The sequence below is a fragment of the Dyadobacter sp. CY326 genome, assembly GCF_021390515.1.
Taxonomy (GTDB): domain Bacteria; phylum Bacteroidota; class Bacteroidia; order Cytophagales; family Spirosomataceae; genus Dyadobacter.
In genome coordinates, this window is the sequence record NZ_JAJUXI010000004.1 from 346,027 (window position 1) to 461,369 (window position 115,343).

Annotated in this window: 90 protein-coding genes (2 of these 90 only partly in view); 55 read left to right on the forward strand and 35 right to left on the reverse strand. The window is 44.8% G+C overall.

The genetic code is table 11. The features are described from left to right. Positions 1-604: the 3' end of a metallophosphoesterase gene (locus LZG73_RS09810; RefSeq protein ID WP_233848223.1), read on the forward strand. It extends 626 nt beyond the left edge of the window; only the last 604 of its 1,230 coding nucleotides appear in the window; the start codon falls outside the window, past its left edge; the stop codon is at positions 602-604. Positions 605-638: 34 nt separating this feature from the next. On the opposite strand, the gene LZG73_RS09815 is transcribed toward LZG73_RS09810, so the two are convergent. Continuing rightward, positions 639-827, reverse strand: a complete 189-nt coding sequence (locus tag LZG73_RS09815) for a hypothetical protein (protein WP_233848224.1) — start codon at positions 825-827, stop codon at positions 639-641. 316 nt (positions 828-1,143) lie between these two features. On the opposite strand from LZG73_RS09815, the gene LZG73_RS09820 reads away from it, so the two are divergent. Then, positions 1,144-1,524 (forward strand): hypothetical protein, encoded by a 381-nt coding sequence (locus LZG73_RS09820; protein WP_233848228.1) that lies wholly within the window; start codon positions 1,144-1,146, stop codon positions 1,522-1,524. A gap of 94 nt (positions 1,525-1,618) precedes the next feature. Continuing rightward, positions 1,619-3,079, forward strand: a complete 1,461-nt coding sequence (locus tag LZG73_RS09825; protein ID WP_233848230.1) for a gluconokinase — start codon at positions 1,619-1,621, stop codon at positions 3,077-3,079. Positions 3,080-3,165: 86 nt separating this feature from the next. Here LZG73_RS09825 and LZG73_RS09830 read toward each other — a convergent pair whose 3' ends face one another. The 4 genes from LZG73_RS09830 to LZG73_RS09845 all read right to left on the reverse strand — a co-directional run bounded on the left by LZG73_RS09830 (position 3,166) and on the right by LZG73_RS09845 (position 8,485). Next, positions 3,166-3,573 (reverse strand): cytochrome c, encoded by a 408-nt coding sequence (locus tag LZG73_RS09830; protein ID WP_233848232.1) that lies wholly within the window; start codon positions 3,571-3,573, stop codon positions 3,166-3,168. A gap of 220 nt (positions 3,574-3,793) precedes the next feature. After that, positions 3,794-4,960: a PQQ-dependent sugar dehydrogenase gene (locus LZG73_RS09835; RefSeq protein WP_233848235.1), complete on the reverse strand. Its 1,167-nt coding sequence runs from the start codon at positions 4,958-4,960 to the stop codon at positions 3,794-3,796. An 81-nt stretch (positions 4,961-5,041) separates the two neighbouring features. Further along, entirely contained in the window at positions 5,042-6,037 is a 996-nt protein-coding gene (locus tag LZG73_RS09840; protein ID WP_233848245.1) for an aldo/keto reductase, read from the reverse strand. Positions 6,038-6,202: 165 nt separating this feature from the next. Then, positions 6,203-8,485: a GH92 family glycosyl hydrolase gene (locus LZG73_RS09845; protein ID WP_233848257.1), complete on the reverse strand. Its 2,283-nt coding sequence runs from the start codon at positions 8,483-8,485 to the stop codon at positions 6,203-6,205. A 254-nt stretch (positions 8,486-8,739) separates the two neighbouring features. On the opposite strand from LZG73_RS09845, the gene hslU reads away from it, so the two are divergent. After that, positions 8,740-10,137 carry an ATP-dependent protease ATPase subunit HslU gene (hslU, locus tag LZG73_RS09850; RefSeq protein ID WP_233848263.1) on the forward strand — a complete coding sequence of 466 codons (1,398 nt, stop codon included), beginning with the start codon at positions 8,740-8,742 and terminating at the stop codon, positions 10,135-10,137. A gap of 76 nt (positions 10,138-10,213) precedes the next feature. Here the strand turns inward: hslU and LZG73_RS09855 are convergent, their stop codons facing one another. The 3 genes from LZG73_RS09855 to fmt form a co-directional block, all read right to left on the reverse strand. Next, positions 10,214-11,206 (reverse strand): alpha/beta hydrolase, encoded by a 993-nt coding sequence (locus LZG73_RS09855; protein ID WP_233848265.1) that lies wholly within the window; start codon positions 11,204-11,206, stop codon positions 10,214-10,216. A gap of 145 nt (positions 11,207-11,351) precedes the next feature. Beyond that, positions 11,352-11,849, reverse strand: coding sequence for a dihydrofolate reductase (locus LZG73_RS09860; protein WP_233848267.1), 498 nt, complete (start codon positions 11,847-11,849; stop codon positions 11,352-11,354). Between the two features lie 135 nt (positions 11,850-11,984). Beyond that, positions 11,985-12,905, reverse strand: coding sequence for a methionyl-tRNA formyltransferase (fmt, locus tag LZG73_RS09865; protein ID WP_233848275.1), 921 nt, complete (start codon positions 12,903-12,905; stop codon positions 11,985-11,987). A gap of 232 nt (positions 12,906-13,137) precedes the next feature. Here fmt and greA point away from each other — a divergent pair, with 232 nt between their 5' ends. The 5 genes from greA to LZG73_RS09890 all read left to right on the forward strand — a co-directional run bounded on the left by greA (position 13,138) and on the right by LZG73_RS09890 (position 17,651). Continuing rightward, positions 13,138-13,620, forward strand: a complete 483-nt coding sequence (gene greA, locus LZG73_RS09870) for a transcription elongation factor GreA (RefSeq protein WP_233848277.1) — start codon at positions 13,138-13,140, stop codon at positions 13,618-13,620. Between the two features lie 119 nt (positions 13,621-13,739). After that, positions 13,740-14,060 carry a hypothetical protein gene (locus LZG73_RS09875; protein ID WP_310588402.1) on the forward strand — a complete coding sequence of 107 codons (321 nt, stop codon included), beginning with the start codon at positions 13,740-13,742 and terminating at the stop codon, positions 14,058-14,060. A 45-nt stretch (positions 14,061-14,105) separates the two neighbouring features. Continuing rightward, on the forward strand, positions 14,106-15,176 hold the full coding sequence (locus LZG73_RS09880; protein WP_233848284.1) for a M42 family metallopeptidase: 1,071 nt from the start codon (positions 14,106-14,108) through the stop codon (positions 15,174-15,176). A gap of 137 nt (positions 15,177-15,313) precedes the next feature. Then, positions 15,314-16,366, forward strand: a complete 1,053-nt coding sequence (locus tag LZG73_RS09885; RefSeq protein ID WP_233848286.1) for a PA0069 family radical SAM protein — start codon at positions 15,314-15,316, stop codon at positions 16,364-16,366. Positions 16,367-16,382: 16 nt separating this feature from the next. Next, the gene (locus LZG73_RS09890) at positions 16,383-17,651 is read left to right on the forward strand and encodes an exo-beta-N-acetylmuramidase NamZ domain-containing protein (protein ID WP_233848292.1); all 1,269 of its coding nucleotides are present in this window, start codon (positions 16,383-16,385) and stop codon (positions 17,649-17,651) included. A gap of 383 nt (positions 17,652-18,034) precedes the next feature. On the opposite strand, the gene LZG73_RS09895 is transcribed toward LZG73_RS09890, so the two are convergent. From LZG73_RS09895 to LZG73_RS09905, 3 genes are all read right to left on the reverse strand, one after another. Further along, positions 18,035-18,769 carry a LytTR family DNA-binding domain-containing protein gene (locus LZG73_RS09895; protein ID WP_233848294.1) on the reverse strand — a complete coding sequence of 245 codons (735 nt, stop codon included), beginning with the start codon at positions 18,767-18,769 and terminating at the stop codon, positions 18,035-18,037. 239 nt (positions 18,770-19,008) lie between these two features. Then, positions 19,009-20,346, reverse strand: coding sequence for an ethanolamine permease (eat, locus tag LZG73_RS09900; RefSeq protein ID WP_233848296.1), 1,338 nt, complete (start codon positions 20,344-20,346; stop codon positions 19,009-19,011). Between the two features lie 109 nt (positions 20,347-20,455). Then, the gene (locus tag LZG73_RS09905) at positions 20,456-21,241 is read right to left on the reverse strand and encodes a phosphatidylinositol-specific phospholipase C/glycerophosphodiester phosphodiesterase family protein (RefSeq protein WP_233848298.1); all 786 of its coding nucleotides are present in this window, start codon (positions 21,239-21,241) and stop codon (positions 20,456-20,458) included. 206 nt (positions 21,242-21,447) lie between these two features. On the opposite strand from LZG73_RS09905, the gene LZG73_RS09910 reads away from it, so the two are divergent. Next, positions 21,448-23,139: an amino acid permease gene (locus LZG73_RS09910; RefSeq protein WP_233848302.1), complete on the forward strand. Its 1,692-nt coding sequence runs from the start codon at positions 21,448-21,450 to the stop codon at positions 23,137-23,139. Here the strand turns inward: LZG73_RS09910 and LZG73_RS09915 are convergent. Both LZG73_RS09915 and hxpB read right to left on the reverse strand, forming a co-directional pair. Beyond that, positions 23,132-24,439, reverse strand: coding sequence for a PAS domain-containing sensor histidine kinase (locus tag LZG73_RS09915; RefSeq protein WP_233848312.1), 1,308 nt, complete (start codon positions 24,437-24,439; stop codon positions 23,132-23,134). The genes LZG73_RS09910 and LZG73_RS09915 overlap by 8 nt on opposite strands. A 60-nt stretch (positions 24,440-24,499) precedes the next feature. Then, positions 24,500-25,174: a hexitol phosphatase HxpB gene (hxpB, locus tag LZG73_RS09920; RefSeq protein WP_233848315.1), complete on the reverse strand. Its 675-nt coding sequence runs from the start codon at positions 25,172-25,174 to the stop codon at positions 24,500-24,502. A gap of 79 nt (positions 25,175-25,253) precedes the next feature. Between hxpB and thiD the strand changes: the two genes are divergently transcribed. From thiD to LZG73_RS09940, 4 genes are all read left to right on the forward strand, one after another. Next, positions 25,254-26,075, forward strand: a complete 822-nt coding sequence (gene thiD, locus LZG73_RS09925) for a bifunctional hydroxymethylpyrimidine kinase/phosphomethylpyrimidine kinase (RefSeq protein WP_233848320.1) — start codon at positions 25,254-25,256, stop codon at positions 26,073-26,075. A 212-nt stretch (positions 26,076-26,287) separates the two neighbouring features. After that, complete coding sequence (locus LZG73_RS09930) at positions 26,288-28,606, forward strand: TonB-dependent receptor (protein WP_233848321.1); 2,319 nt, start codon at positions 26,288-26,290, stop codon at positions 28,604-28,606. Positions 28,607-28,773: 167 nt separating this feature from the next. Beyond that, positions 28,774-29,049, forward strand: coding sequence for a 2TM domain-containing protein (locus LZG73_RS09935; protein WP_233848323.1), 276 nt, complete (start codon positions 28,774-28,776; stop codon positions 29,047-29,049). A gap of 64 nt (positions 29,050-29,113) precedes the next feature. Continuing rightward, positions 29,114-29,614, forward strand: coding sequence for a pyridoxamine 5'-phosphate oxidase family protein (locus LZG73_RS09940; RefSeq protein WP_233848325.1), 501 nt, complete (start codon positions 29,114-29,116; stop codon positions 29,612-29,614). Between the two features lie 84 nt (positions 29,615-29,698). Here LZG73_RS09940 and LZG73_RS09945 read toward each other — a convergent pair whose 3' ends face one another. The 3 genes from LZG73_RS09945 to LZG73_RS09955 form a co-directional block, all read right to left on the reverse strand. Beyond that, positions 29,699-30,238, reverse strand: coding sequence for a ferritin-like domain-containing protein (locus LZG73_RS09945; RefSeq protein ID WP_233848329.1), 540 nt, complete (start codon positions 30,236-30,238; stop codon positions 29,699-29,701). A 209-nt stretch (positions 30,239-30,447) separates the two neighbouring features. Further along, positions 30,448-32,397, reverse strand: a complete 1,950-nt coding sequence (locus LZG73_RS09950; RefSeq protein ID WP_233848332.1) for a glycoside hydrolase family 127 protein — start codon at positions 32,395-32,397, stop codon at positions 30,448-30,450. Positions 32,398-32,462: 65 nt separating this feature from the next. Next, positions 32,463-33,830: a sigma-54 dependent transcriptional regulator gene (locus LZG73_RS09955; RefSeq protein ID WP_233848334.1), complete on the reverse strand. Its 1,368-nt coding sequence runs from the start codon at positions 33,828-33,830 to the stop codon at positions 32,463-32,465. A gap of 362 nt (positions 33,831-34,192) precedes the next feature. Between LZG73_RS09955 and LZG73_RS09960 the strand changes: the two genes are divergently transcribed. From LZG73_RS09960 to LZG73_RS09970, 3 genes are all read left to right on the forward strand, one after another. After that, complete coding sequence (locus LZG73_RS09960; RefSeq protein WP_233848639.1) at positions 34,193-35,440, forward strand: efflux RND transporter periplasmic adaptor subunit; 1,248 nt, start codon at positions 34,193-34,195, stop codon at positions 35,438-35,440. Positions 35,441-35,531: 91 nt separating this feature from the next. Next, complete coding sequence (locus tag LZG73_RS09965; RefSeq protein WP_082213583.1) at positions 35,532-36,209, forward strand: ABC transporter ATP-binding protein; 678 nt, start codon at positions 35,532-35,534, stop codon at positions 36,207-36,209. Positions 36,210-36,239: 30 nt separating this feature from the next. Continuing rightward, complete coding sequence (locus tag LZG73_RS09970) at positions 36,240-38,669, forward strand: ABC transporter permease (RefSeq protein ID WP_233848339.1); 2,430 nt, start codon at positions 36,240-36,242, stop codon at positions 38,667-38,669. A 71-nt stretch (positions 38,670-38,740) separates the two neighbouring features. Here the strand turns inward: LZG73_RS09970 and LZG73_RS09975 are convergent, their stop codons facing one another. Together LZG73_RS09975 and LZG73_RS09980 are read right to left on the reverse strand one after the other, a co-directional pair. Then, positions 38,741-39,142 carry a PIN domain-containing protein gene (locus LZG73_RS09975; protein ID WP_233848340.1) on the reverse strand — a complete coding sequence of 134 codons (402 nt, stop codon included), beginning with the start codon at positions 39,140-39,142 and terminating at the stop codon, positions 38,741-38,743. Continuing rightward, complete coding sequence (locus LZG73_RS09980; RefSeq protein WP_233848341.1) at positions 39,135-39,365, reverse strand: hypothetical protein; 231 nt, start codon at positions 39,363-39,365, stop codon at positions 39,135-39,137. Before LZG73_RS09980 ends, LZG73_RS09975 begins: the two co-directional genes overlap by 8 nt. Before the next feature lie 75 nt (positions 39,366-39,440). On the opposite strand from LZG73_RS09980, the gene LZG73_RS09985 reads away from it, so the two are divergent. The 8 genes from LZG73_RS09985 to LZG73_RS10020 all read left to right on the forward strand — a co-directional run bounded on the left by LZG73_RS09985 (position 39,441) and on the right by LZG73_RS10020 (position 54,916). Continuing rightward, positions 39,441-41,825: an ABC transporter permease gene (locus tag LZG73_RS09985; protein ID WP_233848343.1), complete on the forward strand. Its 2,385-nt coding sequence runs from the start codon at positions 39,441-39,443 to the stop codon at positions 41,823-41,825. A gap of 20 nt (positions 41,826-41,845) precedes the next feature. After that, positions 41,846-44,236 carry an ABC transporter permease gene (locus tag LZG73_RS09990; protein WP_233848346.1) on the forward strand — a complete coding sequence of 797 codons (2,391 nt, stop codon included), beginning with the start codon at positions 41,846-41,848 and terminating at the stop codon, positions 44,234-44,236. A gap of 98 nt (positions 44,237-44,334) precedes the next feature. Further along, the gene (locus LZG73_RS09995; RefSeq protein ID WP_233848348.1) at positions 44,335-44,562 is read left to right on the forward strand and encodes a DUF433 domain-containing protein; all 228 of its coding nucleotides are present in this window, start codon (positions 44,335-44,337) and stop codon (positions 44,560-44,562) included. After that, positions 44,559-44,927 carry a DUF5615 family PIN-like protein gene (locus LZG73_RS10000; RefSeq protein WP_233848352.1) on the forward strand — a complete coding sequence of 123 codons (369 nt, stop codon included), beginning with the start codon at positions 44,559-44,561 and terminating at the stop codon, positions 44,925-44,927. The genes LZG73_RS09995 and LZG73_RS10000 overlap by 4 nt, the downstream gene beginning before the upstream one ends. A gap of 182 nt (positions 44,928-45,109) precedes the next feature. Next, positions 45,110-47,611 (forward strand): ABC transporter permease, encoded by a 2,502-nt coding sequence (locus LZG73_RS10005; RefSeq protein ID WP_233848360.1) that lies wholly within the window; start codon positions 45,110-45,112, stop codon positions 47,609-47,611. A 29-nt stretch (positions 47,612-47,640) separates the two neighbouring features. Further along, positions 47,641-50,061 carry an ABC transporter permease gene (locus LZG73_RS10010; RefSeq protein WP_233848364.1) on the forward strand — a complete coding sequence of 807 codons (2,421 nt, stop codon included), beginning with the start codon at positions 47,641-47,643 and terminating at the stop codon, positions 50,059-50,061. A 35-nt stretch (positions 50,062-50,096) separates the two neighbouring features. Next, the gene (locus tag LZG73_RS10015) at positions 50,097-52,511 is read left to right on the forward strand and encodes an ABC transporter permease (RefSeq protein WP_233848365.1); all 2,415 of its coding nucleotides are present in this window, start codon (positions 50,097-50,099) and stop codon (positions 52,509-52,511) included. Positions 52,512-52,537: 26 nt separating this feature from the next. Beyond that, the gene (locus LZG73_RS10020; protein WP_233848372.1) at positions 52,538-54,916 is read left to right on the forward strand and encodes an ABC transporter permease; all 2,379 of its coding nucleotides are present in this window, start codon (positions 52,538-52,540) and stop codon (positions 54,914-54,916) included. A gap of 8 nt (positions 54,917-54,924) precedes the next feature. On the opposite strand, the gene LZG73_RS10025 is transcribed toward LZG73_RS10020, so the two are convergent. Further along, the gene (locus LZG73_RS10025; RefSeq protein WP_233848373.1) at positions 54,925-55,320 is read right to left on the reverse strand and encodes a type II toxin-antitoxin system VapC family toxin; all 396 of its coding nucleotides are present in this window, start codon (positions 55,318-55,320) and stop codon (positions 54,925-54,927) included. Then, positions 55,321-55,455 (reverse strand): DUF2281 domain-containing protein, encoded by a 135-nt coding sequence (locus LZG73_RS10030; RefSeq protein ID WP_310588410.1) that lies wholly within the window; start codon positions 55,453-55,455, stop codon positions 55,321-55,323. Here LZG73_RS10030 and LZG73_RS10035 point away from each other — a divergent pair. Together LZG73_RS10035 and LZG73_RS10040 are read left to right on the forward strand one after the other, a co-directional pair. Then, complete coding sequence (locus LZG73_RS10035; RefSeq protein WP_233848651.1) at positions 55,391-55,552, forward strand: hypothetical protein; 162 nt, start codon at positions 55,391-55,393, stop codon at positions 55,550-55,552. The genes LZG73_RS10030 and LZG73_RS10035 overlap by 65 nt on opposite strands. Before the next feature lie 212 nt (positions 55,553-55,764). Continuing rightward, positions 55,765-56,145: a hypothetical protein gene (locus LZG73_RS10040; RefSeq protein WP_233848374.1), complete on the forward strand. Its 381-nt coding sequence runs from the start codon at positions 55,765-55,767 to the stop codon at positions 56,143-56,145. A gap of 24 nt (positions 56,146-56,169) precedes the next feature. Here the strand turns inward: LZG73_RS10040 and LZG73_RS10045 are convergent, their stop codons facing one another. Continuing rightward, the gene (locus LZG73_RS10045) at positions 56,170-56,676 is read right to left on the reverse strand and encodes a hypothetical protein (RefSeq protein WP_233848375.1); all 507 of its coding nucleotides are present in this window, start codon (positions 56,674-56,676) and stop codon (positions 56,170-56,172) included. Positions 56,677-56,690: 14 nt separating this feature from the next. Continuing rightward, complete coding sequence (locus tag LZG73_RS10050) at positions 56,691-57,242, reverse strand: RNA polymerase sigma factor (protein ID WP_233848376.1); 552 nt, start codon at positions 57,240-57,242, stop codon at positions 56,691-56,693. Positions 57,243-57,366: 124 nt separating this feature from the next. Here LZG73_RS10050 and LZG73_RS10055 point away from each other — a divergent pair, with 124 nt between their 5' ends. From LZG73_RS10055 to LZG73_RS10130, 16 genes are all read left to right on the forward strand, one after another. Next, the gene (locus LZG73_RS10055; RefSeq protein ID WP_233848377.1) at positions 57,367-57,747 is read left to right on the forward strand and encodes a DUF6249 domain-containing protein; all 381 of its coding nucleotides are present in this window, start codon (positions 57,367-57,369) and stop codon (positions 57,745-57,747) included. 180 nt (positions 57,748-57,927) lie between these two features. Continuing rightward, on the forward strand, positions 57,928-60,357 hold the full coding sequence (locus tag LZG73_RS10060; protein WP_233848381.1) for an outer membrane beta-barrel family protein: 2,430 nt from the start codon (positions 57,928-57,930) through the stop codon (positions 60,355-60,357). 122 nt (positions 60,358-60,479) lie between these two features. Then, positions 60,480-62,882, forward strand: a complete 2,403-nt coding sequence (locus tag LZG73_RS10065) for an ABC transporter permease (RefSeq protein ID WP_233848385.1) — start codon at positions 60,480-60,482, stop codon at positions 62,880-62,882. Positions 62,883-62,905: 23 nt separating this feature from the next. Further along, a complete protein-coding gene (locus LZG73_RS10070) occupies positions 62,906-65,317 on the forward strand; it encodes an ABC transporter permease (protein WP_233848388.1) in 2,412 nt (803 codons plus the stop codon). 55 nt (positions 65,318-65,372) lie between these two features. Continuing rightward, the gene (locus LZG73_RS10075) at positions 65,373-67,748 is read left to right on the forward strand and encodes an ABC transporter permease (protein ID WP_233848389.1); all 2,376 of its coding nucleotides are present in this window, start codon (positions 65,373-65,375) and stop codon (positions 67,746-67,748) included. 3 nt (positions 67,749-67,751) lie between these two features. After that, on the forward strand, positions 67,752-70,184 hold the full coding sequence (locus LZG73_RS10080) for an ABC transporter permease (protein WP_233848391.1): 2,433 nt from the start codon (positions 67,752-67,754) through the stop codon (positions 70,182-70,184). A gap of 115 nt (positions 70,185-70,299) precedes the next feature. After that, a complete protein-coding gene (locus tag LZG73_RS10085; RefSeq protein ID WP_233848393.1) occupies positions 70,300-70,719 on the forward strand; it encodes a hypothetical protein in 420 nt (139 codons plus the stop codon). A gap of 184 nt (positions 70,720-70,903) precedes the next feature. After that, positions 70,904-73,285 carry an ABC transporter permease gene (locus LZG73_RS10090; protein ID WP_233848397.1) on the forward strand — a complete coding sequence of 794 codons (2,382 nt, stop codon included), beginning with the start codon at positions 70,904-70,906 and terminating at the stop codon, positions 73,283-73,285. Between the two features lie 17 nt (positions 73,286-73,302). Beyond that, positions 73,303-75,717 (forward strand): ABC transporter permease, encoded by a 2,415-nt coding sequence (locus LZG73_RS10095; protein WP_233848403.1) that lies wholly within the window; start codon positions 73,303-73,305, stop codon positions 75,715-75,717. Positions 75,718-75,720: 3 nt separating this feature from the next. Then, positions 75,721-78,102 (forward strand): FtsX-like permease family protein, encoded by a 2,382-nt coding sequence (locus tag LZG73_RS10100; protein WP_233848407.1) that lies wholly within the window; start codon positions 75,721-75,723, stop codon positions 78,100-78,102. Between the two features lie 11 nt (positions 78,103-78,113). After that, entirely contained in the window at positions 78,114-80,534 is a 2,421-nt protein-coding gene (locus LZG73_RS10105) for an ABC transporter permease (RefSeq protein ID WP_233848419.1), read from the forward strand. 71 nt (positions 80,535-80,605) lie between these two features. Beyond that, positions 80,606-83,023, forward strand: a complete 2,418-nt coding sequence (locus LZG73_RS10110) for an ABC transporter permease (protein ID WP_233848423.1) — start codon at positions 80,606-80,608, stop codon at positions 83,021-83,023. A 159-nt stretch (positions 83,024-83,182) separates the two neighbouring features. Then, on the forward strand, positions 83,183-84,628 hold the full coding sequence (locus LZG73_RS10115) for a capsule assembly Wzi family protein (protein WP_233848424.1): 1,446 nt from the start codon (positions 83,183-83,185) through the stop codon (positions 84,626-84,628). 167 nt (positions 84,629-84,795) lie between these two features. Beyond that, entirely contained in the window at positions 84,796-87,195 is a 2,400-nt protein-coding gene (locus LZG73_RS10120) for an ABC transporter permease (RefSeq protein ID WP_233848427.1), read from the forward strand. Between the two features lie 26 nt (positions 87,196-87,221). Next, a complete protein-coding gene (locus LZG73_RS10125; protein WP_233848432.1) occupies positions 87,222-89,672 on the forward strand; it encodes an ABC transporter permease in 2,451 nt (816 codons plus the stop codon). Positions 89,673-89,735: 63 nt separating this feature from the next. Next, positions 89,736-90,023, forward strand: a complete 288-nt coding sequence (locus tag LZG73_RS10130) for a hypothetical protein (RefSeq protein WP_233848433.1) — start codon at positions 89,736-89,738, stop codon at positions 90,021-90,023. A 32-nt stretch (positions 90,024-90,055) separates the two neighbouring features. On the opposite strand, the gene LZG73_RS10135 is transcribed toward LZG73_RS10130, so the two are convergent. Genes LZG73_RS10135 through LZG73_RS10150 form a run of 4 tightly spaced genes read right to left on the reverse strand, consistent with a single transcriptional unit; the run spans position 90,056 to position 93,669 of the window. Beyond that, entirely contained in the window at positions 90,056-90,985 is a 930-nt protein-coding gene (locus tag LZG73_RS10135) for a serine hydrolase (RefSeq protein WP_233848435.1), read from the reverse strand. A 24-nt stretch (positions 90,986-91,009) separates the two neighbouring features. Beyond that, positions 91,010-91,855: a carbohydrate-binding family 9-like protein gene (locus tag LZG73_RS10140; RefSeq protein ID WP_233848437.1), complete on the reverse strand. Its 846-nt coding sequence runs from the start codon at positions 91,853-91,855 to the stop codon at positions 91,010-91,012. A gap of 17 nt (positions 91,856-91,872) precedes the next feature. Further along, the gene (locus LZG73_RS10145) at positions 91,873-92,340 is read right to left on the reverse strand and encodes a GNAT family N-acetyltransferase (RefSeq protein WP_233848439.1); all 468 of its coding nucleotides are present in this window, start codon (positions 92,338-92,340) and stop codon (positions 91,873-91,875) included. A 6-nt stretch (positions 92,341-92,346) separates the two neighbouring features. Then, a complete protein-coding gene (locus tag LZG73_RS10150; RefSeq protein WP_233848441.1) occupies positions 92,347-93,669 on the reverse strand; it encodes a hypothetical protein in 1,323 nt (440 codons plus the stop codon). Between the two features lie 143 nt (positions 93,670-93,812). Between LZG73_RS10150 and LZG73_RS10155 the strand changes: the two genes are divergently transcribed. From LZG73_RS10155 to LZG73_RS10165, 3 genes are all read left to right on the forward strand, one after another. Then, positions 93,813-94,382 (forward strand): RNA polymerase sigma factor, encoded by a 570-nt coding sequence (locus LZG73_RS10155; RefSeq protein WP_233848442.1) that lies wholly within the window; start codon positions 93,813-93,815, stop codon positions 94,380-94,382. A 642-nt stretch (positions 94,383-95,024) separates the two neighbouring features. Next, a complete protein-coding gene (locus LZG73_RS10160) occupies positions 95,025-97,004 on the forward strand; it encodes a T9SS type A sorting domain-containing protein (RefSeq protein WP_233848443.1) in 1,980 nt (659 codons plus the stop codon). A gap of 99 nt (positions 97,005-97,103) precedes the next feature. Continuing rightward, positions 97,104-98,453 (forward strand): GH1 family beta-glucosidase, encoded by a 1,350-nt coding sequence (locus LZG73_RS10165; RefSeq protein ID WP_233848449.1) that lies wholly within the window; start codon positions 97,104-97,106, stop codon positions 98,451-98,453. A gap of 26 nt (positions 98,454-98,479) precedes the next feature. Here the strand turns inward: LZG73_RS10165 and LZG73_RS10170 are convergent, their stop codons facing one another. After that, positions 98,480-98,704: a hypothetical protein gene (locus LZG73_RS10170; protein ID WP_233848451.1), complete on the reverse strand. Its 225-nt coding sequence runs from the start codon at positions 98,702-98,704 to the stop codon at positions 98,480-98,482. Positions 98,705-98,806: 102 nt separating this feature from the next. Here LZG73_RS10170 and LZG73_RS10175 point away from each other — a divergent pair, with 102 nt between their 5' ends. Continuing rightward, positions 98,807-99,847, forward strand: coding sequence for a DUF4097 domain-containing protein (locus LZG73_RS10175; RefSeq protein WP_233848454.1), 1,041 nt, complete (start codon positions 98,807-98,809; stop codon positions 99,845-99,847). 112 nt (positions 99,848-99,959) lie between these two features. Beyond that, on the forward strand, positions 99,960-100,952 hold the full coding sequence (locus LZG73_RS10180; RefSeq protein ID WP_233848457.1) for a ComEA family DNA-binding protein: 993 nt from the start codon (positions 99,960-99,962) through the stop codon (positions 100,950-100,952). Positions 100,953-100,980: 28 nt separating this feature from the next. Here LZG73_RS10180 and LZG73_RS10185 read toward each other — a convergent pair whose 3' ends face one another. Continuing rightward, the gene (locus LZG73_RS10185; protein ID WP_233848459.1) at positions 100,981-101,751 is read right to left on the reverse strand and encodes a TIGR00730 family Rossman fold protein; all 771 of its coding nucleotides are present in this window, start codon (positions 101,749-101,751) and stop codon (positions 100,981-100,983) included. A 128-nt stretch (positions 101,752-101,879) separates the two neighbouring features. On the opposite strand from LZG73_RS10185, the gene rpiB reads away from it, so the two are divergent. Further along, positions 101,880-102,311: a ribose 5-phosphate isomerase B gene (rpiB, locus tag LZG73_RS10190; RefSeq protein ID WP_233848460.1), complete on the forward strand. Its 432-nt coding sequence runs from the start codon at positions 101,880-101,882 to the stop codon at positions 102,309-102,311. Here the strand turns inward: rpiB and LZG73_RS10195 are convergent. Continuing rightward, the gene (locus LZG73_RS10195) at positions 102,308-103,720 is read right to left on the reverse strand and encodes a hypothetical protein (protein ID WP_233848462.1); all 1,413 of its coding nucleotides are present in this window, start codon (positions 103,718-103,720) and stop codon (positions 102,308-102,310) included. The genes rpiB and LZG73_RS10195 overlap by 4 nt on opposite strands. 101 nt (positions 103,721-103,821) lie before the next feature. On the opposite strand from LZG73_RS10195, the gene rbfA reads away from it, so the two are divergent. From rbfA to LZG73_RS10210, 3 genes are read left to right on the forward strand one after another with little or no spacing between them, the layout of a single operon-like run. After that, positions 103,822-104,205 (forward strand): 30S ribosome-binding factor RbfA, encoded by a 384-nt coding sequence (rbfA, locus tag LZG73_RS10200; RefSeq protein ID WP_233848467.1) that lies wholly within the window; start codon positions 103,822-103,824, stop codon positions 104,203-104,205. 16 nt (positions 104,206-104,221) lie between these two features. Continuing rightward, the gene (locus LZG73_RS10205) at positions 104,222-105,448 is read left to right on the forward strand and encodes an FtsX-like permease family protein (protein ID WP_233848472.1); all 1,227 of its coding nucleotides are present in this window, start codon (positions 104,222-104,224) and stop codon (positions 105,446-105,448) included. Positions 105,449-105,485: 37 nt separating this feature from the next. Beyond that, positions 105,486-108,110: a M1 family metallopeptidase gene (locus LZG73_RS10210; protein ID WP_233848474.1), complete on the forward strand. Its 2,625-nt coding sequence runs from the start codon at positions 105,486-105,488 to the stop codon at positions 108,108-108,110. Between the two features lie 23 nt (positions 108,111-108,133). On the opposite strand, the gene LZG73_RS10215 is transcribed toward LZG73_RS10210, so the two are convergent. The 6 genes from LZG73_RS10215 to rplU form a co-directional block, all read right to left on the reverse strand. Next, entirely contained in the window at positions 108,134-109,198 is a 1,065-nt protein-coding gene (locus LZG73_RS10215) for a LacI family DNA-binding transcriptional regulator (RefSeq protein WP_233848476.1), read from the reverse strand. Positions 109,199-109,646: 448 nt separating this feature from the next. Continuing rightward, on the reverse strand, positions 109,647-110,693 hold the full coding sequence (locus tag LZG73_RS10220; protein WP_233848477.1) for a ferredoxin--NADP reductase: 1,047 nt from the start codon (positions 110,691-110,693) through the stop codon (positions 109,647-109,649). Between the two features lie 27 nt (positions 110,694-110,720). Next, a complete protein-coding gene (locus tag LZG73_RS10225; RefSeq protein WP_233848478.1) occupies positions 110,721-111,812 on the reverse strand; it encodes a hypothetical protein in 1,092 nt (363 codons plus the stop codon). A gap of 79 nt (positions 111,813-111,891) precedes the next feature. Beyond that, a complete protein-coding gene (locus LZG73_RS10230) occupies positions 111,892-112,488 on the reverse strand; it encodes a NifU family protein (RefSeq protein ID WP_233848479.1) in 597 nt (198 codons plus the stop codon). A 148-nt stretch (positions 112,489-112,636) separates the two neighbouring features. Continuing rightward, on the reverse strand, positions 112,637-112,936 hold the full coding sequence (gene rpmA, locus LZG73_RS10235; RefSeq protein WP_233848480.1) for a 50S ribosomal protein L27: 300 nt from the start codon (positions 112,934-112,936) through the stop codon (positions 112,637-112,639). Between the two features lie 42 nt (positions 112,937-112,978). Then, on the reverse strand, positions 112,979-113,290 hold the full coding sequence (gene rplU / locus LZG73_RS10240) for a 50S ribosomal protein L21 (RefSeq protein WP_026632321.1): 312 nt from the start codon (positions 113,288-113,290) through the stop codon (positions 112,979-112,981). A 268-nt stretch (positions 113,291-113,558) separates the two neighbouring features. Here rplU and LZG73_RS10245 point away from each other — a divergent pair, with 268 nt between their 5' ends. The 3 genes from LZG73_RS10245 to LZG73_RS10255 all read left to right on the forward strand — a co-directional run. Continuing rightward, entirely contained in the window at positions 113,559-114,203 is a 645-nt protein-coding gene (locus LZG73_RS10245; protein ID WP_233848481.1) for a thioredoxin family protein, read from the forward strand. Positions 114,204-114,223: 20 nt separating this feature from the next. Further along, a complete protein-coding gene (locus LZG73_RS10250) occupies positions 114,224-115,135 on the forward strand; it encodes an SMP-30/gluconolactonase/LRE family protein (protein WP_233848482.1) in 912 nt (303 codons plus the stop codon). 102 nt (positions 115,136-115,237) lie between these two features. After that, on the forward strand, positions 115,238-115,343 hold the beginning of the coding sequence (locus LZG73_RS10255; protein ID WP_233848483.1) for a DUF1361 domain-containing protein. 572 nt of this gene lie beyond the right edge of the window; only the first 106 of its 678 coding nucleotides appear in the window; it begins with the start codon at positions 115,238-115,240; its stop codon lies off the right edge, out of view.

The following is a 115,343-nucleotide window of genomic DNA, read 5'->3' on the forward strand; positions in this document are numbered from 1 at the left end:
CATTGACACGGGTTACACTTCTGTGGGAAGGCCTTTCGTCGAAATCCTTTCGCCGCCTGATTGTCATTTGAAGAAAGAACAAGTCGAATGGCTTCGAGATGTGGTTCAACTAGGCAATCCGGAGGATAAGCGTGGATTGCTGTTTTTGAGCCATCACCCTTATATTTCTGCTTTTCGAGAGGATTATGCAAAGCCGGGCGAACAAATTCGAGAGATTTTGGGCAGTGCAGATCGCCCGATCGTGTGGCTTTGGGGTCATGATCACCGGATGGTTGTGTATAATTATGGAACAAACGGCAAGGGGCCGCAAGCATATGGGCGTTGCATTGGTCACGGCGGCTTGCCTGTGGAGATTGAAATGCCTGCGAATGAGGATGTTGGAAAGGTTGCTTATTATGACCGCCGTGTCCGCAAAACGATCAAAAACCACCGCCTCGGATACAATGGTTTTGTCCGGTTGTTGCTGAAAGGCAATGTCTTAACCGCCGATTATCGTGATTTAGAGGATAAATCAGTCTTTGAAGAATCGTGGTCGGTGGATAAAACAAACGGCCAATTGGAATGGAAAATATTACAATCCATTCCTGAACTGGCCGTACGTTAAGATCTTTACTGAAATGTCAAAGTCTGCCCGATGGTCAATGATGCTCGTCGTGGTGGCTGTTGTCTTTGTAAAATGCTGCGAAGGTTACTATCAATCCGATCGTTCCCAAAATGAAAGTAAAAAGGTCTGCAAGCACAGCCAGCAGCAGAAAAAGAATAATGAATGCTGCAATATAAACGCCGCTTGAAAGCGAGCCGGATTCGTGATGTGTTGTATCTGACATGATCGGTAATTGAATTCGAAAGCTTTTAACTCCGCGAAAATAACAAATACATGCCAAGATTCGGGCAACAATTCGATTTTTTTGACGCCTCTTTTCTAAAAATTGCATTATACAAACAATGTGCATGGTGCTGGCGATAATCATATAGCCATTCTAAGATTTACAATTGTTATTTAAATAAGTTTAAATAGCTGGTTCATTGGCACTTGACTTGGATTCTGATAGGGTTTATATTTAAACTGGAACGTCAGCAAATCATTTTGTCAAAAGAACGTCCTTCATCAACATTGTACAATTTTTAGAAACTAAAATTCAAATGAAAGTCACACCCACCATTATTTCCGCCTTGATTGCCTTTGCATCTTTGTCAGCAACCACGCCGGCGATCGCACAATCAACAAACAACACGCACGAAGTCTACTTTGCTGACTTTTATGTTATGCAGGTTAAGCCTATGCAATTCGAGATCAAATACAAGAATCCAAAGACAGACCGTGTCACGGTTCGCATCATCGATGAAGAGCAATACATCATTTTTGCCGAAAAGACATTGGTTTACAAGAAGTATCACAAGTATTTTGACCTTTCAACCATGAAAGATGGCATGTACACATTCGAGCTCACGGATGGGACTGAAAAGTTTGTCCAGTCTTTCAGAGTTTCAACAAAAACAGAAAGAATGGTGAGAGCGTTGTAGGCATTTCTTCTATTGAATCCATACATTTGTTTTAGTCAAAATTGAACGCTGCCGATTCGAGCCTTCGCAGTTGCTGCTATTAAAACAAATAGAAATGCCCTACATTATTGGTTGTGATATTGGTACGACAAATGTTAAATCTGTTGCTTTTGATTCAATTTCAGGCGCCATCCTGAGTTCGCACAATGAAAGTTATGAGATGCACCATCCAAAACCTGATTGGAGTGAGCAAAATCCGGAGGAGATTTATGAAGCAGCTTGTAAAACGTTAAAGACCGTCACCGATTTTTGTAAGGATAAGGGCGAATTGCTCGGCATAAGTTTCAGCGCGGCCATGCATGGCGTGCTGGCATTGGATAAAAATGGAAAACAGCTTACGCAACTGATCATTTGGGCCGATAACCGCAGCTCTGACATTGCGTTAAAACTGCGAACATCGATTGTAGGGAAGAAAATTTACTATAACAACGGCACGCCGGTGCACGCCATGACGCCGGTTTGCAAATTGCTTTGGCTCCGGAAAAATGAGCCCGAAATTTATAAAAAGACCTTCCGTTTTGTCGGAATCAAAGAATACATCATTTATCGGCTTACCGGGAAGTTTGTGGTAGACTATTCCATTGCTTCGGCAACGGGAATGTTCAACATCAGGGAACTGAAATGGGACGCATATACGCTTAAAAAGCTTGGGTTGAAACCCGAAAAGCTGTCCGAAGCGGTTTCGCCTTATCATATTGAAAGTCTGCCTGACGGAAATGCGATCGGGTTGCCAGCGGGGACGAAGTTGATTATGGGCGCCAGCGACGGTTGTCTCGCCAACCTCGGAAGCGGTGCCATTCACACCGGATCTATGGCCGTCACCATCGGCACGAGCGCCGCAGTGCGAATCAGTTTCAACAAGCCTTATTCCGATCCGATGATGCAGACTTTCTGCTATGTGCTGGATCAGGAAACTTACGTTATTGGCGGCCCTTCCAATAATGGCGCTGTAATTTTTGAATGGTTGATGAATACATTTTTTGCCAATGAGGAGTATGATGCTGTTTTTGAAGAGGCTTCCAAAGTGAACCCTGGTGCGAATGGACTGCTTTTTTATCCGTATTTGCTTGGCGAGCGTGCTCCACTTTGGAGTTCAACCGTTCGGGGCGGATTTTCAGGGTTGGACATTCAGCATAAGCGAGCCAACTTCGCTCGGGCTGTGATGGAGGGCATTCTCTTGAATCTGTTCAGCATTGGCGAAATCCTGATGGAAATGCAGAAAACTACCACGATTTACGCAAATGGCGGTTTCGCGCGCAGCCCGATTTGGGTGCAAATGCTTTCAGATATTTTCGGCAAAGAAGTAAAATTGAATGAAACTGTTGAAACCGGAGCGGTTGGTGCGGCAATGATGGCTTTGAAAGCGCTGGGGATTTTCAAGGATTACTCAGAAATGAAAGCCTTCACAAAAGTAGGGCAGGAGTTTGATGCTGATGCAAAAGTACATGCCGAATATAAGAAGCTGAGCAAGCGCTTTAACAAGGGAGCGCGACTAATGCTGGCGCATGCGGTTTAAGATTTGGTAAAACGGATCATCAACTGCCAACAAAAAAAGCAGGAATGCACGAATGCAGTCCTGCTTTGAAATTTGGCTTATGAGCTTTATTTCTTCTCTTTAATATCGTCAACCATTTTCTCGGTAACCATTTTCTTCTCGGAAGAATTGCCCCAGTTGTTCATTATGTAGTTGGTAACATCGGCAATTTCATCATTGCCTAAGCCGGGATTGGGCATCATGTTGTCGTAATCCACTCCGTTCACTTTGATTTTTCCCATCAAGCCATATTTGATTGCCTTAATCGCATTCTCGGGCGTTTTCATAAGGTAATCCGATTTTGCCAAAGGCGGAAAAGTGCCTGTAACGCCCTCACCAGTGCCCATATGGCAGGTTATGCAGTTTTCAGAATAAATCATTTTGCCCCGCTCAATGCTTTTTGCAAGCTCGTCATCCTGCGGAAAAATCGCAGAACAGAATATTGCTACGGATATTATTGCAATTATATTTTTCATAAAATGTCATTTTAAATGCAACCCGGCTAGCGCGGCTAGCGCGAATGTCCACATTCGTGCTCCTTATTTTAAGGCCTCCGGCCGAGGAAGCAGCAACTTTTCAAACAATTGTGCATCATCGGCCAGAGGCCTTAAAATAGTCGGCACGAATGTGGACATTCGCGCCAACAATTCACGAATGTGGACATTCGCGCCAACGGTCGCGCCAACACGTGCAAGATTACGATTTCGGGCTGATGCGGACTACTTTTCCAGAATTTTCCAAAACAACATAAATGTTCCCATCCGAGCCTTGACGCACATCCCGCACACGGCCGATTTTATCAAAGATTATTTCGCGGCTAACGACCTTATTATCTTTCACGACCAAATGCTGCAAGTACATGAATTTCAATGATCCAACAAGCAGATCGCCTTTCCAATCTTTGTATTGATCGCCAGCCAGAAATGTCATGCCGCAAGGTGCGATGGATGGTCTCCAATATGTAACCGGCTGTTCCAAACCGGCGCGTGCAGTGTCTTTGGAGATAATGCTGTTGTCATAATCAATTCCGTAAGTGATTAAAGGCCAGCCATAATTTTTGCCTTTTTCAATGATATTAAGCTCATCACCGCCTTGTGGACCGTGCTCGTGTTCCCAGATTACGCCAGTCGTGGGGTGGATGATCATGCCTTGCGGATTGCGGTGGCCATATGTCCAGATCTCCGGCCTTGCGCCTTCTGTTTTTACAAATGGATTATCCGTAGGGATTTTTCCATCTTCATGCAGCCTCACCACTTTGCCCTGATCTCTTGCCAGATCCTGTGAATTTTGTTTCTGTCCGCGCTCTCCCAGTGACAGAAAAACATAGCCTTTTTTGTCAAAAACAATTCGTCCACCAAAGTGAACATTCGCCTTTACATTCGGGATTGCTTTGAAAATCTGCTGAATGTCGGTCAATGCATGGTCTTTCAGTTTGGCACGAATCAATGCGGTGTTTGCACCGCCGTCGTCACCTTCCTCGCCAGCAGCTTTGGGCGACGAATAACTGATGTAAATCCAGCCATTTGTTTTATAATCGGGGTGGAGCGCAATGTCCAGCAAACCGCCCTGGCCTTTGTAATAAACTTCGGGAATGCCGGAAATTTCCTGAGCATCCAATTTTCCGCCTTTCACCAGACGAAGTTTTCCACCGCGTTCTGTGACGAGCAAATCGCCATTAGGAAGCAATGCAGACGCCCAGGGCATGGTTAAACCAGTGGCAACGGTGTCGACTTTGAGATTTGCTTCTGAAAGTTTTTCGGCTTCAAAACCGCTGTTACTCATTAATCCAATAGAGGCCGTCAGCATCAGACCTCCCAGTGCGAGCGGAAGGTATTTTTTAAGCAAAGGAATGTTTTTGTTCATAGATTAATGGGGAATAAAGGCTAGATTTTAGGTGATAATAACCAATCAAAGGTAACAAAAGAAAGGGAGCGACTTGCTCCCTTAATTGACCAATTCTAGTTTATTTAAATGCCCTGTTATCGTTTCGATTTCTTCCGAAGTCAGCGAAATATCCATGGCAGCAGCGTTTTGAAGTGCTTGATCAGCGTCACGGGCGCCAACGAGTGCAATTGTGATTCCCGGTTGCTCCACGGTCCATCTCAGAACAAGCTGCCCGATGGTCGCATCTTTTGCATCCGCGATGGGCTTAATGTTGTCCAGAAATTCACTGACACGACTTAGATTCTCATCTTTGTAAAAAGATATCGAAGCGCGGTGATCGTCTGGCGCAAACTGGTGCCCTGGCTTCATTTTGCCCGTCAACAATCCACGTTCCAACGGACTGTATGCAACAATTGACTTGTTGTTTTCAATGCAATAAGGCACCAGTTCCTGCTCAATGTTGCGTTTCACCATGCTGTAAGGCACCTGGTCAGACACAAGATCAATGTATTTGGCCGCTTCTCGCATCAAATCCGCATCATAATTGCAAACGCCGGCATAACGCACTTTTCCTTGCTTAATCAGCTCTGAAACAGCTTCCATTGTCTCTTCGATAGGCGTCGTTTTATCATGCCAATGGATTTGATAAAGGTCAATGTAATCTGTTCCGAGGCGCCTGAGACTGTCTTCACATTCTTTTATGACGCTGTCTTTTGCGGCATATTTATAAATGTCGATGGCTTCGCCAGCATTGTTTTTGCTATGCATTGCCAAATCGCCTTTTGTGAGATCCCAGCGCATCCCATATTTGGTCAGAATCTGGACTTTGTCTCTTGGTAAGTCCTTAATCGCTTCTCCAACAATCTCTTCACTCAGTCCCTGGCCGTAAACCGGAGCCGTGTCGATTGACGTTACGCCTACATTATATGAAGCCTGGATTGCCTTCACGGCTTCACTGCGTTCCGTTCCGCCCCACATCCATCCGCCCGCCGCCCAGGCGCCGAAGGTAATTACTGAAACTTCCAGCTCGGAGTTTCCTAGTGTTCTGTATTGCATTGCTTTATAAGTTAGTTGAAAGGCTTTTGCCGCGTGCTTTTTGCCATTGAATTTTAGATTATAACCGCTATCAAATAATTATTCCACTTCCCAGGCCGCTTAACCCAAAAAGTGGAATAATGTAAATGTTAATGTAGAAAGACCAATGGGGTCCTTGGCAGATGCTTATTTTGTCAGTGAAAATGGCGCTGCTTCGGGAGCGGTTCCCCAGCTTTTTGAAGGCTGGCTGCCCATGTTAAATTGCACGGTTCCGCCTTTTTGAATGTCAGCATGTTCCAGGAATGTTTTGCCATAAGCTTTTCCATTCAATGAAGCGCCCTGAATGTACATATTGGCATCATTCGAAGCCGGAGCCTGAACGGTGAATTTCTTGCCGTCTTCCATGGTCAATGTCGCCTTCTTGAAAAGCGGCGAACCGATCACATATTGCGTCGTGCCGGGTGTTACAGGATAGAAACCAAGCGAAGAGAAAACATACCAGGCCGAAGTCTGACCATTGTCTTCATCACCGCAATAACCGTCCGGCGCAGCCTGATAAAGTTTGTTCATCACCTGACGTAGCCAATAGTGCGCTTTATGCGGTGTTCCGGCATAATTGTATAGATAAATCATGTGCTGGATCGGCTGATTTCCGTGCGCATAATTGCCCATATTCATGATCTGCATTTCGCGGATTTCGTGAATTGGAAAACCATAATAACTGTCGTCAAATATTGGAGGCAATGTAAAAACCGTGTCCAGTTTCTGAACAAATGCTTCTCTGCCGCCCATTAAGCCAATTAATCCCTTCACATCCTGAAAAACAGACCATGTGTAGTGAATGCTGTTTCCTTCCGTAAATGCATCGCCCCATTTGAATGGATTGAATGGTTTCTGAAACTGGCCATCTTTGTTTTTTCCACGCATCCATTTCGTTTCCGGGTCAAACACATTGCGGTAATTCTGACTTCTTTTTAGATAAAGATCAACCTCTTTCTGGGGTTTTTTCAATGCTGTTCCCAATTGTGAAATGCAGAAATCGGCATAGGCATATTCCAGCGTCCGCGCTGCATTCTCATTCACTTTTACATCATAAGGCACAAAACCAAGCTCATTGTAATATTCATGACCAAAACGGCCCACAGAACTCACTGGTCCGGCATTCTCGGTGTTTTTGATCACAGCCTCATACAGCTTGTTAATGTCATAACCTCGAATTCCTTTGACATAAGAATCTGCGATCAACGACGCAGAATTGGAGCCGATCATGCAGTCGCGGTGGCCCGGGCTGGCCCATTCGGGCAGATAACCGCTTTCGTCATAAGCATTGGCCAAGCCTTCCATAATGTGCGCGTTGAGCGTCGGATACATTAATGTAAAGAATGGGAAAACAGCACGGAATGTGTCCCAGAAGCCATTGTCGGTAAACATATAACCGGGTTTCACCTCGCCGCTGTATGGACTGTAATGCACGATCTTATTAGTTTTATCAAACTCATAAAACTTCCTCGGGAACAAGAGCACGCGATAAAGGCAGGAATAAAATGTGCGGATTTGATCAATGTTGTCGCCCTCCACTTGTATGCGCGACAACTCAGCGTTCCAGGCTTTGCGGCCTTTTTCTTTGGTTGCTTCAAAATTGTCGTTCGCGACTTCGCGCTGCAAGTTCAATTCCGCTTGTTCGGCGCTGATGAATGAAGAAGCAACTTTCAAGCCGACCTGTTCGCCTTTTTTTGTTTTGAAACCAACAACCGCACCCACGTGGCCGGCTTTCAATTCCAAAGTGTCTTTGGCCAATGTTTTGCCATGAAAAGCGGAAGAGAATGTGAATGCTTTATCAAAAACGATGACAAAATAATTCTTGAAATTGGAAGGAACGCCGCCGCTGTTCTTGGTTGTGTAACCAATGATTTTGCGCTCACCAGGAATTATTTTAATGTAAGATCCTTTGTCAAAAGCATCAATGAGCACGAAAGAACTGTCGGCTTGCGGATATGTAAAGCGGAATTGGGCGGCTCTTTCCGTTGGTGCGATTTCCGTAGTCACATCATAATCAGCCAAATAAACTTTGTAATAATGTGGCTTTGCAACTTCTGCTTTGTGCGAAAACCAGCTCGCACGGCTTTCTTCATCAATTTTCAGCTTTCCGGTGATGGGCAGGATAGAAAATTGACCATAATCATTGATCCAGGGACTTGGCTGGTGCGTTTGTTTGAAGCCGCGGATTTTTTCAGCATCATACATATAAGCCCAGCCGTCACCCATTTTGCCAGTTTGCGGCATCCAGAAATTCATAGCCCAGGGCAATGCAATGGCAGGATAAGTGTTGCCCGACGAAAGACTAAATTTCGATTGCGTTCCCATAAGCGGGTTTACGAAGTCTACCGGATTATTTTCAACTGTTGATTGGGCAAAGGCAAGCGATGAGGTGACGATTAAGAGGGAGAGGACTTGGAAGATTTTTTTCATGTTAGGACAATTCTTTTTTAGAGAAACTTGGAGAACAAAAGTAATGCAAGGCTGAGAAACAAAATGTAAAGCTTCAAAAGTTTTCCTGAGCAGCAAAGCATGACATTTTGTACCGGCACAATTCTTTTTGACGATATTTTATGCTGGAAGTGCCTCAATAACGCCAATGAGTCCATTTTAGGCTCCTATGGCCTTATGTTGAGTGCCCAGCATACAAAAATCAACTTTAAGTTACCCATCGATATATAATCACAATGACTGAACACTTAAATCGCCTTACCCCACGTCAGATCGTTTTCGAGCTTGACCAATACATCATCGGACAAAATGACGCAAAACGCAATGTTGCCATTGCATTGAGAAATCGGTGGAGGCGAATGAATAGTCCTGAGGACATCCAACGCGAAATTATTCCAAACAACATACTAATGATCGGCGCGACGGGCGTCGGGAAAACGGAAATTGCGCGCCGACTGGCCAAAATTGCCGATGCGCCATTTGTAAAAGTGGAAGCCTCGAAGTTTACCGAAGTCGGTTATGTTGGCCGCGATGTGGAAAGCATGGTCCGCGACCTTGTTGAACAAGCTGTTGGCATGGTGCGGACGCAGAAAAAAGAGGAAGTGAAGCAGAAAGCTGAGCAGGCTGTTGAAGACATTATTCTGGATGCATTGATCCCGCCGGTTCATGGTTCGAGTGCTGTCAAGATCAAGGCTGATAACAACACATCCGAAGTGATGCCCGAAGATGACGCAGAATTAAATCAGCGCACAAGAGAGCGTTTTCGTGAAAAAATCAGAAACGGCGAGCTTGACAGCCGCAAGATTGACATTGAAGTGCAGCAAAACCAGGCGCCGAATGTGGGCATGATCGGCGGCGCTATGGACGACGTTTCCATGATGAACATTCAGGAAATGATCGGCAATATGATGCCTCGCCGAGGTAAAAAACGCAAGGTGACAGTGGAAGAAGCGCGGAAAATCCTTTTGGATGAAGAAGCTTCCAAACTGATCGATATGGATGAGGTGAAGTTGGAGGCGATCAAAAAGGCTGAAAATTTGGGGATTATTTTTATTGATGAAATCGATAAAGTGGCTTCCAGCCGCTCAGGCGGAGGCGGCGGTCCGGACGTGAGCCGCGAAGGTGTGCAGCGTGATTTGCTTCCAATTGTGGAAGGAAGTGCAGTGAATACAAAACACGGCGTCATTAACACCGACCACATTCTGTTCGTCGCAGCGGGCGCATTCCACGTCGCTAAACCTTCGGACCTTATTCCTGAGTTGCAAGGCCGTTTTCCAATTCGCGTGGAATTGAATAGTCTAACCGAATCAGATTTTTACCAAATCCTGAAAACACCAAAAAATGCCCTTACCAAGCAATATGTGGCCATGATGGAGTCGGAAGGAGTGGAGTTGGAGTTTGAAGACGGCGCGCTTAGAGAAATTGCACGGATTGCTTTTGAGGTAAATAGCGAGGTGGAAAACATTGGCGCAAGACGTTTGCAAACCGTGATGAGCTTGTTACTCAACGATTTCATGTTCGACATTCCCGACGTTATCGGCGCTGACTCTCACATTGTAGTAACCGCTGATTTAGTGTCCGAGAAGCTTTCTGCATTGGTGAAAAACAGGGATTTAAGCCAATATATTTTGTAAGATCAATTTTGATATAATAGTAAAAGGGACGAAAAGCTTCGCGCTTCCGTCCCTTTTTTATGATATTAATGTGCTCTTATTCTCCAAAAAATAACCACTTGAGCGCAATCGGAAATTCCTTGCTCCATTGCGTCTCCGTATGTTCGCCGATTGGGTCAATAGAGCTTTTAATTTTTACCCGGCTGTATCCAAAACCCTGGTTAGCAAGCGTTTTATGGAACTTCTCGAAGTTTGGGAGCATGTTTGCTCCTTCCTTTCCACCGGCATATAAATAAATGCGCGTTTCAAAAGGTTCGAAAAAGTGAATGGCGTCAAAATAGACCTTCTGCGAAATCCACAGCGACGGAGAGAAAATCATGAGCCGGCCGAAAACGTGGGGAAACATCAGCGCAGCATAAATGCTCAGCAATCCACCCACCGAACTTCCGCCCATGCCTGTGTTCAACCTGTCAGGTTTTGTTCTGTAATTGGCATCGACGTGCGGTTTGAGCGTTTCCGCCACAAAACGCAGGAATAATGAACCTAAACCCTTGCCCAAGCGCGGATTATCATAAGGAGAAAATTCGGTAATACGGTCCTCGCCGCCATGCTCGATGGCCACAATGATCACATCGGCGTGATTTTCCTTCGCCAGTTCTTCAAGACTTTTATCGATTTCCCAGTTGCCATAAGGAGAGCCTTCGCCAAACAGGTTTTGGGCGTCCGTCATGTAAAGCACAGGATAGCGCACTTCGGGTTTTTCGTAATAATCGTGCGGAAGCAAAACGTGAACGCGCCGCTTCTTTTTCAGTTGAGGAATTTCGAATGTTTCCGAAAGGACCTCAGCGATCGGCGCAAGACTAACTTTTTTTGTAATATCCATCTGCCAACGTATAACAATGTCTTTTATAATGCCTTCTGGCTTTGGAATAACTCTGTTGCCATAAGGTTTTCCTAATTTGTCCAGCTCCACCTGATTCCAGCCACCGCGCGTGTATTTGTATTCTAACGGGATGGGTAACTCTGAATCTTCGGGAAATTGAAATCGGTATTTTCCCGGTGAAACCATTGTCATTTCGTAGTCTTCCAAGTCAGGAAGCCATTTACAAAAGTTGCCGGTAAGGAAAACTGGGCGGTTATCGGTTGGTGAGGTCTCTAATTCTATACTGAGGGTATCTACTAATACTTGCATTTAACTGATAGTCACTTAGGGTGTATAGTAGCAAAGGTACTTATTAAAATTTTTGTTTAATGTAATTTACAAATTCAAATTTCCATTTATGCCGCTCATCCGCCTCATGTACAACCCGTTCCGACTCCTCCCATGCACTCGGATCTAAGACTTGAAAAAAAGTATCACCATCAATAATTGTATCGACTTCGGTGATATACATTTTGTCTGCCAATGGCTGTGCCTCAACGTAAATTTCCCCTCCACCAACTACAAATGCCTCCGACGTTTCAGACTCTTCCGCAATGCGCAGCGCCTCTAACAAAGAATGTGCCACGACAATGCCATCCGCATTGAAATCATCTTTCCGTGTAATAACAATGGAAGTGCGTCCGGGTAAAGCTTTTCCAATGGACTCGAAAGTTTTCCTTCCCATAATCATCGGATGGCCCAGAGTAAGCTGTTTAAACCGCTTCAAATCATCCGGCAACCGCCAGAGCAACTGATTATCCTTCCCAATAACACCGTTTTTCGAAACGGCAACGATGATTGAAATTTGCATTGATTGATGTTTAATAATCGTTAAGCAATGAAAAATTAGTCCCAGCGCTATTAAACGACCTCATTCCGGGTTTTTGAAAATGTAATTCTGCCATACTAAATATTTATAGTGTGTAATGAATGCTTAAAACTTACCTCAAAGTCGGTTCCCCCGCAGGAAATCGCCAATTTCCATTCGTTTCTTCCCTTCCAATTGCAAAACTTCAATCGCTAGCCAGCCTTCCGCGGTTTGAAAATAAAGGAAAGATTTCCCGTCGGTTCTGAATTGTCCAGGCTGGTCGCTTTCTTGAAATTCTATGACCTTCGATTTGAAAATTTTGCAGGAAAGACCATTGATTGTCGTCCAGGCGGCGGGATAGGGAGAAAGTCCGCGGATGAAGTTGTGGATTTCCGTGGCTGGTTTTTGCCAGTCAATTTCGCACGTTTCACGAAAGATTTTGGGTGCGGAACGGATTTCGGCTGGCTCTTGCTGTGGCTCTTGCGGATAATTGCCGGCTTCGATGGCTCGAACCGTTTGCACAACCAGCTTTGCTCCTTTTGCCATCAGGCGTTCATATAATGTTCCTGCGTCGTCGTCGGGGTGAATTTGTTCTTTTTCCTGATAAATGATCTTGCCCGTGTCGATGTCCTTTTCGATGAAAAATGTCGTGACGCCGGTTTCTGTCTCTCCATTGATGATGGCCCAGTTGATAGGCGCCGCTCCGCGATATTGCGGCAGCAGCGAACTATGCAAATTGAATGTTCCTTTTGACGGCATGCTCCACACCACTTCGGGCAACATTCGGAATGCAACGACGACTTGGAGATCGGCCTGATAGGACCGTAATTCTTCCAGAAATTCCGGATTTTTCAGCTTCTCGGGCTGTAAAACAGGGATGCCCTGCGCTTGTGCGTATAGTTTTACGGGCGAGGCAGTTTGCTTTTGTCCGCGACCCGCAGGCTTGTCGGGAACAGTTATGACAGCCACAACATTAGAATTGCTTTCGACCAGACTTTGTAAACTTGGGACCGCAAATTCAGGCGTTCCCATGAAAATTATTCGCAATGGTGTTGACATAGATTGTTACCGCTTTTGGATAAAAAATGGTGATACCATTTACAAATATTGTTATTTTTGTCGTTCTTAACAGAAAATTATGATGCAGACAATATCATATACGAGCCGAAAAGAAAAGGTCTTCTAACCTTCTACTACGAGTGTTGTTACTCTTGTAGAGCGGTCTTAGAGCCGTTCTTTTTTTTTATTCAAATTTCAAAAAACATAAAGACTTGTAAACCAATTTAAGGTCATGGCTAAAATTTCATACTATACGGAAGAAGGATTAAACAAGCTGAAGAATGAGCTGAATGATATGAAAACAAAAGGCCGCACGGAGATTGCAAAGCAGATTGCAGAGGCGCGGGATAAGGGTGATTTGAGTGAAAATGCAGAATATGATGCTGCGAAAGATGCACAGGGAATGCATGAAATGAAAATCGCCAAACTGGAAGAGATCATGTCAAATGCACGCGTTATCGACGAGTCTTCGATTGATACTTCGCAAGTTGCAGTGCTTTCGAAAGTGAAGATTAAAAACCGTAAAAATGGAATGGAAGTGACATATACTTTGGTTTCAGAGGAAGAAGCGGACCTTAAAACAGGCAAAATTTCGGTTGGTTCGCCGATTGGAAAGGGACTTTTGGGGAAAAAAGTGGGTGACACGACTGAAATTAAGGTTCCTGCGGGGTTGATGGAATTTGAAGTGCTGGATATCAGCAGGTTTACCGAATAAGTTCTTTAGTAACATTATAGATGTTGGATTGCAGAATGTTGACCATTCGCAATCCAACATTTTTGTTTTAAATTGGTTTTGATCAGCAGCACGCCGCCATGAAATTTAAAGGGATCTTAGTGAGTGTCTCGTTCCTCCGCGTGGAGGGCATGGCCCTTTTCCCATTCATTTTGGTAAAGAAAAAACCTTGCAGCCGCTTCCTAATCAACCACGAGCAAATCCATTTGAGACAACAGCTGGAACTGGGTTTGATTGTCTTTTATATTTGGTATTTTGCCGAATATTTAGTCCGCCTGGTCCAGCACAAAAATCATTATCTCGCCTATCTGCACATTTCTTTTGAGCGGGAAGCATATCACCATCAGGGAGATTTAAATTATCTCAAAAACAGGCGGTTATGGGCGTTTTCGAGCTATTTGAAGAATCCCAAACGTTTGTAATAACCAATTTTCAAAAAGCATTTTAAGTAAATTATTTTGATAAATATGTCAGATCAAAGCAGAGAATTTCTTTATAAATACCTGAACAATGCATCGCCGACCGGGTTCGAAGCAAGCGGTCAGCAAATATGGCTGGATTACATCAAGCCTTACATTGAAGACACGATTGTGGACGTTTACGGAACGGCTGTCGGCGTAATTGGCGGCGGGCAGGATTACAAGGTCGTGATCGAAGCACATTCCGATGAAATTTCATGGTTTGTCAACTACATTACAGACGACGGTTACATTCACGTGCGCCGTAATGGTGGCTCGGACGCAATCATTGCGCCTTCCATGCGGGTGAATTTGCACACGGGCAAAGGCGTCGTGAAAGGCGTTTTTGGCTGGCCGGCAATCCACGTTCGTGATATAGCAAAGGACCAGGTTCCGAAGGTTCACGAATTGTTCATCGATGTGGGCGCTTCTAAAAAAGACGAAGTGTTGGAAATGGGCATTCACGTGGGAACGGTTGCCACATTCGCTGACGGACTTGATGAGTTGAATGAAAAATATTATTTGGGACGCGCGCTGGACAACAGAATGGGCGGTTTTATGATTGCCGAAGTTGCGCGGATGCTGCATGAAAACAATGTTCGTTTGCCCTTTACATTATATGTTGTGAATGCGGTGCAGGAGGAAATTGGCTTGCGCGGTGCGGAAATGATCTCGCGCCGGTTGAAACCAAATCTTGCCATCGTGACGGACGTTACACATGACACACAGTCGCCAATGTATAATAAGAAGGAACAAGGCGACCTGAAAAGCGGCGGCGGACCCGTAATTTGTTACGGACCTGCGGTGCAGAACAATGTTCGCGATTTGCTGATTCGCATTGCGGAAGAGAAGCAGATTCCATTCCAGCGCCAGGCAGTAAGCCGGTCCACAGGAACCGACACAGATTCATTTGCATATTCAACAGAAGGCATCGCCTCCGCATTGATTTCCCTCCCATTGAAATACATGCACACAACCGTGGAAATGGTTCACAAAGAAGACGTTAAGAACGTTATCCAACTCATGTACGACGTGCTGCTGTCGTTGAAGGGAGACGAGGACTTTCGGTATATAAAGTAATTTTGAATGAGTGAATGATTGAATGACTGAATATTTTTTTTCATTCACTCATTCACTCATTCACTCATTCAGTCATTCAACATTAAAACACACACCAAAGTTAACAACTTCATCAACATGCAATCATCAACTAAAAAATGGACAACAGGGCAAGAGGTCGTGGGGCTGCTATCAACACCCACAGCAAATTTATTAAACATGAAATAGAATACACTTCTGAGGATTGGCAACAGTGGGAAGAGCCGGAAACGAATCCGAAAACGCAGTTTATTGAAGAGCATTCCAAGACATTGCTCAGCGTTTCCGACAGTCCGGATCTGGGTCATTTCCACTCGATTAATCCTTACCGAGGCTGCGAGCATGGCTGCATTTATTGTTACGCCCGCAATTCTCATGAATATTGGGGTTACTCGGCAGGGCTGGATTTTGAGACGAAAATTATTGTTAAGAAGAATGCGCCTCAGCTGCTGGAAAAGCTTTTCAATTCCAAAAATTGGGAGCCTAAGGTCATTCATTTTTCCGGCAACACAGATTGTTATCAACCTGGCGAGAAGAAATTCAGACTCACCAGACAAATGCTAGAAATCTGTTTGCGCTATCGGAATCCTGTCAGTGTTTTGACAAAAAATGCTTTGATTCTCAGGGATCTGGATGTGTTCGAGAAGCTTGCAAAGCTTAATCTGGTGCATGGAGCCATTTCCATCACATCATTAAACGAGGACTTGCGCAGCGCGTTGGAACCACGGACTGTCACTGGAAAACGGCGGTTACAGGTTGTGAAAGCATTGCATGAAGCAGGCGTGCCGATGGGTGTGATGACAGCGCCAATTATCCCCGGACTTAATGATCACGAAATTCCCGCCATTGTGCAGGCCGCTGCTGAAAACGGAGCGCTATGGGCAAATTACACGATCGTAAGACTGAACGGAGCCATATCTACATTGTTTGAAGAATGGATACAACACCATTTTCCGGACCGGGCCACGAAAGTTTTAAACCAGATTGCGGAATGCCATGGAGGCAATGTTAACGATTCGCGTTTTGGGCGCAGAATGGTGGGCGAAGGCATTTTTGCAGAAAATATAAGGCAACTTCACGCACATGCTTGCCGCAAGTATTTTAAAAATGAGGAGTTGCCTGGACTGGACACATCGCAATTTATGCGAGCCGGTCAAATGCGTTTATTTTAAATCAATCTTAAATCCAATGAAACGATTTTCCACATTACTAACGCTCACACTATCCATCTGCCTGTTCAGCAATTGCGTCAATTCCTCCTCTCAAAAAACGCCTGCCACCACCGAGGGCGATTCATTGCAGGTGGGTAAAAGTGCAATGCAACATGCCAAGTCACCCATAACCGGCGCAGATCAGGTTTCCGAATATCTGGATTATCTGAAAGGCAAAAAGATCGGAATATTGGTCAACCAGACGTCGATTATTGGTAAAACGCCGATTGTGGACAGCCTCGTTTCCCTGGGTGTGAACATTGTAATGATTTTCGGGCCTGAACATGGTTTTCGCGGCACGGCCAGCAACGGCGACAAAGTAAGCGATGCAGTGGACCCGAAAACGGGCATTCCTGCCATTTCGCTTTACGGCAAACAGAAAAAGCCCACGAAAGAGCAAATGGCCGGCATTGACCTCATGATCTTTGACATTCAGGACGTTGGCGCGCGGTTTTACACTTATATCAACACATTAGGGCACGTGATGGAAGCCTGCGCTGAGACGAATAAAGAAATGTTAATTCTGGATCGTCCTAATCCGAACGGTTTTTTAGTGGACGGCCCGATCCTCGAAGACCATTTGCATTCGGGCATAGGCATGTATAAAATTCCCATTTCGCATGGTTTGACCATTGCGGAATTCGCGCAAGTGATCAATGGCGAAGGCTGGTTGCCGAATAAGATGCAATGTAAATTGAAGATCATCAAAGTGGCCAACTATGATCATAGAACGCCCTACACATTGCCCGTGATGCCTTCGCCGAACCTGAATACGCAACAATCAGTAATGCTCTATCCACATATATGCATGTTCGAGGGCACCATTGTGAGCCAGGGCCGCGGAACTTACATGCCGTTCACGGTGCTCGGTGCGCCTTTGCTGAAAGGAAAATTTGACTTCGTATTTACACCCAAAAGCATCAAGGGAATGAGCGAAACGCCTTTGCATCAGGACCAGGAATGTTATGGGCTGGATCTGCGGAAATACGAAATTGCTAAACTTGAAAAGTCAGAGAAGCTGAATCTGGGCTGGATTATCGACATGTACAAAGCTTATCCGGACAAAGAAAAATTCTTCGATATGAGCCAAAGCAAGCAAATGGGAAGCATTGATAAGCTGGCAGGAACTGAAAACTTTAAAAAGCAGATCATCGCAGGCGCTTCCGAAGAAGAAATTAGAAAAAGCTGGGAGCCAGGATTAGGCGATTACAAAAACATGCGTAAGAAATATCTAATCTATCCCTGATCTGAACAGGGGCTACGAAACAAAACATCCCAGGGAATATCTCCCGGGGATGTCTAATTATTCTCAACGATATTAAAAAAATACGAATGGAATGATTTAGTTTAGGTTTGATATGTTCTATTATATGTGTGCATAATGCTATAAATTATGCAAAACGATTGAAGCTTACTATTGAAAGTCTATTTCTATTAGATACGTGAAACGGGGTCAGATGGATGCCTGGATTAAAAAATAATTAAAACAACCATTGTTAAAATCCAGGCAGCCATCATCGTCTTGAAAAATTAGAGATGGGTTCACGTGTTGTAATATTAATTCTAAGCCAAAAGGAAGTCAAAATAATGTGGTGAAGACCTGGATTTTCGGGGTGAAAGATGGAAATTTCAGGAGAATGTTTTCACCCGGCTTAGCAATTCGTTACGATTATCGTTGGTGATAGGAATCTCAATCTCATTGATCATCACGTGGATATAGTTAATGGCCGTGATCGCATGGAGATTAATGATGAAAGACTTGTGCACCCGGAAAAAATAATTGGGCGGAAGCTGTTGCAGCATATTTTTAAGAGTCTCCCGAATCGTATACTTTTTTACCTTGGTATGTAATTCTAGATAGTTGTCGTCGCTGCGTATATAGAGGATATCGGCGAGCAGGATCTTGGTAAACATGTGCTTTTCCTTGATAAAAAGCGCATCCTTAATGACAGTCGTGTCTTCTTTTTCTTCCAGGTTGGACTCGCCGGCCAAAGCTGCGAGTCGGTAATTTTTAAGCGCGAGCTTCACTGCCGTATAGACGGTGATTTTCTGAAAAGGTTTTTGTAAAAAAGCGTGGGGCGCAGCCTGTAAAGCAGCGTTTACAACCGCTATGTCCTCGTGGCTGGACAAGAAAAGGAATGGAATTTTGAAAGTTTCGCGTATGTAATGCGCAAGGTCGATGCCGGTTTGGTAACCATTCAAATTAATATCCAACACGGCGAGGTGAAACACCTTGCTATTCAACAATTCAGTGGCAGTATTATAATCCGGAGCGACATCATTTGCATCATAACCGAAGCCATTTAATAAATATTGGAGGTGTTTCGAAATAATAAAATCGTCCTCAACAATTAAGATATTCATTATAGATTTTTAAATAAGCATTCCTGGCCCACTAACTTACAGTTGGGGAACCAGGACAATGTTGTGATTTTCAAAGGGTTAGTCTTCCTGAATGTCGTTGAGTCAAAATCTTAGAAAATATACGAATTAGTTGCTGCCTTTGGATCATTTTTTTCGAACTATTTAGTTATTGGTTAGGCGCAGCCATTGGTATAAATCTAATTATTCTTGGAACTCTACAAATACGATGTTGTAAGCCTTTATTTCTCAACAATGCTTTTAGTAATTGGGGTAAATTTGGATGTCTTGTGCCGTCCGGTTGCCATATATATAATTGTTACCAAGCCCAACCCGGCAAAAAACCAGATGCTGAGCATCACATTGTAATAAACAATGGCAACGAGGCAAATGAGGGAAAGGCCAAGTGCGATCATCGGGAAATAGGGATATGCAGGCACCACAAAAGGTCTTTCAAGATTCGGCTCGCTGCGACGTAGCGCGAATAGCGCCATCATGCTGATGACATACATGACAACCGCCCCCAACGCTGCCAAAATAATAACCTGATCGGTGGTGCCGAGTTTGAGCGCAACGCACCCGGCAATCCCGCCAGCGATAAGCGCCCAGTGGGGTGTCTGAAATTTGGCATTCACATTTCCTAGAAATGAAGGGAGCAGACCGTTTCTTGCCAACGCATAAATTTGCCGCGAGTAGCCAATGATGGTGCCATGGAATGAGGCGATTAACCCAAAAAGCCCCAGACTGGCGAAAAGCTGGGTTAAGCTGCTGTCCCGGCCCAGCACAATGCCCAGCGCTGCCGGAAGCGGATAATCAATTTCACTTAAAAGCCGCCAATGCGCAACGCCTCCCGTGAAAATCATCACGGCAAGCGCCAGCACAACCAATGTTAAAATTCCGTAAATATAACCGCGCGAAATGGTGCGTTTGGGATCTTCCACTTCTTCGGCAACCATTGCGACGCCTTCAATGGCGAGATAAAACCAGATGGCAAAAGGCAACGCGGCAAAAACCCCCGGCCAGCCAAACGGCATAGGCTCTGTGACGAATGTTTGATAAGAAAAATGGGGTGCAACGATTCCAATGTAAATAAGCAACTCAGCAACCGCCAGCAATGTCACAACCAGCGAAAATATGGCAGACTCCTTGATTCCCAGTAAATTGATCAGAATAAAAATCACGTAACATGCGAAAGCAACATCTAACACTTGTAGTGATGGATAAAGGAAATGCGTGTAACTCCCCAGCGCAAACGCAATGGCAGGCGGCGTGACCAGGAACTCCACAAGCGTTGCATAACCAGCAACCAGTCCGCCAAACCAGCCGAATGCACGATGTGAATATGAAAACGGACCACCGGCTTGTGGAATGGAGGTCGTGAGCTCGGTGAAACTGAAAATGAATGTCACATACATCAATGTCACGAGGAGCGTGGCGATCAGGAATCCGATCGTGCCGGAGACGCCCCAGCCGTAGTTCCACCCAAAATATTCACCTGAAATAACCAGTCCTACGGCAATTGCCCAGAGATGAATTGGCTTTAAAACTTTTTTAAGCGTGGCGGTTTGCTCTGATGACATGCAGGATAGGTTAGCTGATTGTAAAACAATACAATATAACCTATAACGCTTCGAATGCCATTTAATACCATTGAATTTTATAAATACGCCGATGCTTTATTCGGACTTCCTATCGCGGGGCAGTTCTGAGATAGTCGCCCATCTCGCGCACCTTGTCCGTATTAAGATAGTCAACGCCAAGCGACATCATGATTTTCCAAGAGTTAATGTTGTCCGGCGTTGCCCAGAGACGGATCTTTTTTCCAAGATCATGCGTCTGTTTGATCACTTTTTGAATGCTTTTTTTGTCTTTTTCAGGCAACGGGCCCTCGCCATTCCATTTGGAATATTTTGCAAATGCCTGGCTAACAAGTCCAACGCGCTTCAACTGATCGGGTGTGTAAACGATTTCAGGGCGACCGTCGAAGAAAACATATTCCGGATATTTATCAAAAGAAGCCGGGTCGGGCGTGTTGCCGCTAACGACGATTTTTACAGAACCTGCGGGCGCAAAAATATCTTTATGCGGTTCCAATTCCTTAACCAATGCAGCCAGTGTTTCTTCGGAAGTCGTTTTCAGGTCAATCAGCAATTGCAGCTGGACATCCTTTTGCGGATAAATGCTTCCGCTGTTTTTCTCAACACTTGCAACAATCGGGTTGAGATAAAGCGCACTGAAAGTTCTTTCGGGTTTAATGTCTGGAAGATTGTGCGCTACAAATAAATTGTCATTGACCAAAAACAAATCAGCCTCGATGGAGCCAAACTGCTGGTCGTAAGCATCTACAAACGCTCCCTTTTTTTCGTAATCATTATGCGAATGCGCCTGGGCAGTGGTGTAAGCTTTGATATCCTGAGCATGCAAAGCCCCAATAAAAAGTAGCGTAAAGACAAGTTGAGTAATTAGTTTTTTCATGAACGTTGTGGCGGTTGCGGTGCGGAAAATTAAGTAAATATATGGTGTCAAACACATTGTTGGCCCGTTTGATTCGCACCGAAGAATTTTCTACGGAAATTTTGTGATTTATTAAACAAAATCTCAATGCATGGATAGATGCGTTGAGAATATCATTATTTTAGCCAACTTATTACATACTGTGACTTCGTTCAATCAGCTCCTGCATGAAACAAAATTCTTCTCTCTTTCGTAAGAAAACAGTTGATCAGATACTTATAGACGCCAATTCCGCTGAACATGGCGGCCTAGCAAAAATCCTTGGCGTCAGGGATCTTGTTTCCCTTGGAATCGCTGCGATTGTGGGAGCGGGAATTTTCAGCACGATTGGCGTCGCCAGTTATAATGGAGGGCCTGCCGTTTCATTATTGTTCATTTTCACTGCCATTGCCTGCGTATTCACTGCATTGTCTTATGCACAATTTGCGAGCACGGTTCCGGTGTCCGGTAGTGCCTACACGTATGCATATGTTGCTTTTGGCGAGCTGTTTGCGTGGATCATTGGCTGGTCGCTTATTCTGGAATATGCTGTTTCCAATATGGTTGTCGCCATTTCCTGGTCGGAGTATTTTACGGGCATGCTTAAAGGCTTTGGCATTGTCCTCCCCGGCTGGCTCACTGTTAATCATGAAACTGCGTCCGAAGCATTTGCCAAGTTACAAGGCGCCGGTGCGGCTGAATTAAGCACTTACGAGCGTTTTGCTGCTTCGGCTTACGAAACTGCCCCGACCATTGGGGACTTTCATATTATGCTCAATCTGCCTGCGGGCTTGGTTACATTGTTGATTACCGCATTGGTTTATATCGGGATTCGGGAATCGAGGACTGCGAGTAACATCATGGTTGTGCTCAAAATTGGCGTCGTTTTGTTAGTGATCATTGCGGGAGCTTTTTATGTAAAACCCGAAAACTGGTCGCCATTTGCGCCCAACGGGATCAAAGGTGTGATGGGCGGTGTGGCTTCCGTTTTCTTTGCATTTATTGGATTTGACTCTATATCCACAACGGCGGAGGAATGTAAAAATCCGCAGCGCGACATGCCGAAAGCGATGATTTACTGTCTGGTAATCTGCACAATCTTGTATGTTCTGATTACGCTTGTGCTGACCGGGATGGTTAATTATTCGGAGTTGAAAGTGAGTGATCCGCTTGCATTTGTTTTTGAAAAAAATGGCCTTGATTTCATGGCTGGCGTCATTTCAGTAAGTTCTGTGATTGCGATTACGAGTGCATTGCTGGTGTATCAGCTCGGGCAGCCGCGAATCTGGATGACGATGAGCCGCGACGGTTTGCTATGGAAACGCTTTTCAAAAATTCACCCAAAATATCAAACGCCTTCCTTCGCAACCATTGTCACGGGCTTTGTTGTGGGAATTCCAGCATTGTTTTTCAAGATGGATTTCTTCGTGGATTTAACTAGCGTAGGAACATTTTTCGCATTTATTCTTGTCTGCGCAGGCGTTCTTTATCTCGATCACAAAGGCATTTCGGCACAATCCAAATTTCGCGTGCCTTACCTGAATGGAAAATATGTTGTAGGACTGCTGTTAATCATTGCAATCGTTGCGCTTGCGCTTTACGGACAAAGCGTTATCACGGAATGGAAAAATATGTCAGCAATGGAAATTATTGAGCATAAGCTGCTTACAATTATTTTCTGGATTACCTGGTGCATTCTTGCTGTGCTGAGCTATCAACACAACTTCTCCGTTTTGCCTGTTGCTGGAATTCTTACCAACCTGTATTTAATGACCGAACTTGGCTCTTCCAACTGGCTGATTTTTGTAATCTGGCTTGCCATTGGATTGGTGATCTATTTCAGTTACGGCTATCGTAAAAGCAAGCTGGCGGCTAAATAATCAATGTAAAAACGCTTCCTTTGCCGACTTCGGAAGAGACATTGAGCTGGCCGTTGTGTTGCTGTAAGATCTGGCGCGAAAGGCTTAGTCCAATCCCTGAACCCGTTTTTTTGGTTGTATAAAAGGGAATAAAGATATTTTCAATGGCTTCCGGCTCAATGCCATCGCCGTTGTCCGCTACATCGATAATCGTCGTGTTATCTGTCTGATAAGCAGACAATGTGATCAACCGGTTTGTTTGTGTTGAAAAAGATTCCGAGGCATTTTTGACAAGATTAATGAGCACTTGCTGAATCTGGCTGGCATCTGCTTTCACCGTCAATGTGTCCGGTTTAACAGAGATTTTCCAAAGAACGCCGGAGACTGTGAGGTCAGTTTGCAGCAATTGAATCACTTCCTGCAAAAGTTCTGCAACGCTGAGATTCGCGAAAACTGGTTTTGGTAACGTCGTAAAATCGCGATATGCATTCACAAACTGCATCATTCCCTTGCTGCGCTTTTCGAGCGTGTAAAGCGCTTCTTTTAAATCATTAACCGCTTCCAAATCGCTCGTTGATTTCTCAATGTCCTCATTTACAATCAATCGCATTGTTCCAACAAGCGAAACGATCGGCGTCATGGAGTTCATGATCTCATGGCGCAAAACGCGCGTCAGGTTTTGCCACGATTCCACTTCCTGCTGTTGAAGCTCGGTTTGAATATTTTGTAAAACCACAATCCTGACCCACATTCCCCGAAGCTGAATCGCCGCGCCCTGCAGGGCGAGCGGCTGGTCAGACGGCGTCCGGTAAAGCTCGCGCACACCGCTGTCCAATGTTGAAAGCAATTCGTAAAGTCTTGGATGCTTGTCTTTTAACTCACTCAATTGGTGCAATCGGTAAATGCCCAGCATCCGCAATGCAGCATTATTGATCAGATTAACCTGCCCATTGCTGTCGAAAGTGATCAGCCCCGTTCCGATGTGCTGGACAATCGTGTTCAGATATTGCAAATTGGCCTCTTTTTCGGCCCTGGCTTGTCTGAAAGCGTGCAGCACTTCATTGAATTGCTGGTTAAGCTCCTTGAATGTGCGCCCCATTTTGTTATCCGACCGAAAATTGATCGTAAAGTCGGAATAGCGAACCGATTCCAGAAAATAGGTCAGCTTGCGGTTGACATTGGTAACATAATTGTAAAGCAGCGACCCCTGAATGAAGATGAAAATTGTCCCCAGCACATAAACCAACATTTCGTTGGTATGCTTGTTCGCCAGCCAGGTGATGGCAACAACACTCAGGACAATGACGATTATCCTGATCATAATCACAATACTGAAATGCCGAAGTCCGATCATTAAAGAACCAAATAGAGGATTTTAATACTAATTATCCAATGTGCTTTGCGGCACGCCGGACATTTCGCTCAGGACAAATTTGTCCAATGAGCTGATTTTGTAATGTGCCAAATCAAACTTTGCATCTTCGAAAACATCCGCCGCAGGCACCGAAATGGTGATCATTCCTGCCGCATGCGCCGATCTCAGGCCAGCATGTGAGTCTTCAAAAGCAATGCATTCTTCGGGTAATACGCCCAATTTGATGGCAGTGGTCAAATAAACGGCCGGATGCGGCTTGGTAAATTCTTCAAGTTCACCCGAATGCCAGGTGTCAAAGTAGTCAATAATATCGAGCCTTTTGAGCACACCTTCAATCAAATCCATATGCGAGGCAGAAGCAACGGCAAGTTTTAAGCCTTGCTGTTTCAGCGCTTTTACCAACTCAATCGCCCCCGGCATGGCTTCGGCATTGGCGAGGATATTTTTATGCGCCATTTCCAAAATCATGTGTTCCAGTTTCTCGAAAGATGGCGTGTTCCAGGGTTGTATTTTATAACAATATTCCAGAAAAAGTTTGATGGACAAACCAGTCGTCTGATTTTTAAGTGCGTCGGAAATGGTAAAATTCACTTGATGCATCACCTTGCGCGCAGCGTCTGTCCAGATTGGCTCGGAATCAATCAATAATCCGTCCATGTCAAATATGGCAGCTTTAATCATTATTAGCGGGATTGTTATTTTTAAAACTATTCAAAACTACTACATTCACCGATAAGTATTTACAAATCGCGGACCATTCATGAACCGATATCCAACCATACTAACAATAGCTGGATCAGACAGCGGCGGCGGGGCGGGAATTCAGGCCGATCTGAAAACAATTGGCGCATTAGGCGGTTACGGCACATCGGCAATCACCGCGCTTACTGCGCAGAATACAGTCGGAATTCGTGATACAATGCACGTTCCGGCAACATTTCTGCGGACGCAGCTGGTCACCGTTTTAGAGGATATCACGGTTGATGCCGTCAAAATCGGGATGATTGGAAGTGTAGAAAATGCGCTCGTCATTGCTGAAATCATGGAGCGCTTCAAACCGCGGTTCGTTGTCGTTGACCCGGTGATGACCTCCACCAGCGGCACAGAACTTTCCAATGTAGAGCTGATCAATGTTTTTCGGGATAAAATTTTCCCCATCGCCAATCTGGTCACGCCCAACATTGACGAAGCGAAGCGATTCCTTTCCATGGAAGTTAATTCTCTGGAAGCCATGCAAAAAGCTGCAATGGAAATGGTTGAAAAAGGCTGCCAGGCTGTTTTGCTAAAAGGCGGTCATCTGATTTCTGAAACACTTTTCGACGTTTTGGCACAACCCAACCAGCAACCTTTAATTTTCGAATCCAGCTATATTGAAAGTCCGAACCTGCACGGCACCGGCTGCACATTATCCACGGCCATTGCTACATTCATGGCGCATGGAAACTCGCTTCCCGAAGCAATCATTTTCGCCAAAGAATATATTTCCGGAGCCATAGAAGCAGGGAAAGATGTAAAGACAGGAAACGGCAACGGACCATTGAATCATTTTTTCGATCCCGTGCCATTGCGGGTGATGGTGTAGTAGTGGTTGAAGAAACATGATCCTTTTGATCGCATTATTATTGCCCAATCAAGTGAAGGAAATTTGACTGTGGTTACAAAGGACGAAAAATTCGCAAGTTACGAAGCTTCAATTTCCTGGGGATCATGATGATAATTCTCAAAAAAAAATTTTTTCCCAAAAACATTCTAGGGTAAAGCATAGCCAGGTTGTCAGAAATGAAACTGTTAGCTATGAGAAATATAATGATCATCCTGATCGCTCTGGCGGTCTTTTCTTCGGCTTATGCGCAGCAGCCGACTCAAATTGTGAAGGGACGCGTTATTGATGCTGAGTCCCAGCTCCCCGTTATTGGCGCTAATGTCGTCATCACTTCGCTAAACCCGATCATGGGCGGCGCAACCAATGTGGATGGAGATTTCCGGATTGAAAATGTTCCAGTGGGAAGACATGCTTTCAAAATCAGCAGCATGGGCTACGATGACGCATTTTTGCAAGAAATCAATGTTGGCTCGGGGAAGGAAGTGGAGCTTAACATTAAACTGCGAGAATCGTTTAAGGCCTTGAACGAGGTTGTGATCAAGGCGCAAAAGGAACACGGCGCGCCCCTGAACGACATGGTGAGCGTCAGCGGACGTTCTTTCACCGTGGATCAAACCAAGCGTTTTGCCGCTTCGGTCAATGATCCGGCCCGCATGGCATTGTCCTTTGCAGGCGTAGCAACCAATGACGACGGCAGCAACCAGATCATCATTCGCGGGAATAGCCCGAAAGGAATGCTGTGGCGCATGGAAGGTGTAGAGATTCCCAACCCAAATCACTTTGGCGAGGAAGGTTCGAGCGGGGGAGGCATCAGCGCATTGAGTGCCAATGTTTTAGGGAATTCTGATTTCTTGACCGGCGCTTTCCCGGCTGAATATGGCAATGCCACTTCCGGTGTCTTCGATTTGAAACTAAGGAAAGGCAATAATGAGAAGCGCGAATATGCTTTGCAGGCTGGTGTGCTAGGGCTCGATTTTGCTGCGGAAGGGCCGATTGGAGCCAAGGGCGGCGCATCCTATCTGGCCAATTATCGTTATTCCACACTTTCTATTTTGAGCAAATTAGGCCTGGAAGTTTCCGGTGATGCGACGACTGACTTCCAGGATGGCGCTTTTAAAATACACGTTCCTTCTGATGATAATTCAGTTGTGACGGTTTGGGGAATGGGCGGGATCAGCACATCCAAGGAAAATTCGGGTGGGGAAAAGGAGATGTTCACCTCCAACCGTGGGATGTTGGGCATTAATTATCTCAGGTATGTCAACAAAAAAACCTATGTCGAAAGCATTATTTCCTATGCAGGAACCAGCGTTAGCGATGACACGGACGTTGCCGAAAAACAGATTTCTTACCGGCAGAGCTTCATCAATCAAACGCTTCGGATTTCGTCAATGCTCAATTATAAGCACAACGCCAGGAATACATTTCGCGCCGGTTTCATTATTAATCATCTTGACTTTAACCTTTTTGACCGGAATAACGAAAACGGTTCTTTTCACACTTATCTGGATCAGAAAGGGAACACGCAGCTTTTTCAGGGTTATGCTCAGCTCAAATCGCGTATATCGCCGACGGTTACAGTCAATGCGGGCGTTCACAGCATGTTACTCGGGCTTAATAACCAGTTTTCCCTCGAACCCAGATTAGGACTGAAATGGGCCGTGGCGCCAAAATCCACGGTTAGTTTCGGCGCAGGGCTTCACAGCAAAACGGAATATATTTCAACCTATTTTGCCCAGGTTAATGGCGAAAATGGCAAAACCGCGCCCGTTAACAAAGATCTTAAACTAATGAAGTCAGCGCATTTTGTTGCGGGATATGAATTTCGTCCGGCGGCGAGCTGGCGGTTTTTGACGGAGGCGTATTACCAGCATCATTACAATGTGCCGATCAGTTCGCCAAACACAACGAAGCCTTATTTGCTGCACAATTCCCAGATAAATGAGATCAGCGGGTTTACAACCGATTCGCTGATGAGCGATGGAAAAGGGCGCAGTTACGGCGTCGAGCTCACCATTGAAAAGTCTCTGACCGGCGGAATTTATCTTATGAGCACAACCTCTTTATATCAGGCCAAATACACGGGCAGGGATGGAATTGAGCGGGACAGCAGATTTAACGGGCGGTTTGTGCAAAATGTTTTAGCCGGAAAAGAATGGAAAGTTGGCAAAAATAAAACCAATGTTTTTGCTGCAAACATTAAAATGCTGGCCGCTGGCGGAAACCGGGTTACACCCATTGATCTTGAAAAATCGAAACAAACGGGCAAAACTGAGCTGGACTGGACGAGGGCTTATTCGCAGCAACTGCCGACTTATTTCCGGTCCGATGTGCGGGTGAGTTATACCAAAAACAGGAAACGCACGGCATCAACGATCTCCTTGGATCTGCAAAACGCAACGAATCGGCTGAATGCATTTGAGCAGCATTATGATTCGAAAGATCAGGTTATCCGGACAACAACACAGACAGGTTTGATCCCTGTCCTCAATTACCGACTTGAATTTTAGCCAATTGGCAAGAAGTTCATCTCGTTAAATTGTTGTTTCATCTGCGTTATTATCAACTCTGTCTGCAACGGCTGGCACCGCCTTCGGCTTCACATTAGATTTGTCACAGGCAAATGGGAAATTCAGGCGCCGCTAAACTAAACATTCATTCTAAACGAACTCAGGATATGGAAACGCCACGCAACGAATTTCTTTGGAGAAAAGCCAAAAAGAGAGCATCATTTAAGATGCACCTCAGCGCTTATCTTGTTGTCAATGCCGGATTATGGTTGCTGTGGCTGGCCACGACATTTCCAAATTATGGGGACAACTTCCTGCCATGGCCTGTTTTTCCAATGTTGGGTTGGGGAATTGGGCTGTCAATGCATTACATTGGCGCTTACGGAAATCTGGATGAGAAAGGGTTGGCGGAGCGAGAATATGAAAAACTGCTGCGCCAGTAACCATCGCTTGGAATAGTTGTTTTAAGATATTTTTGAAACATTTCAGATATCTAAATATAACAACATGGAAAAGGACTTTCAGGATAAGGATGCGATCAAAAAATTAAAATCGCTGGCAGAAGATATCCGGTTTTGCATGTATACAACGTACACAAACGGGAAAATCGAGTCGCGTCCGATGACCACACTTGAAATAGACGAGCAAGGCAATGCCTGGTTTTTCACAAGCCGTAAAACCGAAATTGGTGATTCCACAAATCACGGCGAACCGGTTACATTGATTTATTCGGAACCAAAGAATAACACTTACATAAGCGTTTCCGGAACGGCCGAAATTGTGGAAAGCGAGACAAGAAAAGAGGAGCTTTGGAATCCAATGTCAAAAGCATGGTTTCCTGAGGGAAAAGAAGATCCAAATCTTGTTGTGCTAAAAGTGACAACGGACGAGGCTGCTTATTGGGATGCAACTTCATCGCAAATGGTGGTTTTTTTCTCAATGGTAAAAGCAGTGCTTACTGGCTCAACGCCTGATGGCGGAGATCATGGCAAACTGAATCTGGCCTGAGAAATAAAATAGTTGGGTAAATAAAAGGGGTTGATCAATTGATCAACCCCTTTTTATTTTAATCTGATGATGAAGTGTTAATGCTTATTCTGCGCTTGCTTCTTCATTTACATAAGTTTCAGCAAGTTCAGTCAATTTGTGGTCTGTTTCGCCTTCTTGATCCAATGTAGTTTGCAGCAAATCAGCTACTTCCGTATGTCCAAGGGTGCGGGCGATGTTGCGCAATGTTCCGTAAGATGCAATTTCATAATGCTCAACTTTTTGTGCTGCCATAATCAATCCACAGTCACGAACCATTGTTCCTTTTTCAGTGCTGTTGATTATTTCGTTAGCCTCTTCGATAAGGCCTTCCATTGCAGCGCATTTTTTAGCTTGCGCTTTTTCTCCAACCAATTCAAAAACTTGTTCCAGACGAACTGCATGCTCTTCTGTTTCAGTAGTATGTTGTTCAAATGCAGCTTTTAATTCTTCCGAAGTTGCACTCTTAGTCAATTTAGACAATGCCTTTGCAAGGTTTTTTTCTGCCCAATAGATGTCTTTAAGTCCATCTACAAACAGTTCTTTCAGCTTTTCGCTATCTGTTCCTGTAATTTGGTTAACGGCTTTATTTTTAGTCGCTTTCATAATCTTGAAATTTTAAGTTTGTTGTTTTGACAGTGAAGGATAATTTCATCCTTTTGATGCACCCTTCTTAAAAATTCGTACCAAGCGGACAAAGGCCTTTTAGTTGCCAATTTAGATTGACGATGAAGACTTAACTACACATATACGTTTGCAAATGTTGCATTCTGGAACGATAGGCCGGTTTTCAGAATTGGGGAATTGCGGCTGATTTATTGGGCCTTGTTAAACCAGATCACCATTTCATTAGCCCCACGGTTCGCCCAGGCATAATAGGGAATGAGCGTTACATTTTCTGTGTCACATTTCAACACATTCATGCCGCCAAGCAGCGCTTGCTGATAAGATGGGACGAAATTTTGGTTTTCGGAAACCGGGATTGCGAGTGCTTTCCCATTGTTATCATGGCCTTCCGCGCAATACAAAACGGGCCCACGTTCGATGGCTATTTTGCCTTTATTGCTGGCAATGTTGTCGTTAGAGATGATTTTTCTGACCGGCATATCGAGTGCAAGCTCAATCTGATCGCCTTTTTTCCAAGTTCTGGCCAACTTGATATAGCCTTCTTCAATGGTTGCAGGTGTGTTTTTGCCATTCACCCGCAGCGTTACAGGCTTGGATTCTTTGTTTGTATAAGTGTACAGATTACCAGGAATTGCCTCGCCTGTTGCCCAGCCAGGAATCCGCACGGAAACCGTAAAGTTGGCCGATTTTTCAGGGTCAACCAAGATTCGCACATTGCCATCCCAAGGGTAATTCGTCTGCTGCGAAAGTTTGACCGCATTGCTGTTAACGGTCAATGTGGCTTCATTGTCAGCGAACAAATTAATGATCAGCTCATTGCCCTTTGTGGCGTAAATGTAAGTCGGCATGGAAGGCAAGAAGCGCGAAACATTTGTAGGGCAGCAAGCTGTTCCAAACCAGGGTTGCCTTTCCGCGCCAGAACCTTTATTGAAATCGTTGACACCATTGGAAGCCATCGGATTTACATAAAAGAATTTGTCCCCCGCAACAGACATTCCACCCAAAAAACCATTGTAAAGCACGCGCTCAAAAACATCCATATATTTGGACTCGCCCGTGTATAAATACATTTTATGGTTCCAAAGCATGTTTGCAATGGCAGCGCAAGTTTCCGCGTAAGCATTGTCATTGGGCAACACATATGCTTTGTCGAAAGCCTCGCCATCTTCTCGGGCGCCAACTCCACCTGTGATATATTGTTTTTTCTCTGTCGCGTCATCCCAGATCGCGTGGATGGCGGCACTGTGCTGCGGCTCGTCCTGAATGGTCAGCATGTCCGCAACGGCCGTGTACAAATATTGCGCACGAACAGCATGTCCCACCGCCTCTTTTTGCTTCACAAAAGGCACTTGATCCTGAAAATAAGCGGGTCCGAGCTTGTGCTCATCCAAATATAGCGCACGTTTGTCGGAGCGGCCGCGCATGTCAATGAAGAAGTTCGACAGGTCGAGATATTCCTTTTTGCCGGTGGTCCTGTACAGTCTTATGAGCGCAATTTCAATTTCCTGATGGCCGGGAACGACAACAAGCTGGCCCGGATTTGGGCCAAATGTTTTGACCAAATGATCTGCATTTTTGATGGCAACATCGAGTAGTGTTTTCTTTCCGGTTGCTTCGTAATGGGCAACGGCGGCTTCATAAAGGTGCCCCACATTGTAGAGTTCGTGGCTGCCGTTTTCAAAGCCATATCGGTAAGGTCCGGCAATCCAATCGTAAGAACCGGTTGTATCCTTGTTTATAGTACGAATTGTGTACAAATAGCCGTCCGGCTCCTGCGCCGCCGCAAAAAGCGTGATCAGGCTGTCCAGATAATGATCTAGTTTCGGGTCGTATTGGTTTTGCAACACATAAGCCGCGCCTTCCACCACTTTGAAAACATCCGAATCATTAAAACGAACGCCTTCAAATTTCCCTTTCTTTAATCCGCCCGCAACCGCAAAATTGTCAATCCGACCTGATTCCTCGCATTGGTGCAACGCATGCGGAACAGTGACATTCCGTGCAGTTTCCACACGATTATGCCAAAATCCTTGCTTTGTTTTAACGTTTTTAAGCGGGACGGGAGTAATTTTATTTTCTTGTGAAAATGATAGGTTGCAGCAAAGCAGAAAGGATATCAGTGAAAGATATTTGGTCATTACGAGAATAAATTGATAATTAAAATGAGTCTTTTTATTCAGCTATAACCCAAAAAACATGCCACTTAGAGGCCGTATTTCTCCATTCTCCTGTAAAGTGCGGCCCTGCTCAAACCCAACTCCCGGGCTGCATCAGTGATATTTCCATTGAAACGTTTCATTGCTTTCACGATCAATGTTTTCTCCATGTCTTCCAGGTCGAAACCGGTTGCGGTCGTAGGTTGTCCGCCGGAGCTTTTCAGGAAGAGGTCGTCCGGCTGCAATGTTTTTTCCTGCGAAAGAATCACAGCCCGTTCGATGGCGTGCTGCAATTCCCGGATATTTCCGGGCCAGTTGTATTGCTGCATTTTCTTGATCAGCGCGCTGCTGATGTCGTTGACAGGCCGGTTGTATTTCTTGCCATATTGTTTCAAATAATATTCTGCAAGGGCACTGATATCCTCGGGACGCTCACGCAATGGCGGCAAATCCAGCTCAATGGTGTTGATCCTGTAAAGCAAATCCTGGCGGAATGTCTTTTCTGTCACCATCTTTTCAATGTTCATATTGGTCGCGCAAAGCAGCCGCACGTCCAGGGCAATGGGCTTGTTGGAGCCCACACGCGTAACCCGCCGCTCCTGAATGACCGTCAATAGTTTTGCTTGCAGGGCCAATGTCAAATTTCCAATTTCATCCAGAAAAATCGTCCCACCTTTCGCTTCTTCAAATCGGCCCGCACGGTCTTCTTTTGCATCCGTAAACGCGCCCTTAACATGACCAAAAAGCTCGCTTTCAAACAAGCTTTCGCTCAATGCACCCAAATCCACCACCACAAACGGCTTGTCCGCCCGTTTGGAATGTTGATGAATGTGCTTTGCCAATTGCGTTTTTCCAGTCCCGTTCTCTCCCAAAATCAGCACATTAGCATCGGTGGCTGCAACGCGTTCGGCCGTTGCAAGCACTTGTTTCATGGATTCGCTCGAAGCCACAATCGCCTCACCGGCAGACTTGCCCTTCTTGCCGTCATCTTTTGATTTTTCCTCAACCACAGCCAGCATTTTCTCCCCTCCGCCCTCAACCGCTCCGCTAATTGTCGCCAGCAATTTGTCATTTTCCCAGGGCTTTAACACAAAATCCGTTGCACCCGCTTTAATCGCCCGAATCGCCATTTCAATGTCTCCATAAGCTGTAATCATGATCACTTTTGAAGCCGGCTTAATGTCCAGAATGCGGTCCAGCCAATGAAAACCTTCGCGTCCGCTATTTACGTCGCGCGTGAAGTTCATATCCAGCAAAATCAGGTTATAATCGCCGTTGGTGACGAGGAAAGGCAGTTTTTGTGGGTTTTTCTCAATGTCAACAGCTTTGGCGTGCCGCTTCAATAACAGTTTGGCCGCACTTAGGACGTCGACATCATCATCGATGATCAGAATTTTAGATTCAGAGAGTTGCATGGCTATTTTTGGGGTTCATACGGGGTGTTTTCCGCTATGGGCAATTGTGGCCGTAAGATAGTATATGCAATTTGAAATTTAATTTTCTAACCATTTAAAAAGTAACTATTTTACCCCGTCAGGCTATAAAAACGCTTGTCCGCACCCGAACAAAATTGTCCATTATCGGACATTGCAAACGGTTTTAAATAAGGTTAAATCACTGATATTAAAGAGTTTGTAGGGTATGGCCTTCTTTGGCATAGGGATTGGATAGTAGAGATCAAAGTTTAACAGCGAATCCAATCACCAACAATATAATGGAAGTCAAAACACCTAACTCATCCAGCACCAGTAACAACGGTTTCACCGGGGGCTCGACAATGGACAAAATAAAACCAAAAAAGTTTTGGACCACCCAACGCATTGGCATAATCGCCGGCAGCACGTTGCTAGTGGCCTTTCTTGTATATCAATTCTTTTTTGCAGATAAGCGCAGCAAGCTCAATGTGGAGCAGGACAAGCTCACTGTTTCGACCGTTAAGCAAGGAAAATTTGACGAATTCATTGTCGTTACCGGTGTGGTTCAACCATTGAAAACTATCCAGCTCGATGCGATTGTAGGCGGATATGTGACAGAAAAACTGATTGAAGGTGGAAACATGGTAAAGCAAGGCGAGGTACTTTTGAAACTGGAAAACCAGAACCTAAAACTAAGCTTTTTGCAATCAGAAACAGAAGCCAGCCGACTGGTTAACGATCTTCAAAATACGCGTCAGAGTCTGCGCATTGCACGATTTAATCTGCAAAAAACATTGAGCGAACTCGATTTCCAGATTGATCAGGCGCGGGATGCACATGAACGTAACACGAAGCTATATAAGGATAAGGTGATCCCGGATGCGGATTATTTGAAGACAAAAAGAGAATTTGAGCGTCTTTCCAAGCAACGCGACATTGAAGTTGAATCTCAAAAGTATCAGGAAGAAAACTCAAAAATGCAGATCACACAGTTGGAAGGAACACTGGCCAGCACACAGAAAAACGTAAATCTTTGGAGACAAACGCTTGAAAACCTTTCGGTGAAGGCTCCGGTTTCTGGTTTGCTCTCTTCAATGAATGTGGAAGTAGGATCGAACATTAATCAGGGACAAAACATTGGACAAATAGATGACCTGAACGGCTTCAAAATGCGTGTGAGTGTTGATGAACATTATATTTCCAGGATTTTTGCGGGATTGCAGGGTTCGATGGAATTCAATGGAAAAGATTATGGATTGAAGATCATTAAAATATATCCGGAAGTTTTGAGCGGCAGATTTGAAGTGGATATGCAGTTCGATAAAGGCGCTCCCGAGTTGATCAAAAGAGGGCAATCCGCGCCGATCCGTCTGCAATTGGGTCAACCTTCGCAGGCAACATTACTTCCTGTGGGCGGATTTTTCTCAGAAACCGGCGGAAACTGGGTGTATGTTGTGGGTGAAGATGGCAAGCGTGCTGCGAAACGCAAGATTACATTGGGTCGCAAAAATCCAGAATATTTCGAAGTCTTGGAAGGTTTGCAGCCAGGAGAAAAGGTCATTACAAGTTCATACGAGAACTTTGGAGACAATGAAGTGCTTGAATTTTAAGCTGAATAAAACCGCTATCAGTAAATCAATTAATCAATCATAACCAAAAGGCCGACAGTTGATCGCTGGAAGCCGACAGCCTAAGAAAAAAATGATTAAAATTAACAACCTTCATAAGATCTTTTCTACGGAAGAAGTAGAAACCACAGCCCTGAACGGCATTGACATGGATGTAAAAGACGGCGAATTCGTCGCCATCATGGGACCGTCCGGTTGTGGAAAATCAACCTTATTAAATATCCTGGGGCTGCTGGATAATCCAAGCGAAGGATCCTACGAATTTTACGGAACAGAAGTGGCGAAGATGTCAGAGAGACAGCGTGCCCAGATTCGTAAAGGAAACATTGGTTTCGTGTTCCAAAGCTTTAACCTGATCGACGAACTTACTGTTTATGAGAACGTTGAGCTCCCATTACTTTATCTAAAAACACCTCCTGCCGAGCGCAAGGAAAAAGTAGAAGCTGCGCTTACACGCATGAACATGATGCACCGCCGCAACCACTTTCCGCAGCAGCTTTCGGGTGGACAGCAACAAAGAACTGCCATTGCACGGGCCGTAGTTGCCACACCAAAAACGATCCTTGCGGATGAGCCAACAGGTAACCTCGACTCCAAAAACGGGGAAGAAGTGATGAACCTGCTCAGCCAGCTTAATGCAGCCGGAACTACGATTTTAATGGTGACTCACTCGCCATATGATGCGGGTTTTGCACATCGCATTGTCAATCTTTTTGATGGCAAGATCGTGACAGAGAAAGTGCACGTGTAGCGTTGCAAAGAGGTTAATAACCCAAATTACATGCTGCAAAATTACATCAAGATCGCCTGGCGGAATCTGCGTAAACACAAGTTTTACTCATTTCTGAACATCTTCGGACTCGCGTTGGGGCTGTCGAGCTGCCTGCTGATCACACTTTATGTGCTTGATGAGCTGAGTTATGACAAATCGTTCGCCAACGCGGATCGGATTTTCAGGGTCAATTCAGATATTCGCTATGGCGGATCGGACATGTCGCTTGCTGTTGCGCCAGATCCGCTTGCGTTTACAATGAAGAAGGATTATCCGCAGATTGAGCAGGCTGTAAGATTGCGGGAAAATGGCAGCCAGCTTGTCCGCAGGGCAGAAGTTGCCGAAAATTTTAAAGAGAACAACGTCTATTTTGCCGATTCCACTTTTTTCAAAGTGTTTTCTGTCCCGCTTTTAATGGGCGATCGGGAGAAAGCGCTGAAAGATCCGCACACGGTTGTGATTTCAGCAAGCAATGCGGTCAAATATTTTGGAAAACAAAACCCGTTAGGAAAGCCGCTGATCGTCGATAATTCGGAAACTTACACCGTTACCGGCGTCATGCAGGACATTCCCAAGCAGTCGCATTTGCGTGATGTGAATATGTTGCTTTCCATGAGTACGAGTGCAGAAAGCCGTCTGGATGCCTGGGGGAGCCATAATTACATCACTTATTTTTTGCTTAGAGAGGGCGTCGATGCCCAACAATTCGAAAGCAATTTTGAGACTGTTTTGCAAAAATATACGGCCAAATGGCTTGTGAGTTTTCTCGGCGCTTCGCTGAACGAAATACGCAAATCGGGAAGTTATCTGCGTTACACGCTCATGCCGCTTACCAAAATTCACCTACATTCAAGCCGAACCGCTGAGATCAATGTGAACGGCAATGTACAATACGTATATATTTTCGCGGTTGTAGCATTATTCCTGCTCACGATCGCCTGCGTAAACTTCATGAACCTCGCCACGGCGCGTTCTGCAAACCGGGCAAAAGAGGTTGGTGTGCGTAAGGCTTTGGGTTCTGAGCGGTCCTCGCTCGTGAGCCAGTTTCTGACAGAATCGGTGATGCTGAGCTTTTTTTCGCTTGCATTGGCTGTTGTTCTGGCTTATGTGGCGCTTCCGTTGTTCAACAATCTGGCAGGGAAGCAAGTCAGTTTTCCGATACAGGAAGTTTGGTTTTGGGTTGCGTTGCTGGTTACGGGCGGCGTAGTCGGTGTGTTGGCGGGCAGTTATCCCGCATTTTTCCTATCTGCATTCAAGCCATTAAAAGTTTTGAAAAACAGCGTGGAGCTGCAAGGAAAGGGAGGCAATCTGCGCAATGCACTCGTTGTTTTTCAATTTGTGATCTCCGTCATGCTCATTGTAGGCACAGGCGTGATTTATCAGCAGCTCAATTTTATTCAAACCAAAAAGTTAGGCTTCAATAAAGATCAAATGCTGATCGTTAACGACGCCTATGCACTTGATAATCAAGTTAAAGCATTCAAGGAACAAGTGATGCGACTGCCGAATGTGGCCGCTGCGACAGTAACAAGCTTCTTGCCAACCCCATCCTCCCGCACCGATCACACTTTCTTTCCGGTTGGCCAGATGCAACAGGAAAAAGGCATTAATATGCAGAAATGGTCGGTTGATTATGATTTTGTAAAAACAATGGGTTTACAAATGGCCAGCGGAAGGCCTTTTCAAGAAGAATTCCCTTCCGATTCTTCTGGCATTATTATTAATGAAGCAGCAGCGAAAGTTTTGGGATATGCAGATCCGGTTGGAAAACGGATATTTGGATATAATGACGTCGCAATGGCTAATAAGGTGACTTACACAATCATTGGCGTCGTAAAAAACTTCCATTTTGAATCGTTAAAGAAAAATATTATGGCACTGAGTTTGGTGCTTGACAAAAGCAATGGAACCGTCGTTTTCAAATTGAATGGCGGCGATATGGCCCAAACCGTCGGTCGGGTTGAGCAGCTTTGGAAAAAAATGGCACCGGGACAACCATTCAATTACCGGTTTATGGATGAAGATTTCAATGAAGTTTACCGCAGCGAACAGCGCGTTGGACAGATTTTTATCACGTTCGCAGTCATTTCAATCATCATTGGTTGCTTCGGATTATTCGGTTTATCGGCTTACACGGCCGAGCGCCGGACCAAGGAAATCGGTGTGCGGAAAGTACTTGGAGCAAGCGTTGCCAATATTGTCACATTGCTTTCAAAAGAATTTTTAAGGCTCATCATCATCGCCATACTGATCGGCACGCCCATTGCCTGGTTTGGCATGAATCAATGGCTTAGCGACTTCGCCTACCACGTAAACTTGCCATGGTGGATGTTCTTCGCCGCAGGAGCCATCGCCATCACAATCGCGCTGCTAACCGTAAGTTTCCAAAGCATCAAAGCCGCATTAATGAACCCGGTAAAGAGTTTGCGGAGTGAGTAGGGGGGGCTTCTTTCGATAATAACCTATTTACAAAAAACTGAAATACACATTGTTTGTCCTAATGTAACAATCTAAATAAACGGATTAATGATGGTCAGTTTATTTTCAATCAATTGGTTATGTTGCAGATCTTCGGAGTACAGGATGCTGCAATTGGCTTCCAATGCGGATGCGACGATAATGCTATCAAATAGTTGGAAGTCATATCTAACTAATAATTGTTTTGACTTGGCAAGAATGTGTGAGTCGATAGGTGCAATTTCACAAGCTTCAACCAAAACAAGACAATGTTCAATCAATCGCAGCTTAGGCACTTTGAGAAGCCTTTTCAAAACATTCAAATACTCAGAAATAACCTGCGCTGATATTACCGGGGATTCAGTTATAATTTCCTTTGCTCGAACTGTTTTATTGGAAGATGGTTCTTCGTGCAGATATATTAGGATATTGGTGTCTACAGCAATTTTAGTCATCGTAATTGTTTGCTTCGTCGCGGTCGAATTTGTAGTTAGATAAGTCGATTTTTAAGTCTTGAAGTGAGTCATTGAGCTTTGCCATCTTGTCAATTTTCTCGTCGAATGACCTATTTTCAATCTCAAAAGCGATCACCTCGACCTGTTTCCCAATCATTTCGTCGGGCAGATTAATTGTGTAGGAGTTGCCGGTTGGCACTATGATTTCCCTGATCAGTTCCATAGTTAAATGTATTTGCGTGTTATCAAAGTTAACTAAAAAATGCCATAATCATAAGCCACCATCAGCGCTATAGCCATGATCAAGAACTATCTTAAAATTGCGATTCGTAATTTGACGAGAAATAAGATTTTCTCCTTTATCAATATTGCTGGGTTGTCGCTGGGACTGACCTGTTGCATGCTTATCGTGCTTTATACCAAAGACGAGGTGAGTTTTGACCGCTTTCAGGAAAAGAAAGATCAGCTTTTCCGGATCCAGGTTACCATGTCAGATGCGCGCGAAACGCGCACAATTGGCAGCACGAACACCGTTCATGGGCCAAGCTTCAAACAGGAAATTCCGGAAATTAAAGAGATTGTCAGAGCGCAGAGCAATTCATTCGTAACCAGAAAAGGCAACGAGCTGCTGAGTGAAGATGTGCTTTTTGCTGACAATAACTTTTTTGAAGTGTTTTCCATGCCGCTGGTTGCAGGCGATCCCAAAACCGTGCTTGCCAATGTCAATTCGATTGTTTTGACAGAAGAAATAGCGGAGAAATATTTTAATACAAAGGATGCCGTCGGTAAAACGATGGAGCTGAAAATTGGTGATGGCTTTGAGAAATTTATCGTGGCCGGCATTGCCAAAAAATGTCCGCAAAATTCATCCATCCAGTTTGGCGCCGTTATCCCATTCGAATTGCAAATTGCCAGAGGTTGGACGGATAAAGAATGGTTGGGGTTTTATATGAACACATTCGTGCTGCTTCACGAAAAAGCGGATTACAGAACGGTCATTCCAAAACTAAATCAGGTTTTTAAAACAAAGTCAGCGGAAGAGATCAGCAAGATTAAGGACTTCGACCAAAAGATCAGTTTCAGCCTGCAACCGTTTCTAGACATTCACCTCGATAACGAAACAAGCGATATTCGCAATGGCTTAGGAAAAGGCAGCAGCCCGATTTATTCCTACATTTTATCGGGCATCGCGATTTTTATCCTGCTCATTGCCTGCATTAACTTTGTCAATCTGACTGTCGCGCGGTCACTTAACCGGGCGAAGGAAATTGGCATCCGTAAAGTTGTTGGAAGTCAGCGCAAGCAATTGATGTATCAATTTTTGGGCGAATCGTTCCTGCTTTCGTTCATTGCATTTGCCTTTGCTATTGTTCTTACGCTTGGCGTTTTGCCAACATTCAATGAGTTGGCGAACAAACAGTTGGCGCTCAGTTATCTGTTCGATATCAAGCTCGTAACGGGTTATTTTGCCCTATTCCTGTTAACCGGCATGGTTGCTGGTTTCTATCCTGCGCTAGTGCTTTCAGGTTTTAGTCCCGCGCAAACGCTGTATAACCGAACCAAGTTGACGCAGAAAAATTATCTTACAAAGGGCTTGGTCGTGTTCCAATTTGCCTTGTCCGTTTGTCTGGTCATTGGCACCATTGTTATTTATTCTCAATTCAAATATTTGACAAACAAACACTTAGGCTATAATGATAAAAACCTGATGAGTTTCAGTCTGGGGCGCGGCAGCTCAGGAGAGAAATATCTTGACGTTGTAAAAACCGAATTGCAAAGCATGGCCGGCATTGATAAAATTGCCGCATTCAATGGAAATTATAATGGAACGCTCGCAGAAATTGAGTCTGGTAAAATAGGTTTTGGTTACATTGGGGTGGATGACGATTTCTTGAAAACATTGGAAATTCCGGTCGTGAAGGGGCGTAATTTTTCCAAAAGCTTTCCTTCTGATCGCATTCAGTCTGTGGTGGTGAATGAAGCTTTTGTGAAGGAGGCGGGTTGGAAAGATCCGATTGGTAAGGAAGTGAGTTTCGAATGGAAAAAACAACGTGCAACGGTCATCGGCGTGGTCAAAGACTATCATTATGCCTCGCTGAAAGACACCATCAAACCCCTGCTAATGACACAAGATCCCGGTTATGGATTAAGCACATTGTTTCTCAAACTGAGCAAGGGAAACACAGTTGAAACCGTCAAAGCGATTGAAAAAGTCTTCCGAAAGCATGTCCCTTACATGCCGTTTGATTATCAATTCGAAGATGTTAAAAATCAAAAACGATACGAATCGGAAGCCAAATGGAAAGAAATGATCACGCTTGCCGCAGTGCTCTCCATATTCGTTTCTTGCATTGGACTTTTCGGACTCGCTACATTCAATGCCGAAACGCGCGTGAAGGAAATCGGCATCCGGAAAGTGCTAGGCGCCTCGGTGGCCAGCATAGCCGCATTGTTGTCGTCCGATTTCATCAAACTGGTGCTCGTCGCCATTGTTGTCGCGCTGCCATTCTCTTATTATGCCGTCAATATGTGGTTGCAGGATTTTCCCTATCGCATTGACATTTCATGGTGGTATTTCGCCGCTGCGGCTCTTTTGGCCATTCTGGTTGCCTTGCTGACGGTCGGATATCAAAGTTTGCGAACGGCAATGCTCGATCCGGCAAAGTCATTAAGAAGTGAATAAACAGGAAAACATTGACGCCGATGCTTAGTAATCAAATCAAAATTGCATTCAGAAACCTGCGCAGTTCCGCCTTATTTACAAGTCTCAACATTGCCGGGCTGACAGGCGGCATGGTTGCAGCGGTTTTCATCTTGATATGGGTTCAGAATGAGCTTAGTTACGACGGTTTTCATAGTAAAAGCGAGCGCATCAGCAGGATCATTACGCATTTGCAAGTCAGCAAACAGGAAACCTGGAACTGGGCAACCACGCCGCTTTTGCTTGCTCCTGAGAGTAAATCCATTCCTGAAATAGAGGCCGTTACGCGGCTCAACGCACCTGGAAGTCTTCCGCTCGTGATTGGTCAGGTAAAAACAATGGGTGAAAATGCTGCTTATGTTGACACCAATTGGTTTAAAATATTTGATTACAAATTCGTTGATGGTTCGGCTGCGCAATTTGCCTCCGGCGTGCGAAATATCGCGATTGCAGAAGCACAGGCTGAGCGGCTGTTTGGGCAGGCGGCGGCAGTTGGTAAAATTATCAGAATAGATTCGCTTGATTATGCCGTTTCCGCAGTTTTCGCAAATAACCCGCCTAATTCCAGCTTTCGATTTGATTTCATCTTGCCATTGGAAGCTTATCTTTCCAATCCAAAAAACTTGGAAAGTGACAGGAGCTGGAATCAGTTCAACTATCAGACATTTGCATTGCTGAGAGCAGACGCGGATCGCAAAAAAGTGGGCGCAAAACTCACAGCGCTTATTTCTCGAAACAAAAAAGACGACCAGGGAAAGCCCTCCAAGGACATTGTGCTAGAAGCTGAGGCGCTGACCAATATGCATTTCAATAGGGAGATACAAGGCACGGACAAGAGCGAAGGAGACAGGAAAACAATTTACATCTTCTTTGGAATGGCCATTGTGATCCTGGGCGTTGCCTGCATTAATTATGTCAACATTACAACGGCGCGCGCCAGCGTTCGGTCCAAAGAGGTCGGCGTTAAGAAGTTGCTGGGCGCCAAGCATTCGCACCTTTTTGCACAATTCATGACCGAATCCATCCTGACTTGTGTGGGTGCTTTTCTCCTGGCAATGTTGCTGATTTATGCGCTCTTGCCCACTTTTAATGGCATTACGGACAAAACTTTCGAACTCGATTTTTCCAACAAACCGCTTTGGTTTGTGCTCATAGGGACTACTTTGTCAGCCATTGCCTTGACTGGCATTTATCCTTCTTTGTTGCTTTCTTCTTTCAAGCCGTTTGAAATTCTTCGTGGAAATAATGTGCTGGGATCTTCCAATGCCGGTTTTAGAAAAGGATTGGTCATTTTGCAATTTACAGTCACGGTCGTTTTTTTGATTTCCGCGCTTGTGGTTTATCAGCAAATGAAATTTATAAGGGAAAAGGAGTTGGGTTATGACCGTGCCCACGCCTTTGGAATTCACCTGCCCTGGGCAATGAAGGCAAAAGTGCAGCCAGTGACCTTTAAAGCAAGACTTTTGGGAGAGTCAAGCATTGCAGACGCCACCATTTCGAGCCAGAGCATTGTGCAGATCAACAGCAGCACCACGGGCTCTTACGATTGGGATGGGCGGCCCAAGGACTTTAATCCAACAGTTTCGCAACTTTCGGTTGAAGCAAATTTTCATAAAATGTTCAACATTAAATTGGCCGATGGGCGTTGGTTTGATGAAGGCCGTGTCGCTGATAAACAGAATGTTGTTTTGAACGAAACGGCTGTCAAAAAGCTGGGGTTAACCAGGCCGGTGATCGGAAAGCGATTTGATTTTCAGGGCAAAAAAGGCGTGATCATTGGTGTGGTTAAGGATTTTCATTACAAAAGTCTGCGCGAGAAAATCCAGCCGCTGGTCATGTTCAATGATCTTGATTGGAGTCTTGGAATTTATATAAAGGCCCACCCGGGCAGGGATGCAGAGGCCATACGCGCCACGCAGAAGATTTGGGAAGAAATGCTGCCAGATTATCCTTTGGAATACAATTTTCTGGATGACACTTACAATAAGCTTTACAAAAACGAAGTGCGGACCGCGGCGCTTTTTAACACATTCACCATCGTCGCCGTGCTGATTTCCTGCATGGGTTTATTCGGCCTCGCAACCTTCACCGCAGAGCGACGAATGAAAGAAATCGGCATTCGAAAAGTGCTTGGCGCATCTGTAACTGCCATCGTTTCGCTTCTTTCAAAGGATTTTCTATTGCTAATCCTGATTTCGATTGTGCTGGCAGCGCCGGTCGGTTATTATTTTATGGATAAATGGCTGCGTGGATTTGAATACAAAATTGCACTTAACTGGTCAATTTTTGCATTCGCAGGAATAAGCGCCGTTGTAGTCGCATTGGCCACAATCAGTTACCAAAGCCTACGCGCCGCATTAACCAATCCAGTGAAATCGCTGAAAACGGAATAAGCTTAATTGATTTATTATGTTCAAGTATTGATTCGAACCAAATGAATAGTAGCAAATTTTACAATATTGGTTAATTTTGGGAATACAATATTAAAGCTATGACCTTAGACCGAATAACTTTTGATCCGAATATAATGGGAGGCAAACCTTGCATTCGAGGGATGCGGGTTACCGTTGGAACTTTGGTCGGTCTAGTTGCATCAGGCAGCACCTTTGGCGATATCATAGCCGCATATCCATACATTGAAACCGACGACATTAAACAGGCATTATCTTACGCGGCTTGGCGTTCGGATGAGATTGAGGTTCCGTTTCTTGCCGCATGAAGATTTTGATTGACATGAACTTATCGCCTTTTTGGGCGGAATTTTTCTTTCAAAGAGGTATTGAAGCAGTTCATTGGTCAGCCGTTGGGAGAGCCAATGATCCCGACGAAGTGATTTTTGAGTTCGCAAGAACAAATCATTACGTGGTTTTTACAAATGACCTTGATTTCGGTTCAATTTTGGCAGCTACAAATACAAAAGCACCAAGCGTTTTTCAGATTAGAAGTCACAGTTTGTTGCCCAATGTGATCGGCGACACAGTTGTCCAATGTTTGCGCCAGTATGCAGTGTATTTGGAAGAAGGAAGCTTGGTGACGCTATATGAGCAAAAATCGAAAGTGCGGATTCTTCCATTAAGGCCATGAGTAACTAAAAACTTTTCCCAGTCCAATACCGAACAAAAGTGTCCGAAAGCGGACACTTTTTTGGGTTGTGGGGCGCCTTATCGCATTGATAGTCAGCAATGTAGGGCTCTTCGGGGGCTGTTGGTATAATTATTCAATAGGCAATGCTGTCTATTAGCCATAAAATAAAAATTTCCTTGAAGATGACCGCGTCCAGGACGGGCGCTGTCGGATTAGCCACATCAGCCATGATTCAGAACTATTTAAAAATTGCATGGCGGAACGTGCTTAAAAGCAAGCTGTTTTCCGCCATTAATGTTTTCGGGTTGTCCGTTGGGATGACTTGCTGCATGTTGTTGCTGTTGTACATTCTAAGCGAGATCTCCTTCGATCGGCAGCACGAGCACATTGATGATCTCTATCTCTTGCGGAGCGAAAACATCCAGTCTAGCGGTGATAAAATGGACAATCCGCGCGGTCCCGCTCCTTATGCGCAAACCATGAAAATGGAATTTCCGGAGGTTGTGCAAGTAACAAGGCTCTGGCAAAATTTTCTTGAAAACAGAACGCTTTTCACTATAAATAAGCCCGGTGAAGGCGAAAAGTCTTATTACGAGGGCAAAGGAACGCACGTGGATTCAACGTTCTTCGATGTGTTTACATATGACTTCGTTGAAGGCGATAAAAAATCCGCACTCAATGACCCTCATTCAATTGTCGTTTCCGAAGAAATCGCTCAAAAACTATTTGGGCAACAATCCGCATTGAACCAGACCATCCGCATTGGCGGGAAGACGGGCAACAATGAGAATTTTAAGGTAACAGGTGTTTTCAAAGATCAAAGTGCAAAGTCACACATTGATGCCGATTATTTTGTTTCGCTTCGCGCTGGCTGGGTGGGCGAATATTTGCGCCAGTCGGATTTGAATTTCACGAGTAACAACATGTTTTATCATTATCTGCGCCTGAAACCGGGCACAAGCGCAGAAAAATTCAGCCAGAAACTTCCTTCTTTTATTGAGAAATATGCCCGCAACGATTTGCGCCTGGCGGGTTTTGAAAAGAAACTTGCATTGTTGCCGGTGAAGGACATTCACCTTTTTAACAAAATTGACAGCATCGTAACGCCCACAACAAGCACGACTTATCTTTATGTCCTTGCTTCAATTGCCGTTTTCACACTGTTAATAGCTTGCATTAATTTCATGAACCTCGCCACTGCGCGCTCTGCCAAACGCGCGGCCGAAGTGGGAATGCGCAAAGTCATGGGAGCGGGCAAAAGCGGCCTGATCGGTCAGTTCCTGGGAGAATCAATGGTGCTGACATTCCTTGCATTGGTCATCGCGACAGGTTTCGTGGTTTTGTTTTTACCAATGTTTAATCAATTGGCCGATAAGTCGCTGCAAATTTCAGAGCTTTTCAAACCTAATATCATTGCTTCATTCATTCTGCTTGCAGTTGTAACAGGCCTGCTGGCAGGAAGTTATCCCGCATTTTATCTCTCCGTTTTCAATCCGCTGGACGTCATCAAAGGCCGATTTGCTAATTCGGTTTCAGCGACGGCTTTACGCAGGGGACTCGTTGTATTTCAATTTGTAATTTCAATCGGGCTGGTTGTGGCGACGATGGTTATTCAGGGTCAGATCAAGTTTATGCAGGAGCAGCCGCTTGGTTTTACAAAGGATCAGCAAATCGTCATTCCGTTCCGAAGCGAGGAATCGCGTAAAGCGTATACTGCCCTGCGTAACGAGTTGCTGCAAAATAATCAGATCACCGCTGCATCAGGAACGAGCTATTATCCGGGGATCGTGAACCCGAGTGATATGGCGGTTTTTTTGCCCGGGGAAAGCGTTGATAAGGATAAACTTGTCAAAACCAATTGGGTTGCGCCTGATTTTATGCAAGCAATGGGTTTTCAAGTGGTCGCCGGTCGGATGTTTTCAGCGGCGTTTCCTGGTGATACGATTAGCAAAATCGTTGTGAATGAGGCCACATTGCGCAAATTCTCTATTCCTGTCGAAAAGGCGGTAGGGCAGCATTTGAACTATGATGTGGGTGAAAACCGCGTTGCATCGCTCGAAATCGTTGGTGTTGTGAAGGATTTCCACTTCCAGGATTTGCATAAGATTATTGAACCTTATGCCTTTTTTCTTAAAGAAAACACAGACTACAATTACATTATTGCGCACGTCGGTTCCAATGACGTAAGCAACGTGCTACCATTTATTGAATCCAAATGGAAGTCGCTGGTGCCGGGTGAACCATTTTCCTACACCTTTTTAAATGAAGATTTTCAGAGCAATTATGCTTCCGATGCGCGCACATCGCGGATTGTGAAGGCATTTACGGTTATTTCTATCCTTATTTCCTGTCTTGGTTTGTTTGGTCTGGCCACGTTTGCGGCACAGCAGCGGATCAAAGAAATTGGTGTTAGAAAAGTGTTAGGCGCCTCTGTGGGCAGCATTGTGGGCCTTTTGTCAGGCGATTTTATCAAACTCGTTATCGTTTCCATTGTCATAGCCACGCCGCTGACTTGGTATGTGATGAATCAATGGTTGCAGGATTTTGCTTATAAAATCAGCATTCAATGGTGGATGTTTGTGCTGGCAGGTGCGCTTGCAGTAATTATCGCGATGATAACGGTTAGTACGCAAGCGATCAAGGCGGCGGTGACCAATCCGGTAAAATCTTTAAAAAGTGAATAGGGAAGTCCAACGATCTTAGCCATAAAAAAATGTTTAAAAACTATCTTAAAATCGCGTTTCGTAACCTTTGGAAGAGCAAGGGTGATGCATTCATCAATATTGCCGGACTTTCGGTAGCGTTTTGCATCAGCGCATTTCTGTTTTTAACAGCATATTTCCAGTTTTCTTTTGACAATTTTCACAAGGACAAAGAGCGGGTTTTTCAAACTTATTTCTTCTCCAATGATCCTGAAAGAGCACAGGCTTCCAGCTCGATGCCTTTTCCGATTACACCAGCGCTAAAAGCAGAATTTCCTGAAATTGAACACATTACCCGCATTGTAAACGGGAGCGATGTGCTGGAATACAAGGGGAAATATTTTGACAAACAGATTAAATACATTGATCCCGATTTTTTCAAAATCTTCACATTCCCATTGTTAAAAGGCAGCACCGAAACAGCGTTGCGTGACCTGAGCAGTATTGTGATCAGCGAGAATATGGCCAAAGCGATTTTCGGCACAGAAGATCCGATGGGCAAGTCTGTAATGGTCGGGCTCGATCAAAACCGCAAGGAATATGTCGTAACGGGTGTTTTGCAAGACTTTCCCGATAATTCCACAATCAAATATGATGCATTCGTAAGGACCGAAAATGCTGCGGAATATGGCCGCTCGAAGGAGCAGTGGGATGCGCATTCACATGTCGTTTTTGTAAAATTAGCTCCGAATGCTGACCAGGCGGCGCTTGAAAACCGTTTAAAGCCATTTGCGAAAAAATATTTTAGTGAGAGCATTGAAAGTCTAACTAAGAAAGGCGCCAAGCCTGATGAGCGCGGCGATATTTTTGCCGTAAGATTTAAAAATCTTGCAGACCTGCATTTCGACAAACAGCTTTCTGGCGGTGGAGCGGCACCTTTGGCGCTGATTTATGCATTGATGGGCATTGGCTTTTTTATCTTGCTCATTGCCTGCATTAATTTCATCAACCTGAATGTTGCGCGGTCATTCATTCGTGCCCGCGAGGTGGGCGTTCGCAAATCACTTGGAGCGCTCAAAAATCAGCTTTTTCTTCAAATCTGGGGTGAAGCTTCGTTCATATGCTTCTTCGGATTTCTCACCGGCGTAATTTTAGCCATCCTGCTTTTGCCCGCATTCAATGCGACTTTCCAAACAAAATTGAGCTTGCAATACATGTTCGAGCCGGATAAAATAGCCTTGCTTTTTGGGTTGTTTATCCTGGTAACGCTCATTGCCGGCGGCTATCCGGCATGGCAAATGTCGAAGTTCAATGCAGTGGAAGTGTTGAAAGGACGGGTTACTTTGAAAAAGCCCGGTGTGCTGCGTAACTCACTCATTGTGGCGCAGTTCACGTTATCGAGCTTGTTGATTTGCTGCACAGTTATTGCCATTCAGCAAGTCGATCATTTGCGCACGCAGCCCTTGGGTTTCCAGAAAGAGGAAGTCATCAGCATTCCGGTAGGCAATAAAATTAATGGTAAAAAAGTGCTGCAACGCATGCGCAATGAGCTGGCAGGAGATCCAACCGTAGTTGGCATTTCAGGAAGCGCCGTTAACCTGGGCGTCGGAGCGGACAGGAGCTCTTCCAGAAGCGTCATTGGTTTCAATTTCAAAGAAAAGGAAGTTTCTACGGACTGGCTTTCAGTTGATTATGATTATTTGAAAACATTGAACATTAAGTTGCTTGCTGGCCGGGAGTTTAATCCCGCTTACCCAAGCGATTCTTTGGACAGGGTGATCATCACCGAAAGCATGGCAAAAGCGATATCGGAAGACGAGCCAGTTGGTAAGTTTTTTCAGACGGATACAGCGGGCGTGAAATATCAGATCATCGGACTCGTGCCTGATTTCAACTTGTATTCATCCAAAAATGAGAAGAAGCCAATCACAATGCACTTAGGTGGTTCCGAGTCGGTCAGCTATATTTTTGTGCGGGTGACACCGCAAAGTTTGAGTGTTTCAATGGATAAATTGAAGGCGTTATGGAAACAAGTGGCGCCTGAAACCGAATTTACCGGATCTTTTCTTGATGAAAACACCGATTCCTGGTATCGGGAGGAAGGGCATTTGTCAAATGTGTTCAGCCTTGCTTCCGGCGTAGCGATCGTTCTCTCTTGTCTCGGATTGTTTGCCATTGCATTGATCGTCATGGAGCAGCGAACGAAGGAAATTGGCGTCCGTAAAGTGTTGGGTGCCAGCATTTCAAGTCTTGTTTTTGTTTTATCAAAAGACTTCGTAAAACTGGTGCTCATTGCCATCGTCATCGCAACGCCACTAGCCTGGTTCTTAATGCAAAAATGGCTGGATAACTACGCTTACCGCATCGAAATTAACCCCATGATTTTCGTCTTGGTCGGCCTCGCCGCAGTCCTTGTGGCCGTAGCAACCGTCAGCTTCCAAAGCATAAAAGCCGCATTAATGAACCCAGTAAAGTCGCTTAGGAGTGAGTGAAAGAGTTTTTTCATAACGCCAACCAAAACCCAGCCATGATCAAGAACTATCTCATTACATCGCTCAGGAATCTGAGGCGCAATTGGAATTTTACGTTGATCAACATTACGGGCCTCACGTTGGGGCTTGCTTGTTGTTTGCTGATTTTTTTTACGGTGCGCTATGAGCTTAGTTTTGATCAGCATCACCGACATATCGAACAGGATTATCGGATCTTGAAACATGCGAAAAAGAATGGTGACAATGGTTACATGACGGGCATGCCATTGCCCGCGCTCGCAGCGCTGCGCAATGATTTTCCTGAATTGAAAAATCAGATCACTTGCACTTATGCGCTGCGTGAGGCATTGATCACGATTGGCGAGGGGCCGGGCCGTAAAAAGCATTCCGAGCAGAGCAATTCCGTTTCGTTCATTGACCCGCAATATTTTAACCTGTTTGATTATGAATGGGTTAAGGGCTCACCTGCTACTTCTTTAAACAATCCGGGCAGCGTGGTGCTGGCTGAAAGTCAGGCGCGAAAGTATTTTGGCAATGCAAATGCAATGGGTAAAACCATTCTGGTCAACAACCACAAAACCTTCATTGTGACCGGAATTGTAAGAGACCCGCCGGCGACGACAAATTTCCCGTTCCTGACCATGTTGTCCTTCGCTTCGTTGAAAGATTATGGCGCGTTTACGAACTGGGATGATTGGGCCAGCACATACGGCGGCGGCCAGATATATTTGAAGTTGCCAGAATCGGTCAGTGAAGAAAAAATGGAGGAGCGATTCGTTTCTTTCATTAAAAAATACCGCGAGCCAAAAGATGCGGCAGAGGAAGCGCTTGTTTTAGAGCCGGTTAATGATATGCATTTCAGTACAAAAACTTCTAATTACGCTGGCCGGACCATCAGCAAAGGCATGATTTGGGCAATGGCGTTGGTTGGATTATTTATCCTGATCACAGCTTGTGTCAACTTTATCAACCTGGCAACGGCGCAGGCGCTCCGTCGAGCAAGGGAAGTGGGCGTGCGCAAGGTGCTCGGCAGCACACGAGGACAATTGCTCAGACAGTATTTTTCTGAGACTGCAATTATCACATTGATTTCCGTCATTTTGGCTCTAATTGTGGCGCAAATCACTTTGTCGAGCGTCGCAAACACACTGAATATCAAGGCTGATGGCGTTGTTTTTGTGAAAGACATTTCCATCTTAATGTTCCTTGCGGGCCTCACGGTTATCACAACTTTACTTGCCGGTTTCTATCCCGCAATGGTCGTTTCAGGTTATCAGCCGATCCTTGCCTTGAAAGGAAAAATGCGTAATGCAGGGCGCGGACAGGCAAGTTTGCGCTCTGGACTGATCGTTTTGCAATTTACTATTTCTCAAATCGTCCTCATAGGGACTTTGATTGCGTATAGCCAGATGAAATATTTCCGGACGATTGATCTGGGCTTTCAAAAGGATGAAATCATTAGTATGCCCATTCCTTCGCAGGATGCAGGCGTTCTGGAAGGTTTGTATGCCAAATTAGAGAATGAGCCAGGCATCAAATCCATGAGTTTCAGCGCCTTTACGCCTATGTCGCGAAGCAACTGGCAGACGGTGTTCAAGTTTGAGAACGACGAGGAGTTTCTCGATTTTGAAATAGTCATGAGACCGGCGGACACGGCTTATGTGCGCACTTATGGACTCGAAATGGCGGCAGGACGAATGTATTTGCCTGCTGACACCATGCGCGAATTCGTAGTCAATGAAGCTTTTGTTAAAAAATTGGGCTTTAAAAATAATGCTGATATCATTGGCAAGCGACTGACAATAGGTGGATCGAATTTCAAGCTGCCCATCGTCGGTGTGGTCAAAAACTTCAATACATATAGTCTGCATCGTGAGATCATTCCTTGTGTGCTCACCACTGAGCGCGGGAATTACGGAACGCTAGGCATCAAGCTGGCGGCCAGTTCAGATCCAGGGCAAATTGAACGCATTGAAAAGGTTTGGTCAGCAACTTTTCCCGATTATTTATTCAAATACACTTTCCTGGATCAGACATTGAGCAGCTTTTACGAAAAAGAAGAAAAGCTTTTCGATTTGTTCAAAATCCTGACGGGCATTGCGATCTTCATTGGCTGCCTTGGTTTATACGGCGTTGTCGCATTCATGGCCGAGTCGCGGACGAAGGAAATGGGCATCAGGAAGGCAGTGGGAGCATCGGCATTCAATATTTTCAGCTTATTTTCCGTCGATTTCATTAAGCTTGTCGTCATTGCGCTTGTCATCGCTTCGCCCATTGCGTGGTATATTATGAACGGATGGTTGCAGGATTTCACTTACAGAGTGCAAGTTAGCGGCTGGCTTTATGTTGTCGCAGGCGTCGGAGCGGTCATTATCGCATTGATTACGATAAGTTTTCAGAGCATCAAAGCAGCTTTTGTCAACCCAGTTACATCTTTAAGAAGCGAGTGATCCTTCAAACCTAAAAGCGTAAACCCATGATCAAGAATTATTTTACAATCGCATTCCGCAACCTCCTAAAAAACAAGATTTACTCTTTTATCAACATTGCCGGATTGGCGGTAGGAATTGCCGTTGCTATTCTGATCGGCCTCTGGGTTTGGGATGAGCTGTCATTTAACAAATATCACAAAAACTATGACCGGCTTACGCAGGCATACATAAGCCAGACATTCAACGGGCAGACGGGCAGCGGGAGGGCCGTTTCACTTCCGGCAGTTGCAGAAATGGCGAATAAATATGCAGCTGATTTCAAAAACACGTCGATGGCGTCCTGGAATTTTGGGCACTTGCTGACCAATGGTGACAAAAAGATCAACAAGAACGGAATGTGGGCTCAACCGGCATTTCCGGAAATGCTTTCCCTGAAAATGCTGCGAGGGGATTTGAAAACGGCATTGAAAGACCCTGGCTCGGTTGTGATTTCGGAGTCGGTGGCAAAAGCGCTGTTTGGCAAGGAAGACCCTTTGAACAAAACGCTGAAACTGGACATCAAAAAGAATGTGAAAGTGACTGGCGTTTATGAAGACATTCCTTTCAATTCAGAATTTAACGATTTAAATCTTTTGCTCACCTGGAATGATTATCTGCTTGCCGAAAATTGGGTTAAGGAAGCGCAAACACAGTGGGGGAACCACTCATTCCAGTTTTATGCGCAGGTTGCGGATCATGCGGATATTGAAAAAGTGTCATTGAAAATTCGCGATGTTGAAATGCCGCATGCATTTTCCAAAACAGACAAGCCGCAATATTTTCTGCATCCTATGAGCCGCTGGCATTTATATTCCGATTTTAAAGATGGGAAAAATGTTGGCGGAGGCATTCAGTTCGTGTGGTTGTTTAGCATTATCGGCATTTTCGTTTTGTTGCTGGCCTGCATTAATTTCATGAATTTGAGCACCGCCCGCTCGGAAAAACGCGCGAAAGAAGTGGGCATTCGCAAGGCAATCGGATCATTGCGCAATCAGCTGATCTTTCAATTTCTTAGCGAGTCGTTTTTGGTCGTTTCTTTTGCATTAATTCTTGCGTTGCTGATTGTATTGGCCTCACTGCCAGCGTTCAACGATCTTTCTGGCAAGCATGTAAGCTTCCCTTGGCAATACATTCAATTTTGGGCGCTGCTATTGGTTTTCTCATTGTTTACAGGACTTATATCCGGCAGTTATCCTGCATTTTATCTTTCATCATTCAACCCGCTTTCGGTTCTCAAAGGGACTTTTAAAGTTGGGAAATGGTCCGCCGTGCCTCGAAAAGTGATGGTGGTTATGCAGTTTACGGTTTCTATTACGCTGATTATCGGCACAATAATCGTTTTCCAGCAAATCCAGCATGCAAAAAACCGTCCCGTTGGTTATGACAGACAAGGGCTGTTGCAAATCGACATTTCACCCAATTTGTATGGTAAATATTATCCGTTGCGTGATGATTTGTTGAAATCGGGAGCAGTTTATGAAATGAGCGAATCGTCCAGTCCGACGACCAGCATTAATTCAAATCAGATCGGTTTTGAGTGGGAGGGGATGGAAGCAGGCTCGATGCCATTGTTCGGGATCATTGCCTGCACGCATGATTTTGGTAAAACCATTGGCTGGAAAATCATTGATGGCCGCGATTTTTCGAGAGCATTCTCAACCGACACCGCCGCGTTTATCTTGAATGAATCGGCAGTTAAATTGACTGGCATTAAGGACATTGTCGGCAAAACGATACGTTATAATGGCAAGCCGCGGCAGGTTGTGGGTGTAATTAAAGACATGGTGATGCAATCGCCTTACGAGCCGGCCGTTCCTTCGATATTTTTGATGGATTACGAATGGGCAAATCTTGTAAACATCAAATTGCTTCCGGGAGCGCCTATCGACAAGTCGTTGAAAAAAGTAGAGGCCATTTTCCGAAAACACGATCCGGATTCGCCATTCGAATTCAAATTTGCAGATGAGCAATATGAAGCAAAATTCCGTGCAGAAGAGCGAATAGGAAAGCTTGCGCGTGTATTTGCCGTGCTTGCTGTGTTTATATCTTGCCTCGGCTTATTCGGATTGGCCGCTTACACGGCCGAGCAAAGAACCAAGGAAATCGGGATCCGTAAGGCACTGGGCGCAAGTGTTGCGCAGATGTGGGCACTGTTATCCAAAGAATTTATCTATCTCGTAGTTCTGTCGTGCGTCATCGCATCGCCCATCGCATTATATTTCCTGAGTGACTGGCTCGATAAATACGAATATCACATTGAGCTCAGCTGGGTAGTTTTCGCAGTTTCAGCCGCCACAGCCATCATTATCACATTAATGACAGTCAGTTTCCAGGCGATCAAAGCAGCATTAATGAACCCAGTGAAGTCGCTTAGGAGTGAATGATCAATGTCTTACCATACCAGGGCAACATTGTCCTGGTATAATTTAAATTTCGGATCGGAAGTGATTATTGCGAGGTTCTCAGCAATTGCTGTGACGACAATGATTCGATCAAATGGATCGCGATGCTCCACAAAAAAGGGCAAATCTTGATATGCGATAATGTGAGATTCAAGAAGTCCGATCGGCTTGATTTGTATTGAGGCTGCACGCGAGATTATTCTTGAAAGCGAATCTGGCAGTTCGAGTTTGCCAACCGTGACCTTCACAGAAATTTCGAGCCAGCTCGCAATGCTAACAAAAATGTCATTTTCGAGATCTTCAATGATTGCTTTTGCAGCGGGAGAAAGTTTGGGGTTATTTTCAAGAAACCAGATTAATGAGTGTGTGTCAAGCAAATATTTCATTTATATATATTCTTCTAGATCATCGAGAGGTTCATCAAAGTCGTCAGACATTTTAAATTTTCCAGTCACAATGCCTGCTTTGCGTTTTTTCAAAGGTTTTGGCGTTTCGTCCATGAATGTGACGATCACTTCCATGCGCTTACTTACCGGTGGTTTTTCCGTTAAAGTAACTTTCCCGTTCTCGAATATTCCTTTTACAGCGGTTAACATTGGAATGGTTGTCAGTTTTTGATAGTCAAATATAACAGTTTAGAATCTTTTTACTGTTAAAATTCAGGACCGAAACAACGTTGATCATTAATAATAAAAAAGCCATTCGTCGGTGCCGATATCGAGTTCGTAGGTTAACTGTCCTTGTTGGCAGATTGGGTTTCTGGTGCGTTAAACGTTTGTTGAAAAAGGGCCTCTAACCTATATAAACAAACAATTTAATAAATAGAAACCATGAAAAAGACCATCTTAGCAATCGCAACAATAGTAACATTGACAGTAGGAAACAGCTTCGCGCAACGTTACAACCGTCACGAAGTTCCAGCAATCAATAACTCCCGGGCCGACAACAATTACGAGGAATTACGGATCAATCAGCTGGATGCCATTGTGAAACTTTCGCGCAAGCAGGAAAACAAGATCAAGCAAATTGAAAACCACTATGACCAGCTGATGTCTAACAGAAGATATGGCAACGTTCAGAGTGTTCAAAAGCTGGAAAGAGCGAAACAGCAAGACATTATTTCAATCTTGACGCCAGCGCAACGCGATCGGTTATTCGCCTACCAAAATGGCAACCGTTTCGACAACAAACGTTATAATCGCAGAGGATAACAAATCGTCAAACTTTCCAGGTCGTCAGGATCTGGAAAGTTTTTTTGCTTGTGCCCGGATGAAATAATCGAACAACATTAGTGAACTTAATCCAATGATTGCCAAGGCGTAAAGTTCGGGCAGACTACTCAGTTTATCCGAAATTATGTAAGTCGAACCTGCCGCCTTGTTAACAGATAATAGCAGACCAGATGTTTGCTGCGCGGAGTCGGCAGGGATTAAAAACGAAAGCACAACAACCAATATCACCGATGCGGCGATCCATAACCACGCTGTTTTTGAGATAATCGGTTTGTAAACAATGGCTGGAACTGGACGTAATGCGCTTAAAACGTTGTTCGTGAATGCTGCGGACGGTCTTTCGACAATTGCGCCCGTTAATAGCATCCGCAAAGCAGCTTCCTCCGACGCAGCACGCTGCAATTCAATGTTCAACTTTTGCATAACAATTTCAGTAAACTGTTTCTCAGGCTGCTCAGTGCCGCTTGATTGCAAAAGTTTTTTGAAATTTTGTTCGTTATGATGCTCCATTTCCATATTATGCTTTACAACAAGAACTGCAACTCTTTTCCTAATATTTTCCTGGCCCTGAACAGCTTAACCTTAATGTTCGAGGCGGATAAGCCTGTGATTTGTTCAATTTCTTCAATCGAATTTTCATTCATGTAATACAACGTGATCAGTAGCGATTGCGTTTTTGGAAGTTTTCCAATGGCCTCTTTCACGAATTTCTCCCGCTCGGCCGCCTGCAATTGTTCCATTTGCGGAACAGCATAATCATAGTCGTAATTTTTTGTAAGTTCTTCATCAATAGGCAAAAAACGAAATTTATCCTGTTGCAATTTGGAAATTGAGGTGCGGTAAACAATGGTGTAAAGCCAGGTTGAAAATTTTGATTTGCCCTCAAACGCATTGATTTGCAAATAAGCCTTCACAAAACTCTCTTGCGCCACATCTTCCGCGTCCTCGGCATTGCCCAAAATCTTCACGGCAATGGTGTAAGCCATATTTTTATACTTGTCAACGAGAAATGCGAAGGAAGCCAGGTCTCCTTTTTTTACATTATCAATATGGACCTGTTCTCCTGGATTTTTCATGCATTTCGGCTGCGTGTCTTGTCATAAGACTTCATAAGGTGATTTTCGGTTACAGCTTTTCTGAAAATTCTCTTAAAATATTTTTTGACGAAATCTGTAACCAACCAACACGCAATGCTGTCCAATGGACGAAAATCACATCACTTTTAAATTCAAGATCATGAACGGCCTTTTTATATCGCTCGGCGCTTTTGCCGGAATCTTTGGAATAATCTACGTCTTTTTAATGACACGCCACCGCGAACGTATAGCCCTCATCGAGAAAGGCGCAAATGCTTCTCTGTTCCGGGACGAACATTTCTCTGGTTATCCGACATTGAAATTCGGGATGCTGTTTGTAGGTATTGCGCTCGGCATTTTACTCGGAAACGTGCTCGAAGATCAATACAATTTCAATAAAGGCACTGCTTATTTGTCCATGACCTTCCTCTTTGGTGGCATCAGCCTTATCCTGAACTTCATTATTGAGCAGCATTTGACCAAAAAGAAAAATAATTTAGCATAGTACCTTGCATCGCAAAGTACCTTTCAATACCTTTGATACGTTGTCTTAAATAACGTGCGTGACAGCGTAGGATAGCAAAATTCTAGTTCATTAAATGCCATAAAAATTGAAAAGAGTAAAAACTCTTGCTGGAATTTCTATGCCTTTTGAAATCTATTAGCCATCAAAAATTTATTAGCCATGAAATCATTATTCCTATTCTTAATCGCAATGCTGATCTCCGGACTGCTCTGCACAGTTTCCCGCGGACAGTCGGCTGTTTCCGGCGGCGCCATCACGGGTGTCATAAGAGATTCGACGAACCAGAAGCCGCTGGATTTTATCACCGTCAACTTAATGGAAGGAGACAAGGCGATTAAAGCCGATTTTACCAAAACAGACGGATCGTTTTCTTTTCAAAAGTTGAGGCCATCCAAATATTCCGTCGTGATCGTTGGGGTGGGTTATAAGACCAAAACCATTGCAGCAGATCTTTCCGACAGCATAAAAAACGCAGTTGACCTCGGCAAAATTGACCTTAATTCCACAGTGATTGGCTTGAAAGAAGTGACTGTGACCACCATTAAACCAATTGTAAAACAGGAAATCGACCGAATCACTTACGATATGCAGGCCGACCCGGAAAACAAAGTTTACAGCGTGCTCGAAATGATGCGCAAAGTGCCTTTCCTGGCTGTGGACGGCGACGAAAACATTTATTTAAAAGGCAATTCCGATTTTAAGATCCTGATTAATGGAAAGCCATCAAGCATGGTGGAGCGGAGTTACAAGGAAGTTTTAAGGAGCATGCCCGCTTCCTCTATTTTGCGGATTGAGGTCATTACGACGCCGCCAGCCAAATATGATGCCGAAGGACTGGCCGGGATCATCAACATTATTACCAATAAAAGTGTGGATAATGGTTACAGTGGAACGCTCAATGTCAACGAGCGTTTCCCGATCGGCGGTCCGGGTTTTGGCGGCACATTTTCTGCCAAGCTGGGCAAGTTTGGCATGACCGCGTTGGCAGGCGGAAGTCAGTATAATACGCCATCCACGCGCAGCCGGGCGAGCCGGATTGCCGTTGGAGCGGACCCATCGGAGCTTTTTCAGGAAAGTTATGCAAAGTCCGGCAACAAAAATGGATACATTGGCTATGAACTCACTTACGAGGTGGACAGCCTAAACTTGCTGAGCGGACAAGTGAATTTCAACGGCAGCAAGTCAGATGGATCTGGAACGCAAACTTCCATAATTAACGCCGGAAATGAGATTATTGAAGGTTATACTGTGAAAAACAGCAATGTAGGTCGGGGCGATGGAATGGATGCGGCATTAAACTATCAGAAGGGTTTTAAAGCGGACAAAAACAGGTTGCTGACTTTTTCCTACCGCTATTATGGTTTCAATAACAAGCAAAACAGCAACTTAGTGATTTCGGAACGGGTCAACTACGACACGCCGGATTACCGACAGATCAACGATCAGAGCTTTTCTGAGCAGACTTTTCAGGTGGATTACGTGTATCCAATCAAAAAACTCAACATTGAGGCCGGCTTGAAAGGCATTATGCGCGACAATAAAAGCGACTTTCAATACAGCTCATATGACGCTGAAACCAAGACTTTTGAGATTGATCCAGGCATGAGCAACAAGTTTAACAACACGCAAAATGTTTTTGGCGCTTACAACACATATCAATATAATTTTAAAAACTGGGGCGTCAAGGCTGGCGCAAGAGTCGAGCAAACGATCATTAATGCGGACTTTATTTCCACGGATTCCAAAGTCAAGCAAAACTATTTCAACGTCATTCCGTCGGTTTCGGTCAACAGAAAGTTGAAAGATAACGCCGGCATTAACTTTGGTTACACGCAACGCATTCAACGCCCCGGCATTTACCAGCTCAACCCATTTATCGACCGCACCAATCCAAGCTTTGAGCGAACTGGAAACCCTGGACTGCGTCCTGCATTTGTGCACGATCTGCAATTGGGATATAGCAAATCTAAAAAGGCGTCACTCAATGTGGGCGTGGGATTAACGCAGTTTAAAGATTTGATTTTTGCTGTGGCGGTTTACAATCCGGAGACGGAAATTACCCGGACTTCTTTTGGAAACACCGGTCACGCCAGGCTCATCAACGGAAACCTGAACCTGAACTATCCAATTACAAAGAAGTGGAATTTCAGCGCGAACATGCGCATTGCACACGGAAAGGTGACAGGCATTGTAAATGGAGCCGAAATAACCAACAGCGGAATCATGTATCAAATTTCAGGATCAACAGGTTACAAGTTTGAAAATGACTGGCGGGTCAATGCGAATCTGGTTGCAATGGGCCCGAGTGTAAACCTTCAAGGAACATCCAATTCAATGGTCAGTCCTTCATTCAGCGTTAGTAAGGATGTTTTTAAAGACAAACTTTCATTTTCAGCCGCGGTCAATAATCCTTTTACCAAATTCAGAAATAATCACACCGAAACATCCGGCCCCAATTTTACATATTTCAATGACCGCAGAGACTATTTCCGCTACTTTAACCTGAGCTTGAATTACAAATTCGGGCGCTTAAAAGAGGCCATCAAAAAGAACAAGCGAAGCATCAGGAACGACGACGTTCAAAACTGATTTGCGAACATTCACTGTCCATTATCGGACGCTTTTCATCGATTCAATGTATTGATTTTCAATGCGTTAAATCGATGGCATAAATTTGTTATTGTAGCAAAATCCCGTAATTCCCAATAGCCATGTTCCGAAACTATATTAAAATAGCGCTTAGAAATTTACTGAAACATAAGACATTCAGCTTCATCAATATTTCAGGCGTGGCCATTGGTTTGGCTTGTTTTCTGCTATTGTCGCTTTATGTCAAAGATGAGTTGAGCTACGACCGTTATCATGCCAATGCAGACCGGATTTACCGGCTCAACCGGACATTCCTTTCCAAAGACGGAACCGAATCACTCCGCCTCGGACACGCGGCTCCGCCCTTTGGCCCGCTGGTTAAGCAGGATTTCCCCGAAGTGGAGCAGGTTGTGCGTTTGCTGGAATTTGGCGGATTAATGCAATACGGTGAAAATGTTTATAATGAGGAAAATGTTTTCACTGCCGAGCCCAACATTTTCAAAGTTTTCTCTTTCAAAGTGACGCAGGGGAATCCGGATAAGGCGTTGGAAAATCCGTTTTCGGTCATGTTTTCCAGACCAATGGCGGAGAAATATTTTGGAAAAGAAAATCCTATTGGGAAGATTATCCGACTCGAAAACCAGTTTAATTGCACAGTAACAGGCGTTTTTGAGCCGCTTCCTTCGCAATCACACTTTCATCCACAGGCGCTGATTTCGTTTTCAACCTTAAATGACGACCGCGTATATGGCGCAGAAGGACTGAGAAGCAATTGGGGCAACAATTCATTTTCGACCTTTTTGCTTTTGCCCAAAAATTATGATCCGCAAAAGCTTGTAAAAGCATTTCCTGCATTTCAAAACCGCCACGTCGATCCCAAAGCATCGACCTATTCCGTCCTGAATCTGACCAAGTTGACCGATATCCACTTGAAATCCCACCTGGATTCGGAGATTGAAGCGAATGGTGACATTCAATATGTTTATCTTTTTTCAGCCATCGCAATTTTCATTTTAATCATTGCATGCATTAATTACATGAACCTCGCCACTGCGAGATCTGCAACGCGGGCGAAAGAAGTGGGCATGCGCAAAGTGATCGGCGCGGTCAGGCATCAGCTCGTCCGCCAGTTTTTGAGTGAATCCATTTTGCTTGTGTTCGTCTCCTTATTTTTCGCGATGGTTCTGATCGTATTGTGCCTTCCCGTTCTAAATAATTTCACCCAGAAGCAGCTCTCATTCAACGCATTGCTTGATCCTGTTTTCCTTTGCATTGTGCTTGGAATCACATTGTTCACCGGACTGATTGCCGGAAGTTATCCCGCGTTTTTCATGACCTCATTCCAGCCATTGAGCGTGTTCAAAGGTCGCATTGCATCGGCGCTTAAAAACGGAAAACTGCGTCAGGGACTTGTGGTGACGCAATTTGCGATTGCAGTGGTGCTCATAATCTGCACGGCAGTCGTGTATAGTCAAATGAAATATGTGAAGAATTACAAGTTGGGATATTCCAAAGATCAGATCGTGCTGTTGCGTGCGGGCAGCGATTCCACTGTAAATTACGAAAGCTTAAAGCAGCAATTGAAAGCCAGCAGCAGCATTGTGGAAGTTGGCCGCTCATCGCGCATTCCGTCCGGACGCCTGCTGGACTCCTGGGAAGCTTACGTTATGAAAGGCGATTCAATGGCGCCTGCCGATATTGGTGTGAAGTCACTGTCTGTGGACGAGGACTTTATCCCGGCATATCAGATCGAAATGGCCGCAGGGAGAAACTTTTCAAGGGCTTATTCGACGGACAAAACCAATGGTTTCATTTTAAACGAAACCGCAGTAAAATTGCTTGGATGGAAAAACCCGGCCGATGCAGTGGGAGCTCGCTTCGGCTATGGCGAAATTCGCGGGCAAATTGTGGGCGTCACCAAAGATTATCATTTCGAATCGCTGCATCAGAAGGTCGCGCCCATTGCGATGTTTGCGCAAACGGACCGGCTTGGCTGGATGTCCGTGCACATTTCCGGAGGCAATGTTAAAGAAGCATTGGCACACATCGAGTCGGTCTGGCAAAAACAATTTCCCGAACGACCATTTACATATGAATTTTTAGACCAAAAGTTTGGCATCCTTTACGCAACAGAACAAACACAGCAGCTTCTGTTCGGCGTGTTTTCAGGCATAGCCATCTTCATTTCGTGCATGGGTCTGCTCGGCCTTTCTATGTTCATGGCCGAAATCCGGACCAAAGAAATCGGCGTTCGCAAAGTGCTCGGCGCATCCGTAACCAGTTTGGTTGTGATGCTTTCCAATGATTTCCTCAAACTGGTGCTCGTCGCCATTGTAATCGCTTCACCCATAGCGTGGTATGCCATGGACAGCTGGTTGCAGGATTTTGCTTATCATACTAAAATCAGCTGGGGTGTGTTTGCATTCGCAGCGGCCATCTCCATTGTAATCGCTTTGTTTACAATCAGTTTTCAGAGCATTAAAGCAGCATTAATGAACCCAGTGAAGTCGTTAAAAAGTGAATAAAACCAAAAATCAAAACCAAACACATGCTTAAAAATTATTTTAAAATCGCCCTCAGAAATCTCTGGAAGTACAAAACCAACTCGTTTATCAGCATTATCGGCCTGTCGTTAGGGATCGGCTGTTTCCTTTTGCTGGCCACTTATGTTTTGCATGAAGTTCGCTATGACCGTTTCCAGCCCAATGCGGAGCACATCGTCCGCGTTAATTTTTTTTACCAAGCCGGTAATAGCGAGCCAGTCAACATTGCCGTTACGCCAACGGCCATTGCGCCCGTTTTTTCAAGAGAATTTGGTGAAGTAAAAGCGGCTGTCCGGTTGTATCCATATAGTGGCGGTGGCTCGGTCGCGGTAAAATATGGCGACAAATTATTTAATGAAAAGAAGGTCCTTTTTGCCGATTCCTCATTTTTCAAAATTTTCACCTCCGAATTTATTGAGGGCGATAAGGCCACAGCATTGTCACAGCCGAATTCGGTTGTTATTGACCAAACCACTGCGCAGAAGTATTTTGGAGACGCAAGCGCCATTGGCAAAACGGTCACCATGAACGAAAATCTGACCCTGCAAGTCACGGGCGTGATTGCGGATGTGCCATCATATTCGCATATCAAATTCAATTGGTTAGGAAGTTATAGCACATTGCCCCGTTCCAAATCAGAAGCATTCGACTCCGCAAATGATTACACTTATCTTTTGCTGCAACCGCAGGCGAAAATGGATGACTTGCAAGCGAAAGTTGACCAATATGCAGCCAAGAATCTGAATAATCCGCAGGACCCATCATCCAAAATAAAGCTGGAACTCGAACCATTCAATCACATTCACCTCTATTCGAAGGTTTTAGCGGGCATGGAGGCGACTGGCAATTACAAATACGTTTACATTCTTTCCGGTGTTGCGCTGCTGATCCTCGTTATTGCCTGCATTAATTTTATCAATCTGGTTACGGCGCGTTCCGCCGTCAGAGCACGGGAAGTAGGCGTTCGCAAAGTGATGGGAGCGGGCCGCGCACAGGTTTTTCGTCAATATTTATTTGAATGCGGGCTGATCACTGTTTTAGCAATCATCTTTGGCTTGATCATATCATTCGCCGGCTTTCCGGTCATCAGCAACCTGACAGACAATGCCCTGGGCTTCCACGTTTGGCCCGCTTTTTCGGTGATTGCATTATTAATGGCGTTGGGCGTGGTGGTGACGCTGCTGTCAGGCGTTTATCCCGCTGCGGTTCTTTCTGGTTTTGAGCCAGTTCGGGTTTTGAAAGGCAAGTTTTTAACCAGCTCACGAGGAAGCAGTCTGCGGAGCTCGCTGGTCGTTTTCCAGTTTACGATTTCCATCCTTTTCATCATCGGAACCATCATTGCGAACCAGCAACTGCATTTTATACAAAACAAAAATCTCGGCATAAATCCTTCTCAAATCATTGTTTTGGACGTCAGTTCCGGCATTTCAATGGGCAAACTAACCGCAATGAAAAGCGAGTTACTGAACAATCCGATCATTAAATCCATCACAGCTTCCTACGACTCGCCGGTGAATGTACAGGGCGGTTATACGATCACAGCGAATGATAAGCCGCAAAACTTTCAATTAAATATTACAGCCATTCCAGTTGAAAAAGACTTTGTCCCAACACTCGGAATGCAACTGATCGCAGGACAAAATTTCAACGAAACAGACATTCTCAGAGCAACGGTCGATTCAGCTGAACTGCGTCAGTTTGCCTTTATTCTGAATGAGTCGGCCGTAAAAGCATTGGGCTGGACTCCTGCGACGGCGATTGGGAAAGCGGTCGCGATGAACGGTCGCACTGGCGAAGTAAAAGCAGTCGCCAAAGACTTCCATTTCAGATCTTTACACGAAAAAATCGGCCCGATCGCAATCATTCCGGAATACAACTATTTTGGAAAAGTAATGGTGAAAGTTGCCGGTGAAAATTCCACAAAAGCAGTGGCGCTTCTCGAAAAAAGCTGGAAGGAAAACTTTCCCATGCGGCCGTTTGAATATCACTTTTTGGATCAGGAATTTGATGAATTGTATAAGGCAGAAATGCGTGTTTCTTCAATTCTAGGCTTATTTTCGGCTATAACAATCTTCATTTCATGCATGGGCCTGTTCGCATTGATAGCCTTCATTTCCGAGCAGCGAACCAAGGAAATTGGCGTAAGAAAAGTGCTTGGTGCTTCTGTCGCCAGCATTGTGCTGCTGCTTTCCAAAGAATTTGTTAAACTCATGCTTATTGCAATCTTAATTGCTTCACCGGCAGCTTGGTATGGTATGAATCATTGGCTTGCCGACTTTGCTTATCAGATCAAAATAAGTCCCTGGACATTTGTTTTCGCAGGCATAGCAGCCATTGCCATCGCATTGATGACGGTCAGTCTCCAAAGCATAAAAGCAGCTCTGATGAATCCCGTTAAGGCGTTGAAAAGCGAATAAGGCTTTGGCTCATGTCGTTGATTTCTAAATATTTAATTGATAAAAAGCCAACTTCATGCTGACGAACTATCTCAAAATTGCACTCAGGAATCTAGGTAGGAACAAAACTTACTCCTTCATTAACATCTTCGGACTCGCTTCCGGGATGGCGGTTTCGGTGCTGATCCTGATGTTTGTGATGCATGAGTTCAGTTATGATCAATTTCACGTCCGGCACGAGCGGATTTTCCGAATTTTGGCCACGGTCAAAATGGGAGAAACGGATATGCAATTCAATTCTTTTTCCACCAAACTGGGCCCGGCATTGAAGGAATACAATCCGCAGGTCAAAGACTTTGTGCGCCTCAGATCAGTTGTGGATAAGGTGGTTATCAAAAACCCGGAACGACCTTCAGAAGCATTCTATGAGCAGAATTTCATGTTTGCAGATCCATCTTTTTTTGATGTTTTTTCTTTCGATTTGTTGAAGGGAAACAAAAAATCGATTCTGGAAAAGCCGTTTGATCTCGTGATTTCCGAACGTGCGGCTGAAAAGTATTTTGGCGATTTGGACCCAATCGGGAAAACGCTCTTATATCAGGGAACGCATTTAATGCAAATCACCGGCGTGGCCAAAAATCCGCCTTCCAACTCCTCTTTCAATTTCGACTTTATTGCCTCTTCCACCACTTTTCCGGCATTAAGCGAAGAAAATAAAAATGCGTGGGAACATGCAGGGGCATTTAGTCTTTATCTTTTGCTTGATTCAAAAGGGTCGGTTGCTGCGGTTCAAAAAAATATTAAGCGTGAAGGCAATCGCACAGGCGCATTTGACTCCGAGGCCAATTACATGCTCGAAGCATTTGCGACCACGCATTTGGGCAATAATTTCAATGATTCAGGAAATACAAAGCTCATTTCCATCTTTGCAGGCGTTGCGATCTTGATCCTTTTTCTGGCATTGTTTAATTACATGAGTCTCACCACCGCCCGTGCGACTTTGCGTGCAAAGGAGGTGGGTGTTCGCAAAGTGGTGGGCGCGGGCAGGAGCGGGCTGGTGAAGCAGTTTTACATTGAATCGGTTTTGGTATGCGTGTTTGCTTTTGCGCTTGCCTTTCTGTTTGTCCAGCTGCTCAGGCAGCCATTTTACGATTTGCTCGATCTGCAAATCGACGCCTCGTTTCTTATATCTCCTTCATTTTTAGGTTTCCTAATCGTCTTGCTGCTGGTGTCTGCTTTGATTGCTGGCAGTTATCCAGCACTGATTTTATCAGGCTTTGCGCCTTTGCAAGTGCTCAAAGGCCGCCTCGGCGGGAGCCAGGGAGGCACCGCGGTCAGAAGGCTTTTTATGGTTTTTCAATTCACTGTTTCCATCGCACTGATCATTTGCAGTCTGGTGGTGAAAAGCCAGCTTTCCTTCATGCAAAACAAGAAATTGGGACTTTATAAGGATCAAATCCTGACCATTCCATTGTCTGAAACGGTCGCTAAAGGCTTCTTCCCGTTGCGCGATGAGATCAGGCAGCAGGTCGGCGTTCAGAATGTAACAGTCACCAATGCTGGCCTTTTCAAGGGTTACAACATGTGGTTTATCAAAAATTTTACCACAAAAGAGGATGTAGGCCTTGCCAATATGGTCACTGATAGCCAGTTCATGAAAACGCTTGGACTGCAATGGAAAACAGAGCCCGCAGCTGGCGTCATGAAAAACCGTAATCACGTGCTCATCAATGAGGCCGCGGTGAAGGAATTGGGCATAAAGGGCGATCCGATCGGGCAGGTGCTCGGCGAGAAAGATGAAATCGCGGGCATCGTAAAAGATTTCCATTTCACGGCTTTGCAAAATGGCATTAAGGCTATGGAACTGCTGATTGTCAGTGATACAACCAACATTTTGAATTTTCCTGGACAGCGCGGCGTGCTCTACGCGCGATTGGATCCGAAAACAGACATTCAGGAAAAAGTGGCGCTGATCGGACAGATTTTTAAAAAGTATGACAAGGAAAAGCCATTTGAATATTATTTCCTCGACGACGCTTTCAACGAAACATTTAAAACGGAGATCCGGATGTCCAAAATGTTCTCCGTTTTCACTGCTTTGGCCATTTTTATCGCTTGCATGGGCCTTTTCGGATTGGTGACATTCACGGCTGAGACCAGGACGAAGGAAATCGGGATAAGGAAAGTCCTCGGCGCTTCCGTTGCCGCAATTGTCACCTTGCTTTCCAAGGATTTTGTAAAACTCGTGCTCGTTGCCATTGTGCTCGCAATGCCCGTCGCCTATTATTTCATGGAAAAATGGTTGCAGGATTTTACTTATAAAATTCAAATGCCGGTTTGGATATTCGTCGTTTCCGGCACGCTGGCGATCGTTATTGCATTGGTTACCATTAGTTTTCAAAGTATAAAAGCAGCATTGATGAACCCGGTTGAATCGCTGAAAAATGAATAAACTATGCTAAAAAATCATCTTAAAATCGCTCTGCGGACCATTTTGCGTTACCGCAATTATACGATTCTGAATGTCCTGGGTCTGTCGGTTGGTGTGGCTGCTTGCCTGCTGCTGTTTGTCGTTTATTCGTATGAGTCAGGATTTGATAATTTCCATAGCAAGTCTGACCGCATTTATCGCATTGCACGCAAAACGGATTATGTGACCGGACAAACCGATTACACGCCCGGAAGTCCACTTCCTTTTTATGCCGCCTTGAAAGTCGACGTGCCCCAATTGGAAAAGATTGTTCCCGTTTATGGCTCATTGGAGCCGCAAGTGACCGTTTTGGGGAAAGATGCAACCAACCAGACGTCTAAAAAGAAATTCTACGAAGACAGTGACGGCATATTAACGACGCCGGAGTTTTTTGAGCTCTTCGACTTCCCTTTTCTTAGTGGCTCGAAAGATGTTTTGAAAGATCCGAATGTCATCATTTTGTCGCAGCGCCGGGCTGAAAAATATTTTGGCAAATGGCAGGAAGCATTGGGGCAATATGTGAAGATCAATAATAAAACGGTGATGAAAGTTGGCGGCATTCTCGCTAATCCGCCCCTGAACACAGACTTCCCGGTTGACATTGTGGTCTCCTATGAATCCAAGCGCCAGCAGCCGCTGTTGTTTGGTTTCGGCGGTTTTGACAGCTGGGGTGGAACCAGCAGCAACGACCAGTTATTTGTGCTTTTACCCAAAAATGTGACAGCCGCGAGCATTGATAAACTATTGGTCAAATTCGTTGCCAAACATTACGATAGCAAAAGAGACAATTTCAAACTTACGCATTTCCTGATTCCACTTTCCGAACAGCATCACGACGACCGGTTTGTGAATTACTCGGATCACATTATCAGTAAAAAAGTGCTGTGGACGCTCGTTATTATTGGCATTTTGATCATTTCAATGGCCTGCATCAACTTTATCAATCTCGCCACCGTCCAGGCTGCGCGGCGGTCAAAGGAAGTCGGCGTGCGGAAAGTTTTGGGAAGCGGCCGCCGGGAATTGATGCGTCAGTTTTTAAGTGAAACATTCCTAATCGTCAGCGTTGCGGTCCTGCTTGGCGTCTTGCTCGCCATGGTTAGCATGCCGCTTCTAGGCAAAATTTCCCAGGTTCCGGCAGACCTGCCGGTCATCGCAAACCCCCGGATTTGGCTATTTATTCTTGTGTTGGGGATCGCGGTGAGTTTCGTTGCAGGATTTTATCCCGCCGTTGTCATGTCCGGCTTCAAGCCCATTGAAGCCATTAAAAGCAAAATCGCGAATCGTTCATTAGGCGGCGTTTCACTGCAAAAAATGCTTATTATTGTTCAATTCGGCATTTCGCAGATTTTGGTTGTCGGCACCATTGTGACCATTACGCAAATGAAATACATTGGTAACCTGGATCTCGGCTTCGAAAAAGAAGGCGTTTATGCCGTAAACCTCGATGAAGCTTACACCACGCGTTTTGAAACATTCCGGAATGAGTTGTTACAAAGCCCGGAAATTGCTTCGGTAAGTTTTTCGTCAGATGTTCCGTCATCCGACGACAATTGGTCTGGGAACTTTGCATTTGATAATAAAGGGAAAGACGAAGATTTTCAGGTGTTTAACAAATTTGCGGATCACAATTATTTCAAAGCTTATGGTTTGGAATTTGTCGCAGGACAGGGTTATGTAGCCGGCGACTCTGTGGGTTCGTGCGTGGTCAATGAGACATTGCTCGCCAAGGTTGGAATCAAGAATCCGCAGGAGGCCATTGGCAAAAACATTCGCATGGGCGGCGGTCAGTGGCAGCCGATTGTGGGCGTTGTTAAAGACTTCAAAGCAAATTCAGCGCGCGACGCTGCCAAACCAATCATGATTGCGCCTATGCCGCAGTTTTACTGGATTGCCGGAATTAAAATGGAAACAAAAAATGTCTCCAAAGCCGTGGCACATATCGAGGACGTTTACAGCCGCGTGTTTCCGGAAGTGGCCATGCAAGGCAAATTTTTTGACCAAAGCATTGAAGAATTTTATAATCAGGAGCGCCAGCTGAGCCTGCTATATCAAATCTTTGCAGGACTTTCCATATTCATTGCCTGCCTTGGCTTGTTCGGACTGGCTACGTTTATGGCGCAGCAGCGCATGAAGGAGATCGGCGTCAGAAAAGTGCTTGGCGCATCCGTTTCCAGCATTGTCGGGCTGTTGTCCAAAGACTTCCTGCTTCTCGTGCTGATCGCCATCATTATTTCATCGCCCGTTGCCTGGTATTTTATGGACAAATGGTTGCAAGACTTTGAATATAAGATCGCTATCAGCTGGTGGATGTTTGCAGTCAGCGCTGTCCTTGCCATTGTAATCGCGTTCACGACGGTCAGTTTTCAAAGCATTAAAGCAGCCTTAATGAACCCCGTAAAGTCGTTGAGGAGTGACTAACAAAACGCAATTACCGAATAGTAGTTTTAGGAATATTTATTTTGACAATATGAAGAAACTTTTGTAACATTTGTTGAAATATGGTCATATTTAACTATCTAAACCTGCTATTTATATGCGCCGTACACTCTATTATTCTTCCGTCATCTTATTGTCGTTGTTTTTGTTTGCGCATGCTTGCGTGGATCATCAGTTGCCCGGAACTCCACCTCAGATAGAAACGCTGAATTTTAGTTCAGGAGCCGGGAAGTGCAGCGTTACTTTCAATTTGGACGTCAAGGATGTAGGGACTATTCCGGTTAAAGAATATGGAATGGTTTACACCACCACACCAACAGGAAATCCGCGAGTTGGTAATGCAGTTGTCGAAAAGGATTATAAGCAAAGCTTCCCGATGCCATTATTGCCAGGCAAAAAAAGCAAGCTTAACAGCGTCAGCAACACTTGCGGCCCATTTGTATATTATCGCACTTACGCTATCCTGGAAGACGATTCTGTCATTTACGGCCAAGAAATAGGATTTGAAGATATCTGATCCAGATTTGTAATGTTCAATCAAAAAACCAGCTGTTCGATTTCGGACAGCTGGTTTTTTGATTGTTGAGTTTAATGAACTGATTTAGAGTGGTTTGATTGAGTGGGGCTAGGGTGGCATATTAGTTTTGAAGAAGGCTTTGCATGTCATAAATACGTTAACCAACAATCCTTACAGCCTAGCCATGTTTAAAAATTATCTGAAAATTGCCCTTCGTAATTTGTGGAAGCATAAAGTTTTTTCTTTCATCAATGTCATGGGACTGACCGTAGGCATGTCGGCCTGCTTTTTGATTTCCCTATATGTCAATTTTGAGCTAAGTTACGATGCATTCAATACCAAAGCTGACCGGATTTACAGACTTGTAACGGACATTAAAACGCCTTCCGAAACCATCAATGCAGGCGTCACTTCCTGGGCTTTCGCGCCGAGCATTAAAAGTGATTTTCCCGAGGTGGAGGCATTTACGCGCGTGAGCAGCGGAAGTTTTTTGGTCAGAAAAGGCGATATCAAATTTCAGGAAGAGAAAACCCTCTTTGCAGATTCAACCCTATTTCAGGTCTTTGATTTCGAGCTCGTCAAAGGTGACCCGAAAACGGCTTTGAAAGATCAGTTAAGCATTGTTTTCACAGAAACAGCTGCAAAAAAATACTTTGGGAATGCTGATCCAGTAGGTCAAACATTGCTTTTATCTGGCGAAGGGCTGCCTGCAAAAGTAACCGGCGTCATCAAAGACATTCCTGAAAATTCGCAGATCAAGGGCGATATGATCGTCTCAATGACCTCCATGACGCAGCGTTTCAACAAAGGACTGGACGAGCAATGGGGCAATTTTGGCGCGATGACTTATTTGCTTTTGAAGCCTGGCACAACCGCAGCCGGACTCGAAAAGAAGTTCCCTGCATTTCTCGAACGACGCGCAGGGAAGACAATGAAGGAATCGCAAATGTTTTACACATTATTCCTCGAACCGTTGCGCGACGTCTATCTGAAATCCACGCGGGATACGCAGGAATCGGGCAGTATGAACAACGTATATGTATTCTCCGTTGTCGCAATTTTTATCTTGCTTATCGCCTGCATTAACTTTGTCAATCTTACGACCGCGCGGTCCGTGGAGCGGGCAAAAGAAGTGGGAATCCGGAAAGTGGTTGGCGCTCCTAAAATGCTCGTTGCCAGACAATTCATCAGCGAATCCATCTTGCTTTGCCTCATTGCTTTTGTGTTTGCCATTGTCCTGACAGCCGCGTTAATTCCGCTTTTCAATAATCTGTCCGGCAAAATCATCAGCAACGGCATTTTCGATAATCTTCCATTTGTAGGCGGCATGTTCATTGCTTCCATCATCATTGGGATCGTTGCCGGAATTTATCCTGCCCTGGTGCTTTCTTCTTTTGAGCCCGTGGTGGTTTTGAAAGGGCGTTTTACAACAAGCGTGAAAGGAATTTTGTTAAGGAAATCACTGGTAACCATTCAGTTTGCCATCTCCATCGCATTGATCATCGCCACCATTGTCGTTTACATTCAAATGGATTTCATGCGCAACCGCGACCTTGGTTTTAGCAAAGATCAAATGATGATCGTCAATTCGGAAGGAGATCCGAAGCGCGAAGCATTCAAGCAGTCGCTTGCGGATGTGCCTGGTGTTAAATCAACAGCGGCATCGTCAAGCGTGCCAGGAAGCGGCAATCCGGGCGCATACTCAGAAATTGAAAACAAAAGCGGCGACTTGCAGATTGCCAATCTTGACCTCTATTTTGTTGATTTTGACTACATTCCTCAATTTGGATTGAAGATGGCAGCCGGCCGTCCGTTTTCGAGAGAGTTTGGAACCGACACAACGCAGGCAATGGTCATGAATGAGGCTGCGGTGAAGCTTTTTGGTTACAGTTCACCCGAGCAGGCCATCGGGCGCAGGTTCAAGCAATGGGGTCGTGAGGGCAAGATTGTGGGTGTGATCAAAGATTTCCATTTCAGGTCATTACAAGAAAAAATCAAACCGCTTACCATGCGCATTGAGCCGGGTGGAAGTCAGCTTGTTTCAATCAAAATCGACGGTGGAAATATCAAAGAAACCGTTGCTGCGGTTGAGCAAAAGTGGAAAACCGTGATGCCGGAACGCCCGTTCAGTTATTATTTCATGGACGAGTTCTTTGACCGCCAATACAGAGGCGAGGAGCGTTTTGAAAAGCTGTTCTTCAACTTCGCCATTTTGGCCATATTCATTTCGTGCCTGGGCTTGCTAGGCCTTGCGTCTTACAGCACAATGCAGCGGACCAAGGAAATTGGCGTGCGCAAAGTCATGGGTGCATCCACAGGCAGCATTGTTGGGCTTTTGTCAAAGGATTTTCTGAAACTGGTGCTCATTGCATTTGTAATCGCTTCGCCCATAGCATATTATGGCATGCATCGCTGGCTCGAAAACTTTGCCTATAAAACAGATATTTACTGGTGGATCTTCGCCGCAGCAGCCATTTTGTCGGCAGCAATTGCATTTGCCACAGTTAGTTTTCAAAGCATTCGGGCAGCATTAATGAACCCGGTCAAAAGCCTTAGAAGCGAATAGTCAGCCAAGCCATCCCTATGTTCAGAAACAACCTCAAAATCGCGTGGCGCAGCCTTTGGAATAAAAAGGCTTTTTCTGCCATCAACATTTTCGGCCTGGCCATTGGGCTGGCGACTTGTATGCTCATTATGCTGTTTGTCCAGCACGAGCTGAGTTACGATAATTTCAATGAAAATGCGGACCGGCTTGTCAGGATGACGATCCACGGGAGCATAGGCGGGAAGGAAATTAACATTGCGGTTGCTCCGGCGCCTGCGGGACCAGCATTGAAGCGTGATTATCCTGGTGTTGAAGCGTTTACACGTATTTTTAGAGAAGGCACTTTTATAGTAAAATATGGGAAAGAGCAGTTCAAAGAGGAAGGCGTGGCATTTGTGGACTCCAATTTCTTTAAAGTTTTTTCACTTCCGCTGATCGAGGGCTCGGTTGTCAAAGCCGTGATTGAACCACGCACAGTGGTTGTTTCGAAAAGCATTGCACAGAAATATTTTGGTAAAACGGATCCCATTGGTAAAAGTCTGACCCTGGGCACCCGCGGGTTGTTCCGGGTTACGGGCATTGCCAAAGACGTCCCTTCCAATGCACACTTTCATTATGGCTTCTTCGCTTCGATGAGCTCTGTCGAACTTGGTCAAAAATGGCTTTCAAGCGGTGCTAACACCTATTTGCTGTTGCGGAAAGACTTCCCGGCAGACGCGCTCACGGCCAAAAGCGGCGAAATTGTGAAAACCTACATTGGCCCCGAAATCCAGGAATTTCTTGGCATGAGTTATGAAGAATATCTGCGAAAAGGCGATAAGTTCAGCTTCAAATTCCAACCCGTAACGGACATACATTTGCATTCAGATCTTGAAAATGAGCTGGAAGCGAATGGAAATATCAAATACGTTTACATTTTCTCCTTTATTGCTGCTTTTATCCTGCTCATTGCCTGCATTAACTTCATGAATCTGTCCACAGCCGGTTCGGCGGGTCGGGCCAAAGAAGTGGGCGTTCGCAAAGTGCTTGGTTCCGAGCAGCAGCAGCTGATTCGCCAATTTCTGATTGAGTCGGTGTTGCTGACATTCTTTGCATTTGTGGTCGCATTATTAATCGTCGTACTTGTTTTACCAAATTTCAACCAATTGGCCGGCAAGCAGTTCAGCCTCGAATCAGTCCTGAACATTCGCACCATTTCTATCGCTTTTGTAGGCTGTCTGATCGTAGGCATACTTGCGGGAAGTTACCCCGCTTTTTTCCTCTCCGCATTCCGCCCGATTGCCGTTTTGAAGGGCAATTTGCAGACCGTAAAAAGCGGTTGGTTGCGCAACACATTGGTCACCATTCAATTCGTCGTATCCATTGTCATGATTGTCGGAACGATCGTGGTTTATCAGCAATTGCGTTTTATTCAGGACAAGGAAGTCGGTTTTAATAAAGACCAGGTTTTGATTTTGCAAGACACTTATTTGCTTGGCGACAAAGCAAAAACATTCAAGAAAGAACTGGAAGCACTTTCGCAGGTTAACAACATTACGATGGCCGGCTATTTGCCCGCAGGAGATTCCAACAATGGCGTGGACGGTTTTCTTCCGGAAAACGCAGATAATAGCGTCACGCCTTCCCGGATGAAATCTTATCAAATTGATGAAAATTATCTTGCAACATTGGGAATCAAGCTCGTAGCAGGTCGTAATTTCTCAAAATCCTTCGCTTCCGACAGCGCCGCCATCCTTGTGAATGAAGCGGCTGTGAAGCAATTTGGGTGGACGGATGCGGTTGGAAAGCGGATTGCGACCATTGGCAACGGAACTCCGGGAAGCAAGCGTAAATATACGGTGGTGGGTGTGATCAAGGATTTTCATTTCAAATCCATGCATGAAACCATTGCGCCGCTGGTGGTTTACTTTGGAGAAGATAATTATCAAATGGCGCTGCAAATCAAAACTGACGACATTCCCGGCTTGATCAAAATCGTAGAGAAAAACTGGAAAGCGCAGACTGACAATCCGTTTTCTTATTCGTTTCTGGACGAACGTTTTAACCAAATGTATCAATCTGAACAGCGCGTAGGACAGCTTTTCGGCATTTTTGCAACATTGGCAGTTGTTATTGCTTGTCTCGGTTTATTCGGTTTAGCAGCATTCACCACCATTCAGCGGACCAAGGAAATCGGCGTTCGGAAAGTGCTGGGCGCCTCTGTTTTCAGCATTGTGGCACTGTTATCCAAAGATTTTGTTCGTCTCATCATTGCCGCCATCCTCATTGCAACGCCGCTCGCGTGGTATGGCATGAATCAGTGGCTGGCCGATTTCGCCTATAAAATCGACATTCACTGGTCCGTCTTTGCGCTTGCAGGCCTTTTGGCAGTCGGCGTTGCATTGCTGACGGTTAGTTACGAAAGCATGAAAGCAGCGTTGATGAACCCTATTAAGAGCTTGAAAACGGACTAAGTTATGCTTAGAAACTACTTCACAATTGCATTGCGTAACTTGTTGAAAAACAAGGTTTATTCAGGGATTAACATTGTGGGGCTCGGCATTGGCATGGCTGGGGCGATCGTCATTTTTCAACTGGTAACCTATCATTTGGGTGTTGACAAGCATCACAGAAACGCGGACAAGATTTTCCGGATGGTTGTGGACTTGCACCTGGAAGATGGCTCTGTGGAACATGAGCGCGGATCTTCATTTCCTATGCACACAGCGCTCAGAAAAGAATTCGCCAATGTCACGCACACGGCATACTTGGCTGATAAAGAACTGACTGTCAGCATTGAACAACAGCGTATTTCAAAGAAATTTTTCGAGAAATCTTCTGCTGCATTCACTGATTCGGAGTTTTTTAAAATATTTGATTACCAATGGATCGCGGGAAATGCAACCGTTTTGAACCAGCCCAACCAAGTGGTTCTTACCAAACGTTATGCCCAAAAGTATTTTGGAAAAAACAATCCCATCGGTCGCATTATAAGGCTTAACAATGCTGAAAATGTAACCGTTGCAGGCATCATCCAGGACTTTCCCGAACAGACGGATTTCAAAAAAGACGTTTTCATCTCCCTTCCCACACTCAAAAAGCTTGTTCCGGAATATGGCTATGAAGATTGGGGCTGGATAGACAGTAATCGTGAGACATTTGTAAGCTTGCGCACTGCGGAGGATAAAGAGGCCATTGACAAACAGATGATTGTATTCGCAAAAAAGGTTCATGGCCCCGACAGCAATGTGTTTCGTTATCATTTGCAACCGCTTTCTGACATTCATTTCAACATCAGTTACGGCGGAAAGATCAAATATTACACCATTATCATGCTTGGGACAGTTGGCTTGCTGCTTATCCTGATTGCATGCTTCAATTTTATCAATATCTCAACGGCCCAATCTTTCAAAAGAAGCAAGGAAGTGGGCATTCGCAAGGTGCTGGGCGTGTCGCAATGGCAGGTTTTCTGGCTTTTCATTCACGAAGCCGCGCTGTTCACCTTTATCTCCTTTTTCATCTCCCTGCTTCTTGCCAAAATATTGATTCCAATGCTGAGCAACTGGCTGGAAATTAATTTGGAAATCAATGTATTCTCGGATTTCAAGTTGCTGGCATTCAGTGTTATTTTGCTATTTTTCGTGGTTTGCGTGGCGGGAATTTATCCGGCGTTGGTGATCTCAAATCTTAATCCAGTCAGGGCAATCAAAGGTTTGGCCACGAGCAATGGAAGGGGTTTGTTTTCTGTCAGGAAGGGCCTTGTCGTTGCCCAATTCAGCATTTCGTTTGTGTTAATTGCTGTTTCAATGGTGATCATTCTGCAATCCAGATATTTAAAAAACAAGGATTTAGGTTTGAATAAAGATCTAATTCTGCACGTAAATTTGCCAGACACAGAATCGGGAAAAATCGAGGCGCTCAGAAATGAAATTCCGCATATTAAAGAGGTCAAAAGCATTTCCTTTTTCAGAAATCCGCCGTCTTCCCAAGCCGGAAACGGAGGCAGCATTAAATTCGAAAACCGTGATTGGGAGAAATTTGTAGCCAGATCAAGGGTTGCAGATGACAATTACGTGCGCACTTACGGACTTAAATTACTAGCCGGTCGTGCGCCTGCGAAGTCAGACACGCTTCATGAATTGCTTGTTAACAATAAGCTGATCAAATCACTTGGTCTGAAATCTGCCGATGAAGCGCTTAACAAACGATTATTTGTCGGCGACATGGATAAATCAGGTGTAATTGTGGGCGTCGTTTCCGATTTCAACAATGCGGATCTTTATTCAGCCATCGAACCGACCGTGATTTATTCCTCCGCAAGACTTTACCGCAGCGCCGGGATCAAGCTGGAAAATCTGGGCAGTTCTACGATTCAGGATATCATGAAAGTTTGGCAAAAGCAGTTTCCGGAAGATGTTTTTCAATATAGTTTCTACGATGAGGAAATCGCTGGCTTTTACAAAAGGGAGGAACTGGCGTCAAATTTGACTTCCATGTTTGCGCTTCTATCTGTCTTTTTGTCTTGCCTTGGATTGTTTGGTTTAGCATTGTTTTCCATTGAGCAGCGCACCAAGGAAATTGGCATTCGCAAAGTTTTGGGCGCATCTGTGGCGAGCATAACCGCCTTGTTATCAATGGATTTCCTGCGCCTGGTTGTAATTGCCATTGTCATCGCGATGCCGGTCTCTTATTATTTCATGCACAAATGGCTGCAAGATTTTGCTTATCGCATCGACGTGGATTGGTGGATTTTTGCATTGTCCGCATTAATCGCGGTCGTAATCGCCTGCCTGACGGTTGGTTATCAAGCTATTAAATCTGCGTTAATGGATCCAGTCAAAAGTCTTAAAACTGAATAAACAGCACGGTTATGATAAGAAATTATGTAAAAATCGCTTGGCGGAATTTGCTGCACAACAAAGTTTATAGTTCAATCAATGTGCTGGGTTTGATGATCGGCATCACCACTTGCACGCTCATTGCATTGTATGTGATGGACGAGATCAGCTATGACAAACATCACACGGACGGTGACCGCATTTACAGAATCTCTTACGAAGTAAAAGCAGAGAAGTGGGTTGCAGGGCCGGGGCCATTGGCGGCTGGTTTGAAAAGGGATTTTCCTGAGGTGGAGCAGGTTACCCGACTATTGCGCATGCCAGGCGTGGACAAGTTTTTGTTAAAGAATGAAACGGGTCAAAAGCAATTTTACGAAACCAACGGCTATTACGTTGATTCCACTTTCTTCCAGCTTTTTAGCTATGACTTCAAGTTTGGCGATAAGGAAACGGCCTTAAATCAGCCCAATTCAATTATTCTTACTGAGGACATTGCCGGGAAAATGTTCGGCAACGCCAATCCCATTGATCAGGTGATTCAAGTTAATCTGCCGTTTGCGACAAGCACTTACACGGTCAAAGGCGTGATTAAAGATGATGGCAAAAAGTCGCATATCCCGGCGCATTTGCTGCTTTCGATGAACAACAGCGACGTCGGGCAGTGGGTGAAACAGCAGACAAATTGGGCGACCAACAACATTTTTCATACTTACGTCAAGTTGAATGCAGCGAATGATGCAGCCGCTTTTGAAAGGAAGCTTGATGCATTTTTGAAACGGAACGGCGCAGCAGATTTTAAGGCAATGGAGCTGTCTAAGAAAATGTTCATTCAGCCGCTGCAAGACATTTACCTTCATTCAAATTTTGGTTTTGAGATCGCGCCCAACGGCAATGTCAAATATTTATACATATTTAGCTCCGTAGCGGCGTTTCTACTCCTCATTGCATGCATTAACTTCATGAATCTGAGCACAGCCCGAAGTGAAAAGCGGGCCAAGGAAGTGGGCGTGAAAAAAGTGGTTGGTGCTGCCAAAAGTGCATTGGTTGGGCAGTTTTTGGGTGAATCGCTGCTGCTCAGCATTGTTGCGCTCGCGTTGTCGCTTCCCGTTTTGAAATTGATGTTGCCATTATTTAACCAGTTGACTAACAAGCATCTGTCATTTTTTCAGCACCCGGAAATCTTCGTTCTGCTTTTTGTAATCACCATGATGACCGGTTTGATTGCAGGCATCTATCCAGCTTTTTATTTGTCATCATTCGCACCGATCGCGGTGCTGAAAGGTCGATTCAAAAACAATATTTCAGCAGTTGTCATCCGCAAAGGATTGGTTGTATTCCAATTTACAGTCTCCATTGTCCTGATCCTGGGCGCAATGCTGATCGGCCAGCAAATGAAATATCTGAGCAGCCAAAGCCTCGGTTTTAATAAAAATCAGAAAGTGATCCTTCCTTTGCAAACAACCGAGAGCAGCAATAATTACAACACATTGAAAAATGAGCTGGCAAACATTCCGCAGGTCAAAGCAGCCGGTAAAGGCTCCACCTATCCGGGCATTGAAAATGTGTTGGACATGCTTTTTTATGCGGAAGGCAAATCCATGAAGGAAAATGTAGATATAAGCTTTGCCAATATTGATGACGAATACATCAATGCGCTTGGCATTCAATTGCTGCAAGGAAGGGGTTTTTCAAAAGCATTTACAGCAGACTCTAACGCACTGGTACTGAACGAAGTTGCCATAAAAAAGCTGGGCTATGACATCAAAAATGCGGTTGGTAAGAAAATTTATGCTGATTTCAATGGTAAACCCTTGATCATGAACATCATTGGTGTCGTTAAGGATTATCATTTTCAGGGTTTGCAACAGGAGATCAAACCGCTTGCCTTGTCCGTTTCCCCGATTTTCAGTTCCACAAACAGTTATGCCATTGTGGATGTGCAAAGCCAGGATTATGCGTCGTTGATTGCAGGCATTGAGCAAGTTTGGAAAAAGGTTAACCCAGGTTCGCCATTCGAATATTCGTTTTTGGATAAGGATTTTGAAAAAAATTATGAGAAGGAAACGCGCACCGCGCAGCTGGTCAGCTACTTTTCACTGATCGGAATATTCATCGCGTGTCTTGGTCTGTTCGGGCTCGCAACATTCACAGCGGAGCAGCGGACCAAGGAAATTGGCATTCGCAAAGTGCTGGGCGCTTCCGTTTTTGGCATTACGAAACTGCTTTCGGGGGATTTCATTAAACTGGTTATGATTGCTATTGCAATTGCTTCGCCTATTGCGTTGTGGGCAATGAACAAGTGGCTTGAAAACTTCGCATTTAAAACGGCCATTTCCTGGCATATTTTCGCCATTGCCGCCGCCGCCGCAATCCTGCTGGCTCTGTTAACAATCAGTTTTCAAAGTGTCAAAGCAGCATTGCGTAACCCGGTAAGAAGCTTGCGAAGCGAGTAACATTTGATTTCATTCTGTTTCAAAATTTAACAACAGGCTAAGGCTGATTGTCGAATGCCTACTGAAAAATTATGCTTCGAAATTATCTAAAAATCGCGGTCAGAAACTTGTTGGGAAACAAAGGCTATTCGGCCATAAACATTGGCGGATTGGCGCTCGGAATGGCGGTGGCAATGCTCATTGGACTCTGGGTTTATGATGAGCTCTCATTTAACAAGAACCACAAAAACTACAACCGAATAGCAATGGTGGTTGTCAATCAGGTGCTTGGCGGAGCGTTACAGACATCAAAATCACTGCCTTACCCATTAGTTAACGAGCTCAGAACCAATTACCAAGAACATTTCAAGCACATTGTTCCGTCGACACATATCATTGAGGATGTGTTAGCGGTTGGGGAAAAGAAACTTTCCCGAAAAGGACAGTTCGTCGGGTCCGATGCTCCCGCATTGTTCACCATTGATATGGTCCGCGGTTCCTGGGCTGGACTGCTGGACCAGCAGTCCATTTTGCTTTCGGCATCAACAGCCAAGGCGCTTTTTGGTAACGCCAACCCGATGAATAGACAGATCAGGCTCGGCGAGAATCTTGATGTGAAGGTTACCGGCGTGTACAAAGATTTACCAGTAAATGCACAATTGCACGAAGCGCAGTTTCTCGCGTCCTGGGATTACTTTATTGCCAAAAATCCTTACATGAGCCAAAAGCAATGGGACAACCACGCGGTTGCGATATTCGTCGAAATCAAATCTGAAACTGACTTTAAGAAAGCGTCTGCCGCCATAAAAGATGCCGAACTAAAAGTGATCAGGAACATAGACAATATGCAGAATGAAGCGGCAACAAACCCGCAGATCTGGTTGCATCCGATGCGCGACTGGCACCTTTTCTCAAATTTCAAAAATGGCCAGGCAGAGGCGGGACCGGTTCAATATGTTTGGCTGGTGGGGATGATTGGCTTTTTTGTACTGCTGCTGGCTTGCATTAATTTCATGAACCTGGCCACAGCGCGGTCCGAAAAGCGTGCAAAGGAAGTTGGGATTCGAAAGGCCATTGGTTCGCAGCGGTTACAATTGGCGGGCCAGTTTTTTACCGAATCGTTTTTGGTCGTTATCCTTGCTTTTTTTCTGGCGGCAACTTTGGTCGACGCATCATTGTCATGGTTTAACGTGCTGTCTGCCAAGCAAATGTCTATTCCTTGGGCAAACGGTTATTTTTGGCTTATAACCGTCTCTTTTGTGGTTATCACGGGCCTGCTGGCTGGAAGCTATCCTGCATTGTATCTGACCTCATTTCAGCCGGTAAAAGTGTTGAAAGGCAAGCTCATTCATCCGGGTCGGTTTGCCGCATTGCCAAGAAAGTTTCTGGTCGTTACGCAGTTTACGGTTTCCATAACATTGGTCATTTGTACGGCGGTTGTTTACAGCCAGGTTCAGTTTGCCAAAAATCGCCCGGTTGGTTATGAACGCAATGGTCTAGTGATGATTGCAATGAAGTCACAGGATTTTTATGAAAAGGAAGCGGTGATCCGTGCTGAGTTGAAAAAAACCGGAGCCGTTTCAGAAGTAGCCTTGTCGCAAAGTCCGGTTACTGGCGTTTGGTCTGAGAATGGAGGTTTCAGTTGGAAGGGGATGACAGATCCGAATCCGCCGAGTTTCAGCACATTGACCGTTTCTCCTGAGTATGCAAAGGTTGTGAACTGGAAATTCATTGCGGGACGCAATTTCTCAAAGGATATGGCGTCTGATTCTGCGGGTTTTGTAATTAATGAAACTGCCGCCAAGCTGCTTGGCTTCAAAAATCCTGTCGGTGAAACCATGAGCTGGACAAGTCAGTGGATGACCAACGGCGTGCAAAAGAATTTTCAAATCCTCGGTGTAGTGGAAGATATGGTCATGAAATCGCCATTTCAGCGTGTTTCGCCAACTGTTTTTTTCTTATTTGGATCGCCCAACTGGATGAACATTAAGCTTAGTCCGAAAGCGAATCCAAGTGGCGCGTTAGCAAAAATCGGATCTATTTTTAGCAGACTAACACCGACTGTTCCTTTTGAATACAAATTTGCAGATCAGGAATATGAAGCGAAGTTCAGGGCCGAGGAAACAATTGGCAAATTAATCAGCTTTTTTGCCTCATTGGCCATCTTCATTTCTTGTCTCGGTTTGTTTGGACTAGCGTCATTTGTTGCAGAACAACGCACAAAGGAAATCGGGATTCGGAAAGTGCTGGGGGCGTCAGTCGGGGCCTTGTGGCAGATGTTATCACAAGATTTTGTTCAATTGGTGGTGATCTCGGCCATCATTGCAACGCCGATTGCGTGGTTCGCCATGCAGGAGTGGCTCGAAAAATACACTTACCGGACGGTGATATCGGGGTGGATTTTCGTCAGCACCGGCATTGGCGCATTGGCGATAGCGCTAGCGACCGTTAGTTATCAAGCCATTCGCGCAGCTTTGATGGATCCGGTGAAAAGTCTTAAAAGCGAATGATCAAAAAAGAAATTTCAACAATCTCGGCCGATTTAATTTACAGTTTCAAAATCCTTTGTACAAAGGTCTTATCTTGCGCGTAAATCCTTCATAAAGTGAGTTATGCTTAGGTTACGACCGATTTTTTACACCACTGTATTGTTTTTAATTCTCCATTCAATGTCCGTTAGGGCGCAGGAGAACAAGACCTTGATCCCAAATATCCATGCATCGCTCGAAGCCGGAGCATATATTTCTTCCCCAAAAACGACTCCATTCTGGCTGCGAACAAATCAATTTGGCATTGTTCCGAACACAACGCCTGCGGGACAAATACAGGGAACCGTTTCGAAGCCTTACGTTTTTTTCGACTCGTTAACCAATCGCAAAAAGAAAACGGATTGGGGTTTTGCCGTCAATCCTGTGCTGACGTATACAGATAAGGATCAGTTGAAAGTGCAGCTGCCTGAGTCGCATGTGAAAGCGCGATTTCGAATGCTTGAAATCTATGCCGGTCGCCGAAAGGAAGTGATGGGATTGGGCGATACGACGCTATCTTCCGGCTTTTACTCTGGCTCAGGCAATTCAATGCCTATTCCAAAAGTGCAGATTGGCACCGTGACTTTTGTGCCATTGAAGTTTACAGCTAATTTCCTCGCCATACACGCTGGTTTTGCGCACGGGTGGTTCAATACAAATTATATTAAAGGCATCAGACTGCATCAAAAATTCTTGTATTTCAGGTTGGGGAAACCTCAGTCGAAGAGTAAATTTTACTTTGGACTCAACCACAATGTCCTTTGGGCAGGGCATTCCGAAGAATTAAAAAACCATCCGGAACTCGCATTAAACGGCGAATTGCCTTCATCCTGGAAGTTTTTTCCAAATGTTGTGCTGGCTTACACTTCAAAAAACTGGTTTGAAAAAAATGGTTACGGATCGTTCGATAGTTACCGGCTAGGTAACCACCTAGGCAGCTACGACTTTGCGTTCGAGACAAAATTCGATGATAAAAAGCTCTTCATTTATCATCAACATCCTTTTGAAGATGTTTCGAGTATGCTGTTTAAGAACATTCCCGATGGTTTGTATGGCATTAATCTCAAAATGAACCGTTTAGGAAGTGATGCAGGATTTGTTTTGACACATGTTACGCTGGAATTTTTGACGACCAAAGACCAGTCCGGGTCCACTTTTTACATTCCCGGAAGCACTTATCAAGGCGCTGATAATTATTTTAATCATTCGCAATACAGCAAGGGCTGGTCTTATAATGACCGCACGGTCGGGACGCCATTTATTGTTCCAGGCGTAGACATGGATAAGTCTAATGTGTTCAGCGGCAGATATTTCCCTAGCAACCGCGTAAATGTATTTTACGGAGGAGCGCAGGGGAAATGGCGTAATGTGCTTTCCTTGACATTACGTGCTTCGTATAGCCGGAACTTCGGGATCCCGGGTGAGCCATTCAATCCGCCAAGAGGGCAGTTGTCCACATTATTGGGAGCGCAATATGATTTGCCTTCTATCAAAAGAACCAGTTTAATTGCCCGGCTGGCCATTGACAATGGTGATATTTTTGTCCATTCGACAGGCGGCTACATCGGCATTAGAAGGAGCTGGTAACAAAGCATTTAAAGCTGTTCAAAGGCGAACAAAGTTGTCCGATTTCGGACAACTTTGTTCATTTTTGTACGGTTAATAAATTGATAATTAACAGGTTAGCTTTAGTGGCATAAAATTGTTATCGCAGGCACTGAAGCATGCTGATTTCATCCTTTCTCTTTCCTGCCATGTTTAAAAATTACCTCAAAATTGCATTCCGCAATATCTGGAAAAACACAGTTTTTTCAGCGATTAACATTGTAGGCCTCGCGATCGGAATGGCGTCCTGCATCCTGATCATGCTTTTCGTTTTTTACGAGACAAGTTTTGATAAAATCCACACCAAGAATCTTTACAGACTTGATGAAGTCCAGAAGTTCAAAGGCATGGTTGCGCCTCAAAAAGTCGCGCTTTCTATGTTTCCAATGGGCCCGACATTGAAAAACGAATTTCCTGAGATTAAAAACTTTGTCCGCATCAGAATTTTTGAACGGGTCGGATTAATGTTTCGGGACAAAAAAGCTGAGCTGCCCAAAGCCTTATGGGTTGATCCCAATTTTTTGCAAATGTTTGAATACGAATTGCTTGAAGGCCAAAAGGATAATGTTTTGAAGGATCCGAATGCGGTTGTGCTTTCTAAGAAAAGTGCTGAGAGCATATTTGGGAAGGAAAATCCAATTGGAAAATCCATCATTCACTATGGCGAAGACACGCTGACATTCAAGGTGACCGGAATTATGGCAAATGTGCCGGCTAACTCGCATCTGCAATTCGACGCGTTGTTTTCGTTCAGCACCATTACGCGTCCCGATTATATGGAGAACTGGGGCGGAAACTGGCTGGTCACTTATCTGGAACTGGCACCCGGCACAAACACTGCTTCCCTCGAAAAAAAGTTTCCGGCCTATCTCGGACGGCATATGTCCAAGGAAAATGCTGCCAGCTATGAATTGTTTCTGCAACCACTGGCGGACGTGCATGCGAGGTCAACTGATATCACGCACGATTACATTAATTATCAGAAGTTCGACCGGAGTTACACATACATTTTTTCGGTCATTGCGATCATTGTGCTTATCATTGCTTGTGTCAATTTTATGAATTTGTCAACGGCACGTTCCACAGGTCGGGCCAAGGAAGTGGGCATTCGTAAAGCCATTGGGGCACAGCGCTTCCAATTGGCTGCACAGTTTATCGGCGAGTCCGTTTTGCTGGCATTTATGGCTTTGGTACTGGCTATGGCATTGGTTAAGTTGCTGTTGTCTTCGGTTAACAGTTTCAGTCAGCGCGAACTCGATTTTTCGTTATTTAGCCGCCCAGGCCTCTTGCTTGCGATTTTGGGCGGAACCATCATTATTGGCATTTTCTCGGGACTTTATCCAGCTGCATTTCTTTCTTCTTTTCAGCCCATTAAGGTGTTAAAAGGCACGCTTCGCGTTGGGAAAAGCAATTTTAGAAATGCGCTCGTAGTCGTTCAGTTTTCCAGCGCCGTTTTCTTGATCATTGCCACCGGTTTTGCGGTAAAGCAGCTTCGTTATATGGAGCAAAAAGATCCCGGTTTTGACAAAGAACAAGTTGTGATCATTCCATTGGATGCTAAGTCAGGGCCTAAATATCAGGCGATTAAGCAGGAACTTTTGTCCAGCTCATTTGTGGCGGGCGTCACAGGTTCGCAGCAGCGGTTAGGCAACAATTTACATCAGACGGGCGTCACTTTTCATGGCGATGGCCCTATCAAACAAATTGCTTCTTCGCAGGTTGTGGTTGATCCGGATTACTTGTCTTTATATAAAATCAAAATCATCGCCGGACGAAATTTCCGCGACGATGCCGCCGACAATGCCAAGGCTTACATTATCAATGAATCACTGGCCAAAGAACTTTTAAAAGACCAGCCCAAACTGACATTGCAATCGCTGATCGGTAAAAATTTCGGGTTTTCAGGCATGGATTCGACCGGTCGCATTGTGGGTGTTGCCAAGGATTTCAATTTCAATTCATTGCACCATAAAATCGAAACGCTCTGCCTTTTCAATCAGAAAGATTGGGGTTATGAGGAGATGTCGGTGCGCATCAAAGGCAAAGACGCCAAGCAAGCCATCGCCACAATCCAGGGCGTTTGGACATCAATCGTGCCCGAACAGGAATTCAAATATTCTTTCCTCGACGATCATTTTGCGACATTATATAAGGCTGATAGTCAGGTGAGCAGCATTGTTGGAATCCTGGCAGCGCTCGCAGTTTTCGTTTCTTGCCTTGGGTTGTTTGGCCTGGCTTCCTATTCGGCGGAGCGCAGGATCAAGGAAATTGGCGTTCGCAAAGTGATGGGCGCTTCGGTCGCCGGCATTGTCGCATTGCTCTCCAGGGATTTTTTAAAATTGGTTCTGGCTTCGATCCTCATTGCGTCGCCCGTTGCGTGGTGGGCCGTGAGCACCTGGCTAAAAGATTTTGCATATCGGATCGACATAGAATGGTGGGTTTTTGCACTCGCAGGCGCGTTATCCATTATCGTTGCATTGCTGACCATCAGTTTTCAGAGCGTTAAAGCGGCATTGGCCAATCCGGTTAAATCATTGCGGAACGAGTAATTGAAATTTCGAATAAATGGAGGATTATGCTAAACAACTACATTAAAATTGCGCAGCGGAATTTATTAAGACACAAAAGTTTTTCATTGATCAACATTCTGGGACTGACGATTGGCCTCACTTGTTGTTTTCTGATCATGGTTTTTGTGCAGCACGAAACGAGTTATGATCAGTTTCATGCCAAACATGAGCGAATTTACCGGCTCAATTACATGCCCAAATTCGCAGGTTACACCCAATACATTGGTCTCACACCAGCCGCTGCATCGCCGCTGCTTCCTGATTATTTTACCGAAATTGAAACCTCCGGTCGCCTTTACAGAAACAATGCGACTATTGAAATTTCGGGCGCTTCCAGTTCGAGGCCGGTGAAGTTTGATGAAGAGCGCTTTTACTTCGGCGATTCAACATTACTCGACATTTTTTCACTTGAATTTCTGGAAGGCGATGCCAAAACAGCGCTCACGAGCCGTTATTCTGTCATTATTACGGATAAAATTGCGGCTAAATATTTTGGTAAAACAAGTGCATTGGGCAAAACGCTCACTTTTGAAGGCAAGCATCCGCTGAAAGTGACAGGCGTCATCAGGGAGCTTCCCGACAATTCGCACGTGAAGATCGACTTGCTTTCGGATTATCAGACCATGTTTGCGACGGAGAGTGAAAACCTGCGCCAGAACTTGCCGCAGAACTGGGTCATCACGCATTCAACGACTTACGTGCTTTTAAGAAATGGCAAATCGGCAGGAAGCGTGAATGCAAGGCTGCCCAAATTCCTCGCAGCGCACGCAGACCCGGAATTGGCAAAAGGCATTGAATACAAATTGCAGCCGTTGGACGACATTCACCTCGACAATGCGGTGGAAGGCAATAACGAGCCGACCGGCAACATGACTTACATTTACGTTTTTCTGGGTGTTGGGTTCATGACGTTGCTCATTGCCTGCATCAATTTCATCAATCTCTCCACGGCGCGCTCGCTGAAACGTGCGCGTGAGGTGGGCATTAGGAAGACACTAGGCAGCGAAAAGGGACAGATCGTTGCGCAATTCTTGGGCGAGTCGCTGTTGCTGAGCAACATTGCCTTGCTGCTCTCAATTGTGCTGATTGCATTGCTGCTGCCTGTGCTCAATAACTTAACAGATAAGCAATTAACGGTTTCTTACGTGTTTTCAAGTCCTGTTTTGATGAGTTCATTTGTTGGCATTGCCATTCTTGCAGGCATTTTGTCAGGAAGTTATCCGGCATTTTTTGTCGCCCGTTTTGATCCCATCGCCACATTGAAAGGTAATTTTGCGGGGGGCAAAGCGAAGGGTGGTGCATTGCGGCAGACGCTGCTTGGTTTTCAATTTATCGCCTCCATAATCCTCATCATTGGCGCTATGGTCGCATTCCGGCAGCTGAAATTCCTGATGGAGAAGCCGATGGGATTTGACAAAGATTACATTGTGACCGCCAACATGCGTAACGAGAAGATTACCAATGTGTTTGCAACGCCCAATGACAGCAGTTATTCGAGGTTAAGGACGTTTAAGGAGACATTGCTCAGCAATCCCGGCGTAAAAGAAGTAACTTTTTCAACCCAGCAAATGGGCGCGGGTGCAGTGCAGCGCAATGTTGTTCCGGAGGGAAAAACGCAGGATAGTAACCTGTTTATCGGAGCCGTTGGCGTTGATTTCAATTTTGTAAAGACATATGGATTGAAATTAGCTGCCGGACGCGATCTTTCCGAGCGATTTTCTACGGATAAGGCCGCTGGATTCCTGATCAATGAAACTGGCGTGAAACAACTGGGCTGGAAAAGTGCTGACGAGGCCATTGGAAAATCGATCAACCTGGAAGGCAAGCAGGGGAGGATCGTAGGTGTTTTGAAAGATTTCCACAATCAATCGCTGCAAAATCCGATTCAAGGCATGTTGCTGAACATTGATCAGCCCATGTTCACGCAGGTTTCAACAAAGCTTTCGGCTCAAAATACGGAGCGAACATTGCGCTTGATCGGTCAGCAATGGGATAAATATTTCCCGGAAAAAGGTTTCGATTACGAATTTCTTGATCAAAGCATTGCGAATGCTTATGCAACGGAACAGCGCCTTAGCAAGCTGATTGGCTATTTTGCGGGCCTTGCCGTGCTGATCTCTTGCCTGGGTTTGTATGGACTTGTTGCTATCGTTACCCAGCAACGAACCAAGGAAATTGGCATCAGAAAAGTGCTTGGCGCTTCCGTAAGCGGGATTGTACAATTGCTATCACGCGATTTCGTCATTCTCGTGGTCGTTTCACTTGTCATCGCAAGTCCTGTTGCATGGTTCGCGATGGATAAATGGCTGCAAAATTTCGCCTACAAAACGGACATTGCCTGGTGGGTTTTCGGTCTGGCCGGTGTGCTGACATTATCAGTAACATTGCTGACCGTGAGCGTGCAAAGCATAAAAGCTGCATTGATCAATCCGGTGAAATCGCTCAAAACCGACTGATAAAAGAAGAACTTCATTGCCATACACCTTCAATTGAATCGACTTTTTAACCAATTATCAACCATGAGCCATATTGCCATCCCAATCCCGCCGCTTCAAGGAAAGCAGGAGATTAAAGTTGAAGTAACCATCAATGGAATCAAGCAAAATTTGTTTTACCGTGTTGAGCTTTTTTATTGGGAAGATTGCTCCAATCCGGTCGCGCATCGCGCCGATTGCATCAGCGAAATGCTTGCTCATCACGATCCGGAATGGACCGTTTATTACATTGGCGCACCGAATGACGACTTCGTGCCCATCACTTTTGTAAAGAAAGAAAGCCGCAACCTGATGCGCGAAGCGCTTGCTTAATCAACTTTCCGGATTGCAATATCCGGAAAGTGTCAAAACCAAAACTTGTCGGAATCTTCCTGCGGTTTCCAATTGCTTTTCGGTTCAAAATGCTCCCAAATGATGGCAGACAGTTTACGGATCAGCACATAACCTTCATTACTTTTTTGCCAAGCCTGATCCTCCTGATCTTTGGTTGCGACACAAAAGACATAATCTCCATGCGGCGCGTGCACAACAAGCACTTCTGATTTTGCCTTATTCACAGCCCCACTTTTTGCAGCAACTTTCACTTGAGGTGGAATTTGTGAAATTGCTTCTCCATCCCAGAATTGCATGCCCAAGTAACGATACATTCGTTCGCTAACCTCCGGACTGATCGCCTTTCCGTTGCGGATCATCGTGACAAGCTCTGCCATTTCTCTGGGCGTGGTTTGACCCCAGCCATATTTCGCCTGTCCGTCTTTGCGACCGGGCGTGCGGGAATTGACACGAATATTTGAAAATCCATTGCTTTCCAGCCATTGGTTGATCGTCGCGCCGCCTCCCGCCATCGCCTGCAACCACAAGCTGCCCGTGTTATCACTTTGTGAAATCATGAGGTGAACGACTTTCGGCAAAGCAATTTTGGTGCTGTCGCGAAACGAACCGACAATGCCGTCATCATATTTTAATGAATCGCGGTAAATAAGTTCCTGGTCAAACTTCACTTCGCCTCGGTTTATTTTATCAAAAATCCCGCAAAGGATCGGCACCTTCACCATGCTTGCCGTGGGGAAAATGGAGTCTGCATTGACAGCTGCAATGCGGTTTGTTTTGAGATTTCTGACATAGATTCCTGCCGTGCCTTTGAAACCGGCCATCGCGTTTTCAAGTTTTTTAACAAGCTTTTGATCGACAGATGTTTTGCCCACAGACGCAGGCTGCGCGATTGAAGCGGCAGTCATTAACAATGCAGTGAATAATAAAATCAATTTTTTCATATTGGTAGGAGTGATTGAAGTAAGTTAGTTTGACGTTTTTCGCTTGGCCGATTTTTGGTCTGCAAATTCCAAATAGCCCCAATGTTCAGGAAAATGCATGTTAATGATGCCTTGCGGTGACCAAACCCAGTTGTATTCAGGCAAGCGTTTGCCAGTTTCCGCGTTTCGCTTGCGGACATATTTGCCTTCCTCATTCACGTCATGCTGCCAGTTCACCCGCGAAAAATTGATCCGCCATTCGGAGCCGGCGGTTGGAATGATGGCGGCCACATTTTCATGGGAAAGTGATTTGAAAGGAATCGCGATTTCTAATATCCAGCGCTTATCCTTGTCTTTGGCATTGTTAATGGTTCCATCGACGGACACGGCAGATTGCAGATCTTGAATGTTCCATTTCAGCTGCGCCCGACCGCCTTTTTTATAAGTTTTGGGAAGAAACAGGTCAAATGTGTTGTTGGCAGCATTGATTTCCAGCTCGTAATAATTTTCGGTGTCGCCATCCGGATCAATGAAAACTTCGAAATCATTTTCCAGATATACAATTTGGTCCTTCTTGGTTTGGTAAGCCCAAATGTGCTCTTCTTCCATGAGCGCGGCAATGTACAAATGCGTGTCGTCCCAAAGTATTTTTGCCTGCGTATGCTGGTAAGGAAGTGGTTTTTTGTCTCCTTCAATGTCCACAAACCTTTCCGTCCACACGGCCTTTTTCCAGGCGCTTTCGAGCTTTCCGTCAATGCGGATCGGCTTGTCTGTCTTGTTGCTAATGTATTTTCTGGGAAGCGTTTCAGTCTGCGCGAGTCCGCTTTTTAGGGCTCCGAAAGTAACAAAAAGAATGAGCAGGTTTAGGGTTTTGAAATCTGGTTTTTTCAAGAGTTTAGAGCGATTAATTAAAGTTCGCGCTCGAAGAAGAGCACATTTTCAAGAGGACTTACATTGTATGGAGTAGTTTCTTTGAAGCCAAATGATTTGTATAAGCCAACTGCCGCGCTCATTTGCTTCACCGTATCGAGTTTGATCGTTTTGTAATTTAATGCACCCGCTTCTGCGATGAGCGCGCTTAACAATGCTTTTCCAATGCCTTGTCCCTGATGTCCGGGACGAATGTACATGCGCTTCACCTCACAGGTAAACTCATTTTCAATGCGGCGCAAACCGGCTGCACCAACGTAACTTCCATCCATTTCGACCAAGAACAATGCGCCTGTTGGCGGGCCATACATTTGCGGAAGCTGCAACAATTCGTCATCAAAATTCTGATAAGAAAGCGCAAAGTCGAGCGAGTTAGCGTATTCCTTAAACAACTCACCGCCAGCGGAATATTGCGGTGTTGATGCAGCTTTTACGATCTGAAACATTTCGTCTTAATTTTTTGTGGCTTTCAAAAGGTCGCTAGCTTTGACCGGGTTGCTGAGCAGCTTTTCAAATGATTGCCAGCGTTTTGCTTCGTCCGAGCCAGACTGATTTTCAATGTACTTTTTAACAATATCCTGACCGTAATTATAATTGATCACATAGCTTCGATATTTCCGTATAAATCGGAGATAATCAACAGCTCCTTTTTCGGAAAGCAAGCAATAATTCGTAAGCCAGCGAAGCGCTTCCTTATCCGTCATTGTTTTACTAAAAAGCCCTCTGGCAACCTCATTACGCGCATAATTAAGTGATGATCTTATTTTCAATGCGTTAAAATAAGTGTCAAAACCTGTTGTGTCCTGTCCGGCCAGCGGGATGAGCACTTGCTTGCAATATTGTCTGGAAGCGTCGCCGGGGAAAGCAATGGAAATGCCATAATTAGCGCTTCCCTCGGCAATAAGCGATTGCGGACTGAAAAGCGGATAAAGCGAAATCTCCTGTAAACCCTTATCCCGGTAAATGTTTTTTTCCAAAAGCGCATTGAACACGTGATGTCCCGGATAACCCTCGTGGCAGGCCAGGTCTATGGCTCGCTCAATGTAAATGGGCTGGCTGATATTGATTTGAATGATGCTCTGGTAATTTCCTTTATACCAATTGTATCCCGACCACGGCTTGTCCGTCACATATTCCAGTTTGAAGTTCTCATTATAAGGGAGCTTGTAATGCTGCAATGTGCGTTTCCTCGCCTCCGCAATGGCGACTTGGAAGACCGTGTCAATCTTGTTTTTGGGAATAACAAAACGCGTGGCAACTTGCTGAAAACGATCGGGAAGTGCTCCTTTGCCGGGCAGCAAGCTGTCCAGACTGGCGATCAGCGATTGGAAATATTGTTCCGAATAAACGGGCGCAACGGCATCAAACAGCTCTTTGGATTCTGTATCAAACGGTGCGTTCTCACCTGAAACAATCTTGATTCTCCTTTCGAAAGCGGTCAGTTGCGCATTGAGCCATTCGGCACGGGTGCGGGTCGAGTCATTGTCGGTGGAAGCAGTGAGTGCGCCAAGTTCTTTTTTCAATGCTGAAACGCGACTGAGCAAACTATCCTTTGGAAAAAGGGAAGTGTCTTTTGCGGCTTTCGGTCTCAACGAATCCGGGCCATAATAAGCGTCCACAAAATCCGGGTCAAACTGACCAATTTCCAATCCCAGTGTCACATAATCGCGACCAATCCGGTTTAGGGTTCCTGCATCGCCTGATTGCATCTTTTTAGACCCGCATGCCAACATTAAAACAGAAAATATGATTATAACAGTGCTTTTTAAGCTCATTTTGATAGTTTTGAAAAATATCCCAGTTCCCACATTGGGTGTAAATTACGCAGTTTGATGCTAAACATAAACTGGAATAGAATTAATGTAAACCGTTTGTCCAGCATCCGCACTGGACTATCCACCCAGAAAATTAGTGTCACATGACGGCTAAGTTTACCTTCACCGAGCAGCAGCTGGTTGCGCTGCTTAAAAGCAATGATAGGGCTGCTTTCGAATATCTTTATGACAATTACTCGGCTGCATTGTTTGGCATCATCGTTAAGATTGTCAAGGATGAGGAACGGGCCTGTGATGTGATGCAAGATACATTTCTTAAAATCTGGAAAAGCATTTCAAGCTATAATTCAGAAAAAGGGACACTTTTTACGTGGATTCTGAACATTGCCCGCAATACAGCAATTGATAAGTTGCGTATGGAGCTTAAAAAGGAGAACGTCATTCATCTCGATTCCCTGCGCGATGCGGACTTGTCCGGCACCTCGGTTTTCATTCCTATCCCGGAAATCATGGACGTGCGATTGATTGTGGAACAGCTCCTTCCCGATCGTAAGTTGCTGATTGATATGGTGTATTTTCAAGGTTACACGCACGAAGAAGTTTCAGAACGTCTCAGTCTGCCATTGGGGACTGTCAAGTCAAGGATTCGCAAAGCATTGAAAGAACTGAGATATATTTTCGCTGTAACGACGCCCGAAGCGATTTACGCCTAAGCACATTCGCAATTGGGTTTGTAGAACCCGGAAAAATTCGAAATTTTCGGCTGTCGAATTTTATCAATATCAATTCATACTTCGCTACAAAATCCGCAATAAGCGGCACGGGATTTTCGTTCCGCGAGAAATCTAATATACTCACCTTTTCGAACATTTTTAGAGCATTTATTTGTAGAAACGCTTCTATCTGCTTGGCCGCACGTCGCGTATATGACAGAGCGCTCATCCAATATGCGGAAGCAAACCAAAATTGCATTTTTAACTAAATAAGCGCTTTCAGATCAGACATTTGAGTGTCCTTCATTGGAGGTCTAATATTGCCTTGTGCTCGCTGTCATCGCGTTGTTGATATTGAAATAGTTATATCTTTAAAATGGTGAATTTTTTCTTTAATGGGTTAATCAGTTTGCCTGGCTATCGAAGTAACTGACTCAAATAAAGCGAAATAATCAAATTTAAGGCATTGAAATATGTTCATTTTTTTGGGTAGTAATAATTTAAAAATTGCTATCAAAATATTTCGCAATTACATGTAATATTGAAAAAGTTATATTTCGGGTTGATCTAAACAATACTTTTGTAACGTAGATTTTAAATGTCATTCATTTATCACCTAAATAGTTACAAATCAATTATGTTATGAAAAACTTTACTTTACTCTTTGGTTTCTTATTACTTACCTTCTTACTCCCTCGCAATGTTTACGCCACCGACGATTGTGGTTGCAAAGACTCCGAAAATGCGCTTAAAAACGGGAATTTTGAATCAACCGAATATTGGAAAAAATCGGACGGCACCAATTTCAGAACAGATGACGCCTACAACATTTGCGGGCAAAAAAACGGATTGATCGACCAGGCTGGATTTGTGTATCAGGATGTGCAAATTGCAGGTGGAAGTGCCATTAACATGACGGTTTATGGCGGCACACACGACAGATCAAAGACGCATAAGTTTTACCTGTTGTTTTATAATAGTAATAATGAAGAAATTGAAAGTGAGCGTGTTACAGTTGATATGAATTACCAGGTTACCGGAAACGGAAATCTGCAAAAATACACTTTATCAAAAAATGCAGCGCCTTCCAATGCGGTTAGGGTGCGTTTTGCATTCTATTCGAGCGGAGCTTACTTCAAAGTTGATGTCGCATGTATGTCAGTTACGCCGCCCGCTCCGGCCGATTGCGGATGCCCAGAGGCTGATAATGCGATTAAAAACGGCAGTTTCGAAAACGGCACGAATAACTGGATTGCCACTTCCGGCACCAATTTCAGACAGGATGACCCATATAGTGTTTGCGGATCAAAAAATGGTTTGATCGATGGCGCGGGAACTGTTTATCAGGAAGTAAACCTGAGCTCAGGCAGCCGCGTGAATTTGACCGTATATGGAGGAACGCACGATACAAGCAAGAATCACCAGTTTAAGCTTGAATTTTACACAAGCTCAGGTGCGCTGATCCAGGTGCCGACAACGCCTGAAAATACGGTGGATATGAATTTCCAGGTAAGCGAGCAGCATAAATTACAGCAATATACATTGTCCGGAACAGCTCCGTTCGGCGCAGCGAAAGTGCGTTTGTCAATCATTTCAAGCGGTAATTATTTCAAAGTGGATGTGGTGTGCATGAGCATTACGCCAGCGACGCCTCCAACTTGCGAGACATGTAACAACAACAAGCTCGTGAATGAAAGTTTCGAAAACGGAACCGAGCATTGGGCAACGACCGGAACGGTGATCACGGATGCAACCATCGCCGTGTGCGGGACGAAAAGTCTGATATTGGCTGGTCCGGGTTCATTCTCGCAGGACATTCCGTTCGTTTCAACTTTGGGGAATGCGGTTAACCTGAGCATTTGGGCAGCAGTTAAGCAAGATGCAGATCAGAAAATTGAAGTGATTTTCCTGGACGCAAACAACAAAGTGCTGGGAACGCTCACGCAAAATATCGACAAGCTGGTTGAGTCAAATCCATGGGGATTCCAGCGTTATAATCTTGCCGGCGCCATTCCGAACGGCACGACGATCATCCGCATTATTGGCTCAGCAACAACAGATTACCTGGCAGTTGACAGCGGATGTTTGACATTCTCAGGCCCTCCGCTTCCGGTAACACTTGCTGCATTCAATGTGAAAAAAGAAGGCAATGTTGCTACATTGGTTTGGTCGACAACTTCGGAAAGCAATTCAGATCATTTTGAAGTGCAGCACAGCGGCGATGGAAAGAAATGGGATGTGCTTGCGATCGTTACGGCGCAGGGAGAGAGCAAAGCATTAGTCACTTACAACTATACGCACACTTCGCCTTTGGCCACAAACCTTTACCGGTTAAAAATGATTGATCAGGATGAGACATTTGCGTTCAGCAGCATTAAAAGCCTCAATTTCGACGGCGATGCGCAGATCAGCGTTTATCCAAATCCGACAACGGACCATCTTGTGCTGAACAGCAATGCTGCAATTTCAAGCGTTAAGTTTTATGACCAAAGAGGCGTGCTCGTAATGAATGCTTTGCCCGACGCCTCCAATGCAATCGATGTCAAAAAGTTGAACCAGGGCATTTATTTTATCAAAATCAACAATAGCGCTTCGACAAAAAGAATTGTGATTGTCAGATAATTGAATGTGCATTCCAAAAAGCTCTTCATCCGTAAATCTCGGGTGAAGGGCTTTTGTTTTATAATATGTTCATAACTTTCCGGCTCTTAATTCTGTAAAGTGCCTAAGGACTTGGATTTTAGTAAGGAAGATTTTGGAACTGATTTTACCTGGGGCGTGGCCACGGCCGCTTATCAGATAGAAGGTGCGGTGGACGAAGACGGGCGCGGGCCTTGTGTCTGGGATTCGTTTGCAAAAATCAAAGGTAAAATCAAGAATGGCGATCATGCTGAAATTGCATGCGATTTTTACCACCAATACGAAGGTGACATTGCACTTGTTAAAACATTGGGCTTTAAAGAATTCCGGTTTTCAATTTCCTGGTCGCGCATTTTTCCCGACGGCTATGGCGCGCTGAATGAAAAAGGCATAGCATTCTATAATCGTGTGATTGATCAATGTCTTGCATTGAACATTGTTCCCTGGATCACATTGTATCATTGGGATCTTCCGCAGGCTTTGGAAGATCAGGGCGGGTGGAAAAATCGGAAAGTTATCGAATGGTTTTCGGCTTATGCCACGGTTTGCGTCAAAGCATTCGGCGATCGGGTGAAAAAGTGGATTGTCTTGAATGAGCCCATGGCGGTTGCCGGGCTTGGTTATACAACGGGTCTGCATGCACCTGGCAAAAAAAGCATGCTGAATTTCCTTCCTGTGGTGCATCATCTCGCAATGTGCCAGTCTGCGGGCGGGCGCATAATCCGCGAACTTGTTTCGGACGCTTACATTGGAACCGCCTTTTCATGTTCCTACGTGCATGCCGCAAGCGACAATATCAAAGACATTAATGCTGCAAAGCGGGCAGATGCGCTTATGAACCGCCTTTTTATTGAACCCGCATTGGGACTCGGTTATCCATCTGATGCTTTCAGTTTTTTACAAAATATCAAACGATATATGCTTCCCGGCGACGCTGAGAAACTAAAATTCGACTTCGATTTTATTGGTGTGCAAAATTATTTCAGCGTCGTTGTCAAGCATTCCTATCTCGCGCCGGTAATCTGGCTCAAAGAAGTGCCGGCAACATTGCGGAATGTGCCGGTTACGGCAATGGGGTGGGAGGTTAGCGGCAAAGGAATGTATGACATACTAACACAATTCGCTGCTTATGAAGGTGTTAAGGAGATCATTATTTCCGAAAACGGCGCTGCTTTTCACGACAAGCTTAATGATGACGCCATTCATGACGAAGGTCGCAAGCAATTTTTTCAGGAATATCTTGCTGCGATATTAAAAGCGAAAAGTGATTTGGGAAAAATCAAAGGTTACCTGGCCTGGACATTAATGGACAATTTCGAATGGGCCGAAGGATTTGACGCCAGGTTTGGACTTATTTATGTCGATTTTAAAACACAAAAACGCACAATAAAAGATTCAGGCAAGTGGTTTGCCTCTTTCTTAAACGCATAATCGGCAATTCACTCACCAGTTGACGATCACAAATTGAGAATATTTTTGGCTTCTTTTTCAGAATAGAACGGAGCCAATTCCGCTTCTTCAATAATTTCCTGAACCTGTTCGTCGGACGCCGGCACACTTTCAGCCACGTGAGCGCTGGTTTCTTTAAAATCAATCATTCCTTTTTGTTTCAGGCTAGCCAAAACCTGCTTAATCAATTCTTGTTCCGATTCCTTAATTACTTCAATGTGAAAGGTTTTCATACATAGTTTTTTATTGTAGATGATTTTGTTCAAAAATCATTCCCTCCATGCAACTTCACTACGCGTTTGAGCATCATTCAACAAAACCTAATTTATTAGACCATGAAAACTAAACAACTGTTATTCGTCGCGTTGACCTTTTTCGTTTCGCTTACCGCAAAAGCGCAGGGCGAGGACAAGCCTTATGTGACCAAGAATTTTACCAATGCATCATTAAAAGAACTGGAGGTGGAAACTTCGGGCGGGTCGATCTCGGTTACGGGCGGCCAAAGCAGTGGTTTCAGGGTGGATATGTATGTCAAACCAAACAACTGGAATGGAAAGGACGAACTTTCGAAGGAAGAGGTTGAAGATCGGTTGGAGGATTACGACATTCTCATCGGCACGGAAGGCAACCGCGTGATCGCGACAGCAAAAAGGAAAAACAACATTAAATGGAATGACAAGAAAAGCATTTCCATCGCATTCAAAGTTTCTGCGCCTCGCAACACGGCGACAAACCTGAAAACGAGCGGAGGAAGCATTCACATTGCTGCATTATCCGGCGAGCAAAACTTTACAACGAGCGGCGGAAGCCTGAAAGTGACTGATCTGGAAGGCGTTATTCGTGGCAGAACTTCCGGAGGCAGCATTGACGTGGCCAATTGCAAAAAAGATGTGGAGTTGCATACAAGCGGCGGGAGCATTAAAGCCATGGAATTGAGCGGCAAAATCGTGCTTGAAACTTCTGGCGGAAGCATTGCACTGAACGAAATGGAAGGCGATATCGAAGCGCATACAAGCGGTGGAAGCGTAAAAGGCGACGGCATCACGGGCTCGCTTAACACGGGCACTTCGGGTGGGTCAGTAAGACTTTCCAATGTGTCGGGAAGTTTGAGGGCGAGCACGAGCGCGGGCAGCATTGAAGTAGAAATGAACAAGTTAGGTGAATATGTAGACCTTTCCAGCTCGGCAGGAAGTGTGCGCGTGACCATGCCAATGGACAAGGGCGTTGACCTGAATCTGAAAGGAAACAAAGTGAATATTGCTTTGAAAAACTTTGACGGCCAAGCTGAGAAAGATTACGTGCGCGGCAAAATGAACGGCGGCGGCATTCCGGTGACATTATCGGCAAGCAGTGGAAGCGTTTCGGTGAATCAGTAAGGCAATAACTATTTACATATAAGTGAGGCATTGGAATTAATTTTTTTCCAATGCCTTTTTTTGTGACCGATTTTTCAAACCTGCGTCAAAGCATAAATAATCGCTCTGTCTCATGTTTAAAAAAATCACAAATCACCTTCAAGAATTTTTCGGCATATCCAAAAAGGAAGCGAGAGGCGCACTGGTGCTCATGATTTTATGCCTCTTCCTACTTTGGACGCCCTTTGTTTTTCGCCGATTTGTCCTTCCCGTTTTACCCATTGAAAAGCAAGCCGTCGATTTTAAAAAGTTGGACAGCATTGCCGTAGTGCTGGAAAGGGAAAGTCAGGTCAAGTTCAAAAAATACAAGCCATTTCCGAAAAAAGAGTTTGCGAAAAGGCCTCCAAGAACAGTCAAATTATCTGATTTTGATCCCAATTCGGCTTCAATTGATCAGTTGGAAACATTGGGCATTCCTGCATTTCTGGCAAGGCGCATTGACAAATTCCGAAGCAAGGGCGGCAAATTCAGGAAAAAAGAAGATCTGCTGAACATTTACGATTTCCCTTCGGAGCTTTTCGGGAAGTTGAAGAAGCACATTGTTTTTAGTTCTGTTGTTTCGCCGCCGTCTGTTTCCTTATCGAAATCTGTTTCTTCATCATCTTCTTCTTCTCGTTCTTTTGGTGCGCGGCCCGGCGTTGAAACGCCGGGGAATGTTCGTGGTTTTGTGATGTTTGATTTGAATTTGGCGGATACGGCGCAGTTGGTGCGGTTGCGTGGGATTGGGACCAAACTTTCACAGCGCATCATCAAATATCGTGATGCACTGGGCGGATTTCATGACTTGCGCCAATATTCAGAAATCTTTGGACTTGACTCACTGGCTCTGGGTGAACTGCGGCGTTATGGGAAAATTGGAAGTGCGGTAAAAAAGATCAGCATTAACACGGCTTCGGCTGAGGAGCTGGGCCGTCATCCTTATTTGAGAGATCGAAAAAAGATTGTTGTGTTGGTCAATTATCGCCAGCAACATGGCGCATTTCAGTCTTTGGAAGATTTGAAAAAAGTGAAAGTGCTGGATGATGATTTGATCAAAAAAATAAGCCCTTATCTCTCTTTTGACTGAGATAAGGGCTTTTAAATTACAATAAGCCTTAAAAATTGGGCTTCAACAGATATTTATTATAGAAATTGTCGATCACTTGCACGGCTTGATCCGGCGTGTCGACAATGCTGATCAGTTTCAGGTCTTCGGGATTAATATTTCCCTCCGTCAACATTGTTCCTTTGATCCAGTCAAGCAATCCGGACCAGTAACTGCTGCCCACCAGCACAATCGGGAACCGACCGATCTTCTTGGTTTGAATCAATGTCATCGCTTCAAACATTTCATCCAATGTTCCAAAACCACCCGGCATCACGATGAATCCCTGGGAATATTTGACAAACATTACTTTGCGGACAAAGAAGAAATCGAAGTTGATATTCTTATCGGGGTCAATGTAAATGTTGCTGTGTTGTTCAAAAGGCAGTTTAATGTTCAGTCCGACAGATTTTCCGCCTTGCTCGTGTGCGCCTTTGTTGCCCGCTTCCATTATTCCGGGACCGCCGCCTGTGATGACGCCGTAACCATGCCTGACGAGCTTTGCTGCGATGTCTTCGGCTGTTTTATAATGCGGATTGCTGGAAAGCGTGCGCGCCGATCCGAATAAGGAAACACAAGGGCCAATTTTCGCAAGCTTGTCAAATCCTTCAACGAATTCGGCCATAACCTTGAAAACAACCCACGAATCGGCACTTTTTATCTCATTCCAATTTTTATCTTCAAAAGCTTCCTTAATTCTCAATTCATCTTCCGGAACCGCAGCATTAAGTAAGGAAACATCTATTAATTCAGCATTTGTTGGTTTTACTTCTTCACTCATATTCGGGTATTCATTTTAGTTGTTGTATGAGATAATCGTAACTTTGTGACCGGCGTTTATAGAAAATATAATATTAACTTTAACCATTGTCGGTGCAACATTGCACGGTAACAATTAACAAAAAAGTAATGAGAAAAATTGCTATCGGTTCTGATCATGCGGGTTTTCCTTACAAGGAGCCGGTCATTAACTGGCTAACAACGAATGGTTTTGAAGTGAAGGATTTTGGGACTTACAGCGCTGAGTCTGCGGACTATGCAGATTTTGCACATCCCGTTGCCAGTGGCGTTGAGAGCGGTGAGTTTGAAAAAGGCGTGCTGTTATGCGGAAGCGGACAGGGCGTATGCATTACGGCAAACAAGCACCAGGGAATCCGTGCTGCATTGGTTTGGGACTTGCCGCTGGCTGCACTCGCACGCCAGCATAATGACGCCAATGTGATTTGCATTCCGGTAAGATTCATTGAACTTGAAATCGCACTGGCCAGCATTGAAGCATTTCTTGCAACAGAATTTGAAGGCGGACGTCACCAGACGCGTGTCGATAAAATTGCGTGCTAGATCTTTCTTTGATAAATGCCTTTCCAGGGACTTAATTGATATTGCTTTTTGAGTGCCGGAACGCGGTAAAGCAATTTCGGCATGATATTCACCTTATCGATGACGTAATCCGGCGGATCTTTTTTGAAGTTGTCATACACGTGAATAACGCTGTCAAAATTGTCCAGGTTTTGCAAATCATAACTTGCCAGTTCCCAGTTGAGATAAGGCGTTGCAGTAAAATTATTGATATATTCTCCGGAGTGCTGTCCCAAAACCAGCACTCTTTTTTTCTGGATCTGACCGGGAAGTTCCGCTTCTCTTGCACGGAGATTTTCCAGTTTTCCCATTGAGATCCCAGGAATGATTCCGCGTAATCCCTGATATTGGATCAAAAGAATCACAGCACCCATTGTGATAAATTGCAGCTCATCAGCCAGGCTTTTCTTTTTGAAGCTTTGGAAATAATGTGTTGCAAAAAAGGCTGCGGGCGGGATGAAGATCACAAATTGCATCGGCGCCATGAACTGCATTAACGGAATTGTGAAAACTGACACAATGAACCAGAGCGCCATCACCTGCTGAATTCTGGTCTGATAATTGACAAAGCGAAGCGTTGTGAAAATCCGCATAAAACCCATCACACCGAAACCCAAAGGCAACAATAGCGAAGCGATCAGGGACGAAAAATCATTGAGATTATATTGTTTTACCTGAAAAACGGAGGTTAGCAAATTCCTGTTTAGACTTTCAATGCCATTGTTCAAATAAAAAAACAGCACGACCATGAGCAGCGGGAACACAGAGCCAAAAATGCCGAGCAAATGGTGACGGACCGTGGAGCCGGTGTAAAACAGGAGCGCCAGAAACGCCCAGACCATAAACAATGAGGCGGGCAAATAAAACAGCGTCGCGATCCCAATGTAAAGCCCCATTTCAAAAACCTGCGGCGTCACATCACGTTTTACAAGGATTTTCACGATCGATCCGAATGCGAAGAGCAGGAATGTGTTCGCCATCAGCATGGGCGAAAGCGTGCCCATATCAAAGGAAATGTTCAGGAAAAGCGCGTACAAGGCCCCTGGCAAAAACGTGCGTTCCGGAAACACCTCACGCGAATGAATTACGTAATTGAAATAGAGGATCTGGATAATCGAAACAATGATTGCGGCTAGCTGATAAAACCATTGCGTGCGTCCGAAAAGCGTATCGATAAGCCAGTAAGTAAGCCCGGAAAATGGGCTGACGTTATCCCAGACATCTCGATATAGCATGAAACCGCGTCCCATTTGCTCGCCAACGAGCATCCAGCTCAGTTCGGGAATAAGCAGCGGTGCGCCACCCAGGAAAAACGGGAGGCGAAGCAGTAAAAAAAATACCACCAGACTGATTGTCTGATACCGTGCATTTACGCGAAAAAAACTTAGCAAGAAGTAAGCAGATTATATATCTTATCAGAATAACTTTCACGAAATTACAACTCCGCATTCTACAAAAACAAAATAAGTGCGGATATTTGTACTTTTGCAAAATGGAATCTAAAAGACAACAAAAAGTAGGGAGGCAGATCCAGAAGGATCTTGGGGAGATATTCCAAAAGGACGCACAACATTTGACGAATGGCTCTTTTGTAACCATAACTGCGGTCCGCGTTACGCCGGACCTAAGCATTGCAAGAGCATATCTGAGCTTTTTGCCCGATAAAAATAAATCGATTTTGCTGGAAACCATTAAGGAGAACACCCGCTTCTTTCGCCAGAAGTTAGCAGAAAGGGTGCGACACCAGCTTCGGATCGTGCCTCATTTACAATTTTTTATGGACGACACTGCCGAATACGCGGCCAAAATGGATCTGCTTTTTTCGGATATCGTAATTCCTCCCGCGCAACCGGACGAGGAAGAAGAATCCAAATGATTTAAGCATTCCCAAAATGGATCTTTCGTACCGGATTGCCGTCCGCTATTTTTTCTCCCGTAACAAACGCAGCTTCATCAGCGTGATCGCCCGCATTGCAATGGCTGGCGTGGCTGTGGGCACGATGGCTATGGTTGTGGTTTTGTCCGTTTTCAACGGGATGGAAGACCTTAACCGCAAGATTTTCAAGACTTTCGATGCGGATATCAAAATTACGCCAGCCGAGGGAAAGCGCTTCAAGGTGAATGATGCTTTTATTCAAAACATCAAATCTGTTGAAGGAGTAAAATTTGTAACCCAGGTTGTGGAAGACAATGCGCTGGCGCAATACGGCAATCAGCAAATTATTGTGCGCCTCAAAGGCGTAGACAGCGGTTTTGAACAGCAAGCAGAACTGGACACAGCCCTCATTGAAGGCTCTTTGCGTTTGTATGGCAACAACGGAACGCCTTATGCCATTACGGCCGAGGGCATTCGCAATGCACTCTCCATTTCCCTCGAAGACATTCTCACGCCTTTGCAGCTCATGTATCCGAAAACCGGGACCAAAACGATTGCTGTAAATCCTTCCGAAGCTTTTAATACATTGTCACTCAGGCCGGGCGGTGTTTTTTTTATCGAAAGCCGCTATGACGATTATGTTATCGCGCCCGTTGCTTTGGTTGAACAACTCATGGAATACCACGGCGAAAGATCGTCGTTGGAAATTAAGGTCGCGCCGGGATTCACGGAAAAGCGGGTTAGCAGAGCGCTTGCGGAAAAATTAGGCGGTCAATTCGTAGTAAAAGACAGGGATTCGCTCAATTCGGATCTGCTCCGCGCCATCCGGCTTGAAAAACTTTTTGTGGCTATAACCTTGTCTTTCATTATTTTAGTAGCCGCGATAAACATTTTCTTCTCGCTGAGCATGCTCGCGATCGAAAAAAAGAAGGATGTTTCCATGTTATATGCATTGGGTGCGACACCGAAGCTGATCCGGAAAATTTTCCTGGCAGAAGGAGCCATCGTCGCATTGTCGGGCGCCATATTCGGGCTTTGTGCCGGAATCGCATTGTGCTTGTTGCAGATCAAATATGGCTTTGTTTCGATGGGAATGGCAACTTCGCTGGTTGACGCTTACCCGGTCAAATTAATATGGGGAGACATACTTTTCACGGGCGTCATCGTCGTTATCATAACAATGCTGGTGTCCTACATTCCTGCGCGCCGGGCAGCACAAGCCGGCCAAATATTGCCGGTCTGATATTTGTAAAGTAAAACGAAAATATAACTGAATCACTTTGACTTACTTCCACACAACCAACTTAAACAGAACAACCGACAGCCACAATAGAGGGCTTTTTTTGGGCCGTTTGATCTATATAATCTGCACTGCTTTAATCCTTTGTTCATTCTCCGCCGAGGCGACGGAAGTGGCTGATACATTAAAGAGAAGAAATCCGGGAGTGGTTACTGCGCAAGGTCCGTATCGTCCTGAGCGCCAGAAAAAAAGTGATATTCTTTACACGCGTCTGGATGTTGCGTTCGATTGGGAAAAACAACAGGTTCCAGCGTCAGCAGTGCTGATGTTCCGGTCGCATTTTTATCCGCAGAATACATTGGAACTGGATGCAAAAGGCTTTGATATAAAAAGCATTGCATTGCTTGACACGGTGGGCGATTATGGCTCTTTGTCCAACGAAGAAATCAATGGCAAAGTCAAACAGAAACTCGAATACACTTACGACAAGCGAAAACTGATCATTAAGCTCGGACAAAATTATTCACGCAAGGACACGCTTTTTGTTAAAATAGATTACGTTGCCCGGCCGAATGACATTCCGCGCGATAAGCCCGGCGACAGCGCTTCCGAGAAAGGTTTGTATTTTATCAATGCGGATGGCATGGATGAGGGCAAGCCGAAGCAGATCTGGACGCAGGGCGAAACGGAGGGGAGCAGCTGCTGGTTTCCGACGATCGACGCACCCAATCAGAAATTCACCCAAGACATTTATATCACCGTTGACAGCACTTACAAAACGTTGTCGAACGGCTTGCTCGTCGAGCAGAATGAAGGCAAAAAAGGCACCAGGATTGACCATTGGAAACAATCATTGCCGCACGCGCCTTATCTGACCATGATTGCAGTGGGTGATTTTGCGGTTGCAAAGGACATGATGCCCAATGGCTTGGAGTTGAGTTATTATGTTGAGCCGAAATATGGTGCGGATGCACATGCCATATTTGGCAGAACACCGGAAATGATGGGCTTCTTCTCCAATGTTTTCGGCATGGAATATCCGTGGGAAAAATACGCTCAGATTGCCGTAAGGGACTTTGTGGCGGGTGCAATGGAAAATACAACGGCGACTGTGCACGAAGAAGGCGTTCAGAATGATGCGCGATCATTGGTCGATGGAAATTCGGATGCCGTTATTGCACATGAGCTGGCGCATCATTGGTTTGGTGATTATGTGACTTGCGAAGAATGGGGTCAATTGCCTTTGAATGAATCCTTTGCGAATTATTCAGAATATTTGTGGAGCGAATATAACAATGGAAAATACGAAGCTGACTGGCAGAATTTGCAGGAAATGAAAGCATATCTGGGCGAGGCAGAAACGAAGCAGGTTCCAATGATCCGCTATTTTTATAAGGATCGTGAAAATATGTTTGACAGCCATTCCTACGCAAAAGGCGGTCGAATCCTGCATATGCTGCGGAATTACGTTGGTGACGATGCATTTTTTGCCTCGCTGCAACAATATCTGAAATCGCACGCTTTCGGAACTGCTGAAATTGACGACTTACGGATGGCCTTTGAGAAAGTGTCAGGGGAGGATTTGAACTGGTTTTTTGATCAATGGTTTCACAAGCCAGGCCACCCGATCATTAAGATTCAGCAAGAATATGCTGCCGCGACTGGCAAGGTGCTTTTGAAATTGAAACAAACGCAGGACACGCTTGCAACAACCGTTTACCGCTTGCCGGTTAGAGTGGATGTTTGGGTCAATGGTAAGAAAAATCAATATACGGTGCTGGTGGACAAAGCTTCGCAAACGCTGGAATTCCCGGCTGCGAAAAAGCCTGATCTGGTCGTTTTTGACGCGGACGCACAATTGCTTGGGCAAGTGGAGCACGAAAAAACACGCCGGGAAATGGAATTTCAATATGCAAATAGCGACCGTTTTCTGCATAAATACGAGGCATTGGCATCCCTGGAAGGCACGCTCGCAGACTCGGTTTCAAAAGCTGTGCTTGTGAGAGCGATGACGGATGATTTTTGGAAATTGCGCCAAATGGCAATCAGTAATTTCGCTGAGTATGACGGAGCAGGATTTGCAGACATTGAAAAGATAATCCAAAGTCGCGCACGCCTTGATCCGCATCCGCAAGTTCGTGCAGAAGCAATGATCACACTCGCATCATTTGGCGACAATAACAGCGATTCGATATTCAGGGAAGCATTAAGTGACAGTTCATATCAGGTGGTTTCTGTGGCGATGGAGAAATATTTGATGGGGCAGCCAACGGACGCCAATGAGATTGCGGCAATGTTTGAAAACAGTCCGAATGATGCCATTGTGACCTCAGTAGGCAACTATTACGCCGGACTCGCACAGCCAGAAAGATTCGATTGGTTTCTTGACAAAATGAAGTTCATGAAGCCAACTGAGAAATATAATTTCTTGCAGGTTTTCGGGAAATATCTGATCAAGTCGAAGCAGGATGTGCAGAGAAAAAGCATTCCGGTGCTTGAAGGCCTCGCGCGTGAAAATCCGTCTTATTTCGTGCGTTTCGGTGCATTCCAGGCGCTGGGTTTGCTCACGGACATTCAAGGCGTGGCTGCGCTTCGGAAAGACATTCGGGCTAAGGAAACAGAGCCTAAGCTGAAAGAAATGTACAGCCAGTTCGGTGATTTATAGAACAGCAAATGCGCAGCTTCCGATCATTGCGGATCCAGATAATAGTCCAGGTTTTCCTTTGTAATAATGTCTAAGGGAAGGAATTTGATCGGTTGAATGTCTTTTTTGAAAACGAGGAAATTGGCCAGCTGGTGAATTCCCCAATAACCTTGTCCCAGCGGATTTTGATTGATCAGGAAATTGATGATTTCCTTGTTCAAATAATGCAGGTTAGGCTTTAAAAGGTCGTAACCGATCAGTTTAATATGATTCAAAGACTTCTTTTCCAGATACGAGGCAACCTCGAACGCCTTGGAATTGGTCACATAAACGGCTTTCAAATCCGGCTCTTCTGTCAATATCGCGTCAAGCTGATCGTCCAAATTTTCACCATCGGGAAAGTTAATCTCGCGGCTAATCACCTTCACCGCGCCATGCTGTTCGCCTGTTTTAAAATAATCACGGAAGCCAGCCTCTTTTGTAATAAGGTGGGCGGAGTTTGAAATATCTTCATTCACGTGTGCAATGAGCACCGTTGCCGAGGACTGCAAACCGAAACTTAAAATTTTCGCTGCCAGGCAACCGCTTCTGTAAGAATCCTGCCCAATGTAACAAAGCGGGTTAACATGCTCAATCTGAGTGTTGAAAAGCACATAAGGAATGTTCAGTTTCTCCCATTCTTCAAAAAACGGCAATGCTTCTTTATAAAAAACGGGCGCAATGAGCAGCCCGTCAGGATGCTCTTTTGAAACCTCTTTCGCCTTGGCAATAAACGATTGTTCTTCGTGTGAATTGAAAATAAATAGCGTGATATAAACGCCATATTGACGAAGTTCTTTCTCCGCTTTTTCTAAGCCAATCTTCGGCGCTTCCCAATACGAATCCGCATCCGGATCAGGAATAAGCACGGCTAGATTGAACGTGCGCTGCGATTTAAGTGATTGGGCAATGAAGTTGGGTTCGTAATTGAGTTCCTTGATAATGGCCAAAATGCGTTCGCGGACGTCGTCTGCAACTCTTCCCCGGTTATGCAAAACACGGTCAACGGTTCCCTTAGAAGTTTGGGCTTTTTCTGCTATATCTTTTATTCTGACTATTCTTTTTTTCACTTTCCGTCGTTATTCAGCTTCTTCAATTTCTGTTCGTAAGGCGAATATCAAATTTTTATTTGAACGTTGAGCCTTTTCAATCAAACTAATGCAGCATGGACAATATTTTTCAAATTTTTTTTATAATAAATTTGAGATTATGCTCGCTGGAAATTAATTTTACTACGCTAAGGCATTCATAGGTTGTTGAGGCCGGGTACGAACACGATTTGCCAAATTTGCTGCGTGCTCGTGCACTTTCTGAAATTTTTGTAGGATTAACCGATTTTACAACTAATTTTGTAATCAAGAATTAAGATAAAATATTATTCTTCGTTCACAGTCCTAAACACCTTAAAGATTCTAACCTTTAACCTTTTCCAGAATAATTACCCAATTTTCTGCTAATCCTAAATCCGTAACGAGCGTATGAAGTCAAATTCATACGCTTTTTTATTTCCTAAAATGTTTAGGGAATCTCAATAAAAACATCATTCGAATCCGGATAAGCCGAGCAGGTCAGTATCCAGCCGTCTTTAAGATCTCTGTCGGTAAGCACTTCATTCACGCTCATATGCAATGAGCCACTCTTGCAAATCCCCGCACAGGCAGCGCATCGGCCACCTTTGCAGCTGTAAGGCAGCTTAATGCCGGCAGCCAGCGCAGCATCTAAAACAGTGGTGTGCGCAGGAATGAACAGATCATGGATCTGTCCGCGAAAATGCAATTTTATAACATGCGGATCGGAAACAGGCGGTGGCGCGGGAAGTGTGGGAATGACGAAATTCTCTTTTCTGATCTGCAAAGCGGAAAATCCCATGTAATGCAATGTGATCTCTACGGAGCGCATGAGCTCATAGGGGCCACAAATGAAAAAACGGGCTTTTTGCGCCTCAAAATGCAGTGATTTAGTAACCAATTGTTCAAGCCGCGTATTGTTAATCCTGCCACGCATACCATTCCAGTCGTCTGTCGGCTGGCTGTGAATGTGGATCACTTTCAGTCTCTCGGCAAACTGCTGCGCCCAATGTGCGATTTGATCATGAAAGAGCGCAGATTTGACATTTCTGCTCGCGTAAAGCAAGGTTATCTGGCTCTCCGTTTCGGTCGCCAGGGTTTGTTTTAAGATCGAAAACAGCGGTGTGATGCCACTTCCAGCGGCAATAAGCACAATGTCCCGCGGTAAACCCACGGCATCTTCCAGAACAAATCTTCCCGATGGCGGCAACACATTAAAATGATCACCAACTTTCACCGTATCAATCCAAAACCTTGACATTTCGCCATTAGGAACGCGCTTGATGGTGATGGCTGGCAACTCGTCCACACCCGGCGCGGAGCTCATGGAGTAGGAGCGCCTGACCTCGTGACCGTGCATGGGAATCAGGAATGTCAGAAATTGTCCGGCTTTATAAACGAAGTCAAGTTCGTTAGTTCGCTCAAAAACAAATGTCTTAGCATCAGTTGCTTCCGAAATGATGTGCTTCACTCGCAAAGAAATCGTGGCTTCGGACATTGGAAAACATTTTATTTGAATTAAAACCTAACAAGCTTCTTCTATCGAGTTGTTCCAAAGCGTCTCATATTCGGCCAAAAGCGTCCAGCAATGCGCCTCGCAGATCCAATGCATGTGAAACAATGGACTGACCGCCAACTTGTAAAGCAATGGATTTTCGTAAGCCGTGAGCAAGCCGGCGATGAAGAAATAAAAGCCTTTAAAATCACTTTTTGACAAATTTTCGACTGCTATCCGCTCGGTTCTGACGCCCAATCGCATTAATGAAGTCGAAATAATGACTTTATCCATTGCGTTTTTGGACGAAAGCAAAATCGATTTTGCATCAGCAATCAATTTGTTCTTAATCGGTTGCAATGCGTCGGGATCGAATGCTGCAATCAAACGCGCAACATGATAAATAATGAGCGGTGTTCGCGGATATTGATGCGCGCAACGGAACGGAGCAGTGATATAACGATCGGTCTCAATGACGGACGTTATGTAATGCAAACTGTCTTCATCGTGTTGGTTAAGGGGCAAATTATAGTGTAAAATGCAATACATCAGGTTACTAAGCACGCAGATATCAAACTCAACATACATGTTTTTCCCAAACCATGTGGAATAAGCTTTCAGCTCCCTATATTCTTCAAATGTATTGCGGACGTTCAATTTCGTTCCGTTCGCATGCAATGCAAGCTTTTCTTTAAGCCAAATTAATTCCGCGGGACTCGGCTGTGTTGTCAGATATATGAATGCAGTGTCGTCCACATCGTCGGGAATCCGGAAATGCTCGAAACGGTGAAAAATAAAACCATTTGGAAAATGCCGGGATGGCCTCGTCTTCCAGAAATTATAAGTTTTGAGCCCGTCTTTATTTTGAAAATCCGGATAGTTCTTGATCGCGTCATTGCAGATTTTTTCAATTGATTTTTGCTGCTCAGCATCTGCGTTAAGGGCAATGGATTTTAATGTGAAGCAAATAATTGCTGAAAAGAAAATTGTCGTGTCAGGCCGTTGGTAACCGATCAGTTCGTTTTGTCGATAGGCCGGAAAAATGCCTTCGGGGAAATAAGGTCCGCCCTTGGACTGAAGACTTTCGATTTGATTTAAAAAAAATTGCAGCGGTTGCTTCATGTGCCGAAACTAACGAAAGGGCACAAAAAAAGAAACCCCGCCGTTGACGACAGGGTTTCCAACATATATTTATTAAACCTTAAACGCCTTCCGCCACAACTTCTTTCACGTTGGGAACCATGCGGGTAAGCAGGTTTTCAATACCGGCTTTCAATGTCAATGTTGAAGATGGACAACCGCTGCACGAGCCTTGCAATAAAACCTTCACAACGCCGGAATCTTCATTAAACGAGTGAAAATTGATCGCGCCGCCATCAGACTCAACGGCCGGACGCACATATTGATCCAACGCAGCCTTAATCTGCTGCACCGTATCCGAATCTCTCGAATCAACGATCAATGTATTTTTATCAATCGTTTGCTGAGCGAAAATGGGGTGATTTTCTTCAAAATATATTTTAATAAACTGCTTCGTATCACGCAAAACGTCTTCCCAGGCAGTTTCCTCATCTTTGGTAAGCGTAACAAAATTGCTGGTTATAAACACTCTCTTCACGTGTGGAAACTGGAACAGATCCGATGCAAGCGGAGAAGCTTTTCCTTCTTCCAATGCAGCCTCCAACGAAGGATAATCAAATGAAAGGCCCTCAGGAACCAATTCGAAGTTCAGGACGAACTTCATCGAATTCGGGTTCGGGCTCAATTCCGTATATACAAAAACCGGGCGTGTTAGCATTGTTTGGTAATATTTTGAAACGGGTAAATGACTTTGTTGTTTTGAAACAAGCAAAACAGCTTTTTGGTTTGAATGCCTGACTTCTAACAATAAAAAACCCGAAGGACTTTAAATCCTTCGGGCTTCTTTCAATTAATGACTTTGTTGACTAAGCTTCTGCCAAAACAGCTGGTTCAGCCGGGGCAACAGCAACTGCAGTTGGTTCAATGTGAACGTATGACTTGTTTTGACGCGTCTTACGGAAAACCACATTGCCTTCAACCAATGCAAATAAAGTATGGTCACGGCCAATGCCTACATTGTTACCAGGATTGTGTTTCGTTCCACGCTGACGAACCAGGATATTTCCTGCTTTGGCAAGCTGGCCACCGAATAATTTTACTCCCAGACGCTTGCTTTCCGATTCACGTCCGTTTCTCGAGCTACCTACACCTTTCTTATGTGCCATGATATCTTAACTATTAATGTTAATTTCTTTATTTAAAACTGATTAAGCTACGATTTCGTCAATGCTGATCTTTGTCAAATACTGACGGTGACCATTTTTAACTTTGTAACCTTTACGTCTTTTCTTTTTGAAGACGATCACTTTTTCACCTTTAAGGTGTTCAAGGACAGTTGCTTTAACAGAAGCGCCTGCAACTGTTGGAAGGCCTACCTGTACAGTGCCTGCGGTATCAACCAAAAGGACTTTGTCAAACACAAGAGCAGCGTTCACGTCACCTTCAAGCCTATGCGTGAAGATTTCGAGACCCTTTTCAACCTTAAATTGCTGACCTGCGATTTCTACGATTGCGTACATGTTAATAAATTATGATAAACTGATTTCTAAAATGAGGTGCAAAGATAGGCACTTGCATACAGAATAACAACGCTTTAACGGAAATGTTCAGGGATTTGCGGGCAAATATTTCGTGACGTATAGTTAGAGTTGGGCAAACCGTTACCTTTATATGATTACCGGCCTTCACAGCGCCTATACATTGAATTAACAAAACTTAACAATCCCATCTGTTACTTTATTCCATAAATTACGTCTTAATGATAGCATGCGTATAAAAAGCAGAAAAATGAAAATTGGGTTATGGATTGCGGTGGTTTTAAGTGTCGGGTTGGCCACCGGAGCAAATGCATTGGAAACGAAGCCTGCGCTTACCGAAGTTAATCAATCAGGTGGTTACCAAGTGGGGGATGCCGCTGCCAGTTTCCGGTTGAAAAACACCGACGGCAATATGGTTTCGCTCAATGATTTTACCAATGCAAAGGGCGTAATCGTCATTTTTACAAGCAATCATTGTCCGTTTGCAAAAGCTTACGAGGACCGCATGATTGCATTGAACAATAAATTTGCTTCACAAGGCTATCCGGTTATAGCGATCAATCCAAGCGATCCGGGCACGCATCAGGATGATACATTCGAAAAAATGAAGGAACGTGCAGCTGCGAAAAGTTATGGTTATCCTTATCTGGTGGATGAATCCCAGCAGGTGGCCAAAGCGTTTGGTGCGGGCCGCACGCCGCAAGTTTATATTTTACAAAAAAGTGGAGGCAAATTCACGGTGCGCTACATTGGCATGATCGATGACAATCCGCAAGATCCGGCTGGCGTTAGCAAATTGTATGCTGATGAGGCTGTCAGCAATCTTTTAGGCGGCAAGCCTGTGGTAACCACAACAACAAAACCCGTAGGTTGCGCCATCAAATGGAAAAATTAATGACTTTTTGATCTCTTGACATGAATAAATATTTTCTCCTCCTCTTCACTTTTTGCTTCGGTTTTATTCAAATAACCTTTGCCCAAACCAAAAGCAAAAAATTCTCGACCGAAGGTGAATTCACCAGCAATTGCGAGGGCCCGGCTGTTGACAGTGAGGGCAATGTGTATGCCGTGAATTTCGCGCGTGACGGGACAGTTGCAATCATGAGCAAAAAAGGAAGTGCCAGTTTTTTTGTGACTTTGCCAAAAGGAAGCACAGGAAACGGCATTCGGTTTGGAGACAAGAATACATTTTACGTGGCTGATTTTACAGGGCATAATGTTCTCAAAGTCAATTTAATTACCAAAGACATTTCCGTTTTTGCCAATGAGCCTAAAATGAACCAGCCGAATGACCTTGCGATCACTGCAAAAGGTCACATTTTCTTATCGGATCCCAATTGGAAAGAAGGAACTGGTCAAATTTGGCATGTTTCTCCGGATGGAAAAACGCGTTTGGTGGCTGAAAACATGGGCACGACCAACGGCATTGATATCAGTCCGGACGAGAAAAAGCTTTATGTTAACGAAAGTGTGCAAAGGAATGTCTGGGTTTTCGACCTGGCGTCGGATGGTTCTTTGTCCAACAAAAAACTCCTGCACCAATTTGCCGACGGCGGCATGGATGGCATGCGCTGCGATGTAGAAGGGAACCTCTACATTGCCCGCCATGGAAAAGGTGAAGTTGCGGTGCTTTCACCCGAAGGCAAAGTAATTCAGACCATTACGACCATTGGGAAGAAGGTTTCCAACATTTGTTTTGGTGGAAAAAACGGAAAGACCTGCTACATCACATTGCAGGATCGCGGTTGCCTCGAAACATTTAAAGCGAACACAGCTGGGAGAGAATGGGCGATGATGAAGGCTTTTGAGGCAGTTAGCAAAAAATAATCAACACATTTCTTAAAATCAGCAAGGCAGCCCCTTGAAAAGTCGACGCGGTTTAACTTACTTTGTATTTCAAAGTACTTTACACTAAACTGTTCACTAACATTGGAAAATCTCGTACGCTATCTGCAAAGCAATCAAAAAGTTGCTCTCCTCGCGTTTGTTTCAGCCTCCGCAATGACATTGCTGCTGTTCAGAATGCTCATTCACA

What these genes read in the sequence shown, in the direction of transcription:
- LZG73_RS09815 (WP_233848224.1), bottom strand. Translation starts at nt 827, where the DNA reads ATGTCAGATACAACACATCACGAATCCGGCTCGCTTTCAAGCGGCGTT.
- LZG73_RS09820 (WP_233848228.1), top strand. Translation starts at nt 1,144, where the DNA reads ATGAAAGTCACACCCACCATTATTTCCGCCTTGATTGCCTTTGCATCT.
- LZG73_RS09825 (WP_233848230.1), top strand. Translation starts at nt 1,619, where the DNA reads ATGCCCTACATTATTGGTTGTGATATTGGTACGACAAATGTTAAATCT.
- LZG73_RS09830 (WP_233848232.1), bottom strand. Translation starts at nt 3,573, where the DNA reads ATGAAAAATATAATTGCAATAATATCCGTAGCAATATTCTGTTCTGCG.
- LZG73_RS09835 (WP_233848235.1), bottom strand. Translation starts at nt 4,960, where the DNA reads ATGAACAAAAACATTCCTTTGCTTAAAAAATACCTTCCGCTCGCACTG.
- LZG73_RS09840 (WP_233848245.1), bottom strand. Translation starts at nt 6,037, where the DNA reads ATGCAATACAGAACACTAGGAAACTCCGAGCTGGAAGTTTCAGTAATT.
- LZG73_RS09845 (WP_233848257.1), bottom strand. Translation starts at nt 8,485, where the DNA reads ATGAAAAAAATCTTCCAAGTCCTCTCCCTCTTAATCGTCACCTCATCG.
- hslU (WP_233848263.1), top strand. Translation starts at nt 8,740, where the DNA reads ATGACTGAACACTTAAATCGCCTTACCCCACGTCAGATCGTTTTCGAG.
- LZG73_RS09860 (WP_233848267.1), bottom strand. Translation starts at nt 11,849, where the DNA reads ATGCAAATTTCAATCATCGTTGCCGTTTCGAAAAACGGTGTTATTGGG.
- fmt (WP_233848275.1), bottom strand. Translation starts at nt 12,905, where the DNA reads ATGTCAACACCATTGCGAATAATTTTCATGGGAACGCCTGAATTTGCG.
- greA (WP_233848277.1), top strand. Translation starts at nt 13,138, where the DNA reads ATGGCTAAAATTTCATACTATACGGAAGAAGGATTAAACAAGCTGAAG.
- LZG73_RS09880 (WP_233848284.1), top strand. Translation starts at nt 14,106, where the DNA reads ATGTCAGATCAAAGCAGAGAATTTCTTTATAAATACCTGAACAATGCA.
- LZG73_RS09885 (WP_233848286.1), top strand. Translation starts at nt 15,314, where the DNA reads ATGGACAACAGGGCAAGAGGTCGTGGGGCTGCTATCAACACCCACAGC.
- LZG73_RS09890 (WP_233848292.1), top strand. Translation starts at nt 16,383, where the DNA reads ATGAAACGATTTTCCACATTACTAACGCTCACACTATCCATCTGCCTG.
- LZG73_RS09895 (WP_233848294.1), bottom strand. Translation starts at nt 18,769, where the DNA reads ATGAATATCTTAATTGTTGAGGACGATTTTATTATTTCGAAACACCTC.
- eat (WP_233848296.1), bottom strand. Translation starts at nt 20,346, where the DNA reads ATGTCATCAGAGCAAACCGCCACGCTTAAAAAAGTTTTAAAGCCAATT.
- LZG73_RS09905 (WP_233848298.1), bottom strand. Translation starts at nt 21,241, where the DNA reads ATGAAAAAACTAATTACTCAACTTGTCTTTACGCTACTTTTTATTGGG.
- LZG73_RS09910 (WP_233848302.1), top strand. Translation starts at nt 21,448, where the DNA reads ATGAAACAAAATTCTTCTCTCTTTCGTAAGAAAACAGTTGATCAGATA.
- LZG73_RS09915 (WP_233848312.1), bottom strand. Translation starts at nt 24,439, where the DNA reads ATGATCAGGATAATCGTCATTGTCCTGAGTGTTGTTGCCATCACCTGG.
- hxpB (WP_233848315.1), bottom strand. Translation starts at nt 25,174, where the DNA reads ATGATTAAAGCTGCCATATTTGACATGGACGGATTATTGATTGATTCC.
- thiD (WP_233848320.1), top strand. Translation starts at nt 25,254, where the DNA reads ATGAACCGATATCCAACCATACTAACAATAGCTGGATCAGACAGCGGC.
- LZG73_RS09930 (WP_233848321.1), top strand. Translation starts at nt 26,288, where the DNA reads ATGAGAAATATAATGATCATCCTGATCGCTCTGGCGGTCTTTTCTTCG.
- LZG73_RS09935 (WP_233848323.1), top strand. Translation starts at nt 28,774, where the DNA reads ATGGAAACGCCACGCAACGAATTTCTTTGGAGAAAAGCCAAAAAGAGA.
- LZG73_RS09940 (WP_233848325.1), top strand. Translation starts at nt 29,114, where the DNA reads ATGGAAAAGGACTTTCAGGATAAGGATGCGATCAAAAAATTAAAATCG.
- LZG73_RS09945 (WP_233848329.1), bottom strand. Translation starts at nt 30,238, where the DNA reads ATGAAAGCGACTAAAAATAAAGCCGTTAACCAAATTACAGGAACAGAT.
- LZG73_RS09950 (WP_233848332.1), bottom strand. Translation starts at nt 32,397, where the DNA reads ATGACCAAATATCTTTCACTGATATCCTTTCTGCTTTGCTGCAACCTA.
- LZG73_RS09955 (WP_233848334.1), bottom strand. Translation starts at nt 33,830, where the DNA reads ATGCAACTCTCTGAATCTAAAATTCTGATCATCGATGATGATGTCGAC.
- LZG73_RS09960 (WP_233848639.1), top strand. Translation starts at nt 34,193, where the DNA reads ATGGACAAAATAAAACCAAAAAAGTTTTGGACCACCCAACGCATTGGC.
- LZG73_RS09965 (WP_082213583.1), top strand. Translation starts at nt 35,532, where the DNA reads ATGATTAAAATTAACAACCTTCATAAGATCTTTTCTACGGAAGAAGTA.
- LZG73_RS09970 (WP_233848339.1), top strand. Translation starts at nt 36,240, where the DNA reads ATGCTGCAAAATTACATCAAGATCGCCTGGCGGAATCTGCGTAAACAC.
- LZG73_RS09975 (WP_233848340.1), bottom strand. Translation starts at nt 39,142, where the DNA reads ATGACTAAAATTGCTGTAGACACCAATATCCTAATATATCTGCACGAA.
- LZG73_RS09980 (WP_233848341.1), bottom strand. Translation starts at nt 39,365, where the DNA reads ATGGAACTGATCAGGGAAATCATAGTGCCAACCGGCAACTCCTACACA.
- LZG73_RS09985 (WP_233848343.1), top strand. Translation starts at nt 39,441, where the DNA reads ATGATCAAGAACTATCTTAAAATTGCGATTCGTAATTTGACGAGAAAT.
- LZG73_RS09990 (WP_233848346.1), top strand. Translation starts at nt 41,846, where the DNA reads ATGCTTAGTAATCAAATCAAAATTGCATTCAGAAACCTGCGCAGTTCC.
- LZG73_RS09995 (WP_233848348.1), top strand. Translation starts at nt 44,335, where the DNA reads ATGACCTTAGACCGAATAACTTTTGATCCGAATATAATGGGAGGCAAA.
- LZG73_RS10000 (WP_233848352.1), top strand. Translation starts at nt 44,559, where the DNA reads ATGAAGATTTTGATTGACATGAACTTATCGCCTTTTTGGGCGGAATTT.
- LZG73_RS10005 (WP_233848360.1), top strand. Translation starts at nt 45,110, where the DNA reads ATGACCGCGTCCAGGACGGGCGCTGTCGGATTAGCCACATCAGCCATG.
- LZG73_RS10010 (WP_233848364.1), top strand. Translation starts at nt 47,641, where the DNA reads ATGTTTAAAAACTATCTTAAAATCGCGTTTCGTAACCTTTGGAAGAGC.
- LZG73_RS10015 (WP_233848365.1), top strand. Translation starts at nt 50,097, where the DNA reads ATGATCAAGAACTATCTCATTACATCGCTCAGGAATCTGAGGCGCAAT.
- LZG73_RS10020 (WP_233848372.1), top strand. Translation starts at nt 52,538, where the DNA reads ATGATCAAGAATTATTTTACAATCGCATTCCGCAACCTCCTAAAAAAC.
- LZG73_RS10025 (WP_233848373.1), bottom strand. Translation starts at nt 55,320, where the DNA reads ATGAAATATTTGCTTGACACACACTCATTAATCTGGTTTCTTGAAAAT.
- LZG73_RS10035 (WP_233848651.1), top strand. Translation starts at nt 55,391, where the DNA reads ATGCCTGCTTTGCGTTTTTTCAAAGGTTTTGGCGTTTCGTCCATGAAT.
- LZG73_RS10030 (WP_310588410.1), bottom strand. Translation starts at nt 55,455, where the DNA reads ATGGAAGTGATCGTCACATTCATGGACGAAACGCCAAAACCTTTGAAA.
- LZG73_RS10040 (WP_233848374.1), top strand. Translation starts at nt 55,765, where the DNA reads ATGAAAAAGACCATCTTAGCAATCGCAACAATAGTAACATTGACAGTA.
- LZG73_RS10045 (WP_233848375.1), bottom strand. Translation starts at nt 56,676, where the DNA reads ATGGAGCATCATAACGAACAAAATTTCAAAAAACTTTTGCAATCAAGC.
- LZG73_RS10050 (WP_233848376.1), bottom strand. Translation starts at nt 57,242, where the DNA reads ATGAAAAATCCAGGAGAACAGGTCCATATTGATAATGTAAAAAAAGGA.
- LZG73_RS10055 (WP_233848377.1), top strand. Translation starts at nt 57,367, where the DNA reads ATGGACGAAAATCACATCACTTTTAAATTCAAGATCATGAACGGCCTT.
- LZG73_RS10060 (WP_233848381.1), top strand. Translation starts at nt 57,928, where the DNA reads ATGAAATCATTATTCCTATTCTTAATCGCAATGCTGATCTCCGGACTG.
- LZG73_RS10065 (WP_233848385.1), top strand. Translation starts at nt 60,480, where the DNA reads ATGTTCCGAAACTATATTAAAATAGCGCTTAGAAATTTACTGAAACAT.
- LZG73_RS10070 (WP_233848388.1), top strand. Translation starts at nt 62,906, where the DNA reads ATGCTTAAAAATTATTTTAAAATCGCCCTCAGAAATCTCTGGAAGTAC.
- LZG73_RS10075 (WP_233848389.1), top strand. Translation starts at nt 65,373, where the DNA reads ATGCTGACGAACTATCTCAAAATTGCACTCAGGAATCTAGGTAGGAAC.
- LZG73_RS10080 (WP_233848391.1), top strand. Translation starts at nt 67,752, where the DNA reads ATGCTAAAAAATCATCTTAAAATCGCTCTGCGGACCATTTTGCGTTAC.
- LZG73_RS10085 (WP_233848393.1), top strand. Translation starts at nt 70,300, where the DNA reads ATGCGCCGTACACTCTATTATTCTTCCGTCATCTTATTGTCGTTGTTT.
- LZG73_RS10090 (WP_233848397.1), top strand. Translation starts at nt 70,904, where the DNA reads ATGTTTAAAAATTATCTGAAAATTGCCCTTCGTAATTTGTGGAAGCAT.
- LZG73_RS10095 (WP_233848403.1), top strand. Translation starts at nt 73,303, where the DNA reads ATGTTCAGAAACAACCTCAAAATCGCGTGGCGCAGCCTTTGGAATAAA.
- LZG73_RS10100 (WP_233848407.1), top strand. Translation starts at nt 75,721, where the DNA reads ATGCTTAGAAACTACTTCACAATTGCATTGCGTAACTTGTTGAAAAAC.
- LZG73_RS10105 (WP_233848419.1), top strand. Translation starts at nt 78,114, where the DNA reads ATGATAAGAAATTATGTAAAAATCGCTTGGCGGAATTTGCTGCACAAC.
- LZG73_RS10110 (WP_233848423.1), top strand. Translation starts at nt 80,606, where the DNA reads ATGCTTCGAAATTATCTAAAAATCGCGGTCAGAAACTTGTTGGGAAAC.
- LZG73_RS10115 (WP_233848424.1), top strand. Translation starts at nt 83,183, where the DNA reads ATGTCCGTTAGGGCGCAGGAGAACAAGACCTTGATCCCAAATATCCAT.
- LZG73_RS10120 (WP_233848427.1), top strand. Translation starts at nt 84,796, where the DNA reads ATGTTTAAAAATTACCTCAAAATTGCATTCCGCAATATCTGGAAAAAC.
- LZG73_RS10125 (WP_233848432.1), top strand. Translation starts at nt 87,222, where the DNA reads ATGCTAAACAACTACATTAAAATTGCGCAGCGGAATTTATTAAGACAC.
- LZG73_RS10130 (WP_233848433.1), top strand. Translation starts at nt 89,736, where the DNA reads ATGAGCCATATTGCCATCCCAATCCCGCCGCTTCAAGGAAAGCAGGAG.
- LZG73_RS10135 (WP_233848435.1), bottom strand. Translation starts at nt 90,985, where the DNA reads ATGAAAAAATTGATTTTATTATTCACTGCATTGTTAATGACTGCCGCT.
- LZG73_RS10145 (WP_233848439.1), bottom strand. Translation starts at nt 92,340, where the DNA reads ATGTTTCAGATCGTAAAAGCTGCATCAACACCGCAATATTCCGCTGGC.
- LZG73_RS10150 (WP_233848441.1), bottom strand. Translation starts at nt 93,669, where the DNA reads ATGAGCTTAAAAAGCACTGTTATAATCATATTTTCTGTTTTAATGTTG.
- LZG73_RS10155 (WP_233848442.1), top strand. Translation starts at nt 93,813, where the DNA reads ATGACGGCTAAGTTTACCTTCACCGAGCAGCAGCTGGTTGCGCTGCTT.
- LZG73_RS10160 (WP_233848443.1), top strand. Translation starts at nt 95,025, where the DNA reads ATGAAAAACTTTACTTTACTCTTTGGTTTCTTATTACTTACCTTCTTA.
- LZG73_RS10170 (WP_233848451.1), bottom strand. Translation starts at nt 98,704, where the DNA reads ATGAAAACCTTTCACATTGAAGTAATTAAGGAATCGGAACAAGAATTG.
- LZG73_RS10175 (WP_233848454.1), top strand. Translation starts at nt 98,807, where the DNA reads ATGAAAACTAAACAACTGTTATTCGTCGCGTTGACCTTTTTCGTTTCG.
- LZG73_RS10180 (WP_233848457.1), top strand. Translation starts at nt 99,960, where the DNA reads ATGTTTAAAAAAATCACAAATCACCTTCAAGAATTTTTCGGCATATCC.
- LZG73_RS10185 (WP_233848459.1), bottom strand. Translation starts at nt 101,751, where the DNA reads ATGAGTGAAGAAGTAAAACCAACAAATGCTGAATTAATAGATGTTTCC.
- rpiB (WP_233848460.1), top strand. Translation starts at nt 101,880, where the DNA reads ATGAGAAAAATTGCTATCGGTTCTGATCATGCGGGTTTTCCTTACAAG.
- rbfA (WP_233848467.1), top strand. Translation starts at nt 103,822, where the DNA reads ATGGAATCTAAAAGACAACAAAAAGTAGGGAGGCAGATCCAGAAGGAT.
- LZG73_RS10205 (WP_233848472.1), top strand. Translation starts at nt 104,222, where the DNA reads ATGGATCTTTCGTACCGGATTGCCGTCCGCTATTTTTTCTCCCGTAAC.
- LZG73_RS10220 (WP_233848477.1), bottom strand. Translation starts at nt 110,693, where the DNA reads ATGTCCGAAGCCACGATTTCTTTGCGAGTGAAGCACATCATTTCGGAA.
- LZG73_RS10225 (WP_233848478.1), bottom strand. Translation starts at nt 111,812, where the DNA reads ATGAAGCAACCGCTGCAATTTTTTTTAAATCAAATCGAAAGTCTTCAG.
- LZG73_RS10230 (WP_233848479.1), bottom strand. Translation starts at nt 112,488, where the DNA reads ATGCTAACACGCCCGGTTTTTGTATATACGGAATTGAGCCCGAACCCG.
- rpmA (WP_233848480.1), bottom strand. Translation starts at nt 112,936, where the DNA reads ATGGCACATAAGAAAGGTGTAGGTAGCTCGAGAAACGGACGTGAATCG.
- rplU (WP_026632321.1), bottom strand. Translation starts at nt 113,290, where the DNA reads ATGTACGCAATCGTAGAAATCGCAGGTCAGCAATTTAAGGTTGAAAAG.
- LZG73_RS10245 (WP_233848481.1), top strand. Translation starts at nt 113,559, where the DNA reads ATGAAAATTGGGTTATGGATTGCGGTGGTTTTAAGTGTCGGGTTGGCC.
- LZG73_RS10250 (WP_233848482.1), top strand. Translation starts at nt 114,224, where the DNA reads ATGAATAAATATTTTCTCCTCCTCTTCACTTTTTGCTTCGGTTTTATT.